The sequence below is a fragment of the Vibrio sp. FF266 genome (genome assembly GCF_041439695.1).
Classification (GTDB): domain Bacteria; phylum Pseudomonadota; class Gammaproteobacteria; order Enterobacterales; family Vibrionaceae; genus Vibrio; species Vibrio tasmaniensis_A.
On record NZ_JBGOOO010000011.1, the window covers coordinates 1 to 115,343 of the forward strand.

Genomic DNA, 115,343 nt, shown 5'->3' on the forward strand with positions numbered 1-115,343 from the left:
CTTTGAAAAACAATATGTCGCTTAATGCGGTGTCCAGTCTTACTGGAGCAGATCAAAGAGCTTGCTGAAGTTAAAAACGCAGGACAACTTAGTAAGACCCGATTAAGCAAAGAGTACCCATTTTTAGCAAGCCAAAAACAGATTATTTTATTGCCTTACTCTCCAATTTCAAGAAGCCATATTTCGAGTGATACCTATCCAGAAAAGAAGATTAATCGAACAAAAATCATCAACACATTTTGGAAAAGCGAGCTAAATCTTAGTTATGATGCTGCGGAAGGATTAATTTTAGTTTGTTCATTTCTAGCCAAGAATGTTGACCGTCATACCCTTGGATTAGGGATAAGCAAAACCAAGATAGCGGTCTCTTTGGGAATGAGTGTTCGGCGTGTATCCGATATTTTAGAGCGACTTAAGGAGCTAGGTTATGTGAATTTTTACAAAGAAAAGGTTAAGCGAGGCAATCTAAGTTTGGGAACTTTCGTACAATTAACACACACTTTTTCGACACAGTTTTTGAAATCCATAGATACCCCCACGAAAAACCAAACGGATACCTCATATAAACCACCAGAAAACACATCTCATGAACGTCATTTTGAATTTATGAAAAGACTGAATAACCTACGACTTAACTTAAAGAAGTTCATCATAGATAGCAAAGAGCCGATACCACCAGTCGTTTTGGAGCAGGTGTTTAAGGCCTTAGAATAAAAGAGAACTATAGTTTCACAAGAGTAGATAATAGGTAATTATAGGTTCTCTTCACATGTATAAAAATAAGGCTCCCTCTTGATTTCATAATAAAAATGAAACTATAATTCCACCAAACGTCAATTAAGGAAATTTTATTTCCATTATGAAAAATAAAAATGTTAAAACTAGACGCACTGCTGTTATCTTTCCTAAGAATCAGAAAATTTTGAATACATTGGGAGAGAATATAACACTGGCAATGAAACGACGCGGTATTACCCAAGATATGATGCACAGCAGAACTGGCATATCTAAACCAACCTTACGAAAAATATCAAAAGGTGATCCCTCCGTATCTCTTGGACACTATGTTAACGTACTTTCAGCTCTCGGTTTATTGGATGACCTAGCCAAAGTAGCATTTGATGATGAATTCGGAAGAAAGCTTCAAGATATTGAATTACTCAAGAAAAAACGATAAGAGAGTCAGATATGGAAATCTATGTTTATGCTGATTGGATTAACTCAACTGATTCTATGTTCGTCGGTACATTACGCTCTTCTGAAATTAGAGGAAAAGAACATTTCAGCTTCAGCTACGATGAAGAGTGGTTAACCTCCGAATATGCTCGTCAAATAGACCCCTCTTTACAGTTATATACTGGAGAGCAGCATGCCGAAGATGACCGAAATTTTAAAGTATTTCTAGACTCATGTCCCGATCGCTGGGGACGCCTTTTGATGCAGCGTAGAGAAGCGGTAATCGCTCGCAATGAAAGACGTCGAGCTCGTAAATTGTTTGAAACCGATTATCTCTTAGGGGTACATGATTCATTCCGTATGGGAGCCCTACGCTTTTGTACAACCAAAGGTGGCCTTTTCTTAGATAATAGTGATGATTTAGCAGCGCCAGCTATCACTTGTCTGCCAGAGCTACAACAGGCTGCAAATGGAATTGAAAATACTCCCGATTTCGATAATCCTGACTATTTAAAATGGCTAAACATGTTGACATCTCCGGGTTCATCATTAGGTGGTGCTCGTCCTAAAGCCTCAATTAGAGATAAAGATCAAAGCTTATGGCTAGCCAAATTCCCAAGCCGTTATGACGAGTATGATATTGGATTATGGGAGTTCATTGTGTATCAAATGGCTTTAGATGCTGGTATCAATATGGCAGATTCAAAAATTGAAGCTATCGGGCATCATCATATATTCTTGACCAAACGTTTCGATAGAACAAAAGATGGTAAGAGACTACACTTTAGCTCAGCAATGACTCAACTAGAGTATTTTGATGGTCATGATGACGGTGCAAGCTATCTAGAGCTCGCTGAGTTCTTAATACAGCACGGCTCGAATACCCAAGTGGATTTGGAGCAACTATGGAAGCGTATGCTATTCAATATCATGGTATCAAATAGTGATGATCATTTACGAAATCATGGCTTTATTCTTGATACGACTGGGTGGCGACTATCTCCAGCCTATGATATTAACCCAACAATGAATGCAATAGGCCTCCACCTAAATATAGATGACACAAGTAATGCTCTTGATATCGACCTTGCATTTGAAGTTGCAGATTACTTTCAAGTTGATGCACAAACAGCGAGTGAGATTTATAAAAAAATGCGTAACGTTGTTTCAGGATGGGAAAGCCTTGCACAAAAACTTGGAGTACCAAAAGGCGAAAGAGACCTCCTAAGAGATTGTTTTATAAAAGAGTAAAGCTAGCACTTCAATCATGCGTAAGATTAAACTTTGTGGGGCTAAAATATCCTCTTAGAGTCAATATTTGTAGTTGTGGTAATAACGACTGTAAAGACGATCTTTCCTCTTTAACCTCATACCAAGTGGGGAGTGGATTGGGTAGTAAAATTAAAGAAAAAAAACCAAAAATCCATAACCCACTGTTTGAAAGCAAAATAATAAAACCACTCCACAAACAGATCCAGAACATTGAATAACAGTTCGTCAGTAACACACTGTGGATAGCCACTAGCTGAATCAGTGTTGATTAGATCAAGAGAAGCTCCTAGTTTTAGGGGCTTTTTTTATGGACACAATAATGACAATCAGGATGACTAAGTGAGCAGATTATTACGCAGGAGATGTACTTAGCACAAAAGATAGATACAGCGATAGATAGAACAGAGCAGGTGTGCAAAAGGACTTTTAATATTTAGAAGAGGTATTGCAAGTGGATGAAGAGTGTTACTGTAAAACTGAGGGAAAACTGGTTTTAGAGAGAAAGTGACGCAAGTTGCTAATGCAACCTGCGTCGACTTAAAATCTTATAGAGCTACAACGTTTGCAGCTTGAAGACCTTTTTGGCCTTGCTCTACTTCGAAAGACACTTGTTGGCCTTCTTTAAGAGTCTTGAAACCTTCAGAAGCGATTGCACGGAAGTGTACGAATACGTCAGCGCCGCCGTTGTCTTGAGTTAGGAAACCGAAGCCTTTCTCTTCGTTAAACCATTTTACTACGCCGTTTGTTTTGTTAGACATGATGTGTCCCTTATATAAAAATAAAAAATTAATCGCCAAAAGTGCGATGCGCTGAAAGCTTGAATTATTTAATGTATCTATGAAGCCAAGGGAAACACTGAGAATAACAATGAAGCAATACTAAGGGTTTTACTTTACAACTGGATGTTTCATTTAATAACCCTGAAAACAGAGCAAGCACATTCTTGGTGATCCTGACCAGGTTGTAAAGCGTTATTTGAATAAAATGACTATTTTTTGTTCAATTAACTTCTATTCAGCCCCACAACATCACTGAACTTCATTTACAAAGCTATGATCTGAAGAAATTTACTCTTCCGCGGTTTGGTTCGGGCAACACACACGGCCAGTAATAATGTCCTACTAGAATCAAGAGTACGACAAAAGCAAAAACACGCGCCGTGGTAGCACTCTCCACGTAACTAAACTACCTGTATCTTCACACCTAGTTCTCGTAAAGCATCAAGCACCTTAGGGTCAGCGCCGTCATCTGTAATCAATGTGTCAATCTGAGAAGCGGTAGCGAGTAACTTTCCACCATGCTTACCTACTTTGCTGCTATCTATCAGAGCCACAATACGATCACCATACTCCAGCAGCTTTTTCTCTGCCATATAGACCAATAGATCAGAGGTATGCACACCAGCTGTCGTAACACCCGTACCCGTAAAGAAGACAAAACGACTTTTATGGTCATCTGCTGCTTCTTCATCTGGAGAAATAGTGATCTGACGTTCGGGTAGATATTGGCCACCAAGTATGATGATACTTTGATGATCTTGACTAATCAGCTGATAAGCCAATGGCATAAAATTCGTCACAACTTGCACATCACGATGCGCTAAATGCTCTCCCATCAAAAAAGTCGTATTGCTACCACTCACAATAATACTGTCGTGTTCTTCACACATATCTGCCGCAGCTTTAGCAATTCTCTTTTTCGCTACATAGCTTTCTATATCTGTTTCGCAGGGGATAAAGCTGCTTGGTGCATGAGTTGCGGCTAGGGACAAGTCAAAATTGATTACCTCTGCCCCATTACGGATTTTTTTCAGCCTCCCTTCTTCCGCCAACTTTGTAATGTCCCGACGAGCTGTAGATAAAGAGATATCTAACATCTTCACATAGTCATTTGTCGTTATAAACGTATGACTCGTTAGATGATCTAACAAGCTTCTATGACGCTGAGCTTCATTCATTGTTCATACCATTAAGTTCTTTTGAATTATTTTGACGCATTATGAACTTTTGAGCAATTAGATTCTCAAAATGAACTCTTTTGAATTAATTTGACTCAAAATATGTGATCAAAACCATTATTTTGTTCATGATAAATCAAAAATGACTTTACGTGACCGTATTTGACCACTTATAGTCAATTTGCGTCATGAGAAGTCACTGGAGAGTAAAATGAAATACCAAGCAGTAATGATTGATTTAGATGGAACACTGTTAAGTGATGCTGAGCAGATCTGCGTGACTAACAAACAAGCGATTTGTCTTGCAGTTAATAATGGATATCAGGTGAGCTTGGCGAGTGGTAGACCGCACCAGCTGATGATGCCATATGTTGACCAGCTTCAATTATCGCTACCAATCATCTGCTGCAATGGTGCCTATATTTATGACCCTAAAACACAACGTGTTCAACATCAGCACACAATTAGTCATGAATCACTAACGGGTCTGTTGAGCTTACTGAATGATGGACATTTCGCCTTCACCATCTATTCAAGTAAAGGCATCTTTGCTCAAAAAGAATCAACTCATACAAAGGGTTTAGAAAAAAAGGCTGAGGTTATTAATGCCGCAATGGAGCTGCAGATTATCCCAACGCTGACCGAACTCATCGCTCGCAGTGGCGATGTATACAAAGTATTAGTGTCTAGCCAAGACAAAGAATCTCTAAACCAGTTACGAGATTCCTTAAAAACGCACTTCCAAGCTGACTTATCAACACCGAATAAATTGGACATTACGTCTAAAGCAGCCACCAAAGGCCACGCTCTTCAGCAGTGGCTAAATGACCAAAGAATTTCATCTCATAACACCATTGCTTTTGGGGATGGGGACAACGATGCCTCTATGTTCCGACTTGTCGGAGAACCTGTCGCAATGGCTAATGCCAGCCCTGCTTTAAAAGGCATGGCTAATCTAATTGTTACCAATAACAACGGCTGTGGAATTGGCCAGTACCTTCGCTTGATAGTGCAAGAAGGCCAACACACATGCCAAAACACTTTTAGTTACTAAGGATAAATCATGAAAAAAGTAAAAATTGCCGCAGGATTAGCACACGTAGATTACGGCCACATTGCAGACGTAGTGAAAGAAGTATCTGATGCTGGTGCCGATTACATCCACTGTGATGCAGCAGATATGCATGACCTGAAAAACCTGCAATTGATGGGGGGGCATCAAATTGTTGAAGGCATTCGTCCTTACACTGAAAAGCCAATTGAAGTTCACGCTTACTTCAAAGATTGCGACAAATTATTTATCGATAAAATCGCTGCTGCTGGTGCAGACATGCTGATTCTACCAGCTGAGCATTTTATCGGTGCTCCTCTGTGTTACATCATTAAGTACTGTCAAAACCACGGAATGAAATTTGGTTTAACCGTTGGTGCATTAACGCCAGTGTCATTTGTTAAAGAATCTATCTACTACCTAGACCGTTTACACATTGTTATTCACGGCATTACTGATGGCGATGATGAATGGTTATGGCGCAAATCTGCGATTGCAATGATCCGCGAAGCACGTGAACTCATCAACGAACGCAACCCTAACTGTGAGCTATGTGTTGATGGCGGTATCCGTAACCACAACATCGAAGAACTGCTTAATGAAGATATTGACGTGATGGTTGCATCGACAAATATCTTTGGCCACAAAGACGGCATCACAGCAGGCGTTCGTGACTTCCGCGCAGCAATCGACCAACTGGAAGATAAAGCAGCGGCAAACACAAAAGAAGTCGAAACCGTTTAAGTAATTGCCTAGCGCAGCTTCTATCGAATCGATGCGCCACAGCAATCTAGAAATAACGGTGCTAAACCTACCCCCCTCTATGCTCGGGTTTGGCACCACTACCAAGGATTAAACCATGACACAGTTTCAACACTATCAACCGACCAAGCTAACCTTTGGTGCGGGTGAGATTCAGAAAATAGGTCAGCTTATCGCTCAATATGGCACACGTTGCCTAGTCGTATCCGAACCTATTTTTGATGCAGTAAAGCCAGCCTATGACCGCATTTTTACTTTGCTTTCAGAGCAAGGAATTGAAGTGACTCATTTTGATGGTGTCGTACCGAATCCGCCTACAACCGTCGTTGAACTTGGCCGCCAAGTGGCCATCGGAAATAACTGTGATGTGGTTTTGGCCATTGGTGGTGGTTCATCGATTGATACAGCAAAAATCATTTCGGCAACGATCAATGCAGAGTCTCTAGATTGGGCTCATTGGTTTGCCACTTATGATTCACCGTTTGGGGACGTCAACCCACTACCCGTGAAAGTCGTACCTTTGATCGCTGTACCTACAACATCGGGAACAGGCTCTCAAGTGACGCAAGCGGCAGTGATTACCGACCTTGAGCAACATGCAAAGCTAACACTGTTTCACCCTGAATTTTTCCCTTGTGAAGCGTTAATCGATCCAGAGCTCATGCTGACACTGCCTCCACGTATGACAGCTATGACCGGATTTGATGCTTTTTCACATGCGTTTGAATCATTTACGGGTACTCGACCATCTCCATTTGTTGATGGTATGGCGTTAGAAGCAATGAAGCTTGTCATTGATCACCTACCGAGTGTTGTCGACAACGGCGCAGATTTACATGGCCGCTGCCAACTCGCGAAAGCAGACACACTTGGCGGGATCTCGCTAGCTAATGGCGGTGCGGGGGCACCACACCCTTTAGGCGAAATCTTAGGTAGTAGCAAAACAAACCTACCACATGGATTAACACTCGCAGTGGTTTATCCAGCTTATGTACAACTTCAATGGCGCAAGCAACCAGAGAGATTTGCTCAAGTGGCTGAGTTATTTGGTGCTGTGGGAAGTACCGAAGAAAAAGCTCAATCATTAGCGGCTGCTCTTGTGAAATTCCTTGAACGTATCTGTCTTGAATCGAACTTAACTCAAGTAGGTGTCACCAAAGAAGATGTTCAAAAGTTGGAGCCGGATTTTTGCTTTGATCTACCACTAACCAGTGGTGAAGAAATGAAAAAAGTATTGCAGGCCAGTTTGGTTGAATAAGCGACAGTCACAAATTCACGTTTGTCATAATTAAAGAAAATGGAGATTGAAACATGGAGTGCAAGAACAACACTTTAGGTCATACAGCTTTGAAATTGGAAAGAGAGGAATTCATTGCCAGTAACCTGAAAGCGTTGGTCTTTGACTTCGATGGCCTTCTCGTCGATACCGAAACCTGTATGTTCAAAGCCTGGGAAGCTTTGTTAAAACCATACGGAGTTGAAGTTTCGCCACTCCAGGTTGCTGGCCTAGTTGGGAGCTCAGCGCCAGCAACCTACCTTTATCAACTATTCAACAAAGCGTCGAATCAAAAGCTGTCCGATTCACAAATTCGCGATCGAGTGATCGCTCATGCCTACCAATTAATTGCTTCAATAACAGAACGAGAAGGTGTCCGTCAGTATCTAGACTTTGCTAAATCACACTCATTGAGCATTGCACTGGCCACCAGCTCAGAGGCTGAACATTACATGCCAATTCTGAATCGTTTGAACCTTACACCCTATTTTGACTGTTTTATCGGAGCAGAAGACATTGCCTCAGATAGACGGAAACCACATCCCGATGTGTATTTAGCGGCATTAGAACAACTCGGTGTATCTGCCCATCAAGCCATCGCTTTCGAAGATTCCCCTCCTGGAATTATGGCGGCTCGATCGGCAGGAATACCAACAGTTGCAGTAACCAATTTGCTCACTCGTCACCTCGATGTCTCGCTAGCCAACGTGGTGCTGAGTTCGATGAATGATCAAACGCTACTGCAATTGATAAACCAACTTACCGAGAATGAACGATGAATAAATTAGAACAACTGAAAAAGCACACCACTGTCGTTGCCGACACAGGTGATATTGATGCTATTGCTGCATTTCAACCTGAAGACGCCACAACTAACCCATCTCTAGTACTAAAAGCCGCAGAAATGCCGCAATACGATCACTTAATCGCCGATGCGATCACTTGGGCAAAAGCACAAAGCAACGACAAATCACAACAGTTGATCGACGCTGGAGACAAACTGGCGGTCAACATTGGATTAGAAATTCTAAAAACGGTACCGGGGCGCATCTCAACAGAAGTCGACGCTCGTATGTCATTCGACAGAGTCGCAAGCTTGGCAAAAGCTCGAAAGCTTATCGGCATGTATAACGAAGCTGGCATCAGTAACGACCGAATCCTAATTAAGTTAGCGTCAACTTGGGAAGGCATTCGAGCAGCTCAAGAGCTAGAGAAAGAAGGCATCAATTGCAACCTAACGCTGCTGTTCAACTTTGCACAAGCCAAAGCCTGTGCAGAAGCCGGTGTATTCTTAATCTCACCTTTTGTCGGTCGTATCCTAGATTGGTACAAAACCAATACCGATAAAAAAGAGTACCTTCCTCATGAAGATCCTGGTGTCGTTTCAGTCTCTGAAATTTACAACTACTACAAAGATCATGGCTACAACACGGTTGTGATGGGCGCGAGCTTCCGTAATGCCGATGAAGTCCTAGCATTAGCGGGCTGTGACCGTTTGACCATAGGTCCTGCAATTTTAGACCAACTTGCAGCACAAGAAGGCTCTGTTGAGCGCCTACTCTTTGCCGACCGTGACACCATCAAAGAGACACCAACAGCTATGACTGAAGCACAGTTCCGCTGGGAGATGAACCAAGACCCGATGGCAACAGAAAAGCTCGCCGAAGGCATCCGTAACTTTGCCGTCGATCAAGGCAAGTTAGAAACCATGATCGAAGCACGCCTGTAGGAGAAGCAGAATGATTACACGAACTAAATTAGCTGACGCTATTCGCGTTCTAAGCATGGACGCTGTACAAAAAGCAGGATCGGGCCACCCCGGAGCACCGATGGGCATGGCCGATATCGCTGAAGTTCTATGGCGTGATTTTCTAAAACACAACCCGAGCAACCCTAACTGGGCCGACCGCGACCGTTTTATCTTGTCGAATGGCCATGGCTCAATGCTTATCTATAGCTTGTTACACCTATCTGGTTACGAGCTATCAATGGATGACATCAAATCTTTCCGTCAATTACACAGTAAAACCGCAGGTCACCCTGAATACGGTTACGCTCCAGGTATTGAAACCACTACCGGCCCATTAGGACAAGGCATCACCAACGGTGTCGGCATGGCTTTGGCTGAAAAGGTGCTGGGTGAACAGTTCAACCGTGAAGACCACGATATTGTTGATCACCACACCTACGTGTTCATGGGTGACGGCTGCATGATGGAAGGTATTTCTCATGAAGCATGTTCACTTGCCGGTACGCTTGGACTAGGGAAACTGGTCGCTTTTTGGGATGACAATGGCATTTCGATTGATGGCGAAGTCGACGGCTGGTTCTCTGATGACACACCAAAACGTTTTGAAGCCTACGGTTGGCATGTTATTGCTGATGTTGATGGTCATAACGCTGATGATATTCACAAAGCAATTACTGAAGCTAAAGCCGTAACAGATAAACCAACCTTAATTTGCTGCAAAACCGTGATTGGTTTTGGCTCACCAAACAAGTCAGCCAGTCATGACTGTCATGGTGCTCCGTTAGGTGCTGATGAAGTCGCATTGGTTCGACTCAACCTCGGCTGGGACCATCCTGAATTTGAAATTCCTCAAGATGTATACCAAGCATGGGATGGGAAAGAGAAAGGACAAAGCAATGAAGATGATTGGCAAACACGTTTCAATGCTTATCAAGAGGCGCACCCAGAATTAGCCGCTGAGTTTTTGCGTCGTAGCCAGAACCTATTACCTGAAAATTGGGATCAGCACACTCAAGACCTAATCCAGACTTTGCAAGCGAATCCACAAACCATCGCGACTCGCAAAGCATCACAAAATACTATTGAAGCATTCGGACCATTACTGCCAGAGTTTTTGGGAGGTTCTGCCGATTTAACCCCTTCAAACTTAACTAACTGGTCAGGCTCAAAAGCAATTACCGCTCAAGATGCGTCAGGAAACTACTTGAGTTACGGCGTTCGTGAATTTGCGATGTCTGCAATGATGAATGGCGTGGCGTTGCATGGAGGCTTTATCCCATACGGCGGTACGTTCTTGATGTTCATGGAGTACGCTCGTAACGCGCTTCGTATGGCAGCACTAATGAAGCAACGCAGTATCTTCGTTTATACCCATGACTCTATCGGTTTGGGGGAAGATGGTCCGACACACCAACCGGTTGAACAAATCGCATCGCTTCGACTTACCCCAAACATGAGCACTTGGCGTCCTTGCGACCAAGTAGAAACCGCGGTGGCTTGGAAGTCTGCTATCGAACGTTTTGATGGTCCAACGTCATTGATTTTCTCTCGCCAGAATCTTGTTCAATTCGAGCGTGATCAAGACACGCTTTCCAATGTAGCGAAAGGTGGATACATCCTTTCTGACTGTGAAGGCGAACCACAACTTATTTTGATTGCAACCGGCTCTGAAGTGGCACTTGCCATGGAAGCAAAAGCACAACTCAGCCATATTCGCTGCCGCGTAGTTTCAATGCCGGCCACCGATATTTTTGACGCACAAAGCGCGGAATACAAGGAACAGGTTTTACCAAGCCATGTGACAGCACGAGTTGCCATAGAGGCTGGTATCCGTGACTACTGGTTCAAGTATGTCGGGCTACACGGCGACATTGTGGGAATGACAAGCTTTGGTGAATCAGCACCAGCAGAACAACTCTTCGAAATGTTTGGATTTACGGTTGAAAACATCGTTGAAAAATCCCTAGCGGTTCTGGAGAAGTAATATGAGCATGGCACAACGCTTTATTGAAAACCAAAGCCAAGACTGCCTGCGAACTAAGGCTGCAAAAGTAGCCTTAGAGCAAGTCCTAAAAACGCTAACACCTTCTAGCGTGATTGGTATCGGCACAGGTGCAACAGTTGAAGTATTCATTCAACTATTGAAAGAAAGTGGCGCTGAGTTTGCTCACTGCGTATCCAGTTCGGTTCGCTCAAGTCGAGCTTTATCCTCTGCAGGGCTGAATGAGATATCCATATCTGAATGTGGCCGTGTTGATTTCTACATTGATGGCATTGATGAAGGTCTTACAACCGGCATGACCGTGAAAGGTGGTGGTGCAGCACTGGCTCGTGAAAAAGTACTCGCGACGCTTGCGCTAAGCTTCATCACCATCGCAGATAGCGGTCGATTGGTCACTCAACTCGGAAAGTTTCCACTCCCTGTAGAGGTTTTACCTGCCGCACAAACCGCTGTGTTTAATGCCTTACAAAGCCTTGGTGGACACCCGACGTTGCGCCAAGACTGCACCACTGATAACGGCAATATCATTCTCGATGTTGCTCATTTGGACATCGCTGAACCAAAACGATTAGAACTCCAAATTAACGCTATTCCTGGCGTCGTCGAGAACGGTATTTTCGCGCAAAGATCGGCTGATTTCATGGCTTTTTCGAATGCAGAAGGTACGTATTTATTATCAAAGCAACACGTTCAATAGCTGGGATTTATAATCAAAATGAGACCTCGCTTGCAAGTCTATTTACAAGCATGTCAGTAAGGATAATTTAGGAATAAAACATGACGGAAAGCAATTTTTCAGCTCAAACACTGCGCTATTTTGATTCAAATATTGAAACGTTTACGCGTGATCTATCTGAGCTAATTGCTATTCCGTCTGTACGAGATATCAGCAGCTGTTCACCCAATGCTCCTTTTGGTTTACCGATTAGAAACGCATTCGACTTTCTCATTAACTGGGCGAAACGAGAAGGGTTTGAAGTCCGTGATCATGATGGTTATGCCTTGGACATCAGCTTTGGCGAAGGCTTACAAGAAATCGGCATATTGCATCATGTAGATGTGGTAGAAGCAGGTAATTTGGACTCATGGTTAACCCCTGCATTTGAGATGCACCAACAAGGTGATGACTTATTGGGGCGAGGCGTTACCGACAACAAAGGCCCGTTAATGGCCAGTCTGTATATTCTCAAGATGTTTAAAGCGCTTGATGTAACACTCGACAAAAAAATAAGAGTGATCATCGGCGGCGCAGAAGAGACAACTTGGGAATGTGTAGAGCATTATTTTAATCATAACCCTCAACCGGATTATGGTTTCTCTCCAGATGGCGACTTCCCAATCGTTAATGGAGAAAAAGGCATCCTATATGCGTCATTGCAACGAGAATTCCCAACTCACAATGGCCTAGGAACTTGTCAGATCGTAAGCATTGAAAGTGAGCGTGACAGAACATCCACCTGCTATCAATTATCGATTTATCTGACAGGAGAAAAAGCGGCTGAAGTAGCAGCAACATTTGAAACTTCAGCAACGGTCACTCTTGCCAATGTGGCACAAAGTGACAACCACCAACAAAAGGAGTTGTACTGCGTTGAGTTGTCAACGCCGTGGGAGAAATCTCGCAACCCGCATAAGGTCGATAACTGTATGGATCAGTTTGTTCGTCACATGCGACATGTTGAAGGGTTAGACACTAACTCTCGAAATTTAATTGATTTACTAGACGCGTGTTTTAGTGATTCCAATGATGCTTCGAAATTAGGGCTAGCACACCAAGATAAGGAAATGGGGTCGACTACATGCTGTGTCTCCTCCATCAATTTGAATCAACATGGCTACAACTTGGATTTTGATTTTCGGTTTCCTAAAGGACTGACTATCGATCAAGCTCGTACCCAACTCCAGTATGTATCCCAACAATACGGAGTGAGATTGATTGAACACCAGTACTTACCTCTATCTTACCTCTCACCCGAAAGTGAACTTATCCAAGCAATGGGAAAAGCTTATTCCGAAGTTACCAAAATGGACGCTCAGTGCTTTAGTAAAGGTGCGGCTTCTTACGCGCGCGCGCTAAACAATGGTGTGGCATTCGGACCTACTTTTCCTGGTGATGTGACTCGTGTCCATGAGCCTAATGAAAGGCTCAGCCTCGAGTCATTAAAAAGAGCAATAACAATATACGTGAAAGTTCTCATATCACTTTAGGAGTAAATTATGAGAGATAAGGTTCAAGCACTTGCTGGAGGTATGATGGTATCCATCATCGTACTGGTTATCGCAGGTATATTTATTGGTGTGGGCGCTGGTGTTGTAAACCAAATGTCTGCTACCGACTCTGTTATTTGGGCATTCTTTAAGCTGATGTTAGATCTTGGCTTGATGGTCATGCGCAATCTACCGCCTTTCTTTGCGATTGGTCTAGCGTTCGCGCTGGCGAAATCTGAAAAAGGTTGGGCAGCCTTCACTGGCTTTACCATGTTCATGTGTTTCAACGTCGCTATCGGATCGATCGCTGCATTTCACGGATGGACTCAAGAAACTACAAGCGTTGCGTCATTAATGAATGATGCTGGCTACGACAAAGTAGCAGCGCAAAACTTCAACTCTTTATGGGGTGAGTCTTTAGGTATCTTCGCTTACAACATGGGGATCTTTAGCGGTATTCTTGTTGGTTGTATTACGGCTTGGATCCACAACCGTTACTACAAATTCGAAATGCCTGCACTCTTGAGCTTATTCTCTGGCCCTCGTGCCGTAGTGATTTTCGCTTACTTCGCTATCATGCCTATCGCGCTGTTTGTTTACTACGCTTGGCCGCCGATCGCAGGGGCACTGCAGTCCATCACTACCTTGATTACTAGCTCAGGTATTTTTGGCTCTTTCCTATTTGGCGTATTTGACAAAGGCTTATTGCCATTTGGCTTACATCACCTTATCGCCTTCCCTATTGAATACACTCGTGTTGGTGGCGTAATGGAGATTGATGGTGTTGTTTACGAAGGTGTTCGTAACATCATGAATGGCCAAATGAGTTCACCAGAGGCAACGAGCTACATTACACATAACTTTACCAGCGGTCGTATTCCAATCCAAATTGGTGGCCTAACGGGTGCTGCTTATGCAATGTACGTAACAGCAAAAACAGCCAATCGAAAGAAGGTAGCCGCTATCATGGTGCCTGCGGTATTTACGGCTGCTGTTATCGGCATTACCGAGCCACTGGAATATACCTTCCTATTCGTCCAACCATTCCTATTCTTTGCAGTGCATGTTCCGCTAAATGGTCTTGCTTATGTGATCACCGAAATGATGGGTGTTTCAATTCACGGTAATCAGCTGCTATTTATGGTGCCTAACCTACTACAACCTGAAAAGGTTCATGCTTGGGCTCTATTGTGGATTATCCCACTATACTTCGCGATTTACTTCTACACATTCAAGTTCTTCATCCTGAAGTTTGATTCAAAAACCCCAGGTCGCGAAGAAGAAGATGGTGATATCGCCCTGTATTCAAAAGAAGACTTTAAAAAGAAAAAGGAGCAGACCTCAAAAGGACTGCCTGTTGAAATCATTGAAGCGCTTGGCGGTGCAGACAACATCGAGAACGTAACAAACTGTGCGACTCGACTGCGTGTTTCGCTGCATGACGAATCACTAACGGCAAGCGATAAAGTTTGGAAACAACAGCTCAACGCAATTGGCGTCGTCAGAATGAATAAAGGCATTCAAGTGATATATGGAGCCAACGTTATTACGATTGCCTCTGGTATCAAAGAAGCCCTTGGTGTCGACTCTTAGCTAAGCGCAACTTCCGTAACCCTACTGTTACGAATCTATAGAAACCAATAACTGACAATTCCTCCTGTGACTACAAGTCACAGGAAGGGATTCGTGCACCTGAAATATGGGAAATATAAAAATGAAAGCAATGACAAAACATGCAGTTACTTTACTTGCTCTTTGTGTTTCTGGCGTCCTACACGCAAACGAAAATACAACATCAAGCTGGTCTGAGCGCAACCCTATCGTCTTCTGGGGAGATAGAGCCAATGAGGACTGGAGCTATGTCGATGGTCTAGACGAAAGTCAAAAAAGCTTTTCAGAAAAACTCAAACGCTTGGATACTGATGACAGTGGTGACTGGAAAGTCTCATTTAGCGGTAATGTAAAAGCCGCAGTCGATAACCGTTGGAATCACATGTACGACGGAGAAAACCGCAAGAAAAATGAACTGCGTACTCGCATGCAATTCTCCACCGATGTGACTTACCAAGACTGGATGCGTGTATTTGGTGAAATTCGAACCAACTACACTAACCTCGATAGTCCGGGTCCAGTTGACGATGCCGGTACTGACTTCCACCAGTTGTTTACCGAATTCAAATTACTCGATGACGGTGAGCAATACCTAAGTACCCGCCTTGGTCGCCAAGAAATATACTTAAATGAATGGCAAATGATGAACCGTGAACCAACGCCAGTTCAATCAAGTTGGAATGCAGCCAGCGCAAAATACAGCGTAGCAGGCATCAATTTTGACGCATACTACGGTGAAGAAGTATTCCCTCTCTACAAAGATGGCAGCTTCGGTGGCAACTGGGATGATAAAACCAATGGCAAAAAATCGACCGGCTTATTCGCTAATTGGAGAACTGACTTCGGGGCAATGCAAGCCTACATAATGAGTAATAAACTCACCAATGAAAGCTTTGTTAATGCACCAGACGGTGACGTCGACATTCAAGTTTTAGGCTTACATGCCCATGACTTTGTGAGTGAAGGGTTTGGTTACATGCTCGACGGTGTTTACCAATTTGGTGATCATGCAGGTAAAGATATCTCAGCCTACATGGCTTATGCCGATTTGAACTACAACTGGAAAGCAGACTGGAACTATCGCTTAGGTCTGAACCTACATTACGCATCAGGTTCAGATAAAGACAGCGACAAAGTGAACACGTTTAACCCTTTGTGGACAGGTGACCCACTGGGTTTCGCACATGATGGCGCTTACGGTAACGCAATGCAGGTCGGTTCTTACACTGTGATTGAGTATCAGCCGAAACAATCCATCATCGCAGGCTTTATGTCGACATGGCGTGCCAACACAGATGATGCAATCTACACACTCAACCAAGATGTATTATTTGGTGCAGAGTCTGACGAAAAATACGCTTACACCCAATTTTATCTGCAATTCCATAATTACATCACAGGCAACTTAAAGTCTGAGTTAAATATGTACTACGCATTAGATAGCGACTACACACGTGACGTAGTCGGCAGTAGCAGTGATGACATTTCCCGTGTTGAAATCGCACTGATCTATAACTTCTAACACTGCTTATCAGGTTAGTATGTTACTAAATGAATTCGCCCAGCAGTGCTGGGCGAATTTTTTAGAACATCATATTTCAGTTAATTGAATTACTCATCCGGCTGCTTGGTTCGAAGATCCACATATGGCCAGTAATGGTGCCCGACTCGAATCAAAAGTGTTGCTGCCGCTAAGATAAACGCTGCAACAGACAACCAAACGATGAGTACTGCATCCAACTCTTTCATGCCTAAAGTGATGTAACGGGCAATCGCCATCATCGCGATATAAATTGGGTATCGCACCGGGATCTTACCGTTCATCACAAACTGCTGAACCATCGCCAACACTTCTAAATAGATAAACATCAGTAGAATATCGGTCAATTGCACTCGACGTTCAGCAAAAACATGCATGAACTCTTCGACCATCGCAAACAAGGTCGCGAGCGTGATCGCCACCAGTAATACCGCTTCCATAATGTGAAATACTTTTAAAAACGGCTTACTAAAAGATTTAGGTAAGTGAGAAGGCATAGTCACTCTTCAAAAAATAATTAATCCAGTCTCTACATTAGCATGCGATCTAGAGAAGCGACGAATACAAAAATGGCCCCACATTCACTGCAGAGCCATCGACTTGTTTTTTTACTTAGCAACTTTCTAGTGGCTAACTAACCTTACAACAGAATCAGATAAGTTAAGAACACTACACACAGGCCGTAGATCAATGGGTGAACTTCTTTACGCTTACCAGCAACAACCATTGTGAATGCGTAGCTAATGAAGCCCATCGCCATGCCGTTTGCTGGAGAGAAGCTCAGTACAGTGAACATGATGGTGAAGAAAGCTGCAATGCGTGACTCTTTCTTTTCCCAGTTAATCTGACCAAGGCGACCCACCATGTAGATGCCAACTACAACCATCGCAGGTGCAACCATTGCCGCTGAGAAAATAGAGAAGATTGGGTATAGGAACAGTGAGATTAAGAACAGACCAGCTACCATGACCGCAGCTAAGCCCGTCTTCGCGCCTTGAGAAGAAGCAATACCCGATTCAGAGAAAGCAGTAATCGATGTGGTACCTAGAATTGAACCAATCACAGTACCGCCCGCATCAGCCACTAGCGCCGATTTTGCATTCGGCACTTTACCGTCTTTGTCGATGATACCGGCATCACGGCCAACACCCACAATCGTGCTCAATCCATCGAAGAAATCGACAATCAAGAAGATAAGTACGATGAACAACAAATCGAACATTTTCTCAGGCGTAAAAGCTGAGAAGTCAAAGATAGCGCCAAAGCTGCCTGCCATACTTGGTGGCATTGAAACGAATTGGTCAGGGATTGGGGCGTTTGATGTGCCCATGAATACATCAGCAAGAATGGTCAGTACGATAGCTGAAACAAACGAGATAAACGTGGCCAACTTAATATCACGAACCATACAGCCCAATGCGATGAAGATGCTCACATAAGCGATGATCACTTTTGGATCGGAAATGTCACCTAAACCAACCAGTACGAACGGGTTAGAAACGATGATACCCGCATTCTTAAGGCCTAAGAAAGCAATGAACAAGCCGAGAGACACAGTAATCGCCAGCTTCAAATCTTCAGGAATCGATTCAATCATCGACTTACGGATATTAGTCAGTGAGAAGGCAAGATAAAGAATACCCGACAGGAAGATGCCAAATAATGCTTCATTCCAAAGTACCGCCACTGAACCACTTAACAATAAACCTTTGAAGAAGCCATTCATGCTCATGCCAGGTGCTAGCATGACTGGATAGTTACCCCAAATGCCCATGATAAGCGTTGCAATAGCAGCAGAAAGAGCGGTCGCCGTAAAGACTGCACCTTTGTCCATTCCCGGAATGCCACCCAAAATTGCTGGGTTAACCGCCAAGATATAACTCATCGCTAAGAAGGTAATAAAACCTGCGTATAGCTCAGTGCTGATCGTGGTCTTTCTCTCTGAGAGTTTGAACATGGTGTCAAGTGAGCCAGATGTCTTCTGGGCTTTCAGGGTGGAGTCGGTATTCACAACAAAACCTATGTATTAAATTAAGAAATTTGAGATTCAAATGCTGTGTGAATAGAGGGATCTCTACACTAAAAACTGTAGTCACCAAGGTAGGCTCGGTAGTAGAAACATCCAGTCTAGTAGGGTCTGTTGGCCCTTCGAGATGATTTTTGCAGCGAGTTGTTGGGGTTTTCTACAAGGCAGAGACTTTGATGTGTAGCTAGCCTACATAAGAAGTCGATAACGCAGTAGAAATCACCAACAAACGCTGCCCGAAGGGTTCGGCTAAAATCGTTTTATGCTTTGTTAAGGAGTCTTTACTTAGAATGCTAGGTTACAAACTCCTTGCCGCGCCTAAAACGATTTTTCCTCGAACAAAACTCCATCGCGAAAGGTCAACAGACCCTAGATATATACAGCATTTAATCGTTTGCGCGGATTGTAAGGATTGAGATTAAAACTTCAACAAATTTTGTTCAGATCACATAAAAAACTGAACATGATCAGTCATTACATTTATAGGAAGATCAGACAAAGGATCATTTGAGAATAAATAACGATCAAGCCAGTTGTTCTCAATCATCTAAATATGCTACTCTTCGCCTCCATTTTTCTGACCTAATTTTCACCAGTTGTCTCTATTAGTTTTACTTGTTATCCCTTTTTAGATGCAACCATCGGAACAAAAATTAGAGTCAGTGCTATCTTTTATAGTGTCGGTTTATCGCCCTCACTCAATCCAACCAACAGTGGAAATATACAGATGGGCAAAGGTACTCTTTACATCGTATCTGCACCTAGTGGCGCAGGTAAGTCGAGCTTGATCTCAGCAATGCTAGAAACCAATCCAACCTACGCAATGAAGGTATCTGTTTCACACACCACTCGCGGTATGCGCCCTGGTGAAGAAAATGGTGTTCACTACCACTTCGTAGAGAAGCATCATTTTGAAGACCTTATTAATAAAGGTGAATTCCTAGAGTACGCTGAAGTTTTCGGCAACTACTACGGTACTTCACGCGTTTGGATTGAAGAAAACCTAGACCGCGGTATCGATGTATTCCTAGATATCGACTGGCAAGGTGCTCGTCAAATCCGTGAACAAATGCCTCAAGCGAAGAGTGTCTTCATTCTTCCACCATCAAATGGTGAGCTAGAGCGTCGTTTAAATGTTCGCGGCCAAGACAGCGACGAAGTTATTGCAAAACGCATGAGCGAAGCAAAATCAGAAATTTCTCACTATGCAGAATATGATTATGTGATCGTGAATGATGACTTTGATGCAGCCCTAATGGACTTCAGAGCTATCATTCGTGCGGAGCGCTTAAAAGAAGATAAGCAAGCAGCGAAATACAGCGGCATGCTTACAGCACTACTAGCGGAATAATCTCTGATACCAATCGTAGTAAACAACTGGTCATTCTAGCTTGTGAAAAAGCCTGATAACGTCGTTAGAATTTTTGATTGTAGGGTCACTACTTATCGAAAAATTCTGCCTTGTTCTCAAACTTTTGTTCGGCGCTATCTCTGAACACTTATTTACTGTGATTGGTATAACTGGATTTTCCATTGAGATAAGTATACGGTGAACTAGAAAGTCTCTAGTTAAACTTGTATACTTTCTCGTCATCAAAAATTTATTAGTTAATTACTATTTGGAGTCCTCATGGCACGCGTAACTGTTCAAGACGCTGTTGAAAAAGTTGGCAACCGTTTCGACCTAGTTCTTATTGCGGCTCGCCGCGCACGTCAAATGCAAACTGGCGGCAAAGATTCACTAGTGCCTGAAGAAAACGATAAGCCAACGGTTATCGCTCTTCGCGAAATCGAAGAAGGTCTTATCACTAAAGACGTACTAGATGCTCGTGAGCGTCAAGAGCAACAAGAGCAAGAAGCGGCTGAGCTTGCAGCAGTAAGCAGCATCGCTCACACTCGATAGCTCATATTCGCTGATAGAATCAACGTCATTCGAACTAATTAACCTTCCGGGCCTTTAATTTGTATCTATTCGATAGCCTCAAAGACGTTGCCCAAGAATACCTAACAGAGCCTCAAGTTGAGGCTCTGCGTCAATCTTATGTGGTAGCGAGAGACGCCCATGAAGGGCAAACCCGTTCAACGGGTGAACCATACATTATCCACCCTGTAGCTGTTTCAAGAATCCTGGCAGAAATGCGTCTGGATATCGAAACTCTGCAAGCAGCCTTACTCCACGATGTAATTGAAGATACTGAAGTTACAAAAGAGGAGCTAGAAGCTCAATTCGGCAATACCGTTGCTGAGCTGGTTGATGGTGTATCTAAGCTGGATAAGCTTAAATTTCGTGATCGCAAAGAAGCGCAAGCAGAGAACTTCCGTAAGATGGTTCTCGCGATGGTGCAAGACATCCGCGTTATCTTGATCAAATTAGCTGACCGTACTCACAACATGCGTACGCTTGGGGCACTTCGTCCTGATAAGAAGCGTCGTATTGCTCGTGAAACCCTAGAGATTTATTCTCCGCTAGCTCATCGTCTTGGTATTCATAACATCAAGACAGAACTAGAAGAGCTGGGCTTCGAAGCCCTTTATCCTAACCGTTATCGCGTCCTGAAAAACGTAGTGAAAGCTGCGCGTGGTAACCGTAAAGAGATGATCCAACGTATCCATAGCGAAATCGAAGGCCGCCTTGAAGAAGTCGGTTTACCTGCTCGCGTACTTGGTCGTGAAAAGAACCTGTTCTCCATCTATAACAAGATGAAAACCAAAGAACAGCGCTTCCACACCATTATGGACATCTACGCTTTCCGCGTGGTGGTTGATACACCAGATACTTGCTATCGCGTACTTGGTCAGGCCCACAGCCTGTACAAGCCTCGTCCTGGCCGCATGAAAGACTATATTGCGGTACCGAAAGCCAACGGCTACCAATCTCTGCACACGTCAATGATCGGCCCTCACGGGGTGCCAGTTGAGGTCCAGATCCGTACTGAAGATATGGAGCAGATGGCAGATAAAGGTGTCGCGGCGCACTGGTCTTACAAAGGCAATGGCTCACGCAGTAGCAACGGGACAACCGCACAGGTTAAAGCACAACGTTGGATGCAGAGCTTACTTGAGCTGCAACAAAGCGCAGGTAACTCATTCGAATTCATTGAAAACGTTAAATCTGATCTGTTCCCAGATGAGATCTTCGTATTCACGCCGAAAGGTCGCATTGTCGAACTTCCAGCAGGCGCAACAGCAGTCGATTTTGCTTACGCGGTACATACCGACGTCGGCAACATGTGTGTCGGTGCTCGTGTAGACATGAACCCTTACCCACTCAGCAAATCGCTGAAGAATGGCCAAACTATTGAGATCATCAGTGCTCCGGGCGCACGTCCGAATGCAGCATGGCTCAACTACGTAGTGACCTCACGTGCGCGTACGAAGATCCGTCAGGTCCTGAAAACGATGCGTCGTGAAGAGTCGATTACCCTTGGCCGTCGCCTACTGAACCATGCACTTGGTGAACACTCTATTGCCGATGTCGGTCAAGAGAATATCGAACATGTATTGTCTGATCTACGTCTCGATAACATTGAAGACTTGCTAGCATCGATTGGTCTTGGTGAACTGATGAGTATCGTTATTGCTCGTCGTTTATTGGGCGATGCTGACGAACTGACTGAAGTGGCAAACAACAGCGATACACCTAGGAAGAAATTACCTATCCGTGGTGCTGAAGGCCTATTACTGACGTTCGCTAACTGTTGTCACCCGATTCCAGATGATCACATTATTGCTCATGTATCTCCAGGTCGTGGTCTTGTGGTACACCGAGAAACGTGTCCAAACGTTCGTGGTTACCAGAAAGAACCGGATAAATACATGGCGGTTGAATGGTCTGACGATTACAACCAAGAGTTCACTGCTGAACTCCAGGTCGAATTGCAGAACCATCAAGGTGCACTGGCTGAGTTAACTAACGTTATCTCGAAAACAGGCTCGAACATTCACGGTATCTCAACCGAAGAACGTGACGGACGCTTGTACACAGTGACTATCTTGTTGACCACGAAAGATCGTGTTCATTTAGCGAGTATTATGAAGAAGCTACGTGTGATGCCACACGCGCTCAAAGTAAGACGTCGCAAGAACTAACGTTCGAACTTATTGGCAACTTTGCTAAGAATTGAAATCCCCTTAATGCTTTATCGCTTAAGGGGATTTTTTGTGGCTGCGATTCTAGAGTTCCCCTAGTTTCATGCTATTCATGCCTGTACAAAAATCCAGTAAAATGCTTGAATAGATTATCTCTCTTACGTTTATGAGCCTTGTTATGTCACAGCTTTTATCTGCTATCCCTCTCAACTCTTTATCTGGAGTCGGCGCAAAAGTCGCAGAGAAACTGGAAAAGGTTGGGCTTAACAATGTACAAGACCTGCTATTTCATCTGCCTTTGCGCTATGAAGATAGAACTCGTATCTATCCCATAGTAAAGCTGCATGCCGGGCTGTGGGCTGCTGTGCAAGGCAAGGTGATGCATGTTGATACCATTTTCGGTAAACGTAAGATGCTTGCAGTAAAGATCAGCGATGGTAACGGCACCATCACCCTACGCTTTTTCAACTTCACCGCCGGTATGAAGAATAACTTTGCCGAAGGCAAACAAGTGCATGCTTATGGTGAGATCAAGCGCGGCAATATGGGGCTTGAGATTGTTCACCCTGACTACAAATTCTTTGCTCCTAGGCAACAACCAGATGTTGAAGCAAATCTTACTCCGGTGTATCCAACCACTGAAGGGCTAAGGCAAGTCACGCTACGTAACCTCACAGACCAAGCTCTAGAGTTAATCGATAAAGCAGCCGTCAATGAGCTGCTACCGTCTGGTCTATACGACCACCAAATTACCCTCGCACAAGCACTGCATACCATTCACAGGCCGCCCCCGGGCATTGACCTAGAGCTGTTTGATGAAGGCAAGCACCCTGCGCAACTGCGCCTAATTATGGAAGAGTTACTGGCTCAAAACCTGTCTATGTTGTCTGTTCGTAGCAAAGGGCAGCAAGACAAGGCAATGCCTTTTCCTCCAGTAAACACTCTTAAAGATAAGCTACTGGCTCAGCTGCCGTTTTCACCAACCAATGCCCAAGCACGAGTGACCAAAGAGATCGAAGCTGACTTGGAAAAACCGCACCCTATGATGCGTTTAGTGCAAGGTGATGTGGGCTCTGGTAAAACCTTAGTCGCTGCACTGGCGGCGATTCGCGCATTGGAACACGGTCAACAAGTAGCACTTATGGCACCAACTGAACTACTCGCAGAACAACACGCGATTAACTTTACCAACTGGTTTGAGGCAATGGGTATTCAAGTTGGATGGCTAGCAGGTAAGCTCAAAGGCAAAGCTCGTGAAACTGAACTAACACGTATTGCCAGCGGCGAAGCACAAATGGTGGTCGGTACTCATGCGCTATTTCAAGAGCATGTCGAATTCAAAAACCTTGGCTTAGTGATCATCGATGAGCAGCACCGATTTGGTGTCCACCAGCGATTAGAGCTGCGTGAAAAAGGCGCGAAGCAAGGTTATTACCCTCACCAACTGGTGATGACCGCGACCCCAATCCCACGAACGTTAGCAATGACGGCCTATGCCGATCTTGAAACTTCTATTATTGATGAGTTACCACCGGGGCGAACCCCAATTCAAACCGTCGCGATTCCTGATACCAAGCGCGATGACATTGTTGAACGTGTGAAAAATGCGTGTCTCAATGAAGGCAAACAAGCTTACTGGGTGTGTACGTTGATTGATGAATCGGAAGTACTGGAAGCTCAAGCTGCAGCGGATACGGCAGAAGAGCTGCAACGCAAACTGCCCGACGTAAAAATTGGTTTGGTTCATGGCCGAATGAAACCCGCAGAGAAACAAGCGGTGATGCAGGAATTCAAAGAGAACAAACTGCACCTGTTAGTTGCTACAACCGTGATTGAAGTCGGTGTGGATGTACCGAATTCGAGCTTAATGATCATCGAGAACCCAGAGCGTCTTGGTCTAGCGCAACTGCACCAACTGCGTGGCCGTGTTGGCCGTGGTTCGGTCGCAAGCCATTGTGTACTGTTGTACCACTCCCCACTATCTAAAACCGCTCAGAAACGCTTAGGGGTACTTCGTGAAAGTAACGATGGCTTTGTGATAGCTCAGCGTGACTTAGAGATCCGTGGCCCCGGTGAGCTACTTGGCACTAAACAAACAGGCTTGGCTGATTTCAAAATTGCCGACTTAGTTCGTGACCAACGTTTAATTCCTGAAGTGCAGCGTATCGCGCGTCATATTCACGATAGCTACCCAGACAATGCCAAGGCGATCATCAACCGCTGGCTGGGTGAACGCGATGTTTACTCTAAGGCTTAATTAGCAAAACTAACGTCATCCAAAACGTAAAAAGGCTTCCCTCAAGGAAGCCTTTTTAATGTGCGTTACTTTCATCAAGCGAGAGAGAGATTCCCCGAGAGGGAAGAGTGACCGAGTCGAGGATCTCTTAACTGCTCCCCGAACCCGTCACCATAAAACAGCCCGATGATAACTAAGGTTTCACAGGGAAACTGATCTGCGCCTTCAAGCCACCCTCACTGCGGTTATTCACCACCACCGCACCTTGGTGTTGGCTGACAATACGTTTCACGATCGCTAAACCTAAACCTGTCCCTTCACTACCACGAGCCGTGTCACCACGAGTGAACGGTTCAAACAACTTACCAATTTGGTCTTGTGGAATACCCGGACCATTATCTTCTACCGTTACCCAAGCCAGTTTGTTATCTGCTGTCATGCCAGTCGATACTTTGACCCAACCATTACCGTAGCGCAGCGCATTTACCACCAAATTACTCACCGCACGCTTCATCGCGATCGGGTTACCCAAAGCAGGTTTCATGGTTTCTGGAATATCGGTTTCAATCTGAACCTCATAGCCTCCTTCAGAGCTAGAGACCTCGCGCGCAATATCATCGACAAATACCGCCTGGAATGAGTCTCGGTCCACAGGCTTTAGGTAATCCATAAACTGACTGATGATCTCATTGCACTCTTCAGTATCACTGATGATCCCTTCCGCTAGATAGCTATCTTCTGGCGACATCATCTCAGTCGCCAAGCGAATACGCGTGAGTGGTGTACGCAGATCATGGCTGATACCCGCCATTAGTAGGGCTCTATCTTCTTCGAGTTCTTGAATGCCTTTCGACATCTGATTAAAGGCTCGAGTTACCGAGCGAATCTCTTGTGCACCTTGTACTGGTAAGGGCGGTGGAATATCACCTCGCCCAACACCTTGCGCGGCTTTCTCTAGGGCTATCAACGGCCGATTTTGCAAGCGGATAAACAGCCACCCACCAGCAACAATCAACAACGCCATGATCAGACTGTTACGAAATAGAGGCGCAAAGTCTTCTTCTTGCAGCTCAGACAGGGGAATACGAATCAAAGAGTTAGGCAACTGAGCAATGTCCATCCACAACACGTAACTTTCTTTGCCCAAAACCAATCGCACTTCGGTCTCAGAGCCCAACTCTTTGGTCATCTCCTCACTCATCAGGTCTATCGCGACCGCATGGTAGTACTCGCCCGACGCTTCACTGTCCTTTGCATGAACCGTAACCCCGAGCTGCTCAAGTACACGCTGACGCAGTGGCGCATCAATCTCGATATCACTGCCTTGGTCCAATACTAGGTTTAGTTCGTGAGCCAAAATCTTATTAAACTGCTGCAAACTCGGCATCAATGCATAATTGAACACCGCGTAATAAGAAAAGATTTGGCTGGCAACCAACAGGGTTAAGAAGAGCACTATCGACTGAGTAAAGGAGCTACGTATGCGCATAGAAGACCTAAAGTGAGGGATGATAAAGGAATATAGTGGGAACTATAACTGTAATACCAATCACAGTAAGTAAATGATCATAAATAGCGCCGGAAAAAGGCTTGAGAACAAGGCTGCAATTTTTGATAAGTAGTTATTCTACAATCAAAATTTCTAACGAAGTTATCGAGCGTTTTAACAAGCTAGGATGAGCAGTTATTTACTACGATTGGTATCTCTCATTGTGCTGAATACAAAACGGGCCATCGCATATTAATGAGATGACCCGTAAATAATAAATTCTGAATCACAGAACGAGCAAAGCTAGATTACACAGCTTTGCCATCTGGAACGAATACATAACCCAAGCCCCACACCGTTTGGATATAACGAGGTTTACTTGGATCTTCTTCTACTAGACGACGCAAACGCGAAATCTGAACATCGATAGAACGTTCCATCGCTGAATACTCACGGCCACGCGCCATGTTCATCAGCTTATCGCGAGACATTGGCTCACGAGCGTTAGTGACCAGTGACTTCAGAACCGCAAATTCACCTGAGGTAAGAGGCATAGGCTCTTCACCGCGGAACATTTCACGTGTACCTAGGTTTAGGCGGAACTCACCAAACTCAACCACAGACTCTTCTGTGCTTGGCGCGCCCGGTGCTTCAATCACTTGGCGACGCATTACCGCTTTGATACGAGCAAGCAGTTCACGTGGGTTAAATGGTTTTGGCAGGTAATCATCAGCACCCACTTCCAAACCCACAATGCGATCCACTTCGTCACCCTTTGCGGTCAGCATCAGGATTGGTAGCGAGTTGTTTGCGTTTCTTAGACGACGACAGATCGAAAGACCGTCTTCGCCCGGCAACATTAAATCCAATACCATCAAGTGAAAGTTTTCACGGGTTAACAGGCGGTCCATCTGCTCACTGTTTGCCACGCTACGCACTTGAAAGCCTTGCTCTGACAGATAGCGTTCTAGCAGTGCACGTAAACGAGCATCGTCATCGACCACTAAAATTTTGTAGTTTTCTTGCATGTAATGGTTCCACCTATTAAAGCTTAAACCTAAGGTTAAGCATTCTTGGTACATTGTATATTGGTATAAGACATTAAAAATGTAACATTATTGAGGGAAAAGTCGCCTAAATAATTGTTAACGTATGTTGCCTTTCTATATATTCTATCTTAGATCATCATTTCATTAAGTCAGATTTATGAAAACCAAACTTATCACCCGCGAAGGTTATAACAAGCTCAAAGCAGAACATGACCACTTATGGCACGAGAAGCGTCCAGAAATAACCAAAATAGTCACATGGGCTGCAAGCCTTGGAGATCGTTCAGAAAATGCAGATTACACCTTCAATAAGCGTTTGCTTCGTCAGATTGATCGCCGAGTGCGTTTCCTACGCAAATTCCTACCAGATGTCACTATCGTGGATTACTCGCCACAACAAGAAGGTAAGGTATTTTTCGGTGCTTGGGTCGAAATAGAAAATGATGATGGGGAAATTAAGAAGTTTCGAATTGTCGGCCCAGAAGAGATCTACGGCGATGCTAAAGGCTATATCTCTATAGATTCACCAATGGCTAGAGCTCTGCTCAAGAAAGAAGTGGATGACGAGTTTACGGTAACCACACCGGAAGGCGACAAAGAGTGGTTCATTAACTCTATTCGCTACGCAGACGACGAATAATCAAACCTAATAAACACTTAGCGATGAGCTGAGTGTTCAAGCAAACCCAAACGCCAGATAAAAGAAAACCCCGCTAGGCTTTCGCCTGACGGGGTTAAGTCTCTATCGCAGCAATCCGGCTACTGTTTATCTCTTCGAGATAAGGTGCTCCCTGCATCTTTCCTTGATAGTGGCTAAATCCTTTAACCAATTTCCTTTTTGTTCATCGCCATCCTAGCGGTGTCCATTCTAGCCTGTCATCCTGACTGGCGAATCTCATCCAGAGATTATCACTTCCTTGCTGACCACTCATCCTAAGTAATCAAATCTTCATCCTGAAGATACCTAGTCCGTTAGGCTTTTTCCTGTTCCTGCCAACTCCCTGTCGACAAGTTAAATATTACGGTATTTGGGCGAGTTTCCTAGACAGTCCCAAAAAACATTTCAGGTGAGAAATACGCCCACAAACACACAAACAAATAAAATCAGTAACTTAGGTTTATTTTAAGACGATTTCATCGATTTAAAGTGACTTAGTCGCACACCACGTGTGAGAGATCTCGCACAAAGTGGGTATCAGAAACGGAAATTGGACTTCTGACAGGATAATTACACAGTCAAAGCTAGAAAAAGCGTACGCTCACCCCCATGTATTTGTCATGATATTAAATAAGAGATTCATCGGATGAGCCAAGCTATCTGTCGACTGATTGCTGAAGAACTGAATGTTCGTTCAGAGCAAGTCACCGCCGCAGTCAACCTAATTGACGACGGTAACACCGTTCCCTTTATTGCCCGCTACCGTAAAGAAGTTACGGGTGGCTTAGACGATACCCAATTACGTAACCTTGATAGTCGCCTTTCTTACCTCCGTGAACTTGATGATCGTCGCCAAACGATTCTTAAATCGATTCAAGACCAAGGTAAACTCACGCCAGAACTCGAGCGTGATATCAGTCAGGCAGACAGCAAAACTCGCCTTGAAGATTTATACCTGCCATACAAACCAAAGCGCCGAACCAAAGGTCAGATCGCAATTGAAGCAGGCCTAGAACCTCTTGCCGATACGCTATGGACTGAACCACAGCACGACCCGGAAACCGAAGCAGCCAACTTTGTTAGCAGTGATAAAGGCGTTGCCGATACCAAAGCCGCACTCGATGGCGCTCGTGCGATCATCATGGAGCGCATTGCGGAAGACGCAAACCTGCTAGAAAAGATTCGCCAACACCTAACACGCAACTCAGAGCTAGTCGCTCGTGTCGTGACAGGTAAAGAGCAAGAAGGCGAGAAGTTCAAAGACTACTTCGAGCATAACGAAACACTCAGCAAAGTACCGTCTCACCGTGCGCTTGCTATGTTGCGAGGCCGAAATGAAGGCTTCCTAACACTGGCAATGAATGCCGATCCAGAGCAAGAAGAAGGTGTTCGTGGCTCATACTGCGAGAACATCATTTCTGATCACTACGGTATTACCCTAAGCAGCGCACCTGCGGATGCATGGCGTAAGCAAGTGATCAGTTGGGCATGGCGCATCAAGGTATCTATGCACATGGAAACCGAATTGATGGGCGCGATGAAAGAACGTGCTGAGATCGAAGCGATTGAAGTATTCGCCACCAACCTTAAAGACCTGCTAATGGCTGCGCCTGCTGGCCCTCGAGCAACATTGGGCTTAGATCCGGGTTTACGTACTGGTTCGAAAATCGCCGTGGTGGATTCAACCGGTAAGGTTCTAGCAACAGAAACCATTTACCCTCACCCACCACAGAAGCAATACGACAAATCTGCACACGTGGTTGAGCAGATGGTTCGCCAGTTCAATGTTGATTTGATTGCGATTGGTAATGGTACCGCTTCACGCGAAACAGACAGCTTTGTTGCTGATGTGATTAAGCGTGGCAACCTAACAGCACAGAAAATCATTGTTAGCGAAGCGGGCGCATCGGTTTATTCTGCTTCTGAGCTAGCGGCAAAAGAGTTCCCGAACATGGATGTCTCGATTCGTGGTGCGGTGTCTATTGCGCGTCGTCTACAAGACCCACTGGCAGAGCTTGTGAAGATTGACCCTAAATCGATCGGTGTGGGCCAATACCAACACGATGTGAGCCAAACCATGCTTGCTAAGCGCCTAGACGCAATTGTCGAAGACTGTGTAAACGCCGTAGGTGTTGATGTGAACACCGCGTCTGCCGCGCTACTTACTCGCGTAGCAGGCCTTTCTAGCACCATCGCTCAGAACATCGTGGATTTCCGTGATGAAAACGGTCGCTTTGAAGCCCGTACTACCTTGAAGAAAGTCGCTCGTTTAGGGCCAAAAGCCTTTGAACAGTGTGCTGGCTTCCTGCGTATCATGGATGGTAAGAACCCGCTAGACGCATCATCGGTTCACCCAGAAGCTTACCCATTGGTGAAAACCATCGCCGAGAAAAACCATAAAGACATCAAATCTCTGGTAGGTAACACAGACTTCTTACGTGGCTTACATGCGGTTGATTACACGAATGAAAATTTTGGTGTACCGACAGTAACCGACATCATCAAAGAGCTGGATAAACCGGGTCGAGATCCTCGTCCTGAGTTCAAGACGGCAACGTTCGCCGATGGCGTAAATAGCATGTCTGACTTAGAACCCGGTATGATCTTAGAAGGCGTGGTTTCAAACGTGGCTAACTTCGGTGCGTTCGTCGATATTGGTGTTCACCAAGACGGCTTGGTACACATTTCAGCACTGACCGATCGCTTTGTCTCTGACCCACGAGAAGTGGTGAAAGCGGGTGATATCGTGAAAGTGAAGGTGATGGAAGTGGATGTTCAACGTAAACGTATTGCACTAAGCATGCGCATGAAAGATGAGCCTGGACAAGATAACCGCGCACAACGTTCAAGTGCACCTCGCACACAAAACCGCCCGAACCAAAACTCACAAGGTGGACAACGCCGTCGTGAGGAACCGCAACAAAACGCGGCGATGGGCGGTGCTTTCGCAGCTGCCTTCGCTAAAGCGAAAAAGTAATCCGTTAGCTCGTCTGCAAAACGGATGTGCTTAAAACAGAAAACCTGCATCCCTTAGGGTATGCAGGTTTTTTTATTATGTGTTCAAAAAAGACATCGAAGCTTGGTTGGGTCATAAGTTTTCGACTTACAACACGACTAACATCTCTGATGGAGCATGAGGCGCAACAGCATGACCATAATGATATTTTATGACCTTACGTCGTTTCTCCATCTGTCCCTCCTGAATCGCCGCATCTAAAACATGCTTTGGCAGGCGGAAACGCATGGTATAGCCCTTTCCTTGATCAGCACTGTATGTTCTCAGAGCCAATAAGCTGAACAGCCTGTCAAAAGGATCTTGTGGCTTTTCATGGCTAACCGAATTGGCCTCTGACTCGTTCTCCATTTCATAACCTGGATGGTCTGAAGGATCCCAAGCCGACTGCTGCCTTCGTTTATCGTCTGATTTTACCTTACGCTCTGCATTGGTTCTCGCCAATGCTACTGCGGGAGCAACAGGTTCTCGGACTCTATTATCACGCGCAACTTGCTCTGTTTGCACATTAACGGACGGGGCGATTAGTGGCACACTTACTGCAGTTGCAGGTGACACAATCATCGCGAACTCTCCTCAAGAATCGCCCATCACTGTTGCCATAACGCTGTCGTACTGAGTCAGCACAACAGGCATAGCCCAACTTACCGCAATCAACTCATGAGAGAGTTAGGTCTGAGTATCATGCAATGCCTTGGTGTTATACCAATCGTAGTAAATAACTGCTCATCCTAGCTTGTTAAAATGCTCGATAACGGCGTTAGAACTTTTGATTGTAGAATAACTACTTATCAAAACTACTTGTCAAAAAAAAGCAGCCTTGTTCTCAAGCCTTTTTCCTACGCTATTTTTGAACACTTACAGTGATTGGTATTAGGTTATATATCGACCAATCCGGCAATAAATTTAGTGATTATTTTTGCGCGAAGCTAACTAGTTCACTGCAAAAGGCATCGGCTTCTGTCATAAACGGCGCATGTGAAGACTGCGTGAATATATATTGCTCGGTATGAGGCAGCGCTCTACCCAGATCTTTTGCTACCTTGATTGGCACCAATCCATCCAGTCGCCCGTATAAACGCAGCATAGGCACTGAAATCTCCGGCAGTTGTTCACGCAAGTCAACATCAGACAGCATCTTTAAGCCGGCCAATAAAGAATCAGGATTCGGAAGCGGACGAGACAGTACCGCTTGCTTGAGTTGTTTTACATCTTGCCTTGCAGAAGGGCTGCCCATGGCTTGCAGTGCCATAAAGCGTTCGATAGTGGTTTGGAAATCTTTAACCAGCTGTTCGGTAAATGCGCTTAATACGTTTGGCTGAATACCTCGCCATAACACGGGTTCTTTTGCAGCGGCGAATTTAGGAGAACTGGCAACAGTCACCAATTTGCTTACGTAATCTGAGTGATGCAAAGCCATGTGTGTTGCGACCAAGCCACCCAGTGACCAACCGACCCAAATAGCCTGCTTTGGAGCTTCGGCCAACAATTGCTGAGCTATCTCTTCAAGATCTTGAGCGTGGCAATGAGAACTGTGTCCATAGCCAGGAAGGTCAACAACATGCACTCGAAAATCAGCTTCTAACGCATCAACGGTTTGTTGCCATACCGCACCGTTCATTCCCCAGCCGTGAACCAACACTAAATCAGGCCCTTGCCCAGAAACATGCCAATATAACGTGTCACTCATTCTCGATATTCCCTACTTTTTCCATCAGCGATAATCCGCGCTTTTCAGTATTGTGAGTAAAAGGAACACCATAACCCAAAAGCATCACGAGCTATGTTATCCGATTGGCTACAAAAACACACACCACGTCTGGTCACACCTCAATGCGACCTGTGTAAGCTAGATAAGTCGCACAGCGATACTCATCCTAGATGGTGTAATTATTGTCTCAAACTCTTTGATCCAGTTCCTCGCTGCCAACGATGTGGTTTAAAAACGCTGCTCACAGTAGAGCAGTGCGGGCAATGTTTATCACAGCCTCCACCTTGGCATCGTCTCTATTGTGTTGGGGACTACACCTTTCCAACAGCACGTTACATTCAGCAAATGAAGTACGCCGATAAGTTTTGGTTTGCACGCGATCTGTCAAAGCTATTAGCTTCACGTATCGAACATCCTGCTTCGATGATCACCAGTGTCCCTCTGCATTGGCGTCGATATATTCATCGTGGCTTTAATCAAAGTCAGCTGCTCGCTAATTACACAGCTCAAGAACTTGGCGTTAAAGATGAGGTGCTGTTCCGTCGAATTCGCTCAACAGCTTCTCAGCAAGGGCTAACTAAATCCGCGCGATTACACAATCTAAAGAGTGCTTTTACGCTTAGAAAACAAGACTTTCATGGAAATATCCCCTCTCACGTCGCGATAATTGATGATGTTGTAACCACCGGCAGTACTGTGTATCAATTATGCCAATTACTACTTGAAGTAGGTGTGAAAAGGATTGATATTTACTGCATCTGCCGCACTCCTGAGCCCTCTGGATAGAAGCTGTGAATCGCTACTTGTACAGCAATCCAACAAAAAAGGGCTGAATTACAAGTCTGACAGGAGTAGAATGGCGCTAATAACCTACAAATCTACTCAGGTATTCGTCGTGTCAAATATTACTATTACAGAAACAGCTCAAACTCACTTTGCCAATCTGCTGTCACAGCAGCCTGAAGGTACAAACATTCGTGTGTTCGTGGTAAACCCAGGCACACAAAACGCTGAGTGTGGTGTTTCTTACTGCCCAACAGATGCTATCGAAGCGTCTGATACAAAACTGTCTTTCGAAGCATTCTCTGCATACGTAGATGAGTTAAGCCTGCCATTCCTAGACGAAGCTGAGATTGACTTCGTGACTGACAAAATGGGCTCTCAATTAACGCTTAAAGCACCAAACGCTAAAATGCGTAAAGTATCAGACGACGCAACTCTGATAGAGCGTGTTGAGTATGCAATCCAAACCCAAGTGAACCCACAGCTTGCTGGCCACGGCGGTCACGTTAGCCTAGTAGAGATCACTGAAGAAGGTGCTGCTATCGTTGCATTCGGCGGTGGTTGTAACGGTTGTTCTATGGTTGATGTAACGCTAAAAGAAGGCATCGAGAAAGAACTTCTTCAACAATTCGAAGGTGAATTGACAGCCGTTCGTGATGCAACTGAACACGATCGCGGTGAGCACTCTTACTACTAATCATGTTTACTACTAGGCACTTTACAACTAAGTGCTCCTACAACTAAGCACTCATACAGTCTTAGCCAGTAGGTAGTTAAAGATTCAATCAAAAGGTTGATGCGCAAGCATCAACCTTTTTTGTGTTTAAAACAGCAGAAGCACTCCTCAACCGTATATTTCCCGTTCAATGCCAACAATAGTGAGGCGTTACCATTTGCAGTAAGGTATTCAAGTGATCGCAATCGGTTCCTGCTCCAATAATTCTAGGATATGAAAGCTAGGATCTAGGAACTCACCGTCATTTCCCCTATATTAGAATGACTTTATAAGAAAGAATTCCAATGAGTTAAGGAGTGAGCGCAATGACAAAAAGGACCAAACCAGAAATTTTGGCTCAGCAAACTGTCGCTCAATCAAAACTGTTCTCTATCGAGTCTCTCGATTTACGCTTTTCAAACGGTGAAGAGCGCACTTACGAACGTATGAAGCCCAGCGGCCGAAACGCAGTCATGATGGTTCCGATTACTGAACAAGGCGATATTCTGTTAGTGCGTGAATACGCTGCGGGTACAGAGCGCTATGAACTCGGCTTCCCAAAAGGTCTAATTGATCCCGGCGAACAACCAAATGAAGCCGCCGTTCGTGAACTAAAAGAAGAGATTGGCTTTGGTGCCAACAAGCTTACTCCTCTAAAAGAAGTGATCCTTGCACCCTCTTACTTCTCTAGCAAGATGACGCTGTTTATCGCAGAAGAGCTCTACCCAGAGAAACTAGAAGGTGATGAACCAGAGCCACTAGACATTGTGCGCTGGCCACTTACTCAAGCCGAAGAACTGTTAACGCATCTCGACTTCTGTGAGGCTCGCAGTATTACCGCCCTACTATTAGCCCTTCGCGTATTAAACAATAATTAAAACAGTCAGAATCACTCGAAGAGTAAGAGAATATTTATGCCAATAACAAAAGATTTGTCTCACCTGCTGCCCTCTGTCATTGAGATTGCTCGCTCTGCTGGGCAACTGATCTTAGAAATCTACGAGAAAAAAGATTACGAAGAGTTTACCAAGAGTGATGATACGCCCGTCACTAGTGCTGATCTCGCCGCTCATAAACTGATCTCGAAAAAACTTAGCGAACTGACACCTGATATTCCGGTGTTATCGGAAGAAGCCGCTGATATCAGCCTAGAACAACGTTCTCAATGGGATCGCTACTGGTTGGTTGATCCGCTGGATGGTACGCAGGAGTTCATTGCAAGAAGTGGCGATTTCGCGACAATTATTGCCCTAATCGAACACAACAAGCCAGTAATGGGCGTGGTATACGCACCGGTTTCAGGTGTGAGTTATTACGCTTACAGTGGTAAAGGTGCATGGAAAATTCCAGACCTTAATGACAGCGTTAAAATCAAAACGCATCGTCACGAGCTGCCAAACCAATCGATCGCGATGGCAATCAGCCGTCGCCAAGACATCAATCGAATCACTAACCGTATGAGCTCTGCTTGGAACTACGACTTAGTTCCTCTTGGCTCTGCTGCGCTTAAGGCATGTTTAGTCGCAGAAGGTGCTGTGGACTGTTATCTACGTATTGGACCAACCGGAGAGTGGGATACCGCAGCAACCCAGTGCATTGTTGAAGAAGCTGGCGGACGAATCTTAAGTACCCAGTTAGAGCCGCTTTCGTACAATGAAAGAGAGACGCTTGAGAACCCGAACTTCATTGTGCTTGGTGATGCTGACTTACCGTGGGCAGAAATCTTACAAGGTAAAGACTAGGCTTGTTTGCTCTCTTTAACCGTCAGATATCCTCTAGATTCTCAGAACAAATAAAATGGGCACCTCATTGAGGTGCCCATTTTTTATATCTCGTTATTTGATAACCAACGGATGCTAGTTCAGAAGTAGATACCGGATTAAAAACGACCTTGGTAGGTAAACTGGTACTTACCTTGGCTGTCAGGGTTGCCCAACCACTTAAGCTGACTCTGCATCGCAGGTGGGAATTCAGCGCCCGGCTTAAACCATGCAGCCGAGGTGTAGCTTTGATTTGGCGTTACGCTCGCAGAAAACTCACTATCAACTTGAGCACTCTTCTGATTACCTTTCGCTGAAACAGTGCTGTTTTCACAACTGATGTCAGCAATCACAGGGCCAAAATCTAACGAGCCAACCGGAGAATCAACCGCAGCGCCCGACCAAGCCACGGTACCTTCGCCAGATTGACACCAAGGTTGAGCTTGAACAGCATGTTTGATAGTCAGTTCAACTTGTCCTGCAATAGACACTGGCACAGGGATAGCAGGCGCATACTTCACCACGTTACTAGCTGGCATTGATGCCACTAAGTTTTCCGCGTAAGCACCACTCATGCTATACCCGATAAGCCCTTTACCAGATAAGTTCATGTCGCTGTTACGTCCAAAGCGAACCGCAAGTTCTACTTTGGCTTGGAATAGCTTAGAGAACTGGAAGTCCCACTGCACTGAGCCGTAATTGACACGCTGCCACGCAATATTGTTAGCGCGACCTTGCCAAACCGTACCCTCAACACCTTCAATGCTTAAACCACGTACAACGGGCGCATGTTTGAGAACAAAAGAAGCCGGCAAGTGCAGCAACAAACTTACCGAGAAAAAAACGATAAAGATGCTGCTAAATAACAAACCATACTTAAAAGATAAACCGCGTTTCACATTAACCTCATTTAAACTGTAGTCGGTTGACGTCAATAACCCCAAGGCTATCAGAGCGATCAATATCCATAAACTCAACCTCAACACCCTGCTTTTCTTTCAGGTATGTCAGCCAATCAACAAATTGATTAAATGGCAAAGGTTTAATCCACACTTGCAGCATCTCGCCACGTGGTTGCACTCGTATCAATTCAATCTTGAAGCGACGCATAGATGCGGGCACGGATTGATTCAGAGGCTGACTAGCACTAATGCCACCATTGCCTCTTAGTTCAACCACCTCATTGGCTTTATTGGTAACCCAAGCCAGTAGTTGCTTTTCACTTTGAATGCGACTCTGTGCCAGTTCAGCTCGCTGACTGAGGGGCTGTATTAGCCCCCAATAAATGATACCTACTACCAATAAAATTGAGCAACCAACGACTAATCGTTGCTCTCTTTGACTTATTGAAGTCCACCACGCTTGGAGTGGCTCAATTATATTTCTCATCACTGATCTCCTTGCGCAGTTACTGACGGGGCTTAAGGGTAAAACTGCCAAATACGGCATCGCCATTACGGTTCAATGGCCCTTGTTCAACGGAAAACTTCTCTTCAAGTTTCACTTTAGCCGTCTCAAAATGTTGAAAATCAGCGCTTTTAGCTTGTAATCGAACTTCAGAGCGATTGCCATCATAGCGAATGCTTTCGACTTCGATCGATTTCACTTGTCCTAACGTTTCAGGCAGCAATGCTAACCAACCAAGTAAGGAGTCACCATCGCCTGAGCCACCGTATTTCTTAGCTTCGTCATTCATCTGACGCTTAAGGTAGCTTACTGTCGGAATTCGTTGTTTGCCTGGCAGAACGGCTCTAAAGATACGCTCACTCTCCATGCGATAGGCTTGTGCCTGTGCTTCGTATTGCTGCACCTTCAACACTTGTTGAGTCACAATCACGGCCACCAGCAAGCAAGCAGCAATCGCCACCTTCTGCCATACACGCCAATATTTACTGAAAGAAGATTTGGTTTTAAAGGTGCCCGTCAGTAAATTTACGCCGCTTGTGATCGCTTGTTGACTCAGCAAAGACATCACTAATTCCGCAGGCTTTGCTTGCCATTCCATACCGCTTTGCTGTTGTACATCGTCGCTCGGCATTGCGGTATAGCTGAAGATAGTCGTAGGTTGCTCTTCGTCGTCAGCCACAACCCAATCACTTTGCAAAAACATCGGTAACCATGCTTCGCTGATCGATACGGCTTGATAGTTACCTTGACGTTGAGAGTGACCTTGGCGCAATAACCAGTGCTGGTCGATTTGCAATGCACTGATGCCTTGATCTTCAACAGGCACGGCTAGTGTATCTGGTAGCACCTTACGGAAAATAATATTGGCTTTGCGAAACTGGTCTAAAGCTTGTTTTAACCATTCGCGATCTACACCACACACAGTAGCGTGCGTTGCATCTTTATCTAAAATGGTTAGATGTAAGTCTTCGATATCTTGTGCCACTTCGTCTTCTAACAAAAATGGCAGCATAGAGTCGAACTGGCGAGCAGCACCTTTCGGAATTTCAACACGCTTAATTAAGCACTCATTTCCCGGCAATAAAGCGATACAGCTACGCTTTTCAGCGTAAGGCGTTAACTCATCAAGCTGATCCCAGCTAGACAGCTCACCACTTGCTATCACTTCTTGTTGGCTTGTCGACCAAACCAACCACTGCACTGGGCTTTGTGGTTCGCTACTCAGTCGAACGGTCAGAAACTCGCTCACGGATTCCTCCAAAACGACGGCGTACTACCGTCACTGTTTCTCTATTACTACTATAGAAAAGCGTTCGTATACGTACACGAGACTGCTCAACTAATACCTCTGCATCTAGCTCAAAATAGGCGCTATCTACAGTTAAATATGCTTTCGCTTGTTTGCTGACTTCAGCACTCACACCAACAATAGCAGGCTCAGCCATAAACGCATCCACCGAATCCCAGCCATCAAATGGGCGCTTGTCTATCAGCTGTTTGGCGTCCGATTCACTTAGACCGGGTGCAAACATTGCTTCCAGTAAAGATGCCTGCTTTTCCGAGATGGTATTCACGTTTAATCGGAAATCATCAGTGGGCAAAGCGCAAATAAATGGATGTACCTTTTCCATTGCCTCACCAGAGACCTGATAAATGGCTCGCAACTCTGATTCATCCGCTATTAGGCCATTCGCCGCCAAATAAGCTGGCTTCATCGCCTCATAAGTGCTGTCTTCTACACCCGTCGAAGAGGTGGCTCGAGTATCAGAGTCCAGAAATTCCCAACTTGAATTTGCGATAACCTCAGCCTGATAAGGCTCCACATCTTGGTTTTCCAGTAAAGTTTGCCAAACCTTCACTAAATAAGGGGTTTGGTTACTTGATGTCGTCGTAATCCCAGCGAGCGCATTAAGATTGAAACAAGCCTGAGCATCAACGATACGCCCTTTAACTTGGCCATAATCCAATGGGTATACCTGCTCTTCTAACGCCCATGGCTGGCTTAAGTTCACCGTATCACTATCTTTATAGCTTTGCCTAATACCGTCTTGGACAAGTGCTTCTACACCAATGCTATACCAGTAAGCCTGTTGGTAATTCAGTTGATTGCCAACGCGTTTGAATTGCGTAAACAGACGCTCCGACATACTGCCAGCTATGGTTGCCATGATCGCCAAAAGCATCAGAATAATGATCAGCGCGACACCACGCTGTTTACGCCCCACAGCAGACCTTGTCAGTGCAGGCTTATTAGTTTGATGAATCATTATTCCCCTCATTACTGCCTGAAGAGTCACTGTTTGAAGAATCATCGACCTGATCTAAGGCGCCACTTGGTGTGAGATAAACACGTTCTATCTCACCGTAATCTTTCAGTGTCAGCTTAAGTCTCACCGCTTTAGGCAGTGATTTATCGGTTTGCCACTCTTTGCCCCAGCGGCTTCCGTCATAAAACTCGAACTCCAGGTTCTCAACATCATCAAGCAGAGGAGTAATCACACCTTGTTGGCCGGCAGGTGTATCGGGGTAACGCCACCATACACGCTCAAGCGTTTCCTCTTTTATGCGGTAGCCTACTTTGGTGACTTCTCCGCGAGGGAACTGCTGCTGTGGGTTGTGCCAACCAAGGCGAGTAAACATGATGCCAACACTGTCGGAATCCAGTAAATACTCTTTCATTAGGATCAGCTTAGATGATGCTTCTTCACCATTGGTACGAAATTGTCGTACCGCCATCTGGCGAAAATCATTATCTAAAATGACTAAACTGCGTTGCAGTTGATTTAAACGAGCACTGCGCTCAATAGAGAGTTCATTGCTTCGTTGGACCTGATTTACCACCTGATAAGCCGCCATGCTTAACGTGGAAAAGATGGCAATCGAGACCAAAACTTCGATTAAAGTAAAGCCTCTCCCTTTTGAAGATAGACCTTGTTTACGAGGCTCTCGCTTATTGGCGGACATGCTCTCGCTTGGCGACTTGCTCTTAGCTAACCACACGCTTTTAATTGACCACATAGCTGCGCACCGTGACCACTGGAGAAGCTTTCTTACTTGTTGCCGCACTCACATCAAACGCCTTTAATAAATTATCGCTGGTATCGATGGGAGTCACCTTCCAGAACCACTCTCTTCCTGCTAACTCTTGCGTACCCTGCGCTTTTTTAAGCTTCTCAGGATGCAGCATGACTAAGGCCATCTGGTTATCAACAACCATCGCCGCGAAGGTTTTTTCTTCTAGATAACTGAGGGTATTAATGTGTTGGGTGACAGCACGAATCACACTGATCGCCGCCGTAGCGAAGATAGCGAGCGCAACTAATACTTCAAGCAGAGTCATTCCTCGAGAACCAAGAGGCATACCACGAGAACGATAAGGAGAACGGTTATTCCTCTTCATCTTCTTCTCCCGGCTCTAGCAGTCGAATCACACCATTATCCAACACTCGAATACGCCAACCATCTTGTATGGTGTCTCCGGTATTTGGATAAAACGACAATACAAATGGCGTCATTTCAGCACTCGACAAAATGTATATCTGAGGTGGCTTGGGCTTTTTTTCCTCTTCAAGATCCGCAAACATATCTTCATCAAACAAGCTTCCGGGATTGAACAGACGATCATCGTCTTCCCATGCGCCACCACCTAAAGTCAGTGACAACGCGAGTTCTTCCGGTAATTCAGTTGAAGAGGGGATTTTTTCAAATTCGACGTCTTGCCAACCTTCTGACTTAAGCGCCATCAGAACGTAAGTCGATTTCTTTTCATCGACACGAACGCCAAAATCCAAGCCACTCAAAATAGCCTCTTCATTGAGTAATTGAACTCGTTGATAGAAGCTTTGAGCGTATTTTTTAGCGACATCTTTGCTATTGGTCGGAATAGTCGCGATCACCGCGACCGCCGTTACTGACAGTAATACCAACACCAAAAGAATCTCAATCAAGGTGAAACCTGGCTGTGTTTGCTGAGTTTTCACCTTGTAGACTCCATCTGTTTACGTCCTACCATCAATAACGTATCAACTAACACGAACTGTTCAATCAACAGGAACTTATCAAGCGACAATAAGCCAAAGCTTATTGGAAATCCTGCATGTTCCAGTTACCGATATCCGCAGCGATACCTTCACCGCCTTCTTGGCCGTCAGCACCAAGCGTAAAGATATCGATAGTACCGTTATCACCTGGGCTTAGGTATTGATACTCATTGCCCCATGGGTCGTTAGGCAGACGCTTAATGTAGCCACCGTCACGGTAGTTACGAGGCTCTGGACTGCTTGGCTTAGAAACCAATCCATCAAGGCCTTGATCCGTTGTTGGGTAAACACTGTTATCCAGTTTGTACATATCTAGCGCGTTCTCTAGCGCCACGATATCCGTGATGGCTTTCTGTTGATCCGCCTTCTCTTTGTTACCCAAAAGGTTAGGAACAACAAAGCTGGCTAAAACACCAAGAATAACCACAACAACCATCACTTCCAATAGAGTAAAGCCTGACTGTTTTTTCATTTTATTTTTCATTATTTTCTCCAAATTACAGATAGCGAGTTGAAGGTAATAATGCCCTTCTTCTCGATAATCCAAAAACTAACGTCTGATGAGCAGTACGTTATCCACTCATTAAATTGTTCATTTCAAGCATCGGCATCAGTGTCGCCATCACGATAAACAGCACCAAACCGGCCATCAACGCGATAAGCGCTGGGGTGAAAATGCCTAACGCGATATTAACCGTCGACTCAAAGCTTTGGTCTTGGTTATCTGCCGCTCTTGTCAGCATCTGTTCCAACTGACCACTCTGCTCACCACTGGCGATCATATGCAGCATCATCGGTGGAAAGAGTTTGGTTTGATCCAACGCTTTACGTAAGCTTGCGCCTTCTCTAACACTGTCTGAAGCCTGTAATACTTGTTGTTTCACATGTTGATTCGACATCACATCAACCGCGACCTTCATCCCTTCAAGGATTGGAATCGCACTCGAGGTACAAATTGAGAGTGTTCGTGCAAAACGAGAGGTATTGATCCCTTTCGCAATCTTGCCGATCAGCGGAATACTCAATAGTTTGCGATCCCAGCTCATGCGAACACCCGACTTTTTGAGCGCGGTCTTAATCAACACAATCACACCAATGATCAACAACAGTAATTGGATGCCCCAATTCTGGATAAATTCACTCGATGCCAATAAAAATTGTGTCGACTGAGGAAGCTCTTGGCCCATTTGGATAATAGGCTCGACGATCTTAGGTACCACGGTTGCCAACAGGAACGAAACAATCGTCACCGCAAACACCACCAGCACCACAGGGTAGATCATCGCTTGTAGCAGCTTAGAGCGCATCTTCTGACGATTTTCTGCGTAATCGGCCAGTCGCTCCAATACCGCATCTAAGTGACCAGACTTCTCACCCGCCGCAACCATGGCCCTAAACAGTTCATCGAAGATGTGTGGATAATCAGACAAGCTATCCGCTAGCGAGTAACCTTCTGTCACTTTAGATCGGACTGCCAGTAACATAGTTCGAATACGTGGCTTTTCAGACTGCTCAGCGACCGCTTTCAAGCACTCTTCTAGCGGCATGCCTGATTGAACGAGCGTGGATATTTGACGAGTAATCAACGCAAGATCTGGCGTGCTGATACCACGCTTAAAGCTGGTCGAAGGCTGAGTACCTTTCGCATTTTTCGCCTTAGCTTCGGTCATCTCAACCGGCATTAAACCTTGTTCTTTTAAACGTTGGCGAGCCTGACGAGCATTATCCGCTTCAATCGAACCCTTTTTGCTCTTACCTTTGGCATCCAGCGCTTTGTATTCAAATGCCGCCATACTAGACTTCCTTAGTCACTCGCATCACTTCTTCTAAGGACGTTACCCCTTTCAGAACTTTGCTCAAGCCATCATCTCGAATACTTGGGGTTGTGCCACGAATCGCTTTCTCAATTGCCTGTTCTCCAGCTTCACTGTGAATCAGCTCTTGTACCGAATCGTCAATCATCAGTAGCTCATGAATACCGGTACGACCTCGATAACCTTTATGGCCACACTCTTCACAACCTTTTGCATGGTAAAGTGTGAGGCTCTCTTTCTTCTTCATACCAAACAGCTTTTTCTGTTCTTTATCGGCTTCGTAAGGTTCTTTACAGTCGTTACACAGAGTACGAACCAAGCGCTGAGCCAAAACACCCAGCAGAGAAGAAGAGATCAAGAAAGGTTCAATGCCCATATCACGCAGACGCGTGATCGCACCGATTGCCGTATTGGTGTGAAGAGTCGACATGACCAAGTGACCCGTCAAAGAGGCTTGAACAGCGATCTCAGCAGTCTCTAAATCACGGATCTCACCAATCATTACCACATCGGGATCTTGACGAAGAATCGCACGTAAGCCGCGCGCAAAGGTCATATCAACCTTAGGGTTTACCTGTGTTTGACCAATACCATCAATATCAAATTCGATTGGGTCTTCAACGGTAAGGATGTTGCGTTCGTTACTGTTGAGTTCTTGCAGGCCAGCGTACAAGGTCGTTGATTTACCCGAACCCGTAGGACCGGTAACCAAGATAATACCGTGTGGGCGCTGAATAAGTTTACGGAAGTTCTCGTGGTTCTCTGCCGTCATACCCAAACTGTGTAGATCTAGGCGAGTGGCGTTTTTATCCAACAGACGCATTACCACACGTTCACCGTGTGAAGAAGGCATGGTAGATACACGCACATCAACCGCTCGGCCACCGATACGTAGAGAAATACGACCGTCTTGTGGCACGCGTTTTTCCGCAATATCCAGCTTAGCCATAACCTTGACACGCGAAACCAACAGCGGAGCCAACTTACGGCTTGGTGCTAATACATCGCGCAGCACACCATCAATACGGAAACGGATCGACAGTGACTTTTCGAAGGTTTCGATATGAATATCCGAAGCGCCTTCTTTAATCGCCTCACCCAACATCGCATTAATTAACTTGATGATCGGTGCGTCGTCTTCTGATTCAAGCAAGTCTTCGTCTTGTGGCAACTCTTCCGCTAACGAGAAAAAGTCGTCATTGTCGGCACCAATATCTTCCATTAACTGTCGAGCTTCCGACGAGTCACGCTGATACGCGTCCGTCAGTTTTTTATCAAATTCGTCTGCGCTGATCGCTTGTGGCGTGAAGCCATTTTTCACAACACGGCTCACTTCAATGATCGCCGCCGATTTCAGAGGTTCAACATAATAAAGTACTGGCGCGCGCTCCGGGTGCTGATATTCCAACACCATCTTGTAGCGATTCGCAAAGCTAAACGGCAAGCGCTGATAAGTACGTGCCGCCCCTACCAATTCAGCCATTATTCTGCTTCCATTTGATCGATGAAGGCTTGGATTTCAGCAGGATGATTCATGCTATCGCCAAACTTAGGAAGTACTGGAATATTATCGTTATCCATCAGTTTCAAGCCTTGCTCTGCCTTGTACAGTTGCTCAGCACGGATAAAGTTGTATTTGCGTTGTGTGATACCATCTGCAGTCATGCCATCCCGAATAATGGTTGGCTTGATAAATACCATTAGGTTCTTTTTCTCAACCTGAGTACTGGTTGATTTGAACAGGTGTCCAAGAACAGGAATATCACCCAAGAATGGGACCTTAGACTCACTCTCCAGTGCACGCTCGTCAATCAAGCCCCCCAACACCAGCATTTGACCATCTTGAACAATCACTGACGTATTTAGCTGACGCTTAGCAAAACGAACATCTACGGCCCCGTTTGCCCCTAATACGTTCGATACTTCTTGTTCTATTTGCAGTTGAACCGAGTCACCTTCATTGATTTGTGGCACCACTTTAAGCTTGATGCCCACTTCTTTACGTTCAACCGTTTGGAATGGGTTGTCGTTACTTGAACCCGCTGTCGAACCGGTTAAAACAGGAACCTCTTCACCAACGATAAACGACGCTTCGCCGTTATCCATCACCGTAATACTTGGAGAAGACAGAATGTTTGAGTTTGAATCGGTTGCTACCGCACTGATCAAGGCAGTCCAGTCACCCATGACCACGCTCATAGCTGCACCATTAACACCAGACAGTGCAGAAGCCAAGGTTGAATAGTCACCCTTTTTTGTCGTGGTTTCATTACGTAGGAACTTATTATCCTTATTGTAAATAGCTTTAGTTGTTGTCGAGTCTTTTGCTTCTTCTAGACCTACCATCACACCGCCAATCGATGCACCGGTATTGCTGTACTGAATCATGGCACCCGTTTCTAGGTTGCCCCACTGCACACCTAGGTTAACGCCGTCACCTTCTGCCATTTCAACAATTAAGGCTTCAATCAAAACTTGAGCACGACGGATATCGAGTTGAGCGATCACTTCTTGCAGCGCGTTCATGATGTCTGGCTGTGCGGTAATCACCAACGAGTTAGTATCGCTGTGAGCCGAAATCATCACTTGGTTGCGCTGCGATGAACTGCCTTTGGTTGACGTTTGTTTCTCTGATTGCAGGTTGTCAGACACGCCTTTCAGCACATCAACTAAGTCTTCCGCTTTTGCGTATTTAAGGTAGATAACTTGGTTGTTACCCTTAGTCGCCATTTCCACATCAAGCTGTTCAATCAACTTTCTTAAACGACTGCGTACTTTAGGGTCGCCTGAGATAAGAATTGCATTGGTACGCTCATCAGCAACTAATTTAGGCTGTAGGAAAGCAGGGGTGTTTTTAGCATCTGTGGTTTTGCTTAATGCATCGACAATGCGCACCATCTCCGCGGCGGAAGCATTTTTCAGTTCAACAACTTCGATCTCTTTATCACCAGCTTGGTCTACACGCTTGATGATTTCAGCTAAACGGTTTACAACCGCCGCTCGGCCGGTAATCAAGATGATATTTGCAGGATCGTAGTGCACCACGTTACCCGCGCCCGCGTTGTCATTCAGTTGACGAAGCAGAGGAGATAGCTCACGAACCGAGACATTACGAACCGTAACAACACGTGTCACAACGCTGTCGCCTGTGATCGAATCACGGTCGCCAACAACTGGGATTGCCGAGGTTTTTGAATCTTTCGCTTTGATGATCTTAAGAACACCCGAGTCCATTTCAACGACTGCATAGCCGTACACTTCTAATACGTTTAGGAAGAAGCTGTAATATTGCTCTTCATTGAGTACGTCGTAGCTACGTACATCGATTTTTCCGCGCACCGAAGGGTCGACGATGATCGTCTTCTCTAGATTACGACCAACAATATTAATAAACTCTTGAATATCAGTGCCTTTAAAGCTGGCACTAAAATCACTCGCGATGGCGGCGGGTGTGCAGATCAAGCTTCCTGCCAATAACCATGCACTTTTCTTAAACCAATGCTTCACGTACTTCTCCTACACTTTCGTCCTTCGTTAGACGCAAAGTTTTAAAATTCAATAAACACTTCATGTTGTTGACCATCTCTCTCGACGACGAGATTTAGCTCTGTCAGCTCTGAGATAGAACGGAATATGTTGCCCATAGCGGCGGGGTCAGTCAGGTCTTGACCATTTAACTGAGTAGCAATATCTCCGTTTTGGAGCCCTACTGAGTTAAAAAGTTCTGAATCTTTGCCAGGGCTCACACGATAACCAATAACGCTATCGTCGCGCTTGACCTGAGACAGTCGAACATATTGGAAGATTTGTTGCGGATCTTTCATTATCTTCGCTTTAATTTCATCTAGCTTTTGCTCTGCTGAAGCAGGGTTATTACCACGAACCGAAGAAGAAGCGCGAGGTGGCGCAGGGGCTGAGACAGCTAAACGCTTGTACTCAATACCTTCAAGCATCAAGGTTTCGTCTCGACCTGAGTTATCAATAATGACACGGTCGACTAATACGGCTTTAAGCTTAGCTCTAGTGCCTTCTATCTCTTCATTAATTCCGTAGGTCGCCTGCGTACCGCGATTAGCGATCACCGCCAAGCTCCGTTTTGGATTAGAACTGGCAACAGCACCGACCAAAACTAGATTTAATCGTGTCTTTGGCGCATCTTGGATAACTTGCTGTTCAACCACAACTGGCGTGGTTGGGTTATAGGCACCAAAAAGGTTGCTCCGCTGCAAAGAAGAGATATCAAGGGTCGATTGAGGAGTAGAAGACGATGAAGCTGTTGCTTTCCAAGGCACGACGGTTTGCTCAGCAGGTTCAATAAACCATGCAAGCTGTCCTAAAATCCATGCGGAAGCTGCAATCAACATACAACACATCGCTAGGCTTAGTTTCTGCTGAAGTACAAATCCATTTTCTAATAAGCGGCTCAACACAGGAGAATTTCCTGCGCGATTCTTGAGCTCTAAAAAGTTCACTTTCCTTGCCCCTTTTCATGACGACAAATGCTGCAAATCATTAAACTTTCAGCTTTTTTATTCATTCGTTCGATACCAAGCTTATTTAAGCATAAGATCCTGAACTATATCATAGCAAATCTATAAAGCGGCATTACATGGCTATTTTGTATTATGACTTGAAAAAAATGCCAACCGCCTCCACTTTAAGCTTCTACTTAATGTAATTAAAAGCATGTTGCGCACTGTTCATTACAGTTAAACCGCATTCATTTCTCACTTAATAAGGCACAGCCCTATATGAAAACTACTAATGAAGCTGTCAGACTCGATAAATGGTTGTGGGCAGCTCGTTTTTACAAAACCCGGTCTATTGCTCGCAATATGGTCGATGGTGGCAAAGTCCACTATAATGGTCAGCGCAGCAAGCCAAGTAAAATTGTCGAACTTGGAGCAGTGATTACCCTGCGCCAAGGTAATGAAGAAAAGACGGTGACAATCGAGAAAATCTCGGCCCATCGTGGTGGAGCTCCTATAGCTCAAACCCTCTATGAAGAAACCACCGAGAGCTTGGCAAAGAGAGAAGAGTTTGCAACACAACGTAAACTGAACGCTCATAGCCCAGCACCAGAACGTCGCCCAGATAAAAAGCAACGTCGTGACATCATCAAGTTCAAGACTCAATAAGCTAGAAGGAATAGCCAAATGGCCAACCCAATGTCTACAAGTAATGTTTTAAATCGCTACCTATTTGAAGACCTATCAGTTCGTGGTGAATTGGTACAAATGGACGAAGCATACCAACAGATTATTTCTAGCAAGGAATACCCAGCGCCAGTACAAAAGCTGTTGGGTGAGCTACTGGTTTCAACGACGCTACTAACAGCGACTCTAAAGTTTGAAGGCTCTATCACGATGCAACTGCAAGGTGATGGCCCTGTATCTCTAGCTGTTATCAATGGCGATAACGATCAGAAGATCCGTGGCGTTGCTCGCTTTGATGGTGACATTGCCGACGACGCTGGCCTGCACGATCTAATAGGTAAAGGTCACCTAGTGATCACTATCGATCCTAAGAAAGGTGAGCGTTACCAAGGTATCGTTGGTCTTGAAGGTGACACTTTAGCTGAAGTCCTTGAAGGTTACTTCGCAAACTCTGAACAGCTAAAGACACGTCTATGGTTGCGCACGGGCGAGCATGAAGGTAAAGCACACGCTGCTGGTATGTTGCTACAAGTGATGCCAGACGGCACTGGTACGCCAGACGACTTCGAGCACCTAGAGCAGCTAACTGACACAGTTAAAAATGAAGAGCTATTCACTCTAGAAGCAAACGAACTGCTTTACCGTTTGTACAACCAAGAGAAAGTACAACTGTTCACACCACAACCGGTTGAATTCTTCTGTGGTTGTTCACGTGACCGAAGCGGTGCCGCTATCATTACTGTCGCTCAAGAAGAGATCTACGACATTCTTAGCACGGAAGGTAGCGTTGCTCTACACTGCGATTACTGTGGCACAAACTACTCGTTCGACAAGAATGATGTTGACGCTCTGTATGCAGAAGCAGCAGATAAAGGCAGCAATACGGTTCATTAATTTACGGCGTACCAAAAACACGTAATTTACCCCAAAAAGGTCAGCGCAACGCTGGCCTTTTTTGTGATCAAAATATCGCAAACTCCGTAACATCTCGTAATAAAATCACCTCTTAATTTTAATCAATTAATAATGTTCTCTCCTCTAGCGCAAAGGTTTGCGTACAGGATAGACTAGTCAGGCCAATATGTGATGAGGCGCTTAAAACCCCATGGTTAATATGGATATTTTTTGAGCTATATCCCTGTTTCCCCCGAGCCTCGTTGCTAGCATGGTGAGCAGATAACAATAAAAAATTAATACAAAATCCCTACAAAATATCCTACAAGGAGCACCTATGACCGTTATGGAACATACTAAGGCTGCACAAATTGATCTAACTAAGCACGGACTGACTGGCGTTACTGAAGTTCTTCGTAACCCTAGCTACGAGCAGTTATTCGTTGAAGAGACACTGCCAGGTTTGGAAGGCTACGAAAAAGGCGTAGTAACGGAACTAGGCTCTGTTGCGGTTAACACTGGTATCTTTACTGGCCGCTCACCAAAAGATAAGTACATTGTTAAAGATGACACCACGCGCGATACCATGTGGTGGTCAGATCAAGGCAAAAACGACAACAAACCGATTACAACTGAAGTATGGGATGAGCTTAAAGAGCTTGTGACAACTCAGCTATCTGGCAAGCGCCTGTTTGTCATTGACGGTTACTGTGGTGCTAACCCTGATACGCGCTTAAGTGTACGTATTATCACTGAAGTAGCATGGCAAGCGCACTTCGTTAAGAACATGTTCATTCGTCCAACAGACGAAGAGCTAGCAACGTTCGAACCTGATTTCGTGGTAATGAACGGTGCTAAAACAACTAACCCTAACTGGGAAAAGCAGGGTCTCAACTCTGAAAACTTCGTTGCTTTCAACCTAACAGAACGCGTTCAAATCATCGGTGGTACTTGGTACGGCGGTGAGATGAAGAAAGGCATGTTCGCAATGATGAACTACCTACTTCCTCTGCAAGGCATTGCTTCAATGCACTGTAGTGCTAACGTCGGTGAAGAAGGCGATGTGGCGATTTTCTTCGGTCTATCAGGCACAGGTAAAACAACCCTTTCAACCGACCCTAAACGTGAGCTAATCGGTGATGATGAGCACGGTTGGGATGACGATGGTATCTTCAATTTCGAAGGTGGTTGTTACGCCAAGACCATTCGCCTATCTAAAGAAGCAGAACCTGAAATCTACAATGCAATCCGTCGCGATGCGCTACTAGAAAACGTAACGGTTCGTGGCGATGGTTCTATCGATTTTGATGACGGCTCAAAAACCGAGAACACTCGTGTTTCTTACCCGATTCACCATATCGACAACATCGTTAAGCCAGTATCAAAAGCCGGTCACGCTCAAAAGGTTATCTTCCTGACTGCTGATGCATTTGGTGTGTTACCACCTGTTTCTAAACTGACTCCAGAGCAAACGAAGTACCACTTCCTATCTGGCTTCACTGCGAAACTAGCAGGTACAGAGCGTGGTATTACTGAACCAACACCAACGTTCTCTGCGGCATTTGGGGCGGCATTCCTAACTCTTCACCCAACTCAGTACGCTGAAGTACTTGTGAAGCGTATGGAAGCAGCTGGCGCTGAAGCTTACCTTGTGAACACTGGTTGGAATGGCACTGGCAAACGTATCTCAATCCAAGATACTCGTGGCATCATCGACGCTATCCTAGATGGCTCAATCGACCAAGCTGAGACTAAGGTTATCCCTATGTTTAACCTAGAAGTACCACTAGCGTTGCACGATGTTGACCCAGCGATTCTTGATCCACGTGACACGTACACTGACCCACTACAATGGGAAAGCAAAGCGAAAGATCTAGCAGAGCGTTTCATCAACAACTTTGATAAGTACACAGACAACGCTGAAGGTAAGTCACTGGTTGCGGCTGGCCCTCAACTGGACTAACCCAACATCTGCTCGGGCCAAGCTAAAAGCGAACGCCCAATTTAAAGTGATATTTTTGTAGCAAGCCCCTCTTTTGAGGGGCTTTTTTGTTGCTGCTTGTCCCTTTTTGTTCCACTCTGTTTTGAGACGATTGAAATTTAAGGCTTTCAGGGAATGAAAAAGGTATTCATGGTGTTCGGCATTGCGTTGGCTATCGCCGTTGCAACTATCGCAGCATTGCTATTAAGCCTACAAACCCAATACCGTACGGATATTACTAACTTTTTTATCAAACATGCGATTGAACAACGTGTGCTCATTGAAGATGTTGAGTACCAGGCGCCTTATCACATCACCTTAATGGGCATTACCCAAAGCCAACCTGAAAAACAAACACCGCTGTATATCGACAAGATTGACCTTTGGTTCAGCTCCAGCTCGATTACGGAGGCCAAACTGGTCTTTGAATCTGTTTTGATCAGTGGCCTACAGTTAAAAGCCGACGACCTAGAAACGCTCACCTCTTTATTTACCCAGCCAAGCATTAAGATCCACCAGCTGGCCATCAACAATCTCGACTTTTCAACCCCAGACTTTAACGCGCGAGGCATCGACCTTCAGATCTCCGACCCAACGTGGAACAACGACAACTCACTTCTACCTTATGGAAAAACCCAACTTTCTGCCTCACAGCTGTATTGGCAAGGCGAAGCGTTCGATAACCTGTTGATTGACCTAGATCTTAAACCAAGTGATAGCACCCTGTATGGCGCTTCGTTTGACTGGCGTGGTGCCAAAATTTCTGGTCAAGCAGAGCAGTATCAGCAAAATTGGTCGTTGGTGAATGTGACCGTCGATGGCTTACGACTCAATCAGAAACAAACCCAAAACCTACTATGCAAAGAGTGGGATGTAGCAGGCATTCAGATCAATCACATCAATAGCTTAGATATTCTGCGTAGCGATGTAGAGTGGCAAGACGGCCACCTCGCAGCTTTTGATGCCTCACTAGAAAATATCCAACTGCCTTTTGAGCTGTGGAAGCAACAGAAAGCCATTTTCTCTCTGCAAGCAGAGGGAGTGACCATTGATGATGACATGTTCATAGAGCCAAGTATCAAGCTCAATTTAGATACGAACCAGATTCTGATTGAAGATTTCTATACTCAATTCCTACAAGGCACTGTTCAACTTAATGGCGAAGTAACCCCTAGCAGCATTCAATTAGCGCAGCTCGACCTGCAAGGCATAAAGTGGATTACGGAAAGCCAAGATAGCCCTCCACCCGCCACTCGCTTGATACCTTGGCTCACGCAGCTCCAGAATGTCGAAATTAGCCGAATTAACATAGAACGCAGCCAACTTATCCAACTCGCACAAAAGCCTTACTGGCAGGTCTCAGGATTACATATCGAGGGGTATCAAGTTCAACTTCTACAAGATAGAAAGCTAGGTCTGTGGCAAGGAAAGCTGATGGCCAGCGCGAATGATGCCAGCTACCAAAACATTATTAGCGCTCAACCAGTGGTTGAGATGAATAGCGAGCAAGGAAAATGGACGCTGACACGCCTATTTGCACCATTAAAGAATGGGTATATTGAAGCGAATGCTACTCTCGACTTTAACCAAATCAGCAAGCCGTGGAGTATAGATATCTCTGTCGATGGCTTGCCTATCTCGCCAATGTTGCAACAACTGGAATTACCGCTCGACGCAACCGGTTATGGCGAGTTTGAACTTCAAGCTGCAGGTTTATACGGCGATTCATTAATGCTCGGCTATTCCACAACAGGTCAACTCACTGGTAGCGTTCGCCAAGGTGTGATGACCTTTAATGATAAGCTTTCTGAAACATCGACTGATAACGTATTTGAAATCCCAGAGCTCAATGCGAATTTTGACCGTGGACGCTTCACACTTGAACCAGTGCACATTATTGGTGCATCGGCAGCAGAGCAAAGCGAACAAAGGATTCAAACGTTAAATGGCGAAATTTCTGGAGAGCTCGACTTGCTAAAAACCGAGCAACACACTCTCTCTATTTCACTATCCGACCCATGCCACCAAATATCAGGAAAGCTCACCCAAGCTGAGTATTCCGAGATTAACGACTGCCAACAAAAAAGCGCCACTCCACAAGAGTAGCGCCTTCTATCTGTATCTTTATCTGCTAGCCATTGTCAGCTATACGCTTACGTTGGAGTCTGTTGATAATCTCTTTTTGTAGTCAGGGATCAGCATATAGGTTCCCGTAAACTCAACCGCCTCCACGTCGCCACTGTTAATGGTCACGTGAATGATGATACGAGCTTTTCTGCCTGACGCGAGGCGATCTAAATCGCCACTGATCCCATCCAATGACGTGGATGCCACTGGGTTTTGCTCAACTGGATGACGATAACGAATATTACTATCTGCTAGTACGATATCACCAGTCAACCCACGCTCCTTCATTAGTAACCAAGTCATACCCCAACCGGTTAAGGTCGCCAAGGTAAAGGCTGAGCCAGCAAACATGGTGTTATGAGGGTTAAGGTTTGGATTCAACTGAGCACTACACTCGAACTGATAACCCGTGTATTGGTTAATCTTGATGCCCATCTTGTCACTGATCGGGATCTGATGCTCCCAGCGCTGTTGAAGCTCATTACACCATTCTGGTTTGCGCAGTACATCAGCCATTGGATCAAGAGGTTTTACCATCTGTTGGTGACGCACAGGCCCACGTTGGTCGTTAATCTCACCACGACGCTCAAACTCATTCTTCTCATAGAATGAGATCGCATCTTCACGTGCATTACACACCAAACGCTTCGCTCCTTCTTGGCGTGCCAGTGACTCTAGCGCAACCAAGATAAGTGAGCCCATGCCTTTGCTTTGGCGAGAGTTCTTCACCGCCATATAGCGAATCTGCCCCTCTAGATCTGGGGTGATATAGAGACGACCAATCGCCATCGGGCGACCTCGACCATCAACAATCATGCGATGGTGACTCATTGGGTCATATTCATCGCGCTCTGAACCGACCGGCATTCGCCAAGGTTCACGGAGCATTTGCCAACGAAAATGGTAATACTTGTTGAGTTGATTTTCGGTGGTCGGGGTTATGAGTTTAAACATGCTTATTCCTTTAAGCCTAAACCTGCAGCCAGAATGTCACTGGGCCATCATTAACCAAAGACACTTTCATGTCGGCTGCGAATCGGCCACGTTCCGTTGGCAACACTGATTCACATTGGTCAGAGAAGTAGTTGTAAAGACGCTCTGCATCTTCTGGGTGAGCACCGCGAGAAAATCCAGCTCGCGTGCCTTTCTTGGTATCAGCTGGCAGTGTGAATTGAGACACCACGAGTACTTTGCCTTCCACCTGCTTCACGTTGAGATTCATTTTATCGTCTTCATCTCCAAAGACACGATAAGTAGTCACTCGTTCCATCAAACGTTTGGCTTTGGCTTCATCATCACCTTTTTCTACACCTAACAGAACTAATAAGCCTTGCTCAATCTCACCCACTACTTCGCCATCAACACGGACGGCAGCTTCACTTACTCTCTGGATCAGTGCTATCACTGTTGTTTCCTTGCTCTGTAATTTTGTCTTTATCCGACGAGTGTACCATTTCTTGAGAGTCACTCCACTGTTCCTGCTCGCCCAACGCGGCCGTCACTTCAGCACCCACTAACACAATCAACCAGCACAAATAGACCCAAACAAAAAGAATGGGAATCGCCGCTAATGCGCCATAAATCAACTGGTAAGACGGAAACTGAGTAATGTAAGCTGCAAAGCCTTTCTTGCTGAGTTCGAACAACAGAGCCGCCACTAGAGAGCCAGCTGCCGCATGAGAAAAGTGTATCTTTTTGTTGGGAACCAACAGATACAGACCGAAAAACGCAAAGAATGAGGTAATCAAAGGGAGCTTGCGAATCACGGTATTAAAAGCACTCGACACAACTTCGTTTTGTAACAAGTTTAATGATGTCACATACGAGGTTGCAGCAATGCTCGCTCCGATCAAAATAGGCCCAAGAGTTAGCACCATCCAATACATCGAAAAAGACAACACAGCACGTCGCTTTTCCGTTACTCGCCAGATGTAGTTTAGGTTTTTATCAATATTGGAGATCAGCATCAGAGCGGCAATGAATAAGAACACACTACCCACCGCCGTCATCTTGCCGGTATTGGCAACAAACTCCAGTAAAGCACCATGCACCGCATCCCCGGAAGCGGGAACAAAGTTGGTAATAACGAAGTTTTGAATCACTAAACCAACATCAGAAAAAACTGAAAATGACGACAAAATAGAGAGCAAAACCGTCAACATCGGTACGATCGAGAGCAAAGTAATGTACGCCAAGTACCCTGCATTCACATTAACTCTATCGTGCGTCATTCGCGCCAAAAGATAGCGAGAAAACTGAATACTGAGTGTGGCGACCTTTTTTATCTTCAACTTGTAACTCCCTGGTAACTCGTTCATAGTCCTAATTAATATTCCGTTATATTAATCACAGTAAGTAAATGTTCAAAAATAGCGTAGGAAAAAGGCTTGAGAACAAGGCAGAGTTTTGTGATAAGTAGTTATTCTACAATCAAAAACTCTAACGCCGTTATCGAGCATTTTAACAAGCTAGGTTGAGCAGTTATTTACTACGATTGATATTATTTAACTATAGGAAACTAGGATGCCTTATTTAATAGTTATAGTCCTCTCTATTTTTACTCTTACTGGATGCCAATCAGCTTATTACTCCGCCATGGAGCAAGTGGGTTACCACAAGCGTGACATTATGGTCGACAGAGTGGAAGACGCTAAAGAGTCGCAACAGGACGCTCAGGAAGAGTTTACTAGCGCACTTGAAGCTTTGAGTAGCCTGACTAATTTTAGTGGCGGCGACCTTGAAGACATGTACAACAAGATTAATGATAAATACCAAGACAGTGAGAAAGCCGCACAAAATGTCAGTGACCGAATTGCTGCGATTGAAGATGTGTCGGATGCGCTATTTGCAGAGTGGCAGGGAGAGTTGGACCTTTACACCAGCGATTCACTGCGTCGTTCAAGTGAGAAAAAGCTGCGTGAAACCAAATCATCTTACCAGACCATGCTGTCAGCGATGAAACGGGCTGAGAAGAAAATGGATCCGGTACTCAACACTCTTCGCGACAACACGCTTTATCTCAAACACAACCTCAATGCGAGTGCCGTTGGTTCATTGCAGGGAGAGTTTATGAGCTTAGAAAAAGACATCGCCTACGCGATAGAACAGATGAATGCGGCGATAGCAGAATCGGATAAGTTCTTGGCTCAACTGAACCAGAAGTAGCACTACAGAGAAACAACAGCATGCAGCCTATCATTATTACTGGCGGCCCCGGAGCCGGAAAAACAACTCTGATTAATGCCTTGGGTGACATAGGTTACCCAACCTTCGCAGAATCCTCTCGCCAATTGATAGAACAACAGAGCCAACTTGAGAACGGTATCTTACCTTGGTTAGACCTACCGGGCTTTGCTCGCTTGTGTTTAGACGTGATGAGCGAGCAAAAAGAGCAAGCGAAGCAGCACCAAATTGCTTTTCTTGACCGTGCGATTCCAGATATCTGTGGTTACTTAGCTCAGGCTAATCTTGAGATTGATGCGAACTACCGAGAAGCGAGCCAAGGCTACCACTCACAAGTCTTGTTCTGTCGTCCTGAGGCATCGATTTACGTACAAGATGATGTGAGACCTTATCCGTTTGAGGAAGCGTTAGACATTCACCACGCGCTAGTCAGAGTCTATCAAGAGCTTGGCTATGAGGTTGTCGAGGTGCCATTTATATCAGTCGATGAGCGGCTTCAATTCGTTGAGCGTTACTTAGGTATCAAAAGCTAGATCCCCAACTCGGTCGTCCCTCCCTCTTGAGGATGACGAATACTTGAACGCCCTTCGTATCTTGCATCTCGTTTACCCGTATCTACTCCAACACCACATAAAACAAAAGCCCCGAGCAGCTAGGCTACTCGGGGCTTTCTTATTTATTCTAAAACGTATTGCTTGAATAGCTAGAAGCTAGTCAACTGGCAATTAAGCCTTAGCTGGACGTGCTGCACGCTTACGTTCGTTTTCAGTAAGAAGTTTCTTACGGATACGTACGTTTAGTGGCGTTACTTCTACTAGTTCATCTTCATCGATAAACTCAAGAGCTTGCTCTAGAGTGTGCTTGATCGGTGGAGAAAGAACTTGTGCTTCATCAGTACCAGATGCACGAACGTTCGTTAGTTGCTTACCTTTTAGACAGTTTACTGTCAGGTCGTTTGAACGGTTGTGAATACCGATTACTTGACCTTCATAAACTTCATCAGCGTGCTCTGTGAATAGACGACCACGAGCTTGAAGGAAGAATAGAGCGTAAGTAAGAGCTTTACCTGTTGCGTTCGAGATTAGAACACCGTTGTTACGCTGACCAATGATACCGCCTTTGTAAGGACCGTAGTGATCGAACGAGTGGTAAATAAGACCAGAACCAGACGTCATTGTAAGGAATTCAGTTTGGAAACCGATAAGACCACGAGAAGGCATCATGAAGTCCATGCGAACACGGCCTTTACCATCTGGTGCCATATCTGTTAGCTCACCCTTACGTAGACCGATGCTTTCCATGATCGCACCTTGGTGCTCTTCAACTACATCGATAGTAACCGTTTCGAACGGTTCCATTTTCTGACCATCTTCTTCTTTGATGATTACTTCTGGACGAGATACTGCTAGCTCGAAACCTTCACGACGCATGTTTTCGATCAGGATAGAAAGGTGAAGCTCACCACGGCCTGATACGCGGAAACGGTCTGGACTTTCAGTTTCTTCAACACGTAGTGCAACGTTATGAACCAATTCTTTTTCAAGACGCTCAAGGATGTTACGTGAAGTTACAAACTTACCTTCTTTACCCGCGAACGGAGAAGTGTTTACTTGGAAAGTCATTGTTACTGTTGGTTCATCAACAGATAGAGGTTCCATTGCTTCAACAGTGTTTACATCACAGATAGTGTCTGAAATTTTCAGCTCACCAAGACCTGTGATTGCAATGATGTCGCCAGCGTTAGCTTGTTCTACTTCGTGACGCTCAAGGCCTAGGTAACCAAGTACAGTACCTACTTTACCGTTACGTTTTTTGCCTTCAGCATTCACGATAGTTACTTGTTGGTTTGGCTTAACAGAACCACGAGTAACACGAGCAACACCGATAACACCTACATAAGAGCTGTAATCAAGTTGCGAAATTTGCATTTGTAGTGGACCGTCAAGGTCAACTGCTGGCGCTTCTACTGTATCAACAACAGCTTGGAACAATGGTTCCATGTTCTCGCCAGTTTCGCCTTCAGTCATTGTTGCCCAACCGTTTAGAGCTGAAGCGTAAACAACGGTAAAGTCTAGTTGCTCATCTGTAGCACCTAGGTTGTCGAAAAGGTCAAATACTTGATCCATAACCCAATCAGGACGAGCGCCTGGGCGGTCAATCTTGTTGATTACAACGATTGGCTTAAGACCGTGTGCGAATGCTTTTTGCGTTACGAAACGAGTTTGAGGCATTGGGCCATCAACTGCGTCAACGATAAGCAGAACAGAATCAACCATAGACATGATACGCTCAACTTCACCACCGAAGTCCGCGTGTCCCGGAGTATCTACGATGTTGATGCGGTAATCATTCCAGTTGATTGCTGTGTTCTTAGCAAGGATTGTAATGCCACGCTCTTTTTCGATGTCATTCGAATCCATGACACGCTCTTCAGCTTCACCACGAGACTCAAGAGTGCCTGACTGTTGTAGTAGTTTATCAACCAAAGTCGTTTTACCGTGGTCAACGTGCGCGATGATCGCGATATTTCTTAACTTATCAATCTGTGGAGTAGACATGGATTCTCGATTCACTCATAAAAGTAGCCGTCACTTATCTCAAAAGTTTGGATAATAACCGCTAGCTTGATTTAAAAAACGGTCAATAATATACCAGATTCTAGACAAAAACCCAGAAATATGTGATCTGAACCAAGGCTTTTTTCTTTATTAGCGATTCATAACCGCTTAACTTTGGTTCCATACAGTGTCTAGTCGACTAATTCGTAGGGTTATCGAAAAGTATCACCCGCGAAGTAGGCAACCAAATCTCAGGTAAAATAACAAAAGTGGATTGACAACTTAGGCAATTCATTGCTGAATGGTGTTCGCTTATGTCTCATATTGGTGCACAGATAAATAGTTGCACCAATACCGTGCAATCAAAGATCATTTTGGTGCAAAAGTCAGAGTTCGCAAATCAAGTAAACAAGTAAATCATTGAAATTAATGGAATAATTTTTTTGGCACGTTTTTGGCTATAGATAAATCAGCATCGATTAATGCACGTATAGACATTAATCAATGCTGGTTTCAACCGAATCGAGCTAATACCGAATTAATAACACTGGAGGTTATCCAAGATGTCAGTAGAAAATGTACTATCCCTGATCCAAGAGAACGAAGTTAAATTTATCGACTTACGTTTTACTGATACAAAAGGTAAAGAGCAGCACATCTCTATTCCTTCTCACCAAGTTGATGCAGACTTCTTCGAAGAAGGCAAAATGTTTGACGGCTCTTCAGTAGCTGGTTGGAAAGGCATTAATGAATCTGACATGGTAATGATGCCAGACGCAGCTTCTGCTGTACTGGACCCATTCACAGAAGATGCAACGCTAAACATCCGTTGTGACATCCTTGAGCCTGCAACAATGCAAGGCTACGACCGTGACCCACGCTCTATCGCTAAACGTTCTGAAGAATACCTACGTTCTACGGGTATCGCAGACACAGTTCTAGTGGGTCCAGAGCCAGAATTCTTCCTATTCGATGACGTTAAGTTCTCAAACGACATGTCTGGTTCTTTCTTCAAAATTGATGATGTAGAAGCAGCTTGGAACACAGGTTCTGACATCGAAGGCGGTAACAAAGGTCACCGTCCTGGCGTTAAAGGCGGTTACTTCCCAGTAGCTCCTGTCGATTCATCTCAAGATATCCGTTCAGCAATGTGTCTAGTAATGGAAGAGATGGGCCTAGTTGTTGAAGCTCACCACCACGAAGTTGCAACTGCGGGTCAAAACGAAATCGCAACTCGCTTCAACACGCTAACAACAAAAGCGGATGAGACTCAAATCTACAAGTACGTTGTACACAACGTTGCGCACGCATTTGGCAAAACAGCGACATTCATGCCTAAGCCACTAGTTGGTGACAACGGTTCTGGCATGCACGTTCACATGTCATTGAACAAAGATGGACAAAACTTGTTTGCTGGTGATAAGTACGGCGGCCTATCTGAAATGGCTCTTTACTACATCGGTGGTGTAATCAAGCACGCTCGCGCAATCAACGCATTTGCTAACCCATCAACGAACTCATACAAGCGTCTTGTACCTGGTTTCGAAGCACCTGTAATGCTTGCTTACTCAGCACGTAACCGTTCTGCTTCTATCCGTATCCCAGTAGTACCAAGCCCGAAAGCACGTCGTATCGAGCTACGTTTTGGTGACCCAGCAGCTAACCCATACCTATGCTACTCAGCAATGCTTATGGCTGGCCTTGACGGTATTAAGAACAAGATCCACCCTGGCGAAGCTATGGATAAAGATCTATACGACCTTCCTGCAGAAGAAGCAGCTGAAATCCCAACAGTTGCAGAATCTCTACAAGGTGCTCTAGCAGCACTTAACGAAGACCGTGAGTTCCTAACGGCTGGTGGCGTATTCTCTGACGACTTCATCGATTCTTACATCACTCTGAAATCTGACGATGTACAGCGCGTGAACATGGCTACACACCCACTTGAGTTTGAACTGTACTACTCAGTTTAATCCTCCGTCGGTTAGCATGTAATTCTTACTGCAGTAAAAGCTATTGCAACATGTAAGAAGCACTAAAAAATATTAGGCTCGCCTCGCAGGCGGGCCTTTTTTCTATTCTCCCTCCCCCTGCTTCCTCGTACCATATCTTAAACAAAAGCCCTCAGAGGCTGTTGCTATAAATACAATAAAATCAATAACAAAACTAACGTCAAACGTGAAACGTGAAAACACCTAACGGTGGAAAGAGGCTAACGATATGAAAAACATACTGTTCCTAATCGGATTAACAGTCGCATTCTCGTGCTCTGCTCAAACGGTGTACACCTGGGAAGATGAGGATGGTGTGCTTCACTTTAGTGATACCCCTACCGATCAAGGTGCGGAGGCTCTTCGCCTACCTGACGTACAAGCTTCCGCACCAGCCCCTAAATTTGAGGCCTCAACGCCTGTTGACGCTGCAGATCCCTCTACAAGTAAAACGGCAACACCGGCTCAAGCTCAGAAAAAAACAGATAACACGAAACGAGAGGTACCCGCTCAGTTAGCCCTCAGCATGCTGACTCCAGTTCATGATCAAACCATCCGCAGCAACCGTGGCTTAATCCCAATAAAAATAAAACTCAACCGCAAGCTTGGTATTGGAGAGCAGTTGCAACTGACGCTCGATGGTCGTCGTTATGGCGCTCCACAAACCCAACCTAACTGGGAATTGAAAGGTATCGATCGAGGCACTCACACCATTGCAATTCAAGCACATAGAAGCGGCAAGCTTATTGCATCTACTAGTCCAGTCACCGTGTATTTACATCGAGCGACGCTCAAGTAAGCCAATGTGTTAAAAGAGGCCAAATTACCTCTACTTTTCACCTGATCGAAGCACCTTTCAGCAACTCTAATGAATTATCTTTAGCTTCTGGTTGATATGCGCCATACTTGAACTTAGCTTCGCACCAATTTGGTGCAGTGAGAAAAACACCAGTTCAAGGACGAAATAGTGAATCGATCAGCCAAAAGCGACAGCATAGATACACATCATCTTTCCAGCGCCATTCTCGACAATATGGTGACCTCAACATTGATGCTCGATGAGCAACTGTATGTCCGATATGCCAACCCGGCGGCTGAACAACTCTTTTCGCAAAGTGCACGACGTATCGTTGATCACCCTCTGAGCCAACTTATCCAGCACGCCTCACTGGATTTAGCGCTGTTGACTCAACCGCTACAAAGTGGCCAAAGCATTACCGACAGTGACGTTACTTTTGTGGTTGATAACCGCCCACTAATGCTTGAGGTAACAGTGAGCCCAATATCTTGGCAGCGAGAAACGCTGTTATTGGTTGAGATGCGCAAGATAGACCAACAAAGACGCCTCAGCCAAGAGCTCAACCAACACGCACAACAACAAGCGGCTAAACTATTGGTACGCGGATTAGCCCATGAGATTAAGAATCCATTGGGCGGATTAAGAGGAGCCGCGCAGCTACTTGGTAAAATGCTCCCTGATCAGTCCCTTAATGAATATACGCAGATCATTATTGAACAAGCCGACCGCCTGAGAGCTTTGGTCGATCGCCTGCTTGGCCCACAGAAACCGGGGACCAAATCGGAAGAGAACCTTCACCAAATACTTGAAAAAGTAAGGCAACTCGTCGAGCTAGAATCAGGTTCAACACTCGTCATCGAACGAGACTACGACCCGAGCCTACCGGACATCTTGATGGATTCAGCACAGGTAGAACAAGCCATGCTCAATATAGTGAGCAACGCAGCTCAGATTCTGAAAGCTCAAGAATCAGGAAAAATCACCATTCGCACCAGAACGGTGCATCAAGCAAACATTCATGGTCAGCGACACAAACTCGCCGCTCGCATTGAGATCTGCGACAACGGCCCGGGTATCCCCGATGAATTGAAAGACACCCTGTTTTACCCAATGGTCAGCGGACGAGAAGGAGGCACAGGGCTAGGGCTATCGATATCTCAAAACCTGATCGATCAACACAATGGGAAAATTGATGTTGAAAGCTGGCCGGGCAACACCACATTCACGATTTATTTGCCGATATAAGCAAAGCTGTGTCTCCCACTGGAAACAACGTTTCATTGGCAACACTGAATACCGAACAATAAAAACAACAATGATTATCACAATAGATTTGGCTGCAAAGGAATTGAATTATGAGTAAGGGATACGTTTGGGTCGTCGATGACGACAGCTCTATCCGCTGGGTAGTAGAGAAAACACTTTCATCTGCGGATATAAAGTGTGAAACATTTGCTGATGCAGAGAGCGTATTACTTGCTCTTGAGCGCGAGACGCCAGATGTATTGGTATCTGATATTCGCATGCCCGGCATTGACGGTATTGAGCTTTTGCATCAGGTTCATCTACGCTCTCCCGACCTGCCAGTGATCATTATGACCGCGCACTCAGACCTTGATGCGGCGGTCAATGCCTATCAAAAAGGCGCTTTTGAGTATCTGCCTAAGCCGTTTGATATCGATGAGACACTGACTTTAGTAGAGCGAGCAATCGCCCACGGCCAAGAGCAAAAGCGAGAACAAGCCAGCGAAGTAGCCGAAGACACCAACGCGCCAGAAATCATTGGCGAAGCGCCTGCGATGCAGGAAGTCTTCCGCGCCATTGGTCGTTTGTCTCGGTCATCCATTTCCGTGCTAATCAATGGTGAATCAGGTACAGGTAAAGAACTAGTCGCACACGCCTTACATCGTCACAGCCCAAGAGCGAAAAAACCCTTTATCGCCCTGAACATGGCAGCCATTCCCAAAGATCTCATTGAATCAGAGCTGTTTGGCCATGAGAAAGGCGCGTTTACCGGAGCCAACAGTGTTCGCCAAGGGCGTTTTGAACAAGCCAACGGCGGAACGCTGTTTTTGGATGAGATCGGTGATATGCCACTCGATATTCAGACTCGACTACTGCGCGTGCTGTCTGATGGCCAGTTTTATCGCGTAGGTGGACATTCTGCGGTTAAGGTCGATGTTCGTATCGTTGCCGCAACCCACCAAGATCTTGAGCGCTTAGTACATGACGGTGGTTTCCGTGAAGACCTTTTCCATCGACTCAACGTTATCCGAATCCATATTCCGGCACTGCGCGAACGTAAACAGGACATTGAAAAGCTGACTCACCACTTCCTAGCATCAGCCGCTGAAGAGCTTGGCGTAGAAGTGAAGACACTACACCCAGAGACCATTCTGAAGCTCAATCAGCTCAATTGGCCGGGTAACGTACGTCAGCTTGAGAACATTTGCCGTTGGTTAACAGTAATGGCAAGTGGTAGTGAAATACTTCCTTCGGATCTACCTCCTGAGTTGTTGGAAGATAAGGTAGTGATCAGCGAAGGTACTGATGGTAATTGGCAACAACTGCTGGCTAATTGGGCCAAGAGTGCGCTTGATTCCGGCGAAAAAGAGCTGCTGACTTATGCTCTACCCGAGTTTGAACGTATATTATTAGAGGCCGCACTCAACCATACTAATGGCCATAAACAAGATGCAGCGAAAGTTTTAGGATGGGGAAGAAACACCCTGACTCGTAAACTCAAAGAGTTGTACTGATCTATATATGCCTTTAGATACATATTTTTTAAAGCTAAAAAAGTGTCGCTTGCTTTGAATAGTATCGGTACAATTACAGTACACTATCTATCCAAACTGTAGCTAAAGATGTCTTTGAAAACACAAATTACCTTGAGAACCGCAGTGGTTCTGCCATTCGTGATGATATTTCTCTTCACTATGGGCGTAATGATTTTCACTCAAAAGCAAAGCTACAAGGAGATGGTGAGTGATATTAGTGCGCGCCAACTAACATCACTCACTGATAACGTTCATCAAAGCCTTGCCGATTTTTTAGAAAAGCCATTTCACGCTAACCTTTCACTAAGTCATAACATCGGTTATCACAACCTTTATAAAGAGGGAGATCTTAGTCAGGTTCAAGACTACATCCTTTATAAATTTTCTCGTCATTTCCAAGCTGTTCCCCAACTAGATGTGATTAGTTTTGGCTCTGCAGACGGTAGCTACGTCGGTTTTCGAAAAGAAGTTAACAACGGCTACACTTTGATGGCCCGAGATGACCGAACCCAAGGCCAGCTGGTCATTTATCGTGGCCACACGATTAGCGAAGACATTCGAACCGTGATTTCAGCTTACGACCCAAGAGTTCGCCCTTGGTACACACCTGTCGTAGCACAGAACAAGGCATTATGGTCATCAATTTATGCCAATGCAGATGAACGACAAGAGATCACTTTATCGGCTCTTGCTCCTATCTATAGTGATAACGAGCTCAAAGGTGTCCTTGCCAGCGATATCAAGATCAACACTTTTAATGCATTTCTCAAAGAACTAAAAGATGAAACAGATGCTTCTGTTTATATTATTGATAAGCAACAGCGCTTAGTCGCTCATTCGGGCGGAGGCAGCGTGGTCTCTTGGGGAACAGGACAAACAGACAAAGGCCAGCGCTTGTTAGCAACAGAGAGTGCTAACGCGGTAATACGTGAAAGTGCCCGTTATGTAGATAAGTTTCATCTAATCGATGATTTAAATGTGCAGCGCTTTAGTTTTAATTTAGATAACGAACGATATTTCAATCAACTTACCCCTTATGAAGATGAGTACGGCATCACTTGGATTATTGGTATGTCGATCCCAGAAAGTAGCCTACTTGGTGAATTACCAAAAAACCAAAGAAACAGCTGGTTACTCGGTCTAACGCTCAGTTGCATTGGTATTATCGCTGGATTAATTGCCTTTAATCGCGTAACTCAACCCATCACTTCAACAGCAGGGGCAGCAAAGCGCCTCGCCAAAGGTGACTGGGATACGAGCATGCCAAAAACGGGCAATATCTATGAAATTAGCATGTTAACTGCGTCATTTAATGAAATGACCAACAATTTAAAGGCTTCTTTTCAGGCGTTACAGGCTCAACTTACCTATGACTCATTAACTAAACTGTATAGTCGTGAAGGCTTTATTGATACAGCCAAGAAAAACCCTGAAAACGAAAAAGGTACACTTTACTTAATTGGTATTGACCGCTTTCGAGATATTAATGATAGCCTCGGCCATTACAATGGTGACCAACTGCTTATCATTGCGGCTGCTCGTTTAAGAGGTACGCTGCCATCGAACTTCCTGTTAGCTCGAACTGGCGGGGATGAATTTGCGATTTACGCTCCTAACATCAATCAAATAGATGACGTCCAGCTACTGACGAGCCGCTTGCTTCGAACCTTTACCTCCCCATTTGCCATGGAATCAGAAAGCGTGGTGATCAAAGTATCAATGGGTGTAGTGAATGTCTCGAACGTCAACGACATTACACTGCTGCTACGCAACAGCAGTATAGCCTTGAGCAACGCAAAGCAAGACAAAACCAGTGTCAGTATTTACAACCCAGAAATGGGCAAAGCATCGAGATATCGTACCAAGATGCTGGCACGTCTTAACAAGGCAATTGAGCTTCAGCAGTTCGAGCCCTTCTATCAGCCTATAATCGACCTGGAATCCGGAGCTACCATAGGTGCCGAGGCTTTGGCTCGCTGGGTAACGGACGAGGGTATAATCTCACCTTTGGAGTTCATTCCTTTAGCAGAAGAAACAGGATTGATCTACGACATTGGTAAGCAGATTTTGCACAAGTCATGTCGAGATACCGCAATTGCGATTGAATCTGGAAAATGGAATAAAGACTTCTCTATTCACGTTAACTTATCTGTCGACCAACTGAGTGAAAGCGGATTCATTGAATTGGTTAAAACCACGCTGAGTGACACCAAATTACCAGCCCAAAACCTGACGCTAGAGATCACTGAATCACGCATCGTCGACAATGACCAAACCATCATCGATAATATGCTGACGCTAAAAGCACTAGGTATCTCGATTGCAATTGATGACTTTGGTACCGGCTATTCGTCACTGGCTTACTTACACAAACTGCCATTTGATTGCTTAAAGATCGATCGCAGCTTCGTCAGTAAATTGGAAAAAGAGAACCTAGACAGCTCCATCGTCGCGGCCATCGTCAACATTACCAAGGGTTTCAAAGTGAGTTTGGTGGCAGAAGGCGTTGAAACACAACAACAAGCTGAACTACTCAAGCAGCTTCAATGCCCATTAGCTCAAGGTTTCTTATACAGCCGTCCGGTTCCGTTTGACCAATGGCCTACCGACCTCGGCAGTAAGCTAAATGCCAAGTTTAAAACGAATAACAAAGCCGAACAAAACGCAGAGGCCAAACAGGGCACCAAAGAGAGCCTCGCCTAAATCAGGCAGAAACCGAATGAGTCAGATACAAAAATGCCAGCATGATGCTGGCATTTTTTATGTTTCTATTCTCTATCGAGTTATTAGATGACGCGAGAGAATTGCTGTTGGCGAGCCTTGGCACGTAGGTATTTATCAAAACACATACAGATGTTACGGATCAGCAAACGGCCACGCAAAGTTACGCGTATTTCTTTATCATCGACTTCAACCAACTCATCGTTGATAAAGGTTTGTAGAAGCTCTAAATCTTCTTTGAAGTAGCGATTAAAGTTAACCGAGAACTCAGATTCGATCATTGTTTTATCAAGCTTGAAGTTACAAATCAGCTGCTTGATCACTTCACGACGTAGAAGGTCGTCACTGTCTAGAGCAACTCCTTTCCAAAGTGCATGACGCAGGTCATTCACCTGAGCGTAGTACTTCTTCAGCTCTTTCTGATTTTGTGCGTAAGCATCACCAACCATTGAGATAGCAGAAACACCGAAACCAATTAAGTCAGCTTCACCTTGGGTCGTGTAGCCTTGGAAGTTACGATGTAGAATACCTTCACGTTGTGCTACGGCTAGCTCATCTTCAGGTAATGCGAAGTGATCCATACCTATGAACTGATAACCCGCCCCGGTTAGCGTCTCGATAGTATCTTGTAAGATAGCCATCTTCTCTTTAGCTTCAGGTAGGTCTTCATCTTTTATCTTACGCTGCGCAGCAAACAGTTGCGGCATGTGTGCGTAGTTAAATACAGATAAACGGCCCGGCTTCATTTCTAACACTTGCTTCAATGTTTCAGCGAACAAAGCTTGAGTCTGCTTTGGTAGGCCGTAGATCAAATCCAGGTTAGTTGAACGGAAGCCTAGCTCTGTCGCACGTTGAACCATTGCAATAATGAACTCTTCATCTTGCTCACGGTTAACCAGCTTCTGTACTTCTTTATTGAAGTCTTGCACGCCAATGCTCAGGCGGTTGAAGCCTTCATTTCGAAGGTGGTCAAGTACGTCTAGCTCAATCTCACGCGGGTCAACTTCAATACTGATTTCAGCGTCAGCGGTGAAGTTAAACTCTTCACGCAAAATGCCCATCAAACGAGTGATTTGTGTTTTGGTCAAGAACGTTGGTGTACCGCCACCGAAGTGCAGTTGAGTCACTTTACGGCCATTCAATAAAGAGGCGCGCTGGCGGATTTCATGTTCAATCACATCCAAGTACTCATCCGCTTTATGCGAGTGACGAGTAATGACTTTATTACAACCACAGTAGTAACAAAGCTTATGGCAGAACGGGATATGCACGTAAAGAGAGAGTGGACGCTCAGGGTACTGAGTACACGCCATGTCGTAATCAGCGACGGTAAACGCTTCATGAAACTCCAACGCTGTTGGATATGAAGTGTAACGAGGTCCCGAATAGTTGTACTTGTTTAAGATCTCTTGATCCCAAACGATTTGCTGATTCGTTGTTACTGGCTTGCTCGACATAGCGGTAATTCCAATTTAGATCCGCGAGAACCTAAGGTCTCTCAAATCATTTTACATACATTAAAATATAGACGGGTTATTTTGCCACACGACCAGTAAGGTCGTTCCAAGACAAAATCAATTTTTCAGACAAAAACTCAGAACTGCTAGCTTGATCACTAACAAAGCGTCGGGATTAACGAGACGCAAAAGGTAAGAAGGCTCATTTAACATCGTCTATTAAAAGACAAGGCGACTTAAAAACAAGATGCATTTAAGATGAAAAGTCTTAAAGGCATAGGTATTAAAAGCAGCACGTCTTAAAAATGGAGTGTTCAACAAGCCTCTATATTAAATAGTCTTAGTGACTAGATCATCTGAATGTTGATTTGGTTGTTGAGAGGCTCAACCTTCTCCTGCAACCTTTTCAAATCTTCGATGACCGCATCATTCAAGCGAGTCTCTGCCTTATGGCGCGTGAGATTCTGCTGCATGCGATCTTTCTTCGTCAGTTCCTGTCTTGCATCTCCGCGAGCCATATCTTTTACGATATGGTACAGCTCAGAAAGAGCAGGATACTCAGAATCAAAATCGACACGCTCATCACCCTGAACGTTATCCATAATGATACACACTCGGATACTGATCTCAGGTAAGTCACACTGGCCTTGAATACCCGCTAAGCACAAAGTATTTACGTTTTCGTAAATCGTCGCGTTACGTTTTTCAATGGCAAGTGCTTGATGCTGCTTTTGCAACTCCGTCTGCTTCTTCACTTGAAGTAGAAGGTAACCTGCGTAAGAGCCCAAGCCGAGAATGATAATTCCACCAGCAATTGCTAATAAGGTTACGTTCATTGGCTATTAACCTTTAAAGCTGTCTAAGTCGAAATCTTCGAATTGAGATAGCAAGTCTTCGTCAGAGCTTGCTTTCTTCTTAGAGGCAACAGGTGCTTCTTCGAAGATCTCTTCTTCATCGTCTTCTGGCTCTAGCAGACCTAAGCGGCCCATTAGGTGTTCGATACGATCAAGTTTCTCATCAACAAACTTCTGCAGACCAGCACCTAGGTTTTCACCATTTTCGATACGATCTAGCAATGTGTTCAGTTGAGCATCATTCTCAAGCATCTCTAACTCTTGTTCGTTAGATAGCTTGCGCTCTTGTTTCGTCGACTTCTTCGCTGGTTCAACAATCAGCGGGATTTTTTTCTTGCTGCCTAAACGAGGGTCGCGAGCTAGTGCAGCTTTACGCTGTTTTGCTTCGCTACCATCAGAGTGACGGCTGCCAGACTTAAGGCCTTTACGCTTTTTAACACGCTTACGTTCACGACCTTCAACATCAGATTCACTACGGTTACGAGTAACCATAGGTTCCGGAGCGCCAAGTGCTCCCGGTTTTCTTGATTTCTTACTACGACCCATTACTGCACTTTCCTCAGTAAAATTACATCATTTCCAAAAAATTCTAGTTCGAGCTTATCCCGCTCTGCCAAAAACTGGAATGTTTGACGACTAAAGAAGACGACATGTGTCGGGTCATTCTTGTAGTGCCAACCAGCAAACGCGTCTACGTCTATTACTAGTTTAGTCATAAGACCAATCCAGCCCTTGGGTTTAACTAAATTCAACCATTGCTGCCACACTTTGTCTGGGTGATAAAGATGCTCTATCACCTCCGTGGCAGTCATAAAGTCATACGTTTTTTCCAACACAGAAGCTTCTGGGTGGTAATAGATATCGTACAACTCCATGGTGTGTCCGGCTTCTTCTAACATAATAGATAGCGTAGGGCCTGGGCCACAACCAAAATCCAACCCGTGTGAGTTAGATGAAATTTTGTCTGTTAGTGGATCCGCGATGCGAGATAGAAAACGGCGATAGCCTGCATCACTAGGATCGTTCTCATGGAGATCATAGTGTGCTTTCTCTTCTTTTGCTTCTAACCTTTGTTCAGGTTTAACAAATACCAGTTCACATTGCTGACACTGCAGATAGGCTCTGCGTTTGTCTTCAAAATAGTGATTCACGCCTTGGTGATGGCATAAGGGACAAGTATACATAGCACATCCTTAAACAGGGATGCGAAACATACCAGAAACTGAGTTTATAGTGGAGAGGTATTGGGTGTTTTTTCATCAAATCAATAAAAAAAGCGATAGGAAAACCTATCGCTCTCTAAATCTGCCTATATCGGCCAAAATTTGCATACTCAACTTGGTACACAAATCTCCATTTGTTATTGGTGCTTTCCATGCCAAATTTGTTTGTTGTTCATCGTCCTGATGAGTTTTGGCTATCCTTTTCTAACACCTTGTTGCTGGGCTGTCCTAGCCTGATCCGTTTCTGTCTATACCGTTAGACTAGATGACCATCCGTATCTAAGTCAGCTCCTAGCTGATGGCGGCTACTATACCTTTTTACAAAAAGACTACAAGAGTGCGAGCTCACACTTTTGTACACAATTCGAACACGCATTGATAAATTAGACATTAACACAAACCGGATATATAAAATCAATACAAAAGAAAACGCCCCAACCATTACTGATCGGGGCGTCTCTTCAATCTCGCTCGAACGTACATTTCATTACTCTGGCTAAGAGCAAGAAACCGACATATTAGTGTAAACCACCAACGTACTTCGATAAGGTATCAATATCTGCGTCTGTTAACTTTTTAGCTACATCACGCATCATCGCATTCATGTCGTTATTACGGTTACCATCGCGGAATTTCTCAAGTTGAGCCTTGATGTAATCTGCGTGCTGACCTGAAATCTTAGGGAAACCAGAAAGTTCGGTACCATTACCACGAGGGCCGTGACAAGCAATACAAGCCGTTACGCCGCGTTCTGCGTTACCCGCAGTGTAAAGAACCTTACCTTCATCTACTACATTTTCAGGAGTAGAGTTACTAGAGATAGGGAGAGATGCGTAGTATGCCGCTAGGTCAGCCATATCTTCTTCAGATAAAGGCATCGCCATTGCACCCATTACAGGCTCGTAACGACCTTGTTTACCACCACTCGTCATACCTAGCTTAAGCTCTTTTAACTGCTTCTCTAGATACTTCTCATGTTGACCAGCCAGCTTAGGATACTGAGTGATCAGACTGTTGCCGTCAGCACCGTGGCAGGCAACACATGTTTGTGATTTGGCTTTACCAGCTTCAATACTACCTTGAGCCCATACTGAGCAGCTGGCTAAAAGACTCAAAATTAGCGCTAATTTCTTCATGACATTCCATTATAATTATCAAGCTTCCAGTACCACTCTATGTTGCCACTCATGGTACAATAGGCGACCTTATGCCGAGCACGGTTATTTTACACAAATTCACAAAAAAGTAATCAATCGACTACACAAAGTCGAGATGGAGTTAACAGTGAGCGTAAAAATTCATTATCAAAACACGCATTTCATTACCAGTGCACCTGATATTCGTCACTTACCAGAAGACGAAGGGATCGAAATTGCGTTTGCAGGACGCTCCAATGCTGGTAAATCTAGCGCACTAAACCGCGTTACAAACCAAAAAAGCTTGGCGAAAACCAGTAAAACCCCAGGTCGAACTCAGCTAATTAACCTATTTAAGGTTACCGACGGCTGTCATATTGTCGATTTACCGGGATATGGCTTCGCTCAAGTACCGCTTGAGATGAAGAAAAAATGGCAGAAGTCGCTAGGTGAATACCTACAACGACGTGAAAGCCTAAAAGGTTTAGTGGTATTGATGGATATCCGTCACCCAATGAAGGACCTTGACCAACAAATGATCTACTGGGCTATCGATAGCCGCATCCCAGTACAGATTTTGTTAACAAAAGCAGACAAACTGAAAAGCGGTGCGCGTAAAGCACAGCTACTGAAAATCCGTAATGATGCGAAATCTTTCGGTGGTGATGTAGCGGTTGATGTCTTCTCTTCAATGAAGGGCATCGGCGTTGACCAACTGCGTGCCAAGATGGATGAGTGGTTTGCACCTGTGTTTGCTAATCAGATCATTGATGAGCTAGCGGACGAAGAGCAAAACGACTCAGAGTAATTCTTCTATCTATAGCTTTATCTATAATTAGAAGTTAAAGCACTTACAGCAAGTGATTTAGCCTTATTAATACCCTTCCTTATATAGGTGGGGTATTTTTTTGCCCAAAAATTAGTGAGTTAAACCTAAGTCTTGAGAATTAAAGACAAGATTAATCAGTTAGAAACGAGAGAAGTGAACCATACTAAAAGACACATCTAAATAAACAGAACAATGAGAAAGGAATACTCATGTGGAAAACACCATTGGCCATCATTGCACTTATGTTGCTCTCACTGACAGGGTTTGCCTCTGAAGCAGAACAAGAACAAGTCCCATTAATCAATGTCGATATGACCTTAGACCTAGATGGTATGGAAAGGTACGCAAAAGACGCGAGTGAGTCTCTTGAGGTGATATCGCAATCTTTGCAGGCGATAGTCAACAACCCCAACCTCAGCAATGACCAACAACAAGCCTTGAATCAAACCGTTGAAAGCATCAATCAGCTTGCGAGCTCCACCAAGACATCACTCAATCAACTCCCACAAGTCTTAGACCAATCTCGACTCGCCTTTAAGAAAACCAGTCAATTACTGCTAGATGATATCCAAACTAAAATCATTATTGCGTTGGCAGCCGTTATCACTGTCATTGTTATCGCGTTGACCGCTATCTATCTACTTATCCTAAAACCCATGCAGCAAACCTTGGTGGAAGCGACCAACAATATCTCTTCTATGGCGCAATCTATCCAGATCACGGCCGAAGCTCTGAAATACAGCACAGAGAAACAACAGGAAATCATGGACTACATTGAGCATTCACCCACTCAATATACTGATAAATAAGACGTAAGCGATCAATGTATTATGAGTCACTTGTAAAATAAAAGTTATTTTCAAGAATAAAACAATGCACTTAGAGACGGATTAAAATTACCAATTGCTGATTGAATTCCAGATCTAAGGCAATCAAGTGTTTATCACGCTGCTTAGGGAAAGCGTAACAAAAGGCACTAAAAATGGGAGATTTTACGGGGGAATAGTAGGTTGGAGATATTTTTCTTTCGCACAAGAAAAAACGCCCCAGTCAAATACTGACTGGGGCGGCTGAATCAGCCTAATCCAATAACGTGAAACAAAAGGTCTGAAAGATAGAACATCTTACCTCTGTACCCTACAAGATTTAATGTACAACAATTGCTCAGAAATGAAAACCATTTTTGTAGTTTTTTTTCATGAACGTTTTATTAAAACACCCAAAATCTTCTTATGACCTAACTTTATTCGAGACAAAAAAAAGCCAGTGTTTGTGCACTGGCTCATACTAATTTACTCAATAAGGTCAAAAACTGATTAGTGGGCTTGATCCCAGTTGTCACCGTGGCCAGCTTCCGCGACAAGCGGTACTTCTAGCTCTGCGGCGGATTCCATCAATTCTTGTACTTTACTTTCAATTTCGGCTAAAGCTGACTCTTCCACTTCGAAGACCAATTCATCGTGTACTTGCATAAGCAGTTTCACACGACCATCGCCTTCCGCTTGAATCCATTCATCAACCAACAGCATCGCTTTCTTAATGATATCTGCTGCTGTGCCCTGCATTGGCGCGTTGATTGCCGCACGTTCAGCAGCCTTACGACGCATGCCATTTCGAGATTGAATCTCAGGAAGGTGCAGACGACGACCGTAAATGGTTTCAACAAAGCCTTGCTCTGAAGCCGCGCTGCGTGTGTCTTCCATATACTGCATCACACCTGGGTAACGCTCAAAGTAAGTATCCATGTAGTGTTGTGCTTCGCCACGAGGAATACCTAGCTGCTTAGCCAAACCAAAAGCACTCATGCCGTAGATAAGACCAAAGTTAACCGCTTTAGCACGACGACGCTGCTCAGTGGTCACACTATCAATATCAACACCAATGATCTCAGCAGCCGTTGCCGCGTGGATATCTTTGCCTTGTTGGAATGCTTCCAGCAGCGCTTTATCACCCGATAGGTGCGCCATGATACGCAATTCAATTTGAGAGTAATCGACCGCTAGAATCTTCCAACCATGCTGTGCAACGAATGCTTGGCGGATACGACGACCTTCTTCATTACGAATTGGGATGTTCTGTAGGTTTGGATCAGTCGAAGACAAACGGCCCGTCGCGGTCACCGCTTGATGATAAGACGTATGAACACGACCAGTCTCAGCGTTGATCATCTTCGGCAGTTTATCTGTGTACGTCGACTTAAGCTTCGCAAGACCACGATACTCAATGATCAACTTAGGTAGCGGGTAATCAAGCGCCAGCTCTTGAAGCACTTCTTCGTTGGTTGAAGGTGCACCTGATGGCGTTTTCTTGATAACTGGCAGACCCATTTTCTCAAACAGGATCGCTTGCAGTTGTTTTGGCGAGTTCATATTGAACTCTTGCTCTGCTATCTCGTAAGCTTTCTGCTCTAGCTCATCCAGACGAACCGCAATCTCTTGCGATTGAGCCCCTAACAACATGTCATCAATGAATACACCTGTGCGTTCAATGCGAGACATCACAGGAATCAGTGGTACTTCGATTTCTTCATAGATGGTTTTTAGCTTTTCATCTTGCTCAATGTTTTCCATCAGGCGGTTATGAAGACGTAATGTCACATCAGCATCTTCTGCAGCGTATGGAGACGCCTCACCCAGTTCTATCTGGTTGAAAGTAAGCTGTTTCTTACCTTTACCTGCGATTTGCTCAAATGAGATGCAGCTGTGCTGAAGGAAACGCAGCGCTAGGCTGTCCATATCATGCTTGCCACCTACGCTGTTGAAAACGTAAGACGCCAGCATGGTATCGTGTTTGATGCCTTTCATCTCGATACCGTAGCGCGCTAGCACACTCATATCGTACTTCAGGTTTTGACCCACTTTAGCTTGAGCATCATCTTCAAGAATCGGTTTCAGTTGTTCAAGTACCCAATCACGATCCAGCTGTTGCGGTGCATCTAGGTAATCATGAGCAACCGGTACGTAAGCGGCAACGCCCTCGTCCGTCGCAAATGATAGACCGACCAGGTTCGCCACCATGTAATCAAGGCTGTCTGTCTCAGTATCAAAAGCAAACAATTCAGCTGCTTTAAGCTTTTCTAACCAAACATTGAATGACGCTTCATCTAGAATCGTTTCGTAGTTGCTACGATCAATCGTCACGGCAGACGTATTCATCTCTACAGTAGACGTTGCTGAAGAAGCACTGTTGCGTGCCGCACCAGCTCCCGCTGCGGCAGATTTTTCTGCCGCCTCAACCACACCACTGCCACCTTCAAGCAGCTCGTTCAACCAAGATTTGAAGACCAGTTGACCGTATAACTTAATCAGCTCATCGATATTGGGTTGTGCTTTTACCAATGACTCAGGCGTCTCTTCAAGCTCAACATCTAGCTTGATTGTTGCAAGCTCGTAGGACATGTCAGCATTGTCTTTATTATCAGCCAGCTTCTTAGCCATCGTTTTCGAACCACGGAAACCAAGCGCCGCAATATCATCAAGATTCTGATACAACTTTTCGATACTACCAATGCCTTGTAGCAAAGCCGTCGCTGTCTTGTCACCCACACCCGGAACACCAGGGATGTTATCGACTTTATCGCCCATCAGTGCCAAATAATCGATGATCAGTTCTGGCGGGATACCAAACTTCTCAATCACACCTTCGCGATCCATTACCACGTTGGTCATGGTGTTGATCAGAGTAACGTTGTCATCAACTAACTGCGCCATATCTTTATCACCAGTACTGATAAGTACAGGCATCCCCATCGCAGAAGCTTGAGAAGCCAACGTACCAATCACGTCATCTGCTTCAACGCCAGGAATAGAGATAAGTGGCAAACCCATCGCACGAATCACATTGTGCAATGGTTCTATCTGGCAACGAAGATCGTCAGGCATAGGTGGGCGGTTTGCTTTGTACTCTGGGTACATGTCATCACGGAACGTTTTCCCTTTCGCATCAAAAATAACCGCAATACGATCAGAAGCAAATTGACGCATCATGCTGCGTAGCATGTTAACTACACCATAAACAGCGTTCGTTGGGATATCACCATTGCTCATGGTGCCAGGGTAAGCATGGAACGCGCGATATAGGTAAGAAGAGCCATCGATCAGAATCAATGGATTATCAGGAATACGAGCCATAATATTTGTGAATCCAGTAAGTACAGAAATTATCTGTTAAGAATGCCACGTCTGTTGGTTGGATTCCATGTTGTCGATCTGTATCCGTTCACTCGGTTGTATTCGTTATAATCGATTTGTTGTTATTTTTTGTTCTTAGACGCAAGCGTTCTGTGGATAACTCTGTTTATATTATTTATCCACCCTGTTGAGAAGTAAGGTTAACAAATCAAAAAACACCAACAAAACACTGATAATAAAGAACAATTTTACAGATCGAACATATGATCAACGATCTTTTTACGATCCTGCATTGTGGAAAAGAATGCTGATGGCGTTTTATTCATAAAAAAACGTGCCACTAAATATGCATATTGTTGAATTGGAGGTATAAAAAAAGCGACACCCGAAGATGTCGCCTAGCAAAAACTGGTAAAGCCATTCAAATGAATACCACAGCTTTACCTAAAAGCTATAAATTACACTGGAAGCAATGTGAGCAATGTCGTGTCAAAAAGAACTTAGTACAAGTTCGCGAGAATTCTGTTGGGTAACCAAGTTGATACTTGAGTACTTAACATCCTTGTGAACATTTCCTCATTCCCTAAGACAGGGTTAATAATAATGATTCTCATTTAATAGTCAACAACTAAATGATAATAAATCTCATTAAATTCATTTTAAATGATTTATCCCTCCGATAAAGCAAATCATTAAGCTGATAATTGCTTCACGAAATGGATTCGATTTTCATTAATCTCTTCTTTTTCTTCCAGTTTTTCTATTCGATATCCATTTTTCAATAGTAAACACAGCATCGCAGGAAACTGGTTACGAGATTTTACTTTCAGCTGCTCATAACCCCGCTCTTGTGCCCACAGCTCCTGAACATCTAATTGAGCCTGTGCGACACCCTTATTTCTTGCAAGCGATGACACACCACCAAACCAGCTATAGAAAGTATTTGAGTTAAGCTCATAACCAATTTTAAAGCCAAGTAACACGTTCGCCTCTTCAGCCACTAAGATCAGGCTCTTTTTCCCTTCAAGCCGAGCTGCCAGTGAAGCGACACTCTCTTTTCTAGCAAACTCAGAGATCTGCTCGACAACAGACACAACCTCTTCCAGTGAACCTTCACGTACTATGACTGACATCTTCTTCCATCCTCATAAGCGAAAGGGCTGACACAATGGCCAACCCTTTTACTGAATATCACTTAAGTTAACGTTAAGTTGTTACTTTTCTTTTAAGTGCTTGGCTGCTTGTGCATTGTCTTCAGCAAGCCACTCTGCAACATCTTTAGCAAAGTAAGTCAGAATGCCATCAGCACCAGCACGCTTAAAGCACAGCAGTGATTCCATGACGGTGTCGCGTTCTTTCAGCCAACCGTTTTGAATTGCTGCTTTGTGCATCGCATACTCACCAGACACTTGGTAAGCATACGTTGGTGCTTGAAGTTCATGTTTCACACGACGCACGATGTCTAAGTAAGGCATACCTGGCTTAACCATCACCATATCCGCACCTTCATTAAGATCCATTGCCACTTCGTGAATCGCTTCATCGCTGTTGGCTGGATCCATCTGGTAGTTCTTCTTATTACCACCTTTCAGGTTCGAAGCACTGCCGACTGCATCACGGAATGGGCCGTAATAACACGATGCGTATTTCGCAGAGTACGCCATAATCTGAGTATGAATATAACCCGCTTCCTCTAACGCTTCACGGATCTTACCAATACGACCATCCATCATATCCGACGGAGCAACCACATCAGCACCGGCTTCAGCATGAGACAGAGCCTGCTTGATCAAGACTTCAGTCGTCTCGTCATTCATCACATAGCCATCTTCATCGATGATGCCGTCCTGGCCGTGAGTAGTAAATGGGTCCAGTGCAACATCAGTAATCACACCCATATTTGGCACGTGCTCTTTTAATGAACGTACCGCACGCTGCACTAAACCTTCTGAATTATGAGCTTCAGCCGCGCATAAGCTTTTAGCATCTTGGTTCACGACCGGAAACAGAGCAATCGCCGGAACACCCAATTTTGACAGGTAATCCGCTTCTTCAAGCATCAGATCGATCGACAAGCGTTCAACACCCGGCATTGACTCGACAGGCTCGCGGCGGTCTTTACCCATCAGGATAAACATTGGGTAGATGAGGTCATCCACAGACAATTGATTTTCTGCCATTAGGCGACGGCTAAAGTCGTGCTTACGCATACGGCGCATACGGCGACCTGGGAATTGACCTTGAATTGAAACAGACACTAGATTCTCCTTGCCTAGTCTAAGCACCGAAATGCTTAGATATGAAAAGTGCTAAATACAGGCAAAAGCATATCACTGATGGCTCAGGACGCTAGCAGTAAAATATAAAACCCACTCAAAAACAGGGGTAAATGGCAAAAAATGACCTTCTCCTCACACTGCCGTATACTCATGACAACTCAGTAAAGACTGCTTTCAGGACAAAATAATGATCGACACCCATGCTCATATCTACGCGAGCGAATTCGATGAAGACCGTGAACAAGTCGTGCAGCGCGCACTGGCTCAAGGTATTGATACCATTCTATTGCCGAACATCGATTTAGAATCTATCGAGCCAATGTTAGCGACGGAAGCTCAGTTTCCTGAGGTGTGTCGTTCAATGATGGGCTTACACCCTTGTTATGTGGATGCGAATATCGAGCAAACCCTCAAAACCGTTCGGGCTTGGTTCGACAAGCATAACTTCATCGCCGTGGGTGAGATCGGTATCGACTTGTACTGGGATAAAACCTTCAAGGCAGAACAAGAGATGGCTTTCGTGACTCAACTGCAGTGGGCAAAAGAGCTCGATCTTCCAGTGGTGATCCACACGCGTGATTCTATTGAAGAGACACTTGCCTTACTGCGTAAAGAACAAGACGGCAGCTTACGTGGCGTATTCCACTGCTTTGGCAGCAGCTTAGAGGAGGCCCAGGCAATCAACGAGCTAGGCTTTCACTTAGGTTTAGGCGGTGTATCGACCTTTAAGAACTCAGGAATGGACAAGGTGATTCCACATCTTGATATGAATTACGTCATTCTAGAGACAGATTGCCCATACTTGGCACCAACACCGAATCGCGGTAAACGTAATGAGCCAGCCTACACGGAATTGGTAGCAAAACGCATCGCTGAATTGCGTGGAATGACCCTTGACGAAGTCGACAATATAACGACCAGCAACGCTAAATTACTGTTTGGTTTATAATATCAATCACAGTAAATCATCAGAAATAACGCAGTGATCGAGCTTTAAAACAAGTGAGCGTAACCCGTTATTTATGACGAAGGTATAATCGACATTCGATAAACAGACACAATAAAAAAGCGGCCTCGGGCCGCTTTTTTATTGTGTCATGTTTGCTGAAGGACTCTAGCAATTATACTCTTACAGCAGAATCAAGATTCAGCTTCTTCCTCTTCATCCGCATCTGGTTTACGCACATAGAAACGCGCGAAGAACAGACCAATCTCAAACAGAATACACATTGGAATCGCCAACAGTGTCTGCGAGATCATATCGGGAGGTGTCAGCATCATACCGACGATAAAAGCACCGACAACAATGTACGGACGCTTTTCAGACAGAGCCTTAGGCGTTGTCGCCCCCGTCCAACATAACAAGATAATCGCTACTGGTACTTCAAAGGCAATACCAAAAGCAAAGAACAGCGCGAGTACAAAATCGAGATAACTTGATATGTCTGTTGCGAACTCTACCTGCCCTAAGGAAATAGCCGTGAAGAAACTAAATACCAATGGGAATACTACGAAGTAAGCAAACGCCACACCACAGTAAAACAGCAAAGAACTTGAAGCCAATAGCGGCATGATCAAGCGTTTTTCATGCTTGTACAAACCCGGAGCAACAAAGGCCCACACCTGATACAAAATAAACGGCACCGCGACAAAAATAGACGCGATTAAGGTTAATTTTAGTGGTGTAAAAAATGGCGATGCAACATCCGTTGCGATCATCGTCGCCCCTTCAGGCAGACGATCTACCAAAGGTGCTGATACGAATTCATAAATATCATTAGCAAAATAAATTAGCCCGACAAATATCACTAGAACGGCGACAATCGCGCGTAGTAGGCGATTACGTAATTCTAGAAGATGGCTAATTAAAGGCTGTGTCTGCTCAGTCGAAGACATGTCAAACCTCTTAAACAGGAAGATCGAAAAGGAGCCGCGCACCTATCTATCCAGTTGAATTGGTATCCACTTGAATAGATATCTACTTGAATAGCTATCGACTTAAACATCTAGCGACTCAAGCATCTGGCGACTCCTCCTTGCGAGACTATTCGGCTTTCTTATCTGACGGTGCTGAAGCTTCGCTGTTAACCTGAATGGTTTCAGATTCTACAGTTTCCGTGACACTAGGTTCAGTCTCACTTGGCTTATCAGACTCAGGCTTGGCGTACGGACGTTGAACTTGAGCAGCGGCCTGCTTGAGTTCATCGACTGACGCTTTTAGGTCTGGAGATAAATCTTCCATACCCATTTTTTCCGCCTTGCGTAGGTTTTCTTGCAGCTCTTGCACCTTAAGCTCGTGAGAAAGTTCATCTTTCACACTGTTTGCCATGCTTTTCGCTTGTCCAACAAACTTGGAAATACTACGAATCGCCACGGGCAAACGCTCAGGTCCTAAAACCACTAACCCAACGACAGATATTAATACCAGTTCCCAAAAACCGATATCAAACACGATTTACGCCTGCTCTTTGTCTTTCTTTGTTTCAGCAGTTGTTTCAGCGCTAGCTTCTGTCTTCTGCTGTTCAATATTCTTTGGTTCGAAGTCTGCGTCTTTCTTATCTGCAGGCTTATCTTCATCGCTCATTGCTTTTTTGAAGCCTTTCACCGCTGAACCTAAGTCACCACCCATGCCGCGCAGTTTCTTTGTTCCGAAAAGTAAAATTACAATTACAGCAATGATTAGAAGTTGCCAAATACTGATACCACCCATTGTCATTGTCCTCGGGTCTGTCTACACATAAAAAATATTAAGAGAGTCTACTGTCTAACGACGGTAAGCTCGCCAACTAAGCAACCAAAATGTGACACCTGCGATGCCACAGCCCATAGATAGCTGCTCATAAGGGCTTGAAACTAATATTGCGGAGCATACGACTAAAGTGGCTCCAACGCCAAACAAAAACTTTCCAGTTGCTTGCTGACGCTTACTCTCTCGGTAACCTTGATAAAGCTGATCCATTCTGTGGTTCATCGCTTTACCTTGGCGCAAGCTGTCATAAAGCAGCTCTGGCAGCTCTGGCAGTTTTTCTGCCCAGAATGGCGCGCGCTCTTTTACTGCATTGATCACAGCTTGCGGCCCCACCTGATTCATCATCCAGGTTTCAAGGAAAGGCTTGGCGGTTGCCCACAAATCAAGTTGCGGATACAACTGACGACCTAGCCCTTCCACATACAACAAGGTCTTCTGCAGAAGCACCAACTGAGGCTGAACCTCCATGTTGAAACGTCTTGCTGTATTAAATAAGTTTAGCAACACATGGCCAAATGAGATCTCACCAAGTGGTTTTGCAAAAATTGGCTCACACACCATACGGATCGCGAACTCAAAATCATTGACGTTGGTGTCGTGTGGCACCCAACCCGAATCAACGTGCAGCTCGGCGACTTTACGATAATCTCGATTAAAGAAAGCCAACAGGTTCTCTGCTAAATAGCGCTTATCTTCACTGTTGAGCGTGCCGACAATGCCACAATCCAAACCAATCCACTGAGGGTTATCTGGATTCTCTGGGTTAACGAATACGTTGCCCGGGTGCATGTCTGCATGGAAAAAGCTGTCTCGGAATACTTGGGTGAAGAATACCGTCACGCCACGTTCCGCGAGCAATTTCATGTTGGTGCCGTTGGCTTCTAGCGTTTCAATATCGGATACTTGAATACCGTAGATACGCTCTGACACCATCAGGGTTTCGCTGCTTAGATCAGGGATAACCTCTGGAACATACAGCTCTTCACTGCCTTCAAAATTACGTCGTAGTTGAATCGCATTGGCCGCCTCTCGGCGCAGGTCTAGTTCATCAAGTAACGTTTTTTCGTACTCGTGAACGACTTCAACCGGTTTCAAACGACGTGCTTCAGGAAGCGACTTAGCGACTATACGCGCCATTCGGTGCATCAGTTTTAGATCTGCGTCAATCACCGGGCGAATATCAGGGCGAATAACCTTCAGAACAATCTCGCGACCACTCTCCTTGAGCTTCGCGGTATGCACCTGAGCGATAGAAGCAGAAGCCAATGGCTCGATATCAAAGTCGGTAAACCAGTTATCTAGGCTACCACCGAGCGCTTTTTCCATGTCTCGCTTAGCCAATTGACCATCAAATGGCGCCACTTGGTCTTGTAATAAAGCCAATTGGTCAGCGATATGAGGAGGAAATAGGTCGCGACGCGTTGACATCATCTGACCAAACTTAATCCAAACAGGCCCTAATTCTTGCAACGCTAAACGCAAGCGATGACCCAACTCTTTATCTTGATGTTTGTTCTTGAGCCAAAACAGTGACTTTCTCGCCAGCAAAGGAGCCTTGGTCAACTGGTGCTCAGGCATCAACTCATCAAGGCCGTATTCCAACTGTACCTTGATAATATGATAAAGACGTTTCAGTTCTGTTGGGGTCATGCTTTCTCCAACAGAGCGTTCAGTTTAGCTTCAAGACGTGCAGCTGAGCTTTTCACGTCGTCAACCTGATCGCAAAAATGTGCCACTTCTAATGGCGCTGGTGCAATCTTCCACTCTTCAGTTAATACCTGAGCGAGATGGTTTTGATGCTTAGTCGCTTGCTTAGCCACAAGGCCACCAACATTCTTAACGCCTTGTACCAAGGTATGGGCAACCACATCTCCAGTCACGCGCGATAGCCACTCTTCCAAGTCAGGCTTGCAGTCTGTCATTAGCTGAGCAAATTTCTGAGCCAGTTGAATATCACCCTCTAAGATCAGCTTATCTTGCTTGATCAACTTGGTGATGTTCGATTGCTCACGCAGTTCTGGCAGTACCGAGAGGTTCAAAGATAGGTAGCAATCAGGTTGTCCTTCGTAGTCAGACAACACATCGATTTGTTGGCTAAAAACGAAAGTGAGAGTTTTGTTCAGCTCTTTCAAATTAACTTGAATGATCTGCCCCTTTAAACGAGACAAACGACGAACCAAAGCTGGATCATCGTTCACGAAAGTATTTAAAGAGGTTTCAATAACCGCGGTGACCAATGGATCAAATGGCATGACTGTCCTTACCTTTGAAAACGGATAAGCGTTAACCTATCCGTTGTATCTTTATTCTTATTTTTTAGCACACTCAACGAGCCTGCTACCAAGTTCGACTAGAACTTGTAACCACGGTGCAGCGCAACAATGCCGCCCGTTAGGTTGAAGTATTTAGTATTTTCAAAACCCGCTTCTTGCATCATGCCTTCCAAGGTTTCTTGGTTAGGGTGCATACGGATTGATTCTGCAAGGTAACGATAGCTATCTGCATCGTTAGCAATCAGCTCACCCATTTTTGGCAATAGGTGGAAAGAGTATGCATCGTAAACCTTTGATAGTGGCTCAAGCACTGGCTTAGAAAACTCAAGAACCAACAGACGACCGCCCGGCTTAAGTACGCGGTACATTGAACGCAGCGCTTGGTCTTTGTCGGTAACATTACGCAGACAGAAGCTGATGGTAATGCAATCGAAGTAGTTATCTGGGAAAGGCAGCTCTTCAGCATTGGCTTGAACGTAATGTACGTTGCCAACAATACCGCTATCACGCAGTTTATCGCGGCCAACATTCAGCATTGAGTTGTTGATATCAGCAAGAACCACGTGGCCTTTTTCACCAACGATGCGCGAGAATTTCGCAGTAAGGTCGCCAGTACCACCACCAAGATCGAGGATACGTTGACCAGGGCGCACGCCACTGCAATCAATCGTGAATCGCTTCCACAAGCGGTGAACACCACCCGACATTAAGTCATTCATGATGTCGTATTTAGCGGCTACAGAGTGAAATACCTCTGCTACTTTCGCGACTTTTTGGTCTTTCGCGACTGTTTCGAAACCAAAGTGTGTGGTTTCTGACTCTACTGCTGAATTTGTCTGCACGCTTGTGTCCATAATGCTGTTATCTACCATGGTAAGTTCTCATCGACAGTACACTCTCTCTTTAGAGGCGCTGCGGCCGATTAGTTTACTTTATCCTCAGCGGGTTGTCTTTCTACTAAGGAGGCATTTTCTGAAAAAGCCTCATTTTGAGCGATTTCCGCCAAGCCAACCGAGATAGGTTTCTTCACCTCAACACCCAATTGCTTAAAGCTTTCGGCCTGACGAATCACGTTACCACGACCAGTCACCAGCTTATTCATGGCACCTTGGTAGCTTTGATTAGCTCTGTCTAATGAGCTACCAAGACCTTCCATATCATCAACAAACAAGCGCAGCTTGTCGTAAAGTTTGCTCGCCCGCTCCGCAATGATTTGTGCATTCTGGTTCTGTCTTTCGTTGCGCCACAAGTTATCAATGGTACGCAGTGCCACCAGCAAGGTCGTAGGGCTGACCAAGATAATGTTTTGTTCCATCGCGTCTTTGACCAAGCTAGGGTCAGCTTGAATCGCGACTTGAAACGCGGGTTCTACCGGAATAAACATCAATACATAATCAAGGCTCTGTATACCTTTGAGCTGATGATAATCCTTCTGACTCAAGACTTTAATATGCGCTCGCAGTGAAGCTAGATGATCACGCAGTGCTGCGTCGCGTTGTTGATCGGTCTCAGCGTTGAAGTAGCGCTCAAATGCCACCAAAGCCATTTTCGAATCGACCACCACTTGCTTATCTTGTGGCAGATGGACAATTACATCGGGTTGATAACGCTTGCCGGCATCGTTTTGCAGGTTCACCTGCGTTTGATATTCATGGCCTTCTCGTAAGCCAGAATCCGCCAACACGCGAGCCAGTACCACCTCGCCCCAGTTACCTTGTTGTTTATTATCACCCTTTAGCGCTTGAGTCAGGTTAACCGCTTCACGCGTCATGCTCTCATTGAGGCGCTGCAAGTTTTTAAGCTCATGCACTAAGGTGTGACGCTCTTTGGCTTCTTGGCTAAAGCTATCATTAACCTGCTTCTTAAAGCCCTCTAACTGCTCTCTCAGCGGTGATAACAAACCCTCTAGGCTTTGCTTGTTCTGTTGATCGACCTTAGCGGTTTTGCTCTCAAACAGTTGATTCGCTAACAGTTCAAACTGCTGCTTCAATCGGGACTCTGCCTGCTCTAACAGCTGCAGTTTTTCACTGTTGGCGAGATTTTCTTGGTCGTGCCTAGCTTCTTGCTCGCGAAGCTCAGCCTCCAACTCAGACTTATGCTCCTTAAGAACATTGATATCATCGGCATACTGCTGACGCTCTTGCTTCACGGCTTCAAAATAGCGCAGCTTCTCCATCGCAGCCATCACCTTGCCATGCGCCTGCTTAAGTTCAAATGCCGCTTTGTCTCGATCATCATCCAACTCATTGAGCTCTTGTTGTGCCTCTGCGAGTGAAGATTTGAGCTGAGATTGTTGTGACTCATGCAGCAAACGGTCGGACTCTAATTGCTGTTCAAGAAGTCGCTGCTGAAAAGAGAACTTCAGTTTGATCCACCAACCCACGACACCGCCGCTGACGAGCGCGCCGGAAATAGCAGCAATAAGCGTTGCCTGATGTTCAATAATCCATTGCATGATAATGATTTAGCCTAATTGGAAATAACTCATTAAAGGGTATTTTGATACTGGATAAATGTCCAGTTTGCCGTATTAAAATTCGACAGATAGACTAAGCGCTCCGTATTCTGCCCCATCAAATTAGAATGAGTTGCTATGAACGAACGTCGTGCCTTGGGCTTTGGCCTTGCTGCGGTATTACTGTGGTCAACAGTCGCTACTGCTTTTAAGCTGACCCTTGCTGAGTTTTCACCGATTCAAATGCTGACCATCGCCAGCATTGTGTCGTCGATTGCGCTGATCGCAGTCTGCGCGTTTCAAGGCAAGCTTTCTCAGCTGAGTACCACGTTTCTTTCAAACCCTTGGTATTACTTACTGCTCGGTTTGGTTAACCCACTGGCCTATTACCTGATTCTATTCAAAGCCTACGACCTGCTGCCTGCATCTCAAGCTCAAGCCATTAACTACAGCTGGGCTATCACGCTAACCTTAATGGCTGCGGTGTTTCTGGGACAAAAGATTCGTAAACAAGATTGGATTGCGTGTACCTTCAGCTATGCGGGTGTGGTAGTCATTGCCACCAAAGGTGATGTATTAGGCATGCAGTTCGATAGCCCACTCGGTGTGGCACTGGCGCTGCTTTCAACCTTGCTTTGGGCGGGCTACTGGATTCTCAATACCAAAAACAAGGCTGACCCGGTGGTGGGTGTATTACTTGGGTTCTTAGTGGCATTGCCCTTCGCGATCGGTTTAACCATTTACGAAGGCGAGAGTTTTAGCCAAATCACAGCGAAAGGTTGGATGGCTGTGACTTATGTTGGCCTGTTCGAGATGGGCATTACCTTTGTCTTGTGGCTATCAGCACTCAAGCTAACCAACAATACGGCACGTATCAGCAACCTAATTTTTGCCTCACCGTTTATTTCGCTAATGCTACTTTCAACCATCATTGGCGAAGAGATTCACCCAGCGACACTGTTTGGCTTACTGCTAATCATTGCTGGTTTGGTGATTCAACAGATCAAGTTTTCAAAGAAAAACCCTACGTAAATAAGAGCTAAAAGACTCGATTGAGCACGAAAAGCTATCGATATAGTCTAATTTTCTCAATTAGATGTTAGATACAAAAATGGCGAGTCATATGACTCGCCATTTTTCTGTAAGATAACATTAAGTTGTAAGTCTCAATGTTCGATATTCAACCGTTGTTTTTCATATCAAATTTGGACTTAAATATCATGAAAAACAAGATCATAAATATAAAATCATTTACGCCATAAATTGTGTAAAACACGCCAGCCATCGTATCCGCTTCATATACTGGTGATAGCGTATTATTGGAAAGCCAATTCACCCAAACAACCACATAAACCAACTTTTCAATAAAGAAAGCACCAGCAAGATATTTGATGTTCGCATTGATTGTTGCAGCCCCAAGGTACGCTAGACCCCAAACGACGATCATAATCAGTCCAAAGTTGGACATTACTACGGGATCGGCTTCGTTAATGGCACTATTCGTAAAAAAGCGTGAAAACAGTAAAACAGCACCAACATTCATCGCTCCTGCTGCCAATAGAATGCTTTTTACTTTTGTCTGATTCATTGCAAACCCCTCATTTAAATAATTAAAACATCAATCACTTATAATCTTTATCATTTGTGACGAAGTCATTCTTTCTACTGACTGAAAATGTTCTAAATGAATAAGCTTAGCCAGTGCCACTGTGCTATACGTTTTGGCCTGCAACCCAACCAGACGACCACGTCCATTGGAAGTTATAGCCCCCTAACCAACCCGTTACGTCCATTACTTCACCGATAAAGTAGAGGCCAGACACACTCTTACACTCCATGGTTTTCGAAGATAGGTGATCAGTATCCACTCCGCCTAGAGTCACTTCGGCAGTTCGATAACCTTCCGTGCCATTGGGTGCAATTTTCCAGTTCTCTAGGTGCTCAACGATGCCACTAAGCTGCTTTTCGTTGAACTGTTTAAGCGGCTTGTCTTCAAGCTCTTTACGATCAATCAGCACTTCCACAAAACGCTTTGGTAGTGCTTTCGCCAAGGTATTTTTCAGGCTCTGATTTGGGTGTTTCTCGCGAGAATTTTCAAGCAGTTCAGCAACGTCCACTTCAGGTACTAGGTTGATAGAAACCGACTGACCCGCTTTCCAGAATGAAGAGATTTGCAGTACCGAAGGACCAGATAAGCCGCGGTGCGTAAACAGCAACGCTTCTTTAAATAAAGTGCCGTCTTGCGCTGTGATCTCAGCAGGAATTGCGATACCAGAAAGCTCAGCGAAAGCTTCTTTGTCTTCTTTATGCAGAGTGAATGGCACTAAACCTGCAATAGTTGGCATTACAGACAAACCAAACTGCTCTGCAATCTTATAGCCAAATGGCGTTGCGCCTAGCTTAGGCATAGACAAACCGCCTGTCGCTACAACGAGTGAGTCACACTCAACTTCGTCGGTATTGAGGTGCACCTTGAAGCCAGCGTCTGTTTTTTCGATGGAGTGAACATCACAACGGTAGCGTTGTTCGACTTTCGCTTGCTTACACTCGTCAAGCAGCATGCTCACGATGTCTTTTGCTGTGTGGTCATTCACACAGAACAACTGACCGTGATCGCGCTCTTCGAACTCAATGCCGTACTTGCTCACCATCGAGATAAAATCCCAGTTGGTGTATTGAGATAAAGCTGACTTCACGAAGTGAGGGTTGTTACACAGGAAATTGTTGGCTGAAACATCATAGTTAGTAAAGTTACAACGACCGCCACCTGAGATTAAAATTTTTCTGCCCGGTTTCTTTGCATGATCAACCACCAGCACTCGTCGGCCGCGTTTGCCCGCTTCCGCAGCGCACATTAAGCCCGCGGCGCCCGCACCAATTACGATTACATCAAATTTTTCACTCATGTGGTTCTGCTTTTCTTCACTTGTGCAGCCCGAGTACGCCCTGTTCTCGAAATGCCATCAATAAAAAAGGATGTGCATAAACAGCACATCCTTACTAATTGCTCGCTATTTTAGCGGCAATTTTAAACTTTGCAATTGATGTTCAATTGTACGATTTGCAGACAGCAGCAAGCCACTGTTTGGCTTGGCGAACCAACAACCGAAGCTTTACACCAAAAATCTAAGCTCTACTTCAATCGTAGTAAATGGCTTAGACGATGAAAGAAGACAGCAACGTTACACCTAACAGAGCAGAAGAGAGTATGAATAACTGCCTTACACGATCGCACTTCGACGTAAAAACTTCGTCGTGATGGTGGTGATACTCTTTGCTTTTGATGTAACTAAACAGACGAACCTGTTTGGTCATATTGCCATGGGTTGTGAAAAAACCGCCTCCATCTACTTGTTGATATAGTAGAGGGTGTGCTTCTCGCATAATATAAATGAGTGTTCTTAGCGCAGTAAAATAACGCGCCCAGTTCACACAAGTCACAACCATTAGTGCAAATAGAATAGTGTCGCCGCTGATCATCCTTTCCTCCTTACATCTTCATAAGAAAACTCAAAAGAAAAAGATAATCAGTGTCTTTCTCGTACTACCTAAACGGCAGGAGCTTCCATAATTGAAGATGAACCATCTTTTGCCAATTGCGCTAGGTCTTTATCAATAAAGAACAATGCTTTACCGTCTTCACCAACAAGCTCTAGCTTATCCAATACACCTTTAAACAACTTCTCTTCTTCGTGTTGCTCTGCAACGTACCATTGCAGGAAGTTAAAGGTTGAGTAATCTTGTGTGCTGAAAGCAACGTGAGCCAGTTTGTTGATCTTTTGAGTAATCATTTGCTCATGTTCGTAAGTTTCACGGAACACAGCCCCAAGGCTATCAAATTCATGTTTTGGCGCTTCAATCGCACCTAAAATTGGCATTGCACCTGTCTCACTTACGTAAGTAAAAAGACGCTGCATGTGTTCCATTTCTTCTACTGCATGAACACGCAGAAACTCTGCTGCACCTTCAAATCCTTTGTCTTCACACCAAGCACTCATTTGTAAGTATAGGTTGGATGAGAAAAATTCTAGATTAATTTGATCGTTCAGTTGCTCTACCATAGTTTTTGATAGCATTTAAGACTCCTAATTACATCTTCAGTTTTCTCTACTATATCACTATTTTATGAATATCTCGCAGGCCATTAGTTAACCAATATTTCGAGCAAACATTACGCAAGACAGTGGATATGAGATCACTTCAGCAAAAAAAGGGATTGCATAGTGCTAGTCTTTAGTTAGGCAATGAATAGAAGAGGTAGCGATATGAGTTACAAACATATTTTGGTCGCAGTCGATTTATCAGATGACAGCAAATTACTTGTGGATAAAGCGGTAGCATTGGCTAAGCCATTGGAAGCCAAAGTCTCTTTTATCCATATCGATATTAATTATGCAGAGCTCTATACCGGCCTTATTGATATCAACATGGCAGAAACCCAGCACAACGCGATGGAAGCATCTCGAGTTCAGCTACAAAATTTTGCAGAACACGCTCAATACCCGATTACCCACACCTTAGTGGGCAGCGGCGACCTGAGTCATGAACTGTGTGACACCATCAATGAATTCAATGTTGATTTAGTGGTTTGTGGGCACCATCAAGACTTCTGGAGCAAATTGCTCTCTTCAACACGACAACTGATCAATGCCTCGCCGGTTGATATGCTGGTCGTGCCTCTAAGAGATTCAGAAGACTAATGAATTAAGGTTAGGTAACATACAGCTCATATCTTATTAACGAAGTTTTTATATGAGCTATTTAGCTAGTGTTACCCTCTTATGGGCCTTCTCTTTTAGCCTGATCGGCGTTTACCTTGCTGGTCAGGTTGATTCTTGGTTCTCTGTATTAATGCGTGTTGCCCTTGCTGGCATTGTATTTCTTCCTTTCCTGAAGTTTCGAGGTATCTCGCGTAAGCTGATAGCTAAGTTGATGACGATTGGTGGTATCCAGCTTGGGCTGATGTACTGCTTCTATTACCAATCTTTCTTGCTGCTATCCGTTCCTGAAGTCCTTCTGTTTACCGTTTTTACCCCAATTTACGTCACGCTTATTTATGACTTCCTCAAAGGACAATTCTCTCCGTGGTATTTAGTGACAGCGGCGATTGCTGTATTGGGCGCTGTATTCATTAAATTCGCGGGTATCAACGAAAACTTTTTAGTCGGTTTCCTCGTAGTCCAAGGTGCAAACCTGTGCTTTGCTATCGGCCAAGTTGCTTACAAAGTAGTGATGGAGAAGGAATCGACAGAGTTACCTCAGCGCACAGTATTTGGTTACTTCTATTTGGGTGCGTTATGCGTCGCTTCGGTTGCTTTCATACTCTTAGGTAACCCTGAGAAGCTGCCAACAACCACGCTTCAATGGGGCATCCTGATTTATCTTGGCTTGATTGCTTCGGGGCTAGGTTACTTTATGTGGAATAAAGGTGCATGCATGGTGAATGCTGGTGCACTGGCTGTAATGAACAACGCCTTAGTTCCAGCCGGCCTTGTAGTGAACATTCTGATTTGGAACAGAGACGTCGACTTGGTTCGATTGGCCATTGGCGGCGCGGTTATCTTGTTCTCTCTGTTCGTCAACGAGACATGGGTGAAAAAGCGTGTTGCGAGATCCACAAGCAACGCCTAACCGCTTTCACTGAGCTAAGTGAACTAAACTAAGCTAACTAAACTAAGCTAACTAAACTAAGCTAAGTGAACAGAGCTAAATGAGTTAGCTCTGATAACCCAAAAAAGCAAAAGAGCGACCTAAGGTCGCTCTTTTTAAATCATCGTTGTAGCAATAAGTTATCCGTACCAGTTTCAGTGAATGTGACTATGGCTCACTACCTGAGTCTTGGTTTCAGTGAAAGCGACGTCATCAAGTTGTAGGTTGATACGTTCAAGGTTACTTTCCAGTTTTTGACTTTTCTTAAACAGCTTTTGCTGCTTCTTAATCATCTTCGCGAGTTTTTTGTTGTACTTCTCTTGTTTTTTGGCCGCTTTCTTCGCTCGCTTGAGGTCGGCTTTTTCATCACCACTCGCATTAGCGATTCGTTTTTTCAGTTTGGCTTTTTTCTGTGGTGCTTTTTTATCTACAACATCAGCGGCAATATCAGCAACGGCTGGATCGAACATTTGAACAACAGGTTCAAGAGTCTCGTTGATTTCAGCAAGTGATAGCTCGGGTACAGGTAATGTTTCCGCTAACAGGCCGCATGCGGCTTTTTCTTCAACGGGTTTATTTTGACAACCAAGAGGTGGAATTGCGGTTGGTTTGCATAGGTTAGCTTGATCCGCCGAAGAACGCGCACAAGAACGACACACAAACTTAGGTTCAGTAACCAAGCTGTGGATCTCTCCTAGGTGTTCAGTGATATCTCGACGGTTTAACTTACAAAAGCGTTTAGCCATGCTACAACTCCAGCTAAGAATAATAATGATTCTTAGTTAGATATACATCCGTAACGCGACTATCGCAAGTGTTAAATGGTGATTTATCGTATTTATGACGGAAAATTTTCTTAGTGTGTCTCTAAGTCATTGATGCTTTCACATACACATCAAAGCGGTTCTTTTTAGTTTCGATTGCCATGCTCGGTTTTTGCTCGTCTAACCATGCTGCGTAATCCGGTCTTTTGACCACAACGCGCTTAGTTGCCAGCTTCATCGCAGGCTCAAACAAGCCATCGGCATCCAGGTCGGCGCCAACCAAAGATTGGAATACTCGCATCTCTTTCTTAACCAAAGCCGACTTCTTCTTGTTCTCTGGGTGTGGGTACATAGGATCGAGGTACACCACATCAGGCTGTTCGAAGTTAGGGTCGTTGCTAAGTTTATCCAGCGCATCGTGACTTGAAGCGTGAATCAACTTCATACGTTCGCTAACCCAACCGCCGATATCTGGGTCTTTTTTTGCTCTCTGCAGGCCGTCATCCAATAATGCAGCCACAACTGGATGTCGCTCTACCATCTGCACTTTACAGCCCAACGAAGCCAATACAAATGCGTCACGCCCTAAGCCTGCTGTACCATCAAGAATAGTTGGCGTTGCGCCTTTGTTTAGACCTGCCGCCTTAGCAATTGCCTGACCTTTACCACCACCAAACTTACGTCTGTGGCCGACTGCGCCTCCGACTAAATCAACAAAAATAGCGCCAAGCTTAGGTTCATCGACTTTACGTAGCTCAAGTCGCTCGCGAGTCAGTACCAAGGCAAACTCGCTACTTTCATCATGAGATAAATTCCAACGGGTCGCTAAGTCATTTAAATGATCGATTTGGGTAGCATCTTCGCAAATCAGTTGTAATTGCAAGGTCGTCTCCAACAGACAGTCGTATTCAAAATAAAAGAGGCAACCAGTTTACCTGATTGCCTCAACAATACATATTAGCGGTGAAAAGTATTCACAGCTCGGTCGGCTTACTTAAAACAATTACTCGATCTCTCGTTCTTGCCTTAATTCTTCAACAAGCTCAGCCAGTGGCTTCGGGCGACCAATAACATAGCCCTGAGCATAGTTAACACCGAGTTCAATCAACTTATCGAGAACCTGAGTATTTTCAACAAACTCAGCCACCGTGTGCTTGCCCATCTGCTTCGCTAAATCATTGATCGAACGAACCATCACATAGTCCATCTCGTTAACATCAATATCACGCACAAACAGGCCATCAATTTTCACAATATCAACGGGCAATGCCTTCAGATATCCGAATGACGACAAGCCTGAACCAAAATCATCCAGAGCAATCAAACAGCCGAGCTCTTTAATTCGAGTAAAGAAGTTGATTGCCTGCTTCATATTACTCATGGCGGCCGTTTCAGTGATCTCTAAACAAACCTTATGGCAAGGCACTGATGAGTTCGCCAAACTTTCAATCAAGAATTCAACAAACTCTCGGTTACCCATCGAGTGACCAGAAAGGTTTATCGAACACATCCCCAAATCATCAACGAGATGTGGGCGTTGCTCCAACCAATTCAACGTCTGACTGACGACTTGGCGATCAATCAAATGCGCGATGTTATAGCGCTCGGAGGCTGGCATGAAGATCCCCGGTGAAATGTACTCACCTTGGACGTTCTTGATCCGCACCAGTATCTCAAAGTGCATTTTGTTGCTATTTTCCTCTAGACCAAGAATACGTTGGGCAAATAACTCCAAGCGATCATTGGCTAAGGCTTCGTGTACCAAGTTAACGCATTCCATTTCTAAATGGCGACGGCGCAGATCTTCATCATCTAGATGATAAAGGTGATAACGATTTCGCCCTTCCTCTTTAGCGGCATGGCAAGCGGCATCCGCCTGTGCATGCACCATTTGTGATGAAGCGGCAGTATGGTCAATCAATCGAATTCCGATAGAACAAGTAAGATTGAGGTGAATATCACCCCATAAGAATGGATTCTCACTCATCATCGATATAATACTGTGACAGACATTGACAGCATCTCGCTCAGTACAGTCTTTGATTAATACCGCAAACTCATCTCCCCCCATCCGAGCTAACACAGCATTGTAAGGAAGCACATCTTCTATCAGATTAGCGCTAAATAAGATCGCGGCATCACCCGCTTCATGCCCAGCAGTATCGTTCAATACTTTCAATTGGTCCAAATCTAAGAACAACATCGCATGAGTTCTCATATGACTCTCGACCTCTTTCAGCGCCTTTTGTAGCTCTTGCTCAAAGTGGTTGCGGTTGAAAGTGTCTGTAAGCAGGTCATAACGCGCTTGGTATTCTAACTTTTCAGAAAGTTCGCGGGTTTCAGTAATATCCTCTCCCACAATCAACAGCTGACCCGAGTCGACCAATGGACGAATATTTTCACGAATCCAGATCGTTCTACCGTCCGCATGACGATACTCGATATCACGACGCCACACGCCGCGAATTTTGTGCTGTGGTTGCAACAAGATATGACGAGGAATCATCGCGTTCTCATCCACATAAAATTCTCTAGGGCGATGCCCCAAAAGCAGATCAAGTGGATAACCTAGTAATTCTTCAGCAAACTGGTTCACTTGCTGAATGCGATTATTGACATCCAGTGTAATCATCATCACCGGTTGCTTGTCGTAATACAGTTTGAGATTCGCTTCACGTTGGAACAACTTGTTCTCAGCAAGCTTTCGCGAGGTAACATCACGAGCTTCAAATAAGAACTGAATGGTGTCCTCTTCACTGTTCGGCATCGGCTTTAAAGAGATATCTAGCACCATTCCACCACGATCACGGCACCATACCTCCGCCTCAAATCGTAGGGTTGGATAATCATCCCTTTCAGCAAAATACTCCTTCAGCACTTCGCCAGCGGCACCCTCCCAATATTCTTGGAGAGGTGTTCCTAATTTATAACCTTGATTATAAAGAAGCTCATGCAGCTTACTGTTGCTCGACAGCAGTACACCGCCTTTATCAAGAATACCCATGTACTGTAGACTTTGATCGAATATCGACTCTAGTAACAGCTGGCTTTGTCGGCTAGCACGCTCACTTTTCTTGAGGCGGTTGAGGTAGTAAACCAAGGTCGCAATAACACACGACATAACCAGAAACAGCAAACCTATTGTTCGAATTTCATCGTGATAACGCACCAAGAATGACTGAGGCTTATTGAGAAAAGTAATTGAAGCCTCATTCTCAGTTCCCAGCCCCCAGCGTGACATCTGTTGGTAGTCGAGTTTAATTTCCGATGCGCCAGGTGCGACTAAAGGCAGAGGTTCATTTGGGTTTGCTAATACCTTTAGTAAAACACGTCCCGTATCTCGACCTTGCGTTTCACCACTTTGAATAACACCGCCTATCGCCCCAAAACCCAACCCCAAATCGTGCACCATATACAGTGGCATTTGGGTTTTAATGTTCAATTGTCGCCAGTCTTCAACGCTACTCACGTTGCCTTTAGCATCGCGATAATATGCCCAAAAGAGTAAGCTCTGATCTAGATCGGTTCGCTGAGAAAACGCAATTAACTCTTGGTAAGAGTCAGGCACATAGTGCTCCAGCAAATCGGAAAAGTTGGGGTGAGCCTCAATAGAACGATCGATTTGTGAGCGGATAGCCTCACCTGTTACTGAATGGTCAGTAACAATGTATATCTTCTTTACGTTTGTTTGAAGGCGCTTAATTAGCTCAATATTACCCAATAAATCAATATCTTCAGTAATGCCCGTCGCGTTCAAACCTTCAATCATTTCAGGGGAGAAATTGTTGATGCCACCAAAGATTACTGGCGTATCTTTGAGATCGGGCGCAAGGCGCTTCATTAAATTAAGGGCGTTATTGTCACTGACCACAACCGCAGCAAATTCTTCATGCATCAACTTGGTGTGATAAAGCTGATAAACGCGCTCTAAGTATTCTGGGTTTTGAGTTCGTTTACTATCCAAATAAACAACTCGATACGATAGTCGATCACGGTCCAGTTCTTCTGATAATCCTTTGTGGAAATCATCAGTCCAGAAAAAACCCTGATGATAAGAGTGAATAACCAACACATCTTTTGTTTGAGCTGAAACAAAAGCACTCCAACACATAACAATCAAAAACAACGAAAATCGCACTGAATTCACCCTAACACTATAGTTGCTGCTAATATTATCACCCTTGGCTATGATGTGTACTAAAGTCGGTATGTTTTTTATTCACCCTAAGGATTATGCATGTCCACAACTACAGCTCGTCTGGATGATCTAGACCGTGCCATTCTCAAAACCTTAATGGAAGATGCGCGCACGCCTTATGCTGAAATGGCAAAGAAATTCGATGTCAGCCCCGCGACGATTCACGTTCGTATCGAAAAGATGAGATCGGCCGACATTATTGAGCGAACCGAGGTTGTGGTAAACACCAAGAAGCTTGGTTACGACGTGTGTTGTTTTATTGGTATCAACCTTAACGCAGCTCGCGACTACCACTCAGCCATTGCAAAACTGAATGCCTTAGATGAAGTTGTTGAGGCTTACTACACCACTGGCGCCTACAACATTTTCGTAAAGCTGATGTGTAAATCGATCGAAGAGTTGCAGTTCGTACTGATCGATAAATTGCAGGCGATTGACGAGGTTCAATCGACTGAGACACTGATTTCATTGCAGAACCCTATCAACCGCAATGTAAATCCATAATCGTTTGATAAATCGATACAAAAAGAGCCTCACAAGGAGGCTCTTTTCACATTCTGACTAGCACAATATTAAGCGCTGATACCCGCATGACGCAGCATCGCGTCTATTTGAGGCTCACGACCACGGAAGCGTTTGAACAGCTCCATTGGCTCTTCACTACCACCCATTTCAAGGATGTTGTTCAGGAAGCGATTACCGGTTTCAGTGTTGAAGATACCCTCTTCTTCAAATGCAGAGAACGCATCTGCAGACAATACTTCTGCCCATAGGTAGCTGTAGTAACCCGCGCTGTAGCCACCAGCAAAGATATGCCCAAAGCTGTGCGAGAAGCGGTTCCAATCAAGGCTTGGCAATACAGAAACCTTAGACTTCACGTCGGCTAGCGTTTCTAGTACGCGCGCACCGACTTCAGGATCGTACTCTGTGTGCAGTGTGAAATCGAACAGGCCAAGCTCTAGCTGACGCAGGATAAACATCGCAGATTGGAAGTTCTTCGCCGCTAGCATTTTCTCTAGCATCTCTTTTGGTAGCGCTTCACCTGTTTCGAAGTGACCAGAAATGAACGACAGCGCTTCCTCTTCCCAACACCAGTTTTCTAGGAACTGACTTGGTAGCTCAACGGCATCCCAAGGCACACCGTTGATACCCGCGACTGCGCCCGCTTCAACTTGCGTTAACATGTGGTGGATACCGTGGCCAAATTCGTGGAATAACGTGACCACTTCATCGTGAGTAAACAGTGCTGGTTTGTCACCGACTGGTTTGTTGAAGTTACACGTTAGGTAAGCAACAGGCGTCTGTAGTTCACCAGATTGAGTAATGCGACGACCGCGACAGTCATCCATCCAAGCGCCACCACGTTTGTGTTCACGTGCGTATAGATCTAGGTAGAAGCTACCGCGCAATGTGCCTGTCGCATCGAAGATGTCGAAGAAACGCACTGAATCATGCCATGTATCCACACCTTCACGCTCAGTCACAGACATACCAAACACACGGTTTAGTACTTCGAACAAACCAGACACTGCGTTCGACTCAGGGAAGTATGGACGAAGCTCTTCATCAGAGATCTCGAACAAGTTCTGTTTTTGTTTCTCGCTGTAGTAAGCGATGTCCCACAGGTTTAGCTCAGAGACACCAAACTCTTTCTCAGCAAACTGACGTAGCTCTTCTACTTCGCGCTCACCTTGTGGTTTGGCTTTTACTGCTAGGTCGTTAAGGAAACCAAGTACTTGGTCTGGCGTTTCTGCCATCTTAGTCGACAGAGATTTTTCGCTGTAAGTGCTAAAGCCAAGCATGCGTGCGATCTCATGACGCAGCTTAAGTTGCTCAGTGATGATCTCAGTGTTGTCCCACTTGCCAGCATTTGGACCGCGATCTGAAGCACGCGTTACGTAAGCTTCGTAAAGCTCTTTGCGTAGATCTTGGTTATCACAGTAGGTCATCACAGGTAGGTATGATGGGATATCCAGAGTCAGTAGGTAACCTTCTTGCTCTTTAGCTTGTGCCGCGGCTTGTGCTGCCGCCAGTGCCGACTCAGGCATACCGGCCAGTTCAGCGACGTCTGTGATCTGCTTGCTCCAACCCATGGTTGCATCAAGCACGTTATTTGAGAATTGAGAACCTAGCTCAGACTGGCGCTTACTGATCTCACCGTAGCGATGCTGTTCGTCCGCTGGTAAGCCAATGCCTGATAATTCAAAATCACGCAGTGCGTCAGTGATGGTTTTTTGTTGAGCTTGGTTTAATGCCGAGAATGCTTCGCTCGCCTTGATCGCTTTATACGCTTCGAACAAACCTTTGTGTTGGCCGACCCACGTGCCGTACTCAGAAAGTACAGGCAGGCAGCTCTCATAAGCGTCACGCAGTTCGTCGCTGTTCATCACAGAATTCATATGGCTTACAGGTGACCAAATGCGGCCTAAACGATCATCCACTTCATCAATTGGAGCAACGAGGTTGTCCCAACTTGGTGAAGTATTACCTTCAAGTACTTGTTCTATCTTGTTGCGACACTCTTCAATCACTTGCTCAACCGCTGGCTTAACGTGCTCAGGTTTGATCTGTGAAAACGGAGGTAAGTCCGTGAAGGTTAATAGCGGATTAGACATATAAACATTCCTTTGGCTTTAGAGACTTTCGTCTTTTTTGTAATGAGGTCGTCTTACAGTCATCAGGCTAAGGATCGCCCTAAAAAATCACCTGCGAATAGTTATTAAATAGTGCCCATGAAGGCAAATTTCAATAGTAGAACCAATAACTAACTGCATATTGCGAACAGCTGTTCCTGAATTGTTCGAGAATTTATGGTCCATTGGGGGTTATAATAGTCAAATTAACCCCACCTACACTAACCACACTCTAATTCGAGAGTGTTACGAGAGTTTAATTTGTTAAGTTATCGCCACAGCTTCCACGCGGGCAACCATGCCGACGTAGTAAAGCATATCGTACAGAGCCTTATTCTTAATTCTTTGAAACAGAAGGATAAGCCTTTTGTTTACCATGACACTCACTCTGGTGTAGGTCGTTACGACTTAACGCATGAATGGTCTGAAAAAACGGGCGAATACAAACAAGGTATTGCCCGCGTCTGGGCACAAACAGAACTTCCTGAAGACATTCAAAGCTACCTTGAGTCTATCTCAGCACTCAACAATGGCGAAAAACTGCGTTTCTATCCAGGTTCACCACGTGTAGCACATGCGCACCTGCGTGACCAAGACCGCATGGTACTGACCGAACTTCACCCAGCCGATCACCCGCTGCTTGAGCAAGAGTTCCACCGCGATCGTCAGGTATCTATCTACAAAGAAGATGGCTTCCAACGCCTAAAAGGCAGCCTGCCACCTAAAGAACGTCGTGGTTTGGTACTTATCGACCCACCTTACGAGTTGGCAAAAGAGTATCGTGATGTTGTGACTGCGATTGCTCAAAGCCATAAGCGCTGGGCAACCGGTATCTACGCAATTTGGTACCCAGTGGTAAATCGCTGTGATATCGAAGACATGATCGAAGGCCTTGAAGGCTTAGGCATCAACAAGATTCTACAAATCGAACTTGGCGTATCACCAGACACCAACGAGCGTGGCATGACAGCATCAGGCATGATTGTTATCAACCCACCTTGGAAGCTAGAAAGCCAAATGAACGAAATTCTTCCATTCTTGAAGGAAGCAATTGCGCCGGCAACCGGTCACTTCAAAGTAGAGTGGATCGTACCCGAGTAATCTCGAACTTAACGTCATGCTCCGACGAATACTCAGCAGACTGTGACGTACACGAATAAATTTTAAACAGGGAGATTGAGTTCAACCGATCTGCCCTCAATATAATAATTAGACAATTTAAGAATCTATAGGACGTAGGTGTTCAGTGCGCTCACTGTACCCACAGCCTTCAATAAATGGAGAAAGTAATGGCGACTCATTTTGATTACATCTGTATCGGCGGCGGTTCAGGCGGCATCGCATCAGCTAACCGCGCAGCAATGCACGGTGCAAAAGTTGCACTTATCGAAGCTCAAGACCTTGGTGGTACTTGTGTAAACGTTGGTTGTGTTCCTAAAAAGGTTATGTGGCACGGTGCTCAAGTTGCTGAAGCAATCAACCTATATTCAAAAGACTACGGCTTCGACGTTGACGTAAAAGGCTTCAACTGGGGCAAACTGGTTGAAAACCGTCAAGCGTACATTGGTCGTATCCACCAATCTTACGATCGCGTTCTTGGTAATAACAAAATAAACGTAATCAAAGGCTTTGCTAAGTTTGTAGATGAAAAAACCGTTGAAGTTAACGGTGAACACTACACAGCGGATCACATCCTGATCGCAGTGGGTGGTCGTCCAACCATTCCAAACATCCCTGGCGCAGAGCACGGTATCGACTCAAACGGTTTCTTCGATCTGATGGAGCAACCTAAACGTGTTGCTGTAATCGGCGCAGGCTACATCGCAGTAGAAATCGCAGGCGTACTAAGTGCACTTGGCACAGAGACACACTTGTTCTGTCGTAAAGAGTCACCACTTCGCAGCTTCGACCCAATGATTGTTGAAACACTGGTTGAAGTAATGGAAGCGGAAGGCCCAACACTTCACACGCACTCTGTTCCTAAAGAAGTAGTGAAAGAAGCAGATGGCACACTGACTCTGCACCTTGAGAACGGCAACACTCAAAACGTTGACCACCTAATTTGGGCTATCGGTCGCCACCCAGCCACTGACGCTATCAACCTAGCATCAACTGGCGTTGCAACCAACGACCGTGGCTACATCAAAGTCGACGAGTTCCAAGCAACCAACGTTCCTGGCATCTACTGTGTTGGCGACATCATGGAAGGTGGCATCGAGCTAACACCTGTTGCTGTTAAAGCCGGTCGTCAGCTTTCTGAGCGCCTATTCAACGGCCAAACAAACGCGAAGATGGACTACACGCTCGTTCCTACTGTTGTATTCAGCCACCCACCTATCGGCACTATTGGTCTAACGACTCAAGAAGCTGAAGAGCAATACGGCAAAGACAACATCAAGGTATACACGTCTGGTTTTACTGCAATGTACACTGCTGTCACTCAGCACCGTCAACCTTGTAAGATGAAGCTAGTGTGTGCTGGCGAAGAAGAGACTGTAGTCGGCCTACACGGCATCGGTTTTACTGTTGATGAAATGATTCAAGGCTTCGGCGTTGCAATGAAAATGGGCGCAACCAAAGCAGATTTCGACTCTGTTGTGGCGATTCACCCAACGGGCAGCGAAGAATTCGTTACCATGACGGGTTAGTGTAGGAAAAGCATCTTACACACATAAATAAATCTGGAAAATAATCATTCACTGACTACGCTGTATGTATAGTCAGTGATTTTCTAGGTGAATTTATGTATCTCATACAATCAAACAATGTCTATAAACAGACAGCACTATCTATCAGTGACAACACCTACCAATGCTCTCCTGTTAAGGGGAATATTGGCTCTCTCCCAACTCTGTTCAATGGTGATGGTTCATTCAACCATGAAGCTAATAGCTACCTCTTTTACCAAAAAGCAGTTAAGGATGCCAAAGACCTTAATCCCTGCTCCCAAGCTCTTTACGCCTATTATCAATTCCTTGAAGATAAACAATTAGCATGGGATAAATTCCCTCCCATCAAAAGACTAAAACCAACGTATCTTTTCCGCTCTTACCTGTTAAAGCAAATCAAGAATGGTGAATTAACTCACAGCACAGCAAGCATGCGAATGAATCATATTGTTAATTACTACAAGTGGTTGATGCATGATGGTTACTTGAAAATCAAGAATGAAAAAGAAGCCCCATTTAAGATGGAGTTTGTATCCGTTCAAAGCACTGGAATGCTGGCACACATATATCCTACGTTTACTGTTGAAACGAACGACTTACGTATAAAGGTACCCAAGGATGCAAGCAGTAAAAACATTCGACCTTTATCACCACTGACTCAAGAATCACTAAACATTCTGACACATCACCTTCCTAGCGCATCAGAAGAGTTACGCTTGCAGGTCTTAATCTCTATTGATACAGGGATGCGAATCCAAGAAGTGGCAACGCTCTCCCTGAATGCCCTAAATACCGCGACACCTCTGAATGAAAGTGAGCATCGTTACGAGATAGTTTTATCCCCTCAATCGACAGGCGTACAGACTAAATACTTGAAGCAAAGACGCGTTGAAATCTCATCAGAACTCTTAACTACACTCAACGAATACCGCACCTCCGAACGCAGAATCAAAAGAGTAAAAAAACTCAATGCCAAATTAGAATCATTGCCAGAAAATGCGCCTTCCCTAAGACAAGATGTCATCGAAAGATTTGAGCTGTGTGAGCGCCATGAACCTCTTTTCGTGAGTGAGCAAGGCAATCCTGTGACCGCTAAATCGATTGAAGCACGGTGGACGGAGTTTAGATCTTCTATCAAGAAAACCTACCCTTCCTTTACTCATCGTTTTCACGACCTACGTTCAACCTACGGTACATATCGCTTAAATGATTTGCTGAAAGCTAATCTATCTCCAGTGGAGTGTATGACGCTGCTAATGGGCTGGATGGGGCATAGAAACGAATCTACGACTTGGAAGTATCTGCGTTACTTAGAACGCAAAGACGCATTTAAAGTGAAGTTTGGTATTTTAGATAGCATCATGCACGAGGCACTAGGTGACGAGGATGAGTGATAATGTTTCATATCTTCACGGCTGGGATTCAAAGCTTTGTTTTAAGTTAGATACGGGGAAGAATAGCCTCGCAGACTTTAATCGTTTTTTGGTTAAGTACTTTCCTGCCACGCATGAATTACAGCAAGGTGGCCAATTTGAAGATGCAAATCGTAAAAGCTTTGTAAATCAAATAAAAACTTGCTTTGGTGAAAAGGTAGAAGAAGGAGTAAGTCATAATACTCTAATATCTCAATACATGAATTGGTCTCAATATTTACGCTGGTGTGATCAAAATAATGCGATTGCTTTTACACAGACATCACTCGAAGGTTATATGTCTCATATGCATACAAAAGTTATGCAAGGGACACTAAAAAAATCAACTTATCACCAAAAGCTCTCTTCTTGTTTGGTGCTATTTCGTGATTATTTAGATTTTCCATCCAGCCATTTCAACTCAATAGCAGTGATGGATAGGTCTGATTCCGAATCTTTTGAAGCCTATACTCGCAGTGATTTAAATCAGTTACTTCCTTTTCTACGTAGTCTGTTCAAGCAAACTTACCATCAATTCATTGAGTCGCCGAAAACGCACATCAATACCAACAAAGGCCGGCCCACCATGACCTTTGAGTGGAGAGGTCAGACTTATCAGCTATTTGGTGCTGTATCAAAAATGATGAGCGCAGCTACGTACCTATTGTCTTATTACACCTATGCAAACACCTCTGATTTATTACGACTACCGCAGCCAAGTAACTCTTCTATGTCAATTGAAGAAGTTTGGTACACCATGCCTTCATTTAAACGTAGAGCATTTAAAACTATTCAGATTGAGATGGGCGAGCATAGACTGGACATTCCGAAATATGCAATGCAATTTTTTGACAACTTACTCAATGCCTCACGCTTAATATCAACAGATAAAAGCGCAACACTTCTTCAAACAGTGACTAAGCGGCAAGCCACACCAGTAAAGAATAGCATTCTGCAAAGCTTCTTAAGTCTATGGGTTGACAAGCATTTTGCATTCGTCGACCAAACTGGACGCCGATTACGCCCAATGGTAAGCCGCTTTCGTGAGACAGGTGCACAGCTAACGGCCTATCACCAAGGAGAAATAGTTAATGACATCATGTTAGGCAACACCCCTAACACGAGGAAAAGATGCTATAGCGAAGGAAACCGAATAGCCAACAATGGCATGATGCAAGATGCGATGTCGATACGAGAAGAAGAGATTAAAGCAGGTGTAAACGCCAAAGAGGCACAGGCCAATTTAAATATAAATATTTTGGTCATTGAAGAGGAAAACAAAATCAACTTACCTGGTTTAAGTCGTACTCCCAACGGTGGAAGTTGCACCACTCCCCTTGGTGAGAAGTCAGAAAAATACTCTAAGAAAGCGATTAAACAAGGACTGCTCAGTGAAGGGGAAAAGTTGGCTTGTGCTGACTTGCTCGGTTGTTTCGGCTGCCCCAGTCAGGTCATTGTTCAATCGATCTCTGATATTTGGTGCTTACTGAGCTTTAAAGCGTGTATCGAGGAATCACTCTACCTACATCTCGATGCAAACCACTACCGTCAGAATTTTGAAAACATCGTGGAGTTCATAGAAGAAAAAATCTTACCCCGAATAGACAGAAAGCTACTCAAACAAGCAGAAACCAAACTTGATGATGAAGGCTATCACCCTTACTGGGATAGTGCTGGCTCCGTTCTTGGTTTCGTTCCATCGTATTCTAAGGAGCCATCATAATGAAAACCAGCCACCTATACACTGCAAATTTCCCCAAAGAACATAAAGTGAAATGCGTGGACATCATTACTCTGTATCACGAAGGGCGATTTGAAGAGTTGGATTCTGTTGTTATTTGCAAAGATAGAGATGGTAAAGTAACGGCAACATTTGGACAAGATGATTGGGATTGCTTACCTTTCTCACGTAAGAAAGAATGTAACAACCTCAAGTTCTCAAACTTTAATAATGCACCTACATTACAACGTGAACTCAAGATATTCACCTTGGGTTGGCTTTTTAACGCTAGTACTAGAAACAAAAAACCACTCAGTTTTTCAGGCGTTTTCTCTCGACTTAGAGACTTGAAAAGAACCTACTCTTTATTAATGCAACAGAATCTAACATCATTGGTTGCGATATCCTCTGCGTCATTTAGGAGAAAGCTTGATAGCTACCTTCAACAACAAGATTATGCCCAAGCAACAATTGTTCGAACATTTGTTGCCATCAATGGAGTAATCGTAGATTCAGGCTGGCACAACATACCACTGGGCATAGAACCCATAAAGGCAAAAAAAGAAGCTCAAAAACTGTGTGAGAAGGACGGACAGCAATTTCTGGTCATTCCTGGACGGTTATGCCATGTCATCTATGGCAAGGCGATAGAACTAATTGAAGAAGCACTGCCTCATGCAGAGCTCTTGGCCAATACCGAAAGCGCATTACAAGACAACTATATTGAAGGCAAGAGAGCCTTAGATTTAAAGGTTCAACAGGGGTCCTCCTATGCATTTTTGAATGATGATGGGAGCATAAACACCCGCAAATACGCATCCCTCGTTCCTCACTACCAACCTCATGATCGAAAAAATATCATTCGGCCACTAAAAGACAAATTGCCTGGTATTACTCTTAACGACGCAAATGATTTTAGACGTTACTTGGGCCAACTCATTACTGCTAGCTACATTGTTTGTGGTGGATTCAGCGGAATGCGAGACTCAGAGCTAGACAAGATAACACCAAATAGTTATTACCAAGACTCCTTAACCGGTCGAGTTCATCATATGTTGCAATCTCATACCTTTAAATTAGAAGAAAAACGCGAAACGTGGGTAACAGCGGCAGCTTCCAAAACATCAATAGACTTAATGACGGTTTTGACTAAACGCTGGCGAAATGAAACTGTCTACCCTGATGAAAAGTATGCAAATTCATTATGGCTGAATCAGGGAGCGCGCTCAGTACCACCTAAAGTAATCACGGATTGGAATACGCGATTAAAGCGTTTTTGCAAGCAATTTGGCTTCCTAGTCACGGAAGATGATTATCAAGAATGCTTAGCCTCCAACCCTCGCTCACGAGATAGAATAAAAACATTCGTTATTATCGGAAAACCATGGCCTATGAGCACTCACCAATTTAGGCGAACACTAGCATTTTACTGCGTGAAGAATCGTTTGGGGACACTGGTTGCGCTTAAACAGCAATTTAAACACCTATATCTCTCGATGACAGAGTGGTATACCAACGGTGGTAAGCTGGCGAGTCTGCGAGATCTAAAGGTAGATACAAAAATACAGCAAGCGCTCGAAGAGATTAATGCTGAAACCACCGCCAATAAAATCTTCAAACAGTGGCATTCGGATGAAATACTGTCTGGCACCCACGGTAAAGCCATCGTGAAAATGCGTGGTGATGTTCCCACCATCTACAGTTCTTGGGATGTAATATATAAGGCCGTAAAGGATGGCAAACTAACACTTCATGGTTCAATGCACAGTTATTGCAAATCCGGTTATGACTGCGATATGGATGGTGTGGTCGCTCCCCAATTCTGCGTGGATTGTAGCTCTGGCAGCAGCATTATTGATGAGCAACAGGCAAAGTGGTGGCAAAAGAGGCATCGTAGTTTATCGGCCTATATGACAACAGGAGACGATATTACGGTCACGGATAGAAGCCATTACATTACTCAAATTCGAGCAGCTGAAAACGTGATGCGAGACTTTGGTATGGCATTTACGGCCTTTGAAGCAGAACTAACCGTCAGGGAGGTTTAAGGATGGGTAAAGGTGAAAATACACTCCTTGCGCTAGAGGCCGCTTTAGACCGAATTGCTCATGGAAAACCCAAACGTATACCGACTCACCGTAAGCTCAGTGTGAGAGCTGTTGAGGAAGAAGCTAATTTGGGTAACGGCAGTGGCTATTACTACCCCGAACTTGTTGAAAAGGTTAAACAGACCAAAGCAGAAATTGCTGCAGGCAACGGTGAAATAGTCCAACCAGAGATCCAGACCGTGCGCACCAAGCTCAAAGAGCAGAAACGTATCAAGGAAAACTTTAAGGTTAAGTATGAGGCTGAGAGAGAGAAACTAGCCCTGTTCGCTGCTTCACAGCACCACCTTAACGATAAGCTGGTTCAAGCGTTGGCTCATATAGAAGATTTGGAGTTTAAAAACTCCCAATTACGTGAAGAGTTAGCTCAACTAAAGCGAAGCAAGGTTGTTTCGATTAAGTAACTCCAATATGCACTATAGATGTCATAATATCATCAGCCTTTCCCCACTAGACCAAGCAGACTCAATTAAGTGTTGGTATTTGCACTAAAAAGTGCTGACGTATTAACAGGTGTACATCAAAAGTATATTTACACCTTGTAACTATCTACGTGATTGCCACCGATCAGCCCTTTAACTTTTAACATCACCTTACAAGCTTCTTAGGGTGATTTCTATTCGCAGTAATGACATTTAATTTATCTACACTGACAAAATCGATATCATCAGTTAAAACGTACATTAACTGATTTTTTGATATTTCATTTTCAATATTAATATCATAACCATCCAAATGTACTTGAGCGTACCTCTCAAGGTACTTCTCACTGGATGGAGGAGCATAAGACTCTAATGGCTTCGACCAAGACTCCAGTGTTTCAACAACAATAGATAACTCTTCAAGAACTAACTCCCTACCATTTTCATCTCGTAGCCACTTCTTTCTTTCGAACTCTCGACCTATACCACTCAAAGAAGCTTCAACTCTAGCAATAATACTTGCCAATTCAGAGATTGAATAATTGGAATAAAACAGTTCGTTTTCATTTTCAATGAGTTTTTGAAACAATCTAGGGTACTCATCTAGTTGATACTCTTGAGGTTTTAATTTTCGCGGAAAAACCCTCGAGCTTGCGTAAGTCAACCAATACAATACATTAGTATCAAGGAGGATTTTTTGCTTTACAGGAAAAACTTTGGAGTTTTCTAAAACTATCCCCATTACTCCAGCCCTCGACTTACTTTTTCTTCTAAATCACTCTGCTCTTCGACTTCTTTTGAGTAAAAATCTATAGCATTATGAACAACCTGATTAAGAAGACGCTTACCGACTGGCGAGATGTTTTCAAAGCTAACTAAACTTCTAAATTTCTCAAATTTCATCTCACCTAAAAAAGGAGCAACGGCTGTGTTAAAAAATGGCGATGCGTATATTTGCACCCCTTGAAAGTCAAGTTCTACCTTTGTGCCATTTCTAATCTCAACATCAAGTATGCTTTTTAGCTTTAATCCACCATCCCTTGAGACTGCAGTCTTTCCAACAACTTTTGCAACATCGATTTTCATAACTAATACCTTTCCAATAATCAAAAATACTCAGGGATGTCTTCATCTATAAAATGATATATCACATTACGCTTACAGTTCAGTGTCAATTTAATCCAACTTCCCCGAATCGCTAGCTGATTTTCGGCATACACGCTTTGTTTAGCCTTTCTAGTATAACAAACCGTATCAGTGTATATATCCATACTTCCTTCATTAATGTCGACCAGCTCGGTTAATAAATGTAGCCCCAAACCGCGAGGTTCTGCTTTCCCAGCTTCTTTAAGGTTTGCTGTGTATGTTGAATTCCCTCTAACTAACGCCCACTCCAAAGCTTCTTTTATAGTCAAATCTGATTTTATATAATTTATAACACTCGTAGGAATTCCGCTTCCTGAATCACCGACTAAAATGGAAAGCGTATCAGATTTTCGATCATATGAACCACAGCTCTGTACTTGATGAGTTCCACTATGCTCAAATGCATTAGCGTATATCTCCCACAGTGAGCTTAGAACCGCACTTTCCACTTCCTCAGAAAAATTCAGCCTATTCTTGCCAAGCCATTCGTGTTTCAAATAGGATAAAACATCACCTTCTCGTGTGGCGGGCGAAAACTCTCGGTATGGAATAATATCTTCAGTTTTCTTAGTAAACCCTTGCCCATCAAGTCTATCAAGTGATTCCAATAACCCCATATTTCTCAGTTTTAAATAAACTGGTAGGTTCATTGTTTTAGTTTCGACCCTCAACGTACTGTTTATTAATTTACGACGAACAAATGAAACAAAAGCCCCGATAATCGAAGTCAGATTAACACCTGCATTATTACAACTAGAAAAATCTAAAGTAATGTAATATTTTTTAGATTCTTGCCATTCAACCCCATACAAGCGGCTCCATAGATTATAAAAGCCTTGGATATCATCCCTAACTGAAGGGACTTTTATTACAACTTGCTCTGGAAGTTGTTTTAAAGTCAACATCTTGCAATCCCATTTATAAAAATCAAAACCCACCAATAAACGTATCAACAAACCCTTTGAACTTCTCAGTTAACCGACCAACAATCTTTTTACGTTGCAATATCGTAGGCTTGGTTTGTAGCGTTCCTACAAAGTCATCACGTAGTGGCATCTCTTCGCTAAGCTCATAACGGTTAACCAAGATTTCTAGCTTATCAGTATCTAGGTTTTCTTCTGTTGCCATGCCCTCTAAAGCTTCACGTTTCTCTTTTTCCCAGAAGAATTCAAACTCTTCTTCAACATCAGCGTGAGCAGGAATTCCATCAAGATGGTCATTCATGAACTTCTCGATTAGAGCTTTCTTACTGAGTAACGTAGGGTCAGAAGCAATCAAGTTCGCGATAACCTGGCGCTTACGCTCTTTCTCGTCAGTGCTATCTTCTTCATGTAGCTCACGCAATAAGTGAAGAATGTAACCAACATTGACTTCATCTCGGTGCATTAGCTCAAGTTCAAAATCGACGTCATCAAGTATTGATACTTTCTCTTTGGTTGAGTTCTCACGTAACTGGCGATTTAAGTCGGCATATTTGCTGGTGAAGTCCTGAAACTCTTGATCGCTCATTGCGGTCGAGTCCATATCGAAATCAGCGAAATTACCCAGCATATTTTTAAGACGCATCAACTCTCGGAACTGCCTAACAAACAGAGCCTGAGCCTCTTCATCAGGAAGGTCATCAACTGAATCAACTGTTGGCGTAATTGCCATTAACGCTTCATAAGCTTTATCAAAGTCTGCTAACAGATCTTCAAATGGCGGTATAACAATAGATTCATTCGGCTGCTTGTTAGAGAACAGCGTAAATGCATCATCTGCTGCTTTCTTCAGGTTGCGGAAACAGACCACATTACCGTGAGATTTAGTTTCATCTAACAAGCGGTTAGTTCGCGAGAATGCTTGAATGAGTCCGTGATTCTTTAGGTTCTTATCGACATATAACGTATTAAGTTTTGGAGCGTCAAAACCCGTTAAGAACATGTTTACTACAAGAAGAATATCGATCTCTTTCGCTTTCACTCGTTTAGAGATGTTCTTGTAGTAGTTATAGAAAGACTCACTATCTTTGGTTGTATAGCTTGTGCCGAACATCTTGTTGTAGTCGCCGATGAAAGACTCAAGCTTATCTCGGCTGTGCAGTTTTACTGCGTCGCCGTCATTCAAATACTTTGCTGCAGCTTCTTGAATATCTGCTTCGTCACCATTGCCTAACTCGTACTCTTCCTCTTCATTGGCTTCATAGCTAAAGATGGTCGCTACTTTAAGGTTGTGCTTGCCTTCCGCTTTCTTCTTAGCTAGAAGTTCATAGTACTGGATCAATTCAGGCACACCAGATACGCAGAACATCGCATTGTAATCACGGCTGTGCGTCTTTCTTCGGTGATGAGCAATGATATAGTCGGTAATCTTATCAAGACGCGCAGGAGAGCTTAGAAGCTCTTTGGTGTCGATATCTTCTACTTCAATATCAAGGTTGTTGTTCGAGCCATCTTTGTACTGATAGCGCCCCACATACTCAATGGCAAACTTCAGAACGTTATTGTCACGAATAGCATCAACGATCACATAAGGGTGTAAGCATTCGCCAAAAAGGTCTTTAGTGGTTTTCTTTATGGATTTCTTAGCGACTGCGTTTTCAGCAAAGATTGGCGTGCCCGTAAAACCAAACAGCTGAGCCCCTTTGAAGAACTGAGTGATATTCTGGTGCGTATCACCAAACTGGCTGCGGTGACACTCATCGAAGATAAAAACAATACGTTTATCTTGTAGCGCTTCCATCTCATTTAAGTAGCGCTTTTTAGTCACCACGTTATTGAGCTTTTGCAGTGTGGTAACGACAAGTTTGCTGTTGCGGTTTTCGTTAATCTTTTTACCTTTAATTGGCTTATCGATTAACTGATGAAACAGCATATTGGTATTGTCTGTACTATCTACACAACCTTTGGCAAAGGCATTAAATTCTAACGCTGTTTGGTAATCGAGGTCCTTACGGTCAACAACAAAAACGACTTTATCAACTTCACTTAATGAAGTCATAATCTGCGCAGCTTTAAAAGACGTCAGCGTCTTACCAGAACCCGTGGTGTGCCATATGTAACCGTTCAAGTCTGCAGTTTTGACTTGCTTAATGATCTCTTCCACTGCATAGAACTGATACGGGCGCAGCACCATTAAGAACTTACCTGTCTCGTTCAAAACTATGTATTTCGTCAACATCGCTGTTAGGTGCGACGTTGTTAGGAAAGCACTAGCGAAGCTCGGAAGCTGGCTAATCCTCTTGTTATCAAAATCCGTCCAGTCAAACGTCTGTTTCGCTGACATTTCGCTATTGTTAGAGAAATACTGGGTGTTCACCCCATTAGAGATGACAAACAACTGAATATAATTAAACAGACCGTGGTTGGCATGATAGGAATGCTTTTGGTAGCGCTTAACTTGATTAAACGCCTCTTTTAACTCAATACCACGTCGCTTAAGCTCTATTTGAATTAACGGAAAGCCATTGACCAATACCGTCACGTCATAACGATTGGTATAGATACCCTTCACTGTAATTTGCTGGGCAACCTGAAAGGTGTTTTTACTGGCATCATCAAACAACAACGTTAAATGTCGGCTGTCACCATCATCCAAGGTGACATCAAGCTGATCGCGCAATATCTTCGCTTTGGTGAAAATATTGCCTTTCTCAAGCTTGCCCAATACCTGACGAAACTCAGTGTCTGAAAGCGTACATTTATTCACTTTATCAAGTTGAGTTTTTAGGTTCGCTTCAAGCGCTGCGTTATCTTTTAACGTAACAACCTCAAAACCTTGAGTGCAAAGCTGAGCAATTAAATTGTCTTCTAATTGTTGTTCTGATTGATAAGCCATGTGACGATTTACTTTCCTTAATTGTCTTTATCCAGAGCCCTAGCAAATAGAGCTCTGCATCAAGAAATTACACAAACATCTGCTGTAGTAAGCCTTTTTTGAACTGTTTGGTTTGTTCTACCTGTTCTGCAACACCTTCGATTTTGGTATCGATAGACTGTAAGAATTGGGCGATTTTCTTCTGCTCCTCAATGCAAGGAAACGGGCATGGAAGTGCCATCAGGTCTGCGCTTGATATGTTCATTCGATCATGTCTTGCACCAAAATTAGCAACACTATGCATGTACTTGTGCCATGCTGTCCCTTTAAAAAAGTATGCTATAAAATCCAGGCATACTTCCGGATTGAAGCGAAAAACAGAGTACAGCGGAGACATCACTCCTTGTTCAACGTTGTTCCTACCGATTGGACCAACTGGTGCTAACTCAGATATTCTCGGATTGTAAACAAAGTCATTAATATCAACTATATAATAGTTGTCAGTATTATCCTCTTTGGCTATTTCTTTATCAAAATAATCTTGTTGAGAAATTATCCCATGCTTTGCTGAGTTAGTAAGTACAGCCTTTACTAACCTACTTTTATTTTTAGTCGTTACTTTTGATGCCAATTGATTCAGAAGCTTCTCTTCCCACTCAGGGAACGCATTACCATTTTCATCTTTAAAGCGAAGTAGTTGACCAAAAGTCTGCTGCATTACGCCTTTTTTGTACTCTTTAAGCAAACGATAGCTTTCTGCCAATTGGCTGATTTTGGTATCAACAGAAGTTAAGAAGTCAGCGATTTTCCTACATTCATCAGTTTCAGGACTGTGAACAGGAAAAGCTTTCAAAGTACTTAAATTTAATCCTGATTTAGCTCCTGAATCATTCAATCTATTCAGTCTTTTATGTGTTTGAGGTGCAGTTAAGTAATGAGCTAAAAAACCACAAAGATCTGACTTTTTAGGCCTAACTAACGCTACATGCTGATTAATATAGGCATCACCAATGTCTTTAGGAACTAACCCTATTTTTCCTAATTCAGCAGTAATAGAAACTAAAACATCACCATGTTCTAACTTAGTTCTAAATCCATCCCTGCTGGTTTTCGGGACACATACATATTTTAGCTCCTCAAGATCAAGAACAGGACTCCCTCTTCGAAGGTTCGTCATCCGAATAAACTTTGCCCCTGAAATTGAATAAAATTGAGCCCAATCTCTAGAACCACTAGTGACTAAAAGACTTAGCTCATTAAGAGAATTTGAAGTTAGCTCTTTGCTAATATTTGGAAATCTTAGTCTTGGTGATTTTGGCTTATTCACTTCACCACCTCAAACGGAACATCAATACCTAACTCGGCACAATACCCAACGATGATATTGTCAGTTTCTAACATCGCTCGGTCATTTTTTATTAGTAACTTTGATACTTCCGCTAAGTTGACATCATCATCATCTTCAAAAGTATCAACGTAGCGAGGGATGTTTAGGTTGTAGTCATTATCTTTTAAATCTGAAGGTGTTGCTGCAAAAGCAAACTTATCGATGGATTGACGATTAGTAACAGCATTAAGAATGCGCTGTAAGTCTCCCTCACGCATTACGTTGTTGTTAGTACCTTTCTCAAAATGGTTACTGGCATCAATAAACAACACGTCATCGTCTGCTTTACGACTCTTTTTCAGCACCAACACACAAGTTGGAATAGAAGTACCAAAGAAGATATTGGCAGGTAGACCAATCACCATATCGAGATAGTTTTTCTCCTTGATAATGTGCTGGCGAATATGCCCTTCTGCAGCGCCGCGGAACAACACTCCATGAGGCAGTACCACTGCCATTGTACCGTCATCATC

100 protein-coding genes (1 of these 100 running past the window's edge) are annotated in these 115,343 nt (G+C 44.5%); 47 read left to right on the forward strand and 53 right to left on the reverse strand.

The window, feature by feature from the left end; translation table 11 throughout:
• Positions 1-24 precede the first annotated feature (24 nt).
• The 3 genes from ACED59_RS10645 to ACED59_RS10655 all read left to right on the forward strand — a co-directional run bounded on the left by ACED59_RS10645 (position 25) and on the right by ACED59_RS10655 (position 2,427).
• The gene (locus ACED59_RS10645; RefSeq protein ID WP_017099285.1) at positions 25-714 is read left to right on the forward strand and encodes a hypothetical protein; all 690 of its coding nucleotides are present in this window, start codon (positions 25-27) and stop codon (positions 712-714) included.
• 145 nt (positions 715-859) lie between these two features.
• The gene (locus ACED59_RS10650) at positions 860-1,177 is read left to right on the forward strand and encodes a helix-turn-helix domain-containing protein (RefSeq protein WP_017099284.1); all 318 of its coding nucleotides are present in this window, start codon (positions 860-862) and stop codon (positions 1,175-1,177) included.
• Between the two features lie 11 nt (positions 1,178-1,188).
• Positions 1,189-2,427 carry a type II toxin-antitoxin system HipA family toxin gene (locus ACED59_RS10655; protein WP_017099283.1) on the forward strand — a complete coding sequence of 413 codons (1,239 nt, stop codon included), beginning with the start codon at positions 1,189-1,191 and terminating at the stop codon, positions 2,425-2,427.
• A gap of 566 nt (positions 2,428-2,993) precedes the next feature.
• Here the strand turns inward: ACED59_RS10655 and ACED59_RS10660 are convergent.
• Together ACED59_RS10660 and ulaR are read right to left on the reverse strand one after the other, a co-directional pair.
• The gene (locus ACED59_RS10660; RefSeq protein ID WP_004735656.1) at positions 2,994-3,206 is read right to left on the reverse strand and encodes a cold-shock protein; all 213 of its coding nucleotides are present in this window, start codon (positions 3,204-3,206) and stop codon (positions 2,994-2,996) included.
• A 422-nt stretch (positions 3,207-3,628) separates the two neighbouring features.
• A complete protein-coding gene (gene ulaR / locus ACED59_RS10665) occupies positions 3,629-4,405 on the reverse strand; it encodes an HTH-type transcriptional regulator UlaR (protein WP_017099282.1) in 777 nt (258 codons plus the stop codon).
• 211 nt (positions 4,406-4,616) lie between these two features.
• Here ulaR and ACED59_RS10670 point away from each other — a divergent pair, with 211 nt between their 5' ends.
• From ACED59_RS10670 to ACED59_RS10715, 10 genes are all read left to right on the forward strand, one after another.
• Positions 4,617-5,459, forward strand: coding sequence for a Cof-type HAD-IIB family hydrolase (locus ACED59_RS10670; RefSeq protein WP_009847986.1), 843 nt, complete (start codon positions 4,617-4,619; stop codon positions 5,457-5,459).
• Positions 5,460-5,468: 9 nt separating this feature from the next.
• On the forward strand, positions 5,469-6,200 hold the full coding sequence (locus tag ACED59_RS10675; protein WP_009847987.1) for a ribulose-phosphate 3-epimerase: 732 nt from the start codon (positions 5,469-5,471) through the stop codon (positions 6,198-6,200).
• A gap of 115 nt (positions 6,201-6,315) precedes the next feature.
• The gene (locus tag ACED59_RS10680; RefSeq protein ID WP_017099280.1) at positions 6,316-7,476 is read left to right on the forward strand and encodes an iron-containing alcohol dehydrogenase; all 1,161 of its coding nucleotides are present in this window, start codon (positions 6,316-6,318) and stop codon (positions 7,474-7,476) included.
• A 53-nt stretch (positions 7,477-7,529) separates the two neighbouring features.
• Entirely contained in the window at positions 7,530-8,273 is a 744-nt protein-coding gene (locus ACED59_RS10685) for an HAD family phosphatase (protein WP_017099279.1), read from the forward strand.
• Positions 8,270-9,223, forward strand: a complete 954-nt coding sequence (tal, locus tag ACED59_RS10690; protein WP_017099278.1) for a transaldolase — start codon at positions 8,270-8,272, stop codon at positions 9,221-9,223. The genes ACED59_RS10685 and tal overlap by 4 nt, the downstream gene beginning before the upstream one ends.
• 10 nt (positions 9,224-9,233) lie before the next feature.
• Positions 9,234-11,228: a transketolase gene (gene tkt, locus ACED59_RS10695; RefSeq protein WP_017099277.1), complete on the forward strand. Its 1,995-nt coding sequence runs from the start codon at positions 9,234-9,236 to the stop codon at positions 11,226-11,228.
• A 1-nt stretch (position 11,229) separates the two neighbouring features.
• Positions 11,230-11,943, forward strand: coding sequence for a ribose-5-phosphate isomerase RpiA (rpiA, locus tag ACED59_RS10700; RefSeq protein ID WP_017099276.1), 714 nt, complete (start codon positions 11,230-11,232; stop codon positions 11,941-11,943).
• Positions 11,944-12,023: 80 nt separating this feature from the next.
• On the forward strand, positions 12,024-13,454 hold the full coding sequence (locus ACED59_RS10705; protein ID WP_017099275.1) for a Sapep family Mn(2+)-dependent dipeptidase: 1,431 nt from the start codon (positions 12,024-12,026) through the stop codon (positions 13,452-13,454).
• A gap of 9 nt (positions 13,455-13,463) precedes the next feature.
• Positions 13,464-15,047, forward strand: a complete 1,584-nt coding sequence (locus tag ACED59_RS10710) for a PTS transporter subunit EIIC (RefSeq protein WP_371704932.1) — start codon at positions 13,464-13,466, stop codon at positions 15,045-15,047.
• Positions 15,048-15,168: 121 nt separating this feature from the next.
• Positions 15,169-16,587, forward strand: coding sequence for an alginate export family protein (locus tag ACED59_RS10715; RefSeq protein WP_029224090.1), 1,419 nt, complete (start codon positions 15,169-15,171; stop codon positions 16,585-16,587).
• 89 nt (positions 16,588-16,676) lie between these two features.
• Here the strand turns inward: ACED59_RS10715 and ACED59_RS10720 are convergent, their stop codons facing one another.
• Together ACED59_RS10720 and ACED59_RS10725 are read right to left on the reverse strand one after the other, a co-directional pair.
• Positions 16,677-17,102, reverse strand: coding sequence for a phosphate-starvation-inducible protein PsiE (locus ACED59_RS10720; protein ID WP_009848000.1), 426 nt, complete (start codon positions 17,100-17,102; stop codon positions 16,677-16,679).
• A 143-nt stretch (positions 17,103-17,245) separates the two neighbouring features.
• On the reverse strand, positions 17,246-18,616 hold the full coding sequence (locus ACED59_RS10725; RefSeq protein WP_017099272.1) for an NCS2 family permease: 1,371 nt from the start codon (positions 18,614-18,616) through the stop codon (positions 17,246-17,248).
• A gap of 742 nt (positions 18,617-19,358) precedes the next feature.
• On the opposite strand from ACED59_RS10725, the gene gmk reads away from it, so the two are divergent.
• From gmk to recG, 4 genes are all read left to right on the forward strand, one after another.
• A complete protein-coding gene (gene gmk / locus ACED59_RS10730) occupies positions 19,359-19,982 on the forward strand; it encodes a guanylate kinase (RefSeq protein ID WP_009848002.1) in 624 nt (207 codons plus the stop codon).
• A gap of 279 nt (positions 19,983-20,261) precedes the next feature.
• Positions 20,262-20,534: a DNA-directed RNA polymerase subunit omega gene (rpoZ, locus tag ACED59_RS10735; RefSeq protein ID WP_009848003.1), complete on the forward strand. Its 273-nt coding sequence runs from the start codon at positions 20,262-20,264 to the stop codon at positions 20,532-20,534.
• A gap of 59 nt (positions 20,535-20,593) precedes the next feature.
• Entirely contained in the window at positions 20,594-22,720 is a 2,127-nt protein-coding gene (gene spoT, locus ACED59_RS10740) for a bifunctional GTP diphosphokinase/guanosine-3',5'-bis pyrophosphate 3'-pyrophosphohydrolase (RefSeq protein WP_012603022.1), read from the forward strand.
• Between the two features lie 178 nt (positions 22,721-22,898).
• A complete protein-coding gene (gene recG / locus ACED59_RS10745; RefSeq protein ID WP_029224089.1) occupies positions 22,899-24,977 on the forward strand; it encodes an ATP-dependent DNA helicase RecG in 2,079 nt (692 codons plus the stop codon).
• 172 nt (positions 24,978-25,149) lie between these two features.
• Here the strand turns inward: recG and envZ are convergent, their stop codons facing one another.
• Together envZ and ompR are read right to left on the reverse strand one after the other, a co-directional pair.
• A complete protein-coding gene (gene envZ, locus ACED59_RS10750) occupies positions 25,150-26,445 on the reverse strand; it encodes a two-component system sensor histidine kinase EnvZ (RefSeq protein ID WP_012603020.1) in 1,296 nt (431 codons plus the stop codon).
• Between the two features lie 308 nt (positions 26,446-26,753).
• Positions 26,754-27,473, reverse strand: coding sequence for a two-component system response regulator OmpR (ompR, locus tag ACED59_RS10755; RefSeq protein WP_009848007.1), 720 nt, complete (start codon positions 27,471-27,473; stop codon positions 26,754-26,756).
• 178 nt (positions 27,474-27,651) lie between these two features.
• Here ompR and greB point away from each other — a divergent pair, with 178 nt between their 5' ends.
• A complete protein-coding gene (gene greB, locus ACED59_RS10760; protein ID WP_012603019.1) occupies positions 27,652-28,134 on the forward strand; it encodes a transcription elongation factor GreB in 483 nt (160 codons plus the stop codon).
• 664 nt (positions 28,135-28,798) lie between these two features.
• On the forward strand, positions 28,799-31,129 hold the full coding sequence (locus ACED59_RS10765; RefSeq protein ID WP_017099270.1) for a Tex family protein: 2,331 nt from the start codon (positions 28,799-28,801) through the stop codon (positions 31,127-31,129).
• 126 nt (positions 31,130-31,255) lie between these two features.
• Here ACED59_RS10765 and ACED59_RS10770 read toward each other — a convergent pair whose 3' ends face one another.
• Positions 31,256-31,729, reverse strand: a complete 474-nt coding sequence (locus ACED59_RS10770; RefSeq protein WP_009848010.1) for a hypothetical protein — start codon at positions 31,727-31,729, stop codon at positions 31,256-31,258.
• A 349-nt stretch (positions 31,730-32,078) separates the two neighbouring features.
• A complete protein-coding gene (gene bioH / locus ACED59_RS10775; protein ID WP_017099269.1) occupies positions 32,079-32,855 on the reverse strand; it encodes a pimeloyl-ACP methyl ester esterase BioH in 777 nt (258 codons plus the stop codon).
• A 93-nt stretch (positions 32,856-32,948) separates the two neighbouring features.
• Here bioH and ACED59_RS10780 point away from each other — a divergent pair, with 93 nt between their 5' ends.
• From ACED59_RS10780 to cysQ, 4 genes are all read left to right on the forward strand, one after another.
• Entirely contained in the window at positions 32,949-33,662 is a 714-nt protein-coding gene (locus ACED59_RS10780; RefSeq protein WP_012603014.1) for a ComF family protein, read from the forward strand.
• A gap of 109 nt (positions 33,663-33,771) precedes the next feature.
• Positions 33,772-34,356, forward strand: coding sequence for a Fe-S biogenesis protein NfuA (gene nfuA / locus ACED59_RS10785; protein ID WP_009848013.1), 585 nt, complete (start codon positions 33,772-33,774; stop codon positions 34,354-34,356).
• Positions 34,357-34,700: 344 nt separating this feature from the next.
• A complete protein-coding gene (nudE, locus tag ACED59_RS10790) occupies positions 34,701-35,252 on the forward strand; it encodes an ADP compounds hydrolase NudE (RefSeq protein ID WP_029224088.1) in 552 nt (183 codons plus the stop codon).
• 36 nt (positions 35,253-35,288) lie between these two features.
• Positions 35,289-36,116: a 3'(2'),5'-bisphosphate nucleotidase CysQ gene (cysQ, locus tag ACED59_RS10795; RefSeq protein ID WP_009848015.1), complete on the forward strand. Its 828-nt coding sequence runs from the start codon at positions 35,289-35,291 to the stop codon at positions 36,114-36,116.
• 137 nt (positions 36,117-36,253) lie between these two features.
• On the opposite strand, the gene ACED59_RS10800 is transcribed toward cysQ, so the two are convergent.
• From ACED59_RS10800 to gspC, 12 genes are all read right to left on the reverse strand, one after another.
• A complete protein-coding gene (locus ACED59_RS10800; protein WP_009848016.1) occupies positions 36,254-37,033 on the reverse strand; it encodes a type II secretion system protein N in 780 nt (259 codons plus the stop codon).
• A 7-nt stretch (positions 37,034-37,040) separates the two neighbouring features.
• A complete protein-coding gene (locus tag ACED59_RS10805; RefSeq protein ID WP_009848017.1) occupies positions 37,041-37,523 on the reverse strand; it encodes a type II secretion system protein M in 483 nt (160 codons plus the stop codon).
• A 19-nt stretch (positions 37,524-37,542) separates the two neighbouring features.
• Positions 37,543-38,790, reverse strand: coding sequence for a type II secretion system protein GspL (gene gspL / locus ACED59_RS10810; RefSeq protein ID WP_017099266.1), 1,248 nt, complete (start codon positions 38,788-38,790; stop codon positions 37,543-37,545).
• Entirely contained in the window at positions 38,759-39,808 is a 1,050-nt protein-coding gene (gene gspK, locus ACED59_RS10815) for a type II secretion system minor pseudopilin GspK (protein ID WP_017099265.1), read from the reverse strand. The genes gspL and gspK overlap by 32 nt, the downstream gene beginning before the upstream one ends.
• Positions 39,792-40,559: a type II secretion system minor pseudopilin GspJ gene (gene gspJ / locus ACED59_RS10820; RefSeq protein WP_017099264.1), complete on the reverse strand. Its 768-nt coding sequence runs from the start codon at positions 40,557-40,559 to the stop codon at positions 39,792-39,794. Before gspJ ends, gspK begins: the two co-directional genes overlap by 17 nt.
• Positions 40,546-40,941 (reverse strand): type II secretion system minor pseudopilin GspI, encoded by a 396-nt coding sequence (gspI, locus tag ACED59_RS10825; protein ID WP_009848021.1) that lies wholly within the window; start codon positions 40,939-40,941, stop codon positions 40,546-40,548. The genes gspJ and gspI overlap by 14 nt, the downstream gene beginning before the upstream one ends.
• Complete coding sequence (gspH, locus tag ACED59_RS10830; protein ID WP_017099263.1) at positions 40,928-41,521, reverse strand: type II secretion system minor pseudopilin GspH; 594 nt, start codon at positions 41,519-41,521, stop codon at positions 40,928-40,930. The genes gspI and gspH overlap by 14 nt, the downstream gene beginning before the upstream one ends.
• A 100-nt stretch (positions 41,522-41,621) precedes the next feature.
• A complete protein-coding gene (gene gspG, locus ACED59_RS10835) occupies positions 41,622-42,065 on the reverse strand; it encodes a type II secretion system major pseudopilin GspG (protein ID WP_009848023.1) in 444 nt (147 codons plus the stop codon).
• Positions 42,066-42,153: 88 nt separating this feature from the next.
• Positions 42,154-43,374 carry a type II secretion system inner membrane protein GspF gene (gspF, locus tag ACED59_RS10840; protein ID WP_017099262.1) on the reverse strand — a complete coding sequence of 407 codons (1,221 nt, stop codon included), beginning with the start codon at positions 43,372-43,374 and terminating at the stop codon, positions 42,154-42,156.
• Between the two features lies 1 nt (position 43,375).
• Positions 43,376-44,878: a type II secretion system ATPase GspE gene (gene gspE / locus ACED59_RS10845; RefSeq protein ID WP_009848025.1), complete on the reverse strand. Its 1,503-nt coding sequence runs from the start codon at positions 44,876-44,878 to the stop codon at positions 43,376-43,378.
• On the reverse strand, positions 44,878-46,902 hold the full coding sequence (gene gspD / locus ACED59_RS10850; protein ID WP_017099261.1) for a type II secretion system secretin GspD: 2,025 nt from the start codon (positions 46,900-46,902) through the stop codon (positions 44,878-44,880). Before gspD ends, gspE begins: the two co-directional genes overlap by 1 nt.
• A 41-nt stretch (positions 46,903-46,943) precedes the next feature.
• Positions 46,944-47,867 carry a type II secretion system protein GspC gene (gene gspC, locus ACED59_RS10855; protein ID WP_017099260.1) on the reverse strand — a complete coding sequence of 308 codons (924 nt, stop codon included), beginning with the start codon at positions 47,865-47,867 and terminating at the stop codon, positions 46,944-46,946.
• 279 nt (positions 47,868-48,146) lie between these two features.
• On the opposite strand from gspC, the gene hslR reads away from it, so the two are divergent.
• The 4 genes from hslR (at position 48,147) to ACED59_RS10875 (ending at position 53,532) form a co-directional block, all read left to right on the forward strand.
• Entirely contained in the window at positions 48,147-48,533 is a 387-nt protein-coding gene (hslR, locus tag ACED59_RS10860; protein WP_012603005.1) for a ribosome-associated heat shock protein Hsp15, read from the forward strand.
• Between the two features lie 18 nt (positions 48,534-48,551).
• A complete protein-coding gene (hslO, locus tag ACED59_RS10865) occupies positions 48,552-49,445 on the forward strand; it encodes an Hsp33 family molecular chaperone HslO (protein WP_009848029.1) in 894 nt (297 codons plus the stop codon).
• A gap of 337 nt (positions 49,446-49,782) precedes the next feature.
• A complete protein-coding gene (gene pckA, locus ACED59_RS10870; RefSeq protein WP_017099259.1) occupies positions 49,783-51,408 on the forward strand; it encodes a phosphoenolpyruvate carboxykinase (ATP) in 1,626 nt (541 codons plus the stop codon).
• A gap of 153 nt (positions 51,409-51,561) precedes the next feature.
• Positions 51,562-53,532 (forward strand): AsmA family protein, encoded by a 1,971-nt coding sequence (locus tag ACED59_RS10875; RefSeq protein WP_017099258.1) that lies wholly within the window; start codon positions 51,562-51,564, stop codon positions 53,530-53,532.
• A 39-nt stretch (positions 53,533-53,571) separates the two neighbouring features.
• Here ACED59_RS10875 and ACED59_RS10880 read toward each other — a convergent pair whose 3' ends face one another.
• From ACED59_RS10880 to ACED59_RS10890, 3 genes are read right to left on the reverse strand one after another with little or no spacing between them, the layout of a single operon-like run.
• A complete protein-coding gene (locus ACED59_RS10880; protein ID WP_009848032.1) occupies positions 53,572-54,507 on the reverse strand; it encodes a bifunctional GNAT family N-acetyltransferase/hotdog fold thioesterase in 936 nt (311 codons plus the stop codon).
• 16 nt (positions 54,508-54,523) lie between these two features.
• Positions 54,524-54,958 (reverse strand): D-aminoacyl-tRNA deacylase, encoded by a 435-nt coding sequence (dtd, locus tag ACED59_RS10885; RefSeq protein WP_004735590.1) that lies wholly within the window; start codon positions 54,956-54,958, stop codon positions 54,524-54,526.
• Positions 54,930-55,871, reverse strand: a complete 942-nt coding sequence (locus ACED59_RS10890) for a virulence factor BrkB family protein (RefSeq protein ID WP_017099257.1) — start codon at positions 55,869-55,871, stop codon at positions 54,930-54,932. Before ACED59_RS10890 ends, dtd begins: the two co-directional genes overlap by 29 nt.
• Positions 55,872-56,076: 205 nt before the next feature.
• Between ACED59_RS10890 and ACED59_RS10895 the strand changes: the two genes are divergently transcribed.
• Together ACED59_RS10895 and ACED59_RS10900 are read left to right on the forward strand one after the other, a co-directional pair.
• Complete coding sequence (locus ACED59_RS10895) at positions 56,077-56,718, forward strand: DUF2959 domain-containing protein (protein WP_017099256.1); 642 nt, start codon at positions 56,077-56,079, stop codon at positions 56,716-56,718.
• A 20-nt stretch (positions 56,719-56,738) separates the two neighbouring features.
• Positions 56,739-57,269 carry an AAA family ATPase gene (locus ACED59_RS10900; RefSeq protein ID WP_017099255.1) on the forward strand — a complete coding sequence of 177 codons (531 nt, stop codon included), beginning with the start codon at positions 56,739-56,741 and terminating at the stop codon, positions 57,267-57,269.
• Between the two features lie 192 nt (positions 57,270-57,461).
• On the opposite strand, the gene typA is transcribed toward ACED59_RS10900, so the two are convergent.
• The gene (gene typA / locus ACED59_RS10905) at positions 57,462-59,294 is read right to left on the reverse strand and encodes a translational GTPase TypA (protein WP_009848036.1); all 1,833 of its coding nucleotides are present in this window, start codon (positions 59,292-59,294) and stop codon (positions 57,462-57,464) included.
• Between the two features lie 563 nt (positions 59,295-59,857).
• Between typA and glnA the strand changes: the two genes are divergently transcribed.
• The 5 genes from glnA (at position 59,858) to ACED59_RS10930 (ending at position 67,567) form a co-directional block, all read left to right on the forward strand.
• Complete coding sequence (gene glnA, locus ACED59_RS10910; protein ID WP_009848037.1) at positions 59,858-61,267, forward strand: glutamate--ammonia ligase; 1,410 nt, start codon at positions 59,858-59,860, stop codon at positions 61,265-61,267.
• Between the two features lie 247 nt (positions 61,268-61,514).
• Positions 61,515-62,084 carry a DUF4124 domain-containing protein gene (locus ACED59_RS10915; protein ID WP_017099254.1) on the forward strand — a complete coding sequence of 190 codons (570 nt, stop codon included), beginning with the start codon at positions 61,515-61,517 and terminating at the stop codon, positions 62,082-62,084.
• Between the two features lie 168 nt (positions 62,085-62,252).
• Positions 62,253-63,329, forward strand: a complete 1,077-nt coding sequence (glnL, locus tag ACED59_RS10920; protein ID WP_012602997.1) for a nitrogen regulation protein NR(II) — start codon at positions 62,253-62,255, stop codon at positions 63,327-63,329.
• Positions 63,330-63,439: 110 nt separating this feature from the next.
• Complete coding sequence (gene glnG, locus ACED59_RS10925; RefSeq protein ID WP_017099253.1) at positions 63,440-64,843, forward strand: nitrogen regulation protein NR(I); 1,404 nt, start codon at positions 63,440-63,442, stop codon at positions 64,841-64,843.
• 108 nt (positions 64,844-64,951) lie between these two features.
• Positions 64,952-67,567, forward strand: coding sequence for an EAL domain-containing protein (locus ACED59_RS10930; RefSeq protein WP_017099252.1), 2,616 nt, complete (start codon positions 64,952-64,954; stop codon positions 67,565-67,567).
• 83 nt (positions 67,568-67,650) lie between these two features.
• Here ACED59_RS10930 and hemN read toward each other — a convergent pair whose 3' ends face one another.
• The 5 genes from hemN to ACED59_RS10955 form a co-directional block, all read right to left on the reverse strand.
• Entirely contained in the window at positions 67,651-69,042 is a 1,392-nt protein-coding gene (hemN, locus tag ACED59_RS10935; protein ID WP_017099251.1) for an oxygen-independent coproporphyrinogen III oxidase, read from the reverse strand.
• Positions 69,043-69,389: 347 nt separating this feature from the next.
• Entirely contained in the window at positions 69,390-69,878 is a 489-nt protein-coding gene (locus ACED59_RS10940; RefSeq protein ID WP_017099250.1) for a DUF2489 domain-containing protein, read from the reverse strand.
• 6 nt (positions 69,879-69,884) lie between these two features.
• The gene (gene yihI / locus ACED59_RS10945; protein WP_004735577.1) at positions 69,885-70,442 is read right to left on the reverse strand and encodes a Der GTPase-activating protein YihI; all 558 of its coding nucleotides are present in this window, start codon (positions 70,440-70,442) and stop codon (positions 69,885-69,887) included.
• On the reverse strand, positions 70,442-71,080 hold the full coding sequence (locus ACED59_RS10950; protein ID WP_004735576.1) for a class I SAM-dependent methyltransferase: 639 nt from the start codon (positions 71,078-71,080) through the stop codon (positions 70,442-70,444). The genes yihI and ACED59_RS10950 overlap by 1 nt, the downstream gene beginning before the upstream one ends.
• Positions 71,081-71,637: 557 nt before the next feature.
• A complete protein-coding gene (locus tag ACED59_RS10955) occupies positions 71,638-72,255 on the reverse strand; it encodes a cytochrome c (protein WP_009848044.1) in 618 nt (205 codons plus the stop codon).
• A 148-nt stretch (positions 72,256-72,403) separates the two neighbouring features.
• Between ACED59_RS10955 and yihA the strand changes: the two genes are divergently transcribed.
• Both yihA and ACED59_RS10965 read left to right on the forward strand, forming a co-directional pair.
• Positions 72,404-73,063, forward strand: a complete 660-nt coding sequence (gene yihA / locus ACED59_RS10960) for a ribosome biogenesis GTP-binding protein YihA/YsxC (RefSeq protein ID WP_017099249.1) — start codon at positions 72,404-72,406, stop codon at positions 73,061-73,063.
• 230 nt (positions 73,064-73,293) lie between these two features.
• Entirely contained in the window at positions 73,294-73,893 is a 600-nt protein-coding gene (locus ACED59_RS10965; RefSeq protein WP_017099248.1) for a hypothetical protein, read from the forward strand.
• Between the two features lie 507 nt (positions 73,894-74,400).
• On the opposite strand, the gene polA is transcribed toward ACED59_RS10965, so the two are convergent.
• The 3 genes from polA to hemB form a co-directional block, all read right to left on the reverse strand.
• Positions 74,401-77,214: a DNA polymerase I gene (polA, locus tag ACED59_RS10970; protein WP_017099247.1), complete on the reverse strand. Its 2,814-nt coding sequence runs from the start codon at positions 77,212-77,214 to the stop codon at positions 74,401-74,403.
• A gap of 692 nt (positions 77,215-77,906) precedes the next feature.
• Positions 77,907-78,347 (reverse strand): acetyltransferase, encoded by a 441-nt coding sequence (locus ACED59_RS10975; protein ID WP_017099246.1) that lies wholly within the window; start codon positions 78,345-78,347, stop codon positions 77,907-77,909.
• An 81-nt stretch (positions 78,348-78,428) separates the two neighbouring features.
• Positions 78,429-79,472 (reverse strand): porphobilinogen synthase, encoded by a 1,044-nt coding sequence (hemB, locus tag ACED59_RS10980; protein ID WP_017099245.1) that lies wholly within the window; start codon positions 79,470-79,472, stop codon positions 78,429-78,431.
• Between the two features lie 208 nt (positions 79,473-79,680).
• Here hemB and ACED59_RS10985 point away from each other — a divergent pair, with 208 nt between their 5' ends.
• Entirely contained in the window at positions 79,681-80,442 is a 762-nt protein-coding gene (locus tag ACED59_RS10985) for a TatD family hydrolase (protein WP_017099244.1), read from the forward strand.
• Between the two features lie 191 nt (positions 80,443-80,633).
• Here ACED59_RS10985 and tatC read toward each other — a convergent pair whose 3' ends face one another.
• The 7 genes from tatC to rmuC all read right to left on the reverse strand — a co-directional run bounded on the left by tatC (position 80,634) and on the right by rmuC (position 86,970).
• On the reverse strand, positions 80,634-81,389 hold the full coding sequence (gene tatC / locus ACED59_RS10990) for a twin-arginine translocase subunit TatC (RefSeq protein WP_009848051.1): 756 nt from the start codon (positions 81,387-81,389) through the stop codon (positions 80,634-80,636).
• Between the two features lie 148 nt (positions 81,390-81,537).
• Positions 81,538-81,945 (reverse strand): Sec-independent protein translocase protein TatB, encoded by a 408-nt coding sequence (gene tatB, locus ACED59_RS10995; RefSeq protein WP_004735566.1) that lies wholly within the window; start codon positions 81,943-81,945, stop codon positions 81,538-81,540.
• Between the two features lie 3 nt (positions 81,946-81,948).
• Complete coding sequence (gene tatA, locus ACED59_RS11000; protein WP_009848052.1) at positions 81,949-82,203, reverse strand: Sec-independent protein translocase subunit TatA; 255 nt, start codon at positions 82,201-82,203, stop codon at positions 81,949-81,951.
• A gap of 54 nt (positions 82,204-82,257) precedes the next feature.
• A complete protein-coding gene (ubiB, locus tag ACED59_RS11005; protein WP_017099243.1) occupies positions 82,258-83,892 on the reverse strand; it encodes a ubiquinone biosynthesis regulatory protein kinase UbiB in 1,635 nt (544 codons plus the stop codon).
• Positions 83,889-84,494 (reverse strand): SCP2 domain-containing protein, encoded by a 606-nt coding sequence (locus ACED59_RS11010; protein WP_017099242.1) that lies wholly within the window; start codon positions 84,492-84,494, stop codon positions 83,889-83,891. The genes ubiB and ACED59_RS11010 overlap by 4 nt, the downstream gene beginning before the upstream one ends.
• Before the next feature lie 98 nt (positions 84,495-84,592).
• Complete coding sequence (ubiE, locus tag ACED59_RS11015) at positions 84,593-85,372, reverse strand: bifunctional demethylmenaquinone methyltransferase/2-methoxy-6-polyprenyl-1,4-benzoquinol methylase UbiE (RefSeq protein WP_029222994.1); 780 nt, start codon at positions 85,370-85,372, stop codon at positions 84,593-84,595.
• Positions 85,373-85,437: 65 nt separating this feature from the next.
• Positions 85,438-86,970, reverse strand: a complete 1,533-nt coding sequence (gene rmuC / locus ACED59_RS11020; RefSeq protein WP_017099241.1) for a DNA recombination protein RmuC — start codon at positions 86,968-86,970, stop codon at positions 85,438-85,440.
• A 138-nt stretch (positions 86,971-87,108) separates the two neighbouring features.
• On the opposite strand from rmuC, the gene ACED59_RS11025 reads away from it, so the two are divergent.
• Positions 87,109-88,002, forward strand: a complete 894-nt coding sequence (locus tag ACED59_RS11025; protein WP_017099240.1) for a DMT family transporter — start codon at positions 87,109-87,111, stop codon at positions 88,000-88,002.
• Positions 88,003-88,150: 148 nt separating this feature from the next.
• Here ACED59_RS11025 and ACED59_RS11030 read toward each other — a convergent pair whose 3' ends face one another.
• The 4 genes from ACED59_RS11030 to ftnA all read right to left on the reverse strand — a co-directional run bounded on the left by ACED59_RS11030 (position 88,151) and on the right by ftnA (position 91,046).
• Positions 88,151-88,558, reverse strand: coding sequence for a hypothetical protein (locus ACED59_RS11030; RefSeq protein WP_017099239.1), 408 nt, complete (start codon positions 88,556-88,558; stop codon positions 88,151-88,153).
• A 124-nt stretch (positions 88,559-88,682) separates the two neighbouring features.
• The gene (locus tag ACED59_RS11035; RefSeq protein WP_017099238.1) at positions 88,683-89,876 is read right to left on the reverse strand and encodes an NAD(P)/FAD-dependent oxidoreductase; all 1,194 of its coding nucleotides are present in this window, start codon (positions 89,874-89,876) and stop codon (positions 88,683-88,685) included.
• 250 nt (positions 89,877-90,126) lie between these two features.
• On the reverse strand, positions 90,127-90,450 hold the full coding sequence (gene uspB, locus ACED59_RS11040; RefSeq protein WP_009848060.1) for a universal stress protein UspB: 324 nt from the start codon (positions 90,448-90,450) through the stop codon (positions 90,127-90,129).
• Between the two features lie 68 nt (positions 90,451-90,518).
• Entirely contained in the window at positions 90,519-91,046 is a 528-nt protein-coding gene (gene ftnA, locus ACED59_RS11045; protein WP_004735556.1) for a non-heme ferritin, read from the reverse strand.
• A 189-nt stretch (positions 91,047-91,235) separates the two neighbouring features.
• Between ftnA and uspA the strand changes: the two genes are divergently transcribed.
• Positions 91,236-91,670, forward strand: a complete 435-nt coding sequence (gene uspA / locus ACED59_RS11050) for a universal stress protein UspA (protein ID WP_009848061.1) — start codon at positions 91,236-91,238, stop codon at positions 91,668-91,670.
• A 52-nt stretch (positions 91,671-91,722) separates the two neighbouring features.
• Entirely contained in the window at positions 91,723-92,601 is an 879-nt protein-coding gene (locus ACED59_RS11055) for a carboxylate/amino acid/amine transporter (RefSeq protein ID WP_009848062.1), read from the forward strand.
• A 173-nt stretch (positions 92,602-92,774) separates the two neighbouring features.
• Here ACED59_RS11055 and ACED59_RS11060 read toward each other — a convergent pair whose 3' ends face one another.
• From ACED59_RS11060 to ACED59_RS11070, 3 genes are all read right to left on the reverse strand, one after another.
• Positions 92,775-93,365 (reverse strand): hypothetical protein, encoded by a 591-nt coding sequence (locus ACED59_RS11060; RefSeq protein ID WP_017099237.1) that lies wholly within the window; start codon positions 93,363-93,365, stop codon positions 92,775-92,777.
• Between the two features lie 121 nt (positions 93,366-93,486).
• The gene (locus ACED59_RS11065; RefSeq protein WP_017099236.1) at positions 93,487-94,266 is read right to left on the reverse strand and encodes a class I SAM-dependent methyltransferase; all 780 of its coding nucleotides are present in this window, start codon (positions 94,264-94,266) and stop codon (positions 93,487-93,489) included.
• Between the two features lie 120 nt (positions 94,267-94,386).
• The gene (locus tag ACED59_RS11070; protein WP_347230493.1) at positions 94,387-97,494 is read right to left on the reverse strand and encodes an EAL domain-containing protein; all 3,108 of its coding nucleotides are present in this window, start codon (positions 97,492-97,494) and stop codon (positions 94,387-94,389) included.
• Positions 97,495-97,620: 126 nt separating this feature from the next.
• On the opposite strand from ACED59_RS11070, the gene asnC reads away from it, so the two are divergent.
• Entirely contained in the window at positions 97,621-98,085 is a 465-nt protein-coding gene (gene asnC / locus ACED59_RS11075; protein ID WP_009848066.1) for a transcriptional regulator AsnC, read from the forward strand.
• Positions 98,086-98,153: 68 nt separating this feature from the next.
• Here asnC and prlC read toward each other — a convergent pair whose 3' ends face one another.
• The gene (prlC, locus tag ACED59_RS11080) at positions 98,154-100,196 is read right to left on the reverse strand and encodes an oligopeptidase A (protein WP_017099234.1); all 2,043 of its coding nucleotides are present in this window, start codon (positions 100,194-100,196) and stop codon (positions 98,154-98,156) included.
• Positions 100,197-100,475: 279 nt separating this feature from the next.
• On the opposite strand from prlC, the gene ACED59_RS11085 reads away from it, so the two are divergent.
• The 6 genes from ACED59_RS11085 to ACED59_RS11110 all read left to right on the forward strand — a co-directional run bounded on the left by ACED59_RS11085 (position 100,476) and on the right by ACED59_RS11110 (position 108,524).
• Positions 100,476-101,315, forward strand: coding sequence for a 23S rRNA (adenine(2030)-N(6))-methyltransferase RlmJ (locus tag ACED59_RS11085; protein WP_009848068.1), 840 nt, complete (start codon positions 100,476-100,478; stop codon positions 101,313-101,315).
• A 188-nt stretch (positions 101,316-101,503) separates the two neighbouring features.
• A complete protein-coding gene (gene gorA / locus ACED59_RS11090) occupies positions 101,504-102,862 on the forward strand; it encodes a glutathione-disulfide reductase (protein ID WP_026012237.1) in 1,359 nt (452 codons plus the stop codon).
• A gap of 95 nt (positions 102,863-102,957) precedes the next feature.
• Positions 102,958-104,277, forward strand: a complete 1,320-nt coding sequence (locus tag ACED59_RS11095) for a tyrosine-type recombinase/integrase (RefSeq protein WP_102556501.1) — start codon at positions 102,958-102,960, stop codon at positions 104,275-104,277.
• Positions 104,270-106,018, forward strand: coding sequence for a hypothetical protein (locus tag ACED59_RS11100; RefSeq protein WP_371704931.1), 1,749 nt, complete (start codon positions 104,270-104,272; stop codon positions 106,016-106,018). The genes ACED59_RS11095 and ACED59_RS11100 overlap by 8 nt, the downstream gene beginning before the upstream one ends.
• Positions 106,018-108,063, forward strand: a complete 2,046-nt coding sequence (locus ACED59_RS11105) for a hypothetical protein (RefSeq protein ID WP_102556503.1) — start codon at positions 106,018-106,020, stop codon at positions 108,061-108,063. Before ACED59_RS11100 ends, ACED59_RS11105 begins: the two co-directional genes overlap by 1 nt.
• Before the next feature lie 2 nt (positions 108,064-108,065).
• A complete protein-coding gene (locus ACED59_RS11110) occupies positions 108,066-108,524 on the forward strand; it encodes a hypothetical protein (RefSeq protein ID WP_102556504.1) in 459 nt (152 codons plus the stop codon).
• Positions 108,525-108,708: 184 nt separating this feature from the next.
• Here ACED59_RS11110 and ACED59_RS11115 read toward each other — a convergent pair whose 3' ends face one another.
• The 6 genes from ACED59_RS11115 to ACED59_RS11140 form a co-directional block, all read right to left on the reverse strand.
• A complete protein-coding gene (locus ACED59_RS11115) occupies positions 108,709-109,284 on the reverse strand; it encodes a hypothetical protein (RefSeq protein WP_102556505.1) in 576 nt (191 codons plus the stop codon).
• On the reverse strand, positions 109,284-109,628 hold the full coding sequence (locus ACED59_RS11120) for an STAS-like domain-containing protein (RefSeq protein WP_102556506.1): 345 nt from the start codon (positions 109,626-109,628) through the stop codon (positions 109,284-109,286). Before ACED59_RS11120 ends, ACED59_RS11115 begins: the two co-directional genes overlap by 1 nt.
• 20 nt (positions 109,629-109,648) lie before the next feature.
• Entirely contained in the window at positions 109,649-110,593 is a 945-nt protein-coding gene (locus ACED59_RS11125; RefSeq protein WP_102556507.1) for a hypothetical protein, read from the reverse strand.
• A gap of 22 nt (positions 110,594-110,615) precedes the next feature.
• A complete protein-coding gene (locus ACED59_RS11130; RefSeq protein ID WP_102556508.1) occupies positions 110,616-113,504 on the reverse strand; it encodes a type I restriction endonuclease subunit R in 2,889 nt (962 codons plus the stop codon).
• A 67-nt stretch (positions 113,505-113,571) separates the two neighbouring features.
• Positions 113,572-114,810 (reverse strand): restriction endonuclease subunit S, encoded by a 1,239-nt coding sequence (locus tag ACED59_RS11135; RefSeq protein ID WP_102556509.1) that lies wholly within the window; start codon positions 114,808-114,810, stop codon positions 113,572-113,574.
• On the reverse strand, positions 114,807-115,343 hold the 3' end of the coding sequence (locus tag ACED59_RS11140; RefSeq protein ID WP_102556510.1) for a type I restriction-modification system subunit M. Its footprint extends 1,035 nt past the window's final position; only the last 537 of its 1,572 coding nucleotides appear in the window; the start codon falls outside the window, past its right edge; it ends in the stop codon at positions 114,807-114,809. Before ACED59_RS11140 ends, ACED59_RS11135 begins: the two co-directional genes overlap by 4 nt.

What these genes read in the sequence shown, in the direction of transcription:
- ACED59_RS10645 (WP_017099285.1), top strand. Translation starts at nt 25, where the DNA reads ATGCGGTGTCCAGTCTTACTGGAGCAGATCAAAGAGCTTGCTGAAGTT.
- ACED59_RS10650 (WP_017099284.1), top strand. Translation starts at nt 860, where the DNA reads ATGAAAAATAAAAATGTTAAAACTAGACGCACTGCTGTTATCTTTCCT.
- ACED59_RS10655 (WP_017099283.1), top strand. Translation starts at nt 1,189, where the DNA reads ATGGAAATCTATGTTTATGCTGATTGGATTAACTCAACTGATTCTATG.
- ACED59_RS10660 (WP_004735656.1), bottom strand. Translation starts at nt 3,206, where the DNA reads ATGTCTAACAAAACAAACGGCGTAGTAAAATGGTTTAACGAAGAGAAA.
- ulaR (WP_017099282.1), bottom strand. Translation starts at nt 4,405, where the DNA reads ATGAATGAAGCTCAGCGTCATAGAAGCTTGTTAGATCATCTAACGAGT.
- ACED59_RS10670 (WP_009847986.1), top strand. Translation starts at nt 4,617, where the DNA reads ATGAAATACCAAGCAGTAATGATTGATTTAGATGGAACACTGTTAAGT.
- ACED59_RS10675 (WP_009847987.1), top strand. Translation starts at nt 5,469, where the DNA reads ATGAAAAAAGTAAAAATTGCCGCAGGATTAGCACACGTAGATTACGGC.
- ACED59_RS10680 (WP_017099280.1), top strand. Translation starts at nt 6,316, where the DNA reads ATGACACAGTTTCAACACTATCAACCGACCAAGCTAACCTTTGGTGCG.
- ACED59_RS10685 (WP_017099279.1), top strand. Translation starts at nt 7,530, where the DNA reads ATGGAGTGCAAGAACAACACTTTAGGTCATACAGCTTTGAAATTGGAA.
- tal (WP_017099278.1), top strand. Translation starts at nt 8,270, where the DNA reads ATGAATAAATTAGAACAACTGAAAAAGCACACCACTGTCGTTGCCGAC.
- tkt (WP_017099277.1), top strand. Translation starts at nt 9,234, where the DNA reads ATGATTACACGAACTAAATTAGCTGACGCTATTCGCGTTCTAAGCATG.
- rpiA (WP_017099276.1), top strand. Translation starts at nt 11,230, where the DNA reads ATGAGCATGGCACAACGCTTTATTGAAAACCAAAGCCAAGACTGCCTG.
- ACED59_RS10705 (WP_017099275.1), top strand. Translation starts at nt 12,024, where the DNA reads ATGACGGAAAGCAATTTTTCAGCTCAAACACTGCGCTATTTTGATTCA.
- ACED59_RS10710 (WP_371704932.1), top strand. Translation starts at nt 13,464, where the DNA reads ATGAGAGATAAGGTTCAAGCACTTGCTGGAGGTATGATGGTATCCATC.
- ACED59_RS10715 (WP_029224090.1), top strand. Translation starts at nt 15,169, where the DNA reads ATGAAAGCAATGACAAAACATGCAGTTACTTTACTTGCTCTTTGTGTT.
- ACED59_RS10720 (WP_009848000.1), bottom strand. Translation starts at nt 17,102, where the DNA reads ATGCCTTCTCACTTACCTAAATCTTTTAGTAAGCCGTTTTTAAAAGTA.
- gmk (WP_009848002.1), top strand. Translation starts at nt 19,359, where the DNA reads ATGGGCAAAGGTACTCTTTACATCGTATCTGCACCTAGTGGCGCAGGT.
- rpoZ (WP_009848003.1), top strand. Translation starts at nt 20,262, where the DNA reads ATGGCACGCGTAACTGTTCAAGACGCTGTTGAAAAAGTTGGCAACCGT.
- recG (WP_029224089.1), top strand. Translation starts at nt 22,899, where the DNA reads ATGTCACAGCTTTTATCTGCTATCCCTCTCAACTCTTTATCTGGAGTC.
- envZ (WP_012603020.1), bottom strand. Translation starts at nt 26,445, where the DNA reads ATGCGCATACGTAGCTCCTTTACTCAGTCGATAGTGCTCTTCTTAACC.
- ompR (WP_009848007.1), bottom strand. Translation starts at nt 27,473, where the DNA reads ATGCAAGAAAACTACAAAATTTTAGTGGTCGATGACGATGCTCGTTTA.
- greB (WP_012603019.1), top strand. Translation starts at nt 27,652, where the DNA reads ATGAAAACCAAACTTATCACCCGCGAAGGTTATAACAAGCTCAAAGCA.
- ACED59_RS10765 (WP_017099270.1), top strand. Translation starts at nt 28,799, where the DNA reads ATGAGCCAAGCTATCTGTCGACTGATTGCTGAAGAACTGAATGTTCGT.
- ACED59_RS10770 (WP_009848010.1), bottom strand. Translation starts at nt 31,729, where the DNA reads ATGATTGTGTCACCTGCAACTGCAGTAAGTGTGCCACTAATCGCCCCG.
- bioH (WP_017099269.1), bottom strand. Translation starts at nt 32,855, where the DNA reads ATGAGTGACACGTTATATTGGCATGTTTCTGGGCAAGGGCCTGATTTA.
- ACED59_RS10780 (WP_012603014.1), top strand. Translation starts at nt 32,949, where the DNA reads ATGTTATCCGATTGGCTACAAAAACACACACCACGTCTGGTCACACCT.
- nudE (WP_029224088.1), top strand. Translation starts at nt 34,701, where the DNA reads ATGACAAAAAGGACCAAACCAGAAATTTTGGCTCAGCAAACTGTCGCT.
- cysQ (WP_009848015.1), top strand. Translation starts at nt 35,289, where the DNA reads ATGCCAATAACAAAAGATTTGTCTCACCTGCTGCCCTCTGTCATTGAG.
- ACED59_RS10805 (WP_009848017.1), bottom strand. Translation starts at nt 37,523, where the DNA reads ATGAGAAATATAATTGAGCCACTCCAAGCGTGGTGGACTTCAATAAGT.
- gspK (WP_017099265.1), bottom strand. Translation starts at nt 39,808, where the DNA reads ATGATTCATCAAACTAATAAGCCTGCACTGACAAGGTCTGCTGTGGGG.
- gspJ (WP_017099264.1), bottom strand. Translation starts at nt 40,559, where the DNA reads ATGTGGTCAATTAAAAGCGTGTGGTTAGCTAAGAGCAAGTCGCCAAGC.
- gspI (WP_009848021.1), bottom strand. Translation starts at nt 40,941, where the DNA reads ATGAAGAGGAATAACCGTTCTCCTTATCGTTCTCGTGGTATGCCTCTT.
- gspG (WP_009848023.1), bottom strand. Translation starts at nt 42,065, where the DNA reads ATGAAAAATAAAATGAAAAAACAGTCAGGCTTTACTCTATTGGAAGTG.
- gspF (WP_017099262.1), bottom strand. Translation starts at nt 43,374, where the DNA reads ATGGCGGCATTTGAATACAAAGCGCTGGATGCCAAAGGTAAGAGCAAA.
- gspE (WP_009848025.1), bottom strand. Translation starts at nt 44,878, where the DNA reads ATGGCTGAATTGGTAGGGGCGGCACGTACTTATCAGCGCTTGCCGTTT.
- hslR (WP_012603005.1), top strand. Translation starts at nt 48,147, where the DNA reads ATGAAAACTACTAATGAAGCTGTCAGACTCGATAAATGGTTGTGGGCA.
- hslO (WP_009848029.1), top strand. Translation starts at nt 48,552, where the DNA reads ATGGCCAACCCAATGTCTACAAGTAATGTTTTAAATCGCTACCTATTT.
- pckA (WP_017099259.1), top strand. Translation starts at nt 49,783, where the DNA reads ATGACCGTTATGGAACATACTAAGGCTGCACAAATTGATCTAACTAAG.
- ACED59_RS10875 (WP_017099258.1), top strand. Translation starts at nt 51,562, where the DNA reads ATGAAAAAGGTATTCATGGTGTTCGGCATTGCGTTGGCTATCGCCGTT.
- ACED59_RS10880 (WP_009848032.1), bottom strand. Translation starts at nt 54,507, where the DNA reads ATGTTTAAACTCATAACCCCGACCACCGAAAATCAACTCAACAAGTAT.
- ACED59_RS10890 (WP_017099257.1), bottom strand. Translation starts at nt 55,871, where the DNA reads ATGAACGAGTTACCAGGGAGTTACAAGTTGAAGATAAAAAAGGTCGCC.
- ACED59_RS10895 (WP_017099256.1), top strand. Translation starts at nt 56,077, where the DNA reads ATGCCTTATTTAATAGTTATAGTCCTCTCTATTTTTACTCTTACTGGA.
- ACED59_RS10900 (WP_017099255.1), top strand. Translation starts at nt 56,739, where the DNA reads ATGCAGCCTATCATTATTACTGGCGGCCCCGGAGCCGGAAAAACAACT.
- typA (WP_009848036.1), bottom strand. Translation starts at nt 59,294, where the DNA reads ATGTCTACTCCACAGATTGATAAGTTAAGAAATATCGCGATCATCGCG.
- glnA (WP_009848037.1), top strand. Translation starts at nt 59,858, where the DNA reads ATGTCAGTAGAAAATGTACTATCCCTGATCCAAGAGAACGAAGTTAAA.
- ACED59_RS10915 (WP_017099254.1), top strand. Translation starts at nt 61,515, where the DNA reads ATGAAAAACATACTGTTCCTAATCGGATTAACAGTCGCATTCTCGTGC.
- glnG (WP_017099253.1), top strand. Translation starts at nt 63,440, where the DNA reads ATGAGTAAGGGATACGTTTGGGTCGTCGATGACGACAGCTCTATCCGC.
- ACED59_RS10930 (WP_017099252.1), top strand. Translation starts at nt 64,952, where the DNA reads ATGTCTTTGAAAACACAAATTACCTTGAGAACCGCAGTGGTTCTGCCA.
- hemN (WP_017099251.1), bottom strand. Translation starts at nt 69,042, where the DNA reads ATGTCGAGCAAGCCAGTAACAACGAATCAGCAAATCGTTTGGGATCAA.
- ACED59_RS10940 (WP_017099250.1), bottom strand. Translation starts at nt 69,878, where the DNA reads ATGAACGTAACCTTATTAGCAATTGCTGGTGGAATTATCATTCTCGGC.
- yihI (WP_004735577.1), bottom strand. Translation starts at nt 70,442, where the DNA reads ATGGGTCGTAGTAAGAAATCAAGAAAACCGGGAGCACTTGGCGCTCCG.
- ACED59_RS10950 (WP_004735576.1), bottom strand. Translation starts at nt 71,080, where the DNA reads ATGTATACTTGTCCCTTATGCCATCACCAAGGCGTGAATCACTATTTT.
- ACED59_RS10955 (WP_009848044.1), bottom strand. Translation starts at nt 72,255, where the DNA reads ATGAAGAAATTAGCGCTAATTTTGAGTCTTTTAGCCAGCTGCTCAGTA.
- ACED59_RS10965 (WP_017099248.1), top strand. Translation starts at nt 73,294, where the DNA reads ATGTGGAAAACACCATTGGCCATCATTGCACTTATGTTGCTCTCACTG.
- polA (WP_017099247.1), bottom strand. Translation starts at nt 77,214, where the DNA reads ATGGCTCGTATTCCTGATAATCCATTGATTCTGATCGATGGCTCTTCT.
- ACED59_RS10975 (WP_017099246.1), bottom strand. Translation starts at nt 78,347, where the DNA reads ATGTCAGTCATAGTACGTGAAGGTTCACTGGAAGAGGTTGTGTCTGTT.
- ACED59_RS10985 (WP_017099244.1), top strand. Translation starts at nt 79,681, where the DNA reads ATGATCGACACCCATGCTCATATCTACGCGAGCGAATTCGATGAAGAC.
- tatC (WP_009848051.1), bottom strand. Translation starts at nt 81,389, where the DNA reads ATGTCTTCGACTGAGCAGACACAGCCTTTAATTAGCCATCTTCTAGAA.
- tatA (WP_009848052.1), bottom strand. Translation starts at nt 82,203, where the DNA reads ATGGGTGGTATCAGTATTTGGCAACTTCTAATCATTGCTGTAATTGTA.
- ubiB (WP_017099243.1), bottom strand. Translation starts at nt 83,892, where the DNA reads ATGACCCCAACAGAACTGAAACGTCTTTATCATATTATCAAGGTACAG.
- ACED59_RS11010 (WP_017099242.1), bottom strand. Translation starts at nt 84,494, where the DNA reads ATGCCATTTGATCCATTGGTCACCGCGGTTATTGAAACCTCTTTAAAT.
- rmuC (WP_017099241.1), bottom strand. Translation starts at nt 86,970, where the DNA reads ATGCAATGGATTATTGAACATCAGGCAACGCTTATTGCTGCTATTTCC.
- ACED59_RS11025 (WP_017099240.1), top strand. Translation starts at nt 87,109, where the DNA reads ATGAACGAACGTCGTGCCTTGGGCTTTGGCCTTGCTGCGGTATTACTG.
- ACED59_RS11030 (WP_017099239.1), bottom strand. Translation starts at nt 88,558, where the DNA reads ATGAATCAGACAAAAGTAAAAAGCATTCTATTGGCAGCAGGAGCGATG.
- ACED59_RS11035 (WP_017099238.1), bottom strand. Translation starts at nt 89,876, where the DNA reads ATGAGTGAAAAATTTGATGTAATCGTAATTGGTGCGGGCGCCGCGGGC.
- uspB (WP_009848060.1), bottom strand. Translation starts at nt 90,450, where the DNA reads ATGATCAGCGGCGACACTATTCTATTTGCACTAATGGTTGTGACTTGT.
- ftnA (WP_004735556.1), bottom strand. Translation starts at nt 91,046, where the DNA reads ATGCTATCAAAAACTATGGTAGAGCAACTGAACGATCAAATTAATCTA.
- uspA (WP_009848061.1), top strand. Translation starts at nt 91,236, where the DNA reads ATGAGTTACAAACATATTTTGGTCGCAGTCGATTTATCAGATGACAGC.
- ACED59_RS11055 (WP_009848062.1), top strand. Translation starts at nt 91,723, where the DNA reads ATGAGCTATTTAGCTAGTGTTACCCTCTTATGGGCCTTCTCTTTTAGC.
- ACED59_RS11060 (WP_017099237.1), bottom strand. Translation starts at nt 93,365, where the DNA reads ATGGCTAAACGCTTTTGTAAGTTAAACCGTCGAGATATCACTGAACAC.
- ACED59_RS11070 (WP_347230493.1), bottom strand. Translation starts at nt 97,494, where the DNA reads ATGTGTTGGAGTGCTTTTGTTTCAGCTCAAACAAAAGATGTGTTGGTT.
- asnC (WP_009848066.1), top strand. Translation starts at nt 97,621, where the DNA reads ATGTCCACAACTACAGCTCGTCTGGATGATCTAGACCGTGCCATTCTC.
- prlC (WP_017099234.1), bottom strand. Translation starts at nt 100,196, where the DNA reads ATGTCTAATCCGCTATTAACCTTCACGGACTTACCTCCGTTTTCACAG.
- gorA (WP_026012237.1), top strand. Translation starts at nt 101,504, where the DNA reads ATGGCGACTCATTTTGATTACATCTGTATCGGCGGCGGTTCAGGCGGC.
- ACED59_RS11095 (WP_102556501.1), top strand. Translation starts at nt 102,958, where the DNA reads ATGTATCTCATACAATCAAACAATGTCTATAAACAGACAGCACTATCT.
- ACED59_RS11100 (WP_371704931.1), top strand. Translation starts at nt 104,270, where the DNA reads ATGAGTGATAATGTTTCATATCTTCACGGCTGGGATTCAAAGCTTTGT.
- ACED59_RS11105 (WP_102556503.1), top strand. Translation starts at nt 106,018, where the DNA reads ATGAAAACCAGCCACCTATACACTGCAAATTTCCCCAAAGAACATAAA.
- ACED59_RS11110 (WP_102556504.1), top strand. Translation starts at nt 108,066, where the DNA reads ATGGGTAAAGGTGAAAATACACTCCTTGCGCTAGAGGCCGCTTTAGAC.
- ACED59_RS11115 (WP_102556505.1), bottom strand. Translation starts at nt 109,284, where the DNA reads ATGGGGATAGTTTTAGAAAACTCCAAAGTTTTTCCTGTAAAGCAAAAA.
- ACED59_RS11120 (WP_102556506.1), bottom strand. Translation starts at nt 109,628, where the DNA reads ATGAAAATCGATGTTGCAAAAGTTGTTGGAAAGACTGCAGTCTCAAGG.
- ACED59_RS11125 (WP_102556507.1), bottom strand. Translation starts at nt 110,593, where the DNA reads ATGTTGACTTTAAAACAACTTCCAGAGCAAGTTGTAATAAAAGTCCCT.
- ACED59_RS11130 (WP_102556508.1), bottom strand. Translation starts at nt 113,504, where the DNA reads ATGGCTTATCAATCAGAACAACAATTAGAAGACAATTTAATTGCTCAG.